97 protein-coding genes, 1 tRNA gene, 1 rRNA gene and 1 riboswitch (1 of these 100 only partly in view) are annotated in these 105,845 nt (G+C 66.3%); of the genes, 52 read left to right on the top strand and 47 right to left on the bottom strand.

Annotated elements, in window-relative coordinates:
* A 16S ribosomal RNA gene (locus tag AAFP30_RS25485) occupies positions 1-79 on the bottom strand; the annotation flags it as partial.
* Positions 80-769: 690 nt separating this feature from the next.
* On the opposite strand from AAFP30_RS25485, the gene AAFP30_RS25480 reads away from it, so the two are divergent.
* From AAFP30_RS25480 to AAFP30_RS25450, 7 genes are all read left to right on the top strand, one after another.
* Positions 770-1,660 (top strand): AAA family ATPase, encoded by an 891-nt coding sequence (locus AAFP30_RS25480; RefSeq protein ID WP_419232835.1) that lies wholly within the window; start codon positions 770-772, stop codon positions 1,658-1,660.
* The gene (locus tag AAFP30_RS25475) at positions 1,657-2,751 is read left to right on the top strand and encodes a vWA domain-containing protein (RefSeq protein ID WP_419232834.1); all 1,095 of its coding nucleotides are present in this window, start codon (positions 1,657-1,659) and stop codon (positions 2,749-2,751) included. The genes AAFP30_RS25480 and AAFP30_RS25475 overlap by 4 nt, the downstream gene beginning before the upstream one ends.
* Positions 2,752-2,886: 135 nt before the next feature.
* Positions 2,887-3,429 carry a (2Fe-2S)-binding protein gene (locus tag AAFP30_RS25470; protein WP_419232833.1) on the top strand — a complete coding sequence of 181 codons (543 nt, stop codon included), beginning with the start codon at positions 2,887-2,889 and terminating at the stop codon, positions 3,427-3,429.
* Complete coding sequence (locus tag AAFP30_RS25465) at positions 3,426-5,825, top strand: xanthine dehydrogenase family protein molybdopterin-binding subunit (RefSeq protein WP_419232832.1); 2,400 nt, start codon at positions 3,426-3,428, stop codon at positions 5,823-5,825. Before AAFP30_RS25470 ends, AAFP30_RS25465 begins: the two co-directional genes overlap by 4 nt.
* Entirely contained in the window at positions 5,822-6,679 is an 858-nt protein-coding gene (locus tag AAFP30_RS25460) for an FAD binding domain-containing protein (protein WP_419232831.1), read from the top strand. The genes AAFP30_RS25465 and AAFP30_RS25460 overlap by 4 nt, the downstream gene beginning before the upstream one ends.
* A 2-nt stretch (positions 6,680-6,681) precedes the next feature.
* The gene (locus tag AAFP30_RS25455) at positions 6,682-7,386 is read left to right on the top strand and encodes an SRPBCC family protein (protein ID WP_419232830.1); all 705 of its coding nucleotides are present in this window, start codon (positions 6,682-6,684) and stop codon (positions 7,384-7,386) included.
* Positions 7,387-7,432: 46 nt separating this feature from the next.
* Entirely contained in the window at positions 7,433-8,401 is a 969-nt protein-coding gene (locus AAFP30_RS25450; protein ID WP_419232829.1) for a LysR family transcriptional regulator, read from the top strand.
* On the opposite strand, the gene AAFP30_RS25445 is transcribed toward AAFP30_RS25450, so the two are convergent.
* The 9 genes from AAFP30_RS25445 to AAFP30_RS25405 all read right to left on the bottom strand — a co-directional run bounded on the left by AAFP30_RS25445 (position 8,385) and on the right by AAFP30_RS25405 (position 17,599).
* Positions 8,385-9,656: a vWA domain-containing protein gene (locus AAFP30_RS25445; RefSeq protein ID WP_419232828.1), complete on the bottom strand. Its 1,272-nt coding sequence runs from the start codon at positions 9,654-9,656 to the stop codon at positions 8,385-8,387. The two genes, AAFP30_RS25450 and AAFP30_RS25445, sit on opposite strands and share 17 nt — an antisense overlap.
* A complete protein-coding gene (locus AAFP30_RS25440; RefSeq protein ID WP_419232827.1) occupies positions 9,653-10,543 on the bottom strand; it encodes an AAA family ATPase in 891 nt (296 codons plus the stop codon). Before AAFP30_RS25440 ends, AAFP30_RS25445 begins: the two co-directional genes overlap by 4 nt.
* Positions 10,540-11,481, bottom strand: a complete 942-nt coding sequence (locus AAFP30_RS25435; protein WP_419232826.1) for an XdhC family protein — start codon at positions 11,479-11,481, stop codon at positions 10,540-10,542. The genes AAFP30_RS25440 and AAFP30_RS25435 overlap by 4 nt, the downstream gene beginning before the upstream one ends.
* A 36-nt stretch (positions 11,482-11,517) precedes the next feature.
* Positions 11,518-13,914 carry an aerobic carbon-monoxide dehydrogenase large subunit gene (locus AAFP30_RS25430; RefSeq protein ID WP_419232825.1) on the bottom strand — a complete coding sequence of 799 codons (2,397 nt, stop codon included), beginning with the start codon at positions 13,912-13,914 and terminating at the stop codon, positions 11,518-11,520.
* Entirely contained in the window at positions 13,911-14,432 is a 522-nt protein-coding gene (locus tag AAFP30_RS25425) for a (2Fe-2S)-binding protein (protein WP_419232824.1), read from the bottom strand. The genes AAFP30_RS25430 and AAFP30_RS25425 overlap by 4 nt, the downstream gene beginning before the upstream one ends.
* 33 nt (positions 14,433-14,465) lie before the next feature.
* Positions 14,466-15,353 carry an FAD binding domain-containing protein gene (locus tag AAFP30_RS25420; protein ID WP_419232823.1) on the bottom strand — a complete coding sequence of 296 codons (888 nt, stop codon included), beginning with the start codon at positions 15,351-15,353 and terminating at the stop codon, positions 14,466-14,468.
* A gap of 42 nt (positions 15,354-15,395) precedes the next feature.
* On the bottom strand, positions 15,396-16,544 hold the full coding sequence (locus AAFP30_RS25415) for an XdhC family protein (RefSeq protein ID WP_419232822.1): 1,149 nt from the start codon (positions 16,542-16,544) through the stop codon (positions 15,396-15,398).
* A 124-nt stretch (positions 16,545-16,668) separates the two neighbouring features.
* Entirely contained in the window at positions 16,669-17,121 is a 453-nt protein-coding gene (locus tag AAFP30_RS25410) for a VOC family protein (protein WP_419232843.1), read from the bottom strand.
* Between the two features lie 10 nt (positions 17,122-17,131).
* A complete protein-coding gene (locus AAFP30_RS25405) occupies positions 17,132-17,599 on the bottom strand; it encodes a helix-turn-helix transcriptional regulator (protein WP_419232821.1) in 468 nt (155 codons plus the stop codon).
* Between the two features lie 176 nt (positions 17,600-17,775).
* Here AAFP30_RS25405 and AAFP30_RS25400 point away from each other — a divergent pair, with 176 nt between their 5' ends.
* Both AAFP30_RS25400 and AAFP30_RS25395 read left to right on the top strand, forming a co-directional pair.
* On the top strand, positions 17,776-18,546 hold the full coding sequence (locus AAFP30_RS25400; protein ID WP_419232820.1) for an alpha/beta fold hydrolase: 771 nt from the start codon (positions 17,776-17,778) through the stop codon (positions 18,544-18,546).
* Positions 18,547-18,599: 53 nt separating this feature from the next.
* Positions 18,600-19,778 carry a serpin family protein gene (locus AAFP30_RS25395; protein ID WP_419232819.1) on the top strand — a complete coding sequence of 393 codons (1,179 nt, stop codon included), beginning with the start codon at positions 18,600-18,602 and terminating at the stop codon, positions 19,776-19,778.
* 64 nt (positions 19,779-19,842) lie between these two features.
* Here the strand turns inward: AAFP30_RS25395 and AAFP30_RS25390 are convergent, their stop codons facing one another.
* Entirely contained in the window at positions 19,843-21,294 is a 1,452-nt protein-coding gene (locus tag AAFP30_RS25390) for a glycosyltransferase family 39 protein (RefSeq protein WP_419232818.1), read from the bottom strand.
* Positions 21,295-21,580: 286 nt separating this feature from the next.
* On the opposite strand from AAFP30_RS25390, the gene AAFP30_RS25385 reads away from it, so the two are divergent.
* Positions 21,581-22,027, top strand: a complete 447-nt coding sequence (locus tag AAFP30_RS25385) for a hypothetical protein (protein WP_419232817.1) — start codon at positions 21,581-21,583, stop codon at positions 22,025-22,027.
* 298 nt (positions 22,028-22,325) lie between these two features.
* Here AAFP30_RS25385 and dnaB read toward each other — a convergent pair whose 3' ends face one another.
* Positions 22,326-24,572, bottom strand: a complete 2,247-nt coding sequence (gene dnaB, locus AAFP30_RS25380; protein ID WP_419232816.1) for a replicative DNA helicase — start codon at positions 24,570-24,572, stop codon at positions 22,326-22,328.
* Positions 24,573-25,140: 568 nt separating this feature from the next.
* On the opposite strand from dnaB, the gene AAFP30_RS25375 reads away from it, so the two are divergent.
* A complete protein-coding gene (locus tag AAFP30_RS25375; protein WP_419232815.1) occupies positions 25,141-25,776 on the top strand; it encodes a hypothetical protein in 636 nt (211 codons plus the stop codon).
* A 28-nt stretch (positions 25,777-25,804) separates the two neighbouring features.
* Here the strand turns inward: AAFP30_RS25375 and AAFP30_RS25370 are convergent, their stop codons facing one another.
* The 6 genes from AAFP30_RS25370 to rpsF form a co-directional block, all read right to left on the bottom strand.
* Complete coding sequence (locus AAFP30_RS25370) at positions 25,805-26,368, bottom strand: universal stress protein (RefSeq protein WP_419232814.1); 564 nt, start codon at positions 26,366-26,368, stop codon at positions 25,805-25,807.
* Between the two features lie 64 nt (positions 26,369-26,432).
* A complete protein-coding gene (locus AAFP30_RS25365; protein ID WP_419232813.1) occupies positions 26,433-26,678 on the bottom strand; it encodes a hypothetical protein in 246 nt (81 codons plus the stop codon).
* A 306-nt stretch (positions 26,679-26,984) separates the two neighbouring features.
* Positions 26,985-27,437, bottom strand: a complete 453-nt coding sequence (gene rplI / locus AAFP30_RS25360) for a 50S ribosomal protein L9 (protein ID WP_419232812.1) — start codon at positions 27,435-27,437, stop codon at positions 26,985-26,987.
* A gap of 14 nt (positions 27,438-27,451) precedes the next feature.
* The gene (rpsR, locus tag AAFP30_RS25355; protein WP_419232811.1) at positions 27,452-27,709 is read right to left on the bottom strand and encodes a 30S ribosomal protein S18; all 258 of its coding nucleotides are present in this window, start codon (positions 27,707-27,709) and stop codon (positions 27,452-27,454) included.
* A gap of 70 nt (positions 27,710-27,779) precedes the next feature.
* Positions 27,780-28,298 carry a single-stranded DNA-binding protein gene (locus AAFP30_RS25350; protein WP_419232810.1) on the bottom strand — a complete coding sequence of 173 codons (519 nt, stop codon included), beginning with the start codon at positions 28,296-28,298 and terminating at the stop codon, positions 27,780-27,782.
* 117 nt (positions 28,299-28,415) lie between these two features.
* Positions 28,416-28,697 carry a 30S ribosomal protein S6 gene (rpsF, locus tag AAFP30_RS25345; RefSeq protein WP_419232809.1) on the bottom strand — a complete coding sequence of 94 codons (282 nt, stop codon included), beginning with the start codon at positions 28,695-28,697 and terminating at the stop codon, positions 28,416-28,418.
* Positions 28,698-29,168: 471 nt separating this feature from the next.
* On the opposite strand from rpsF, the gene AAFP30_RS25340 reads away from it, so the two are divergent.
* Positions 29,169-30,599, top strand: coding sequence for a hypothetical protein (locus AAFP30_RS25340; RefSeq protein ID WP_419232808.1), 1,431 nt, complete (start codon positions 29,169-29,171; stop codon positions 30,597-30,599).
* A gap of 6 nt (positions 30,600-30,605) precedes the next feature.
* On the opposite strand, the gene AAFP30_RS25335 is transcribed toward AAFP30_RS25340, so the two are convergent.
* Entirely contained in the window at positions 30,606-31,013 is a 408-nt protein-coding gene (locus AAFP30_RS25335) for a hypothetical protein (protein ID WP_419232807.1), read from the bottom strand.
* Positions 31,014-31,111: 98 nt separating this feature from the next.
* Here AAFP30_RS25335 and AAFP30_RS25330 point away from each other — a divergent pair, with 98 nt between their 5' ends.
* Entirely contained in the window at positions 31,112-31,693 is a 582-nt protein-coding gene (locus AAFP30_RS25330; protein ID WP_419232806.1) for a GNAT family N-acetyltransferase, read from the top strand.
* 4 nt (positions 31,694-31,697) lie between these two features.
* Here the strand turns inward: AAFP30_RS25330 and AAFP30_RS25325 are convergent, their stop codons facing one another.
* The 4 genes from AAFP30_RS25325 to AAFP30_RS25310 form a co-directional block, all read right to left on the bottom strand.
* A complete protein-coding gene (locus AAFP30_RS25325; RefSeq protein WP_419232805.1) occupies positions 31,698-32,696 on the bottom strand; it encodes an acryloyl-CoA reductase in 999 nt (332 codons plus the stop codon).
* A 251-nt stretch (positions 32,697-32,947) separates the two neighbouring features.
* Entirely contained in the window at positions 32,948-34,525 is a 1,578-nt protein-coding gene (locus tag AAFP30_RS25320; protein ID WP_419232804.1) for a glycosyltransferase family 87 protein, read from the bottom strand.
* A 7-nt stretch (positions 34,526-34,532) separates the two neighbouring features.
* Positions 34,533-36,791, bottom strand: coding sequence for a transglycosylase domain-containing protein (locus AAFP30_RS25315; RefSeq protein WP_419232803.1), 2,259 nt, complete (start codon positions 36,789-36,791; stop codon positions 34,533-34,535).
* Positions 36,792-36,910: 119 nt separating this feature from the next.
* Entirely contained in the window at positions 36,911-37,300 is a 390-nt protein-coding gene (locus AAFP30_RS25310; RefSeq protein ID WP_419232802.1) for a DUF5318 family protein, read from the bottom strand.
* 245 nt (positions 37,301-37,545) lie between these two features.
* Between AAFP30_RS25310 and AAFP30_RS25305 the strand changes: the two genes are divergently transcribed.
* On the top strand, positions 37,546-38,223 hold the full coding sequence (locus tag AAFP30_RS25305; protein WP_419232801.1) for a PadR family transcriptional regulator: 678 nt from the start codon (positions 37,546-37,548) through the stop codon (positions 38,221-38,223).
* On the top strand, positions 38,216-39,307 hold the full coding sequence (locus AAFP30_RS25300; RefSeq protein WP_419232800.1) for an inositol-3-phosphate synthase: 1,092 nt from the start codon (positions 38,216-38,218) through the stop codon (positions 39,305-39,307). Before AAFP30_RS25305 ends, AAFP30_RS25300 begins: the two co-directional genes overlap by 8 nt.
* Positions 39,308-39,406: 99 nt before the next feature.
* Here the strand turns inward: AAFP30_RS25300 and AAFP30_RS25295 are convergent, their stop codons facing one another.
* Positions 39,407-40,480: a GmrSD restriction endonuclease domain-containing protein gene (locus tag AAFP30_RS25295; RefSeq protein WP_419232799.1), complete on the bottom strand. Its 1,074-nt coding sequence runs from the start codon at positions 40,478-40,480 to the stop codon at positions 39,407-39,409.
* 221 nt (positions 40,481-40,701) lie between these two features.
* Between AAFP30_RS25295 and AAFP30_RS25290 the strand changes: the two genes are divergently transcribed.
* The gene (locus AAFP30_RS25290; RefSeq protein WP_419232798.1) at positions 40,702-41,277 is read left to right on the top strand and encodes a TerD family protein; all 576 of its coding nucleotides are present in this window, start codon (positions 40,702-40,704) and stop codon (positions 41,275-41,277) included.
* Between the two features lie 72 nt (positions 41,278-41,349).
* Here AAFP30_RS25290 and AAFP30_RS25285 read toward each other — a convergent pair whose 3' ends face one another.
* From AAFP30_RS25285 to AAFP30_RS25275, 3 genes are read right to left on the bottom strand one after another with little or no spacing between them, the layout of a single operon-like run.
* Entirely contained in the window at positions 41,350-42,102 is a 753-nt protein-coding gene (locus AAFP30_RS25285) for a TerD family protein (RefSeq protein WP_419232797.1), read from the bottom strand.
* A 47-nt stretch (positions 42,103-42,149) separates the two neighbouring features.
* Positions 42,150-44,213 (bottom strand): Ig-like domain repeat protein, encoded by a 2,064-nt coding sequence (locus tag AAFP30_RS25280; RefSeq protein ID WP_419232796.1) that lies wholly within the window; start codon positions 44,211-44,213, stop codon positions 42,150-42,152.
* Between the two features lie 8 nt (positions 44,214-44,221).
* Positions 44,222-45,871 (bottom strand): Hsp70 family protein, encoded by a 1,650-nt coding sequence (locus tag AAFP30_RS25275; RefSeq protein WP_419232795.1) that lies wholly within the window; start codon positions 45,869-45,871, stop codon positions 44,222-44,224.
* Positions 45,872-45,924: 53 nt separating this feature from the next.
* On the opposite strand from AAFP30_RS25275, the gene grpE reads away from it, so the two are divergent.
* The 3 genes from grpE to AAFP30_RS25260 all read left to right on the top strand — a co-directional run bounded on the left by grpE (position 45,925) and on the right by AAFP30_RS25260 (position 48,433).
* The gene (gene grpE, locus AAFP30_RS25270) at positions 45,925-46,437 is read left to right on the top strand and encodes a nucleotide exchange factor GrpE (protein ID WP_419232794.1); all 513 of its coding nucleotides are present in this window, start codon (positions 45,925-45,927) and stop codon (positions 46,435-46,437) included.
* 165 nt (positions 46,438-46,602) lie between these two features.
* Complete coding sequence (locus AAFP30_RS25265) at positions 46,603-47,178, top strand: TerD family protein (RefSeq protein ID WP_419232793.1); 576 nt, start codon at positions 46,603-46,605, stop codon at positions 47,176-47,178.
* 115 nt (positions 47,179-47,293) lie between these two features.
* Complete coding sequence (locus tag AAFP30_RS25260) at positions 47,294-48,433, top strand: DUF475 domain-containing protein (RefSeq protein ID WP_419232792.1); 1,140 nt, start codon at positions 47,294-47,296, stop codon at positions 48,431-48,433.
* Between the two features lie 105 nt (positions 48,434-48,538).
* Here AAFP30_RS25260 and AAFP30_RS25255 read toward each other — a convergent pair whose 3' ends face one another.
* Genes AAFP30_RS25255 through AAFP30_RS25245 form a run of 3 tightly spaced genes read right to left on the bottom strand, consistent with a single transcriptional unit; the run spans position 48,539 to position 50,633 of the window.
* A complete protein-coding gene (locus AAFP30_RS25255) occupies positions 48,539-49,300 on the bottom strand; it encodes an AIM24 family protein (RefSeq protein WP_419232791.1) in 762 nt (253 codons plus the stop codon).
* Positions 49,297-50,001 (bottom strand): AIM24 family protein, encoded by a 705-nt coding sequence (locus tag AAFP30_RS25250; RefSeq protein ID WP_419232790.1) that lies wholly within the window; start codon positions 49,999-50,001, stop codon positions 49,297-49,299. Before AAFP30_RS25250 ends, AAFP30_RS25255 begins: the two co-directional genes overlap by 4 nt.
* Positions 50,002-50,012: 11 nt before the next feature.
* Positions 50,013-50,633, bottom strand: a complete 621-nt coding sequence (locus AAFP30_RS25245; RefSeq protein ID WP_419232789.1) for an AIM24 family protein — start codon at positions 50,631-50,633, stop codon at positions 50,013-50,015.
* A 190-nt stretch (positions 50,634-50,823) separates the two neighbouring features.
* Here AAFP30_RS25245 and AAFP30_RS25240 point away from each other — a divergent pair, with 190 nt between their 5' ends.
* From AAFP30_RS25240 to AAFP30_RS25205, 8 genes are all read left to right on the top strand, one after another.
* Positions 50,824-51,936: a hypothetical protein gene (locus AAFP30_RS25240; protein ID WP_419232842.1), complete on the top strand. Its 1,113-nt coding sequence runs from the start codon at positions 50,824-50,826 to the stop codon at positions 51,934-51,936.
* Positions 51,933-53,138 (top strand): HpcH/HpaI aldolase/citrate lyase family protein, encoded by a 1,206-nt coding sequence (locus AAFP30_RS25235; protein ID WP_419232788.1) that lies wholly within the window; start codon positions 51,933-51,935, stop codon positions 53,136-53,138. Before AAFP30_RS25240 ends, AAFP30_RS25235 begins: the two co-directional genes overlap by 4 nt.
* Complete coding sequence (locus tag AAFP30_RS25230) at positions 53,135-54,442, top strand: phosphoribosyltransferase family protein (protein WP_419232787.1); 1,308 nt, start codon at positions 53,135-53,137, stop codon at positions 54,440-54,442. Before AAFP30_RS25235 ends, AAFP30_RS25230 begins: the two co-directional genes overlap by 4 nt.
* The gene (locus tag AAFP30_RS25225; RefSeq protein ID WP_419232786.1) at positions 54,439-55,569 is read left to right on the top strand and encodes a cysteine protease StiP family protein; all 1,131 of its coding nucleotides are present in this window, start codon (positions 54,439-54,441) and stop codon (positions 55,567-55,569) included. Before AAFP30_RS25230 ends, AAFP30_RS25225 begins: the two co-directional genes overlap by 4 nt.
* A gap of 68 nt (positions 55,570-55,637) precedes the next feature.
* The gene (locus AAFP30_RS25220; RefSeq protein ID WP_419232841.1) at positions 55,638-56,444 is read left to right on the top strand and encodes an HAD family hydrolase; all 807 of its coding nucleotides are present in this window, start codon (positions 55,638-55,640) and stop codon (positions 56,442-56,444) included.
* Positions 56,441-57,751, top strand: a complete 1,311-nt coding sequence (locus AAFP30_RS25215) for a TerD family protein (protein ID WP_419232785.1) — start codon at positions 56,441-56,443, stop codon at positions 57,749-57,751. Before AAFP30_RS25220 ends, AAFP30_RS25215 begins: the two co-directional genes overlap by 4 nt.
* Positions 57,752-57,822: 71 nt before the next feature.
* Positions 57,823-58,758: an NADP-dependent oxidoreductase gene (locus AAFP30_RS25210; RefSeq protein ID WP_419232784.1), complete on the top strand. Its 936-nt coding sequence runs from the start codon at positions 57,823-57,825 to the stop codon at positions 58,756-58,758.
* A 25-nt stretch (positions 58,759-58,783) separates the two neighbouring features.
* Complete coding sequence (locus AAFP30_RS25205; protein WP_419232783.1) at positions 58,784-59,737, top strand: calcium/sodium antiporter; 954 nt, start codon at positions 58,784-58,786, stop codon at positions 59,735-59,737.
* Between the two features lie 75 nt (positions 59,738-59,812).
* Here AAFP30_RS25205 and AAFP30_RS25200 read toward each other — a convergent pair whose 3' ends face one another.
* Together AAFP30_RS25200 and AAFP30_RS25195 are read right to left on the bottom strand one after the other, a co-directional pair.
* On the bottom strand, positions 59,813-60,886 hold the full coding sequence (locus tag AAFP30_RS25200; RefSeq protein ID WP_419232782.1) for a DNA polymerase domain-containing protein: 1,074 nt from the start codon (positions 60,884-60,886) through the stop codon (positions 59,813-59,815).
* A gap of 2 nt (positions 60,887-60,888) precedes the next feature.
* Positions 60,889-61,941: an ATP-dependent DNA ligase gene (locus tag AAFP30_RS25195; protein WP_419232840.1), complete on the bottom strand. Its 1,053-nt coding sequence runs from the start codon at positions 61,939-61,941 to the stop codon at positions 60,889-60,891.
* A 35-nt stretch (positions 61,942-61,976) separates the two neighbouring features.
* Between AAFP30_RS25195 and gluQRS the strand changes: the two genes are divergently transcribed.
* On the top strand, positions 61,977-62,900 hold the full coding sequence (gene gluQRS, locus AAFP30_RS25190) for a tRNA glutamyl-Q(34) synthetase GluQRS (RefSeq protein ID WP_419232781.1): 924 nt from the start codon (positions 61,977-61,979) through the stop codon (positions 62,898-62,900).
* Between the two features lie 217 nt (positions 62,901-63,117).
* Here the strand turns inward: gluQRS and AAFP30_RS25185 are convergent, their stop codons facing one another.
* From AAFP30_RS25185 to AAFP30_RS25170, 4 genes are all read right to left on the bottom strand, one after another.
* Complete coding sequence (locus tag AAFP30_RS25185; protein ID WP_419232780.1) at positions 63,118-64,122, bottom strand: hemolysin family protein; 1,005 nt, start codon at positions 64,120-64,122, stop codon at positions 63,118-63,120.
* Positions 64,119-65,498, bottom strand: coding sequence for a hemolysin family protein (locus AAFP30_RS25180; RefSeq protein ID WP_419232779.1), 1,380 nt, complete (start codon positions 65,496-65,498; stop codon positions 64,119-64,121). Before AAFP30_RS25180 ends, AAFP30_RS25185 begins: the two co-directional genes overlap by 4 nt.
* Positions 65,499-65,678: 180 nt before the next feature.
* Positions 65,679-66,539, bottom strand: a complete 861-nt coding sequence (locus AAFP30_RS25175) for an LLM class F420-dependent oxidoreductase (protein WP_419232778.1) — start codon at positions 66,537-66,539, stop codon at positions 65,679-65,681.
* 1 nt (position 66,540) lies between these two features.
* Complete coding sequence (locus AAFP30_RS25170) at positions 66,541-68,253, bottom strand: FUSC family protein (RefSeq protein WP_419232777.1); 1,713 nt, start codon at positions 68,251-68,253, stop codon at positions 66,541-66,543.
* A 123-nt stretch (positions 68,254-68,376) separates the two neighbouring features.
* Between AAFP30_RS25170 and AAFP30_RS25165 the strand changes: the two genes are divergently transcribed.
* Complete coding sequence (locus AAFP30_RS25165; RefSeq protein WP_419232776.1) at positions 68,377-69,789, top strand: DUF1254 domain-containing protein; 1,413 nt, start codon at positions 68,377-68,379, stop codon at positions 69,787-69,789.
* Between the two features lie 3 nt (positions 69,790-69,792).
* On the top strand, positions 69,793-70,554 hold the full coding sequence (locus AAFP30_RS25160; protein WP_419232775.1) for an SDR family NAD(P)-dependent oxidoreductase: 762 nt from the start codon (positions 69,793-69,795) through the stop codon (positions 70,552-70,554).
* A 1-nt stretch (position 70,555) separates the two neighbouring features.
* Here the strand turns inward: AAFP30_RS25160 and AAFP30_RS25155 are convergent, their stop codons facing one another.
* Entirely contained in the window at positions 70,556-73,225 is a 2,670-nt protein-coding gene (locus tag AAFP30_RS25155) for a LuxR C-terminal-related transcriptional regulator (RefSeq protein WP_419232774.1), read from the bottom strand.
* 79 nt (positions 73,226-73,304) lie between these two features.
* Between AAFP30_RS25155 and AAFP30_RS25150 the strand changes: the two genes are divergently transcribed.
* Together AAFP30_RS25150 and AAFP30_RS25145 are read left to right on the top strand one after the other, a co-directional pair.
* Complete coding sequence (locus AAFP30_RS25150) at positions 73,305-73,934, top strand: hypothetical protein (RefSeq protein WP_419232773.1); 630 nt, start codon at positions 73,305-73,307, stop codon at positions 73,932-73,934.
* 29 nt (positions 73,935-73,963) lie between these two features.
* Positions 73,964-75,238: an alpha/beta hydrolase family protein gene (locus tag AAFP30_RS25145; protein WP_419232772.1), complete on the top strand. Its 1,275-nt coding sequence runs from the start codon at positions 73,964-73,966 to the stop codon at positions 75,236-75,238.
* A 110-nt stretch (positions 75,239-75,348) separates the two neighbouring features.
* Here AAFP30_RS25145 and tgt read toward each other — a convergent pair whose 3' ends face one another.
* Positions 75,349-76,614: a tRNA guanosine(34) transglycosylase Tgt gene (gene tgt / locus AAFP30_RS25140; protein ID WP_419232771.1), complete on the bottom strand. Its 1,266-nt coding sequence runs from the start codon at positions 76,612-76,614 to the stop codon at positions 75,349-75,351.
* Between the two features lie 66 nt (positions 76,615-76,680).
* On the opposite strand from tgt, the gene AAFP30_RS25135 reads away from it, so the two are divergent.
* Together AAFP30_RS25135 and AAFP30_RS25130 are read left to right on the top strand one after the other, a co-directional pair.
* Positions 76,681-77,121, top strand: coding sequence for a hypothetical protein (locus AAFP30_RS25135; RefSeq protein ID WP_419232770.1), 441 nt, complete (start codon positions 76,681-76,683; stop codon positions 77,119-77,121).
* 62 nt (positions 77,122-77,183) lie between these two features.
* On the top strand, positions 77,184-77,945 hold the full coding sequence (locus AAFP30_RS25130) for a MerR family transcriptional regulator (protein ID WP_419232769.1): 762 nt from the start codon (positions 77,184-77,186) through the stop codon (positions 77,943-77,945).
* Here the strand turns inward: AAFP30_RS25130 and AAFP30_RS25125 are convergent.
* Positions 77,942-79,261 (bottom strand): UDP-N-acetylmuramoyl-tripeptide--D-alanyl-D-alanine ligase, encoded by a 1,320-nt coding sequence (locus AAFP30_RS25125; protein ID WP_419232768.1) that lies wholly within the window; start codon positions 79,259-79,261, stop codon positions 77,942-77,944. The two genes, AAFP30_RS25130 and AAFP30_RS25125, sit on opposite strands and share 4 nt — an antisense overlap.
* A 65-nt stretch (positions 79,262-79,326) precedes the next feature.
* On the opposite strand from AAFP30_RS25125, the gene AAFP30_RS25120 reads away from it, so the two are divergent.
* From AAFP30_RS25120 to nuoN, 15 genes are all read left to right on the top strand, one after another.
* Complete coding sequence (locus AAFP30_RS25120) at positions 79,327-80,403, top strand: D-alanine--D-alanine ligase family protein (protein WP_419232767.1); 1,077 nt, start codon at positions 79,327-79,329, stop codon at positions 80,401-80,403.
* A 55-nt stretch (positions 80,404-80,458) separates the two neighbouring features.
* Positions 80,459-80,869, top strand: coding sequence for a hypothetical protein (locus tag AAFP30_RS25115; RefSeq protein ID WP_419232766.1), 411 nt, complete (start codon positions 80,459-80,461; stop codon positions 80,867-80,869).
* 128 nt (positions 80,870-80,997) lie between these two features.
* Positions 80,998-81,408 carry an NADH-quinone oxidoreductase subunit A gene (locus AAFP30_RS25110; RefSeq protein ID WP_419232765.1) on the top strand — a complete coding sequence of 137 codons (411 nt, stop codon included), beginning with the start codon at positions 80,998-81,000 and terminating at the stop codon, positions 81,406-81,408.
* Positions 81,409-81,446: 38 nt separating this feature from the next.
* Positions 81,447-82,001 (top strand): NuoB/complex I 20 kDa subunit family protein, encoded by a 555-nt coding sequence (locus AAFP30_RS25105; protein WP_419232764.1) that lies wholly within the window; start codon positions 81,447-81,449, stop codon positions 81,999-82,001.
* Positions 81,998-82,696, top strand: coding sequence for an NADH-quinone oxidoreductase subunit C (locus AAFP30_RS25100; RefSeq protein ID WP_419232763.1), 699 nt, complete (start codon positions 81,998-82,000; stop codon positions 82,694-82,696). The genes AAFP30_RS25105 and AAFP30_RS25100 overlap by 4 nt, the downstream gene beginning before the upstream one ends.
* Positions 82,696-84,024, top strand: coding sequence for an NADH dehydrogenase (quinone) subunit D (nuoD, locus tag AAFP30_RS25095; protein WP_419232762.1), 1,329 nt, complete (start codon positions 82,696-82,698; stop codon positions 84,022-84,024). The genes AAFP30_RS25100 and nuoD overlap by 1 nt, the downstream gene beginning before the upstream one ends.
* Positions 84,021-86,072 carry an NADH-quinone oxidoreductase subunit NuoF gene (gene nuoF / locus AAFP30_RS25090; protein WP_419232761.1) on the top strand — a complete coding sequence of 684 codons (2,052 nt, stop codon included), beginning with the start codon at positions 84,021-84,023 and terminating at the stop codon, positions 86,070-86,072. The genes nuoD and nuoF overlap by 4 nt, the downstream gene beginning before the upstream one ends.
* On the top strand, positions 86,069-88,474 hold the full coding sequence (locus tag AAFP30_RS25085) for an NADH-quinone oxidoreductase subunit G (RefSeq protein WP_419232760.1): 2,406 nt from the start codon (positions 86,069-86,071) through the stop codon (positions 88,472-88,474). The genes nuoF and AAFP30_RS25085 overlap by 4 nt, the downstream gene beginning before the upstream one ends.
* A complete protein-coding gene (gene nuoH, locus AAFP30_RS25080) occupies positions 88,471-89,775 on the top strand; it encodes an NADH-quinone oxidoreductase subunit NuoH (RefSeq protein ID WP_419232759.1) in 1,305 nt (434 codons plus the stop codon). The genes AAFP30_RS25085 and nuoH overlap by 4 nt, the downstream gene beginning before the upstream one ends.
* The gene (gene nuoI, locus AAFP30_RS25075; protein WP_419232758.1) at positions 89,768-90,316 is read left to right on the top strand and encodes an NADH-quinone oxidoreductase subunit NuoI; all 549 of its coding nucleotides are present in this window, start codon (positions 89,768-89,770) and stop codon (positions 90,314-90,316) included. Before nuoH ends, nuoI begins: the two co-directional genes overlap by 8 nt.
* Positions 90,313-91,116, top strand: a complete 804-nt coding sequence (locus AAFP30_RS25070; protein ID WP_419232757.1) for an NADH-quinone oxidoreductase subunit J — start codon at positions 90,313-90,315, stop codon at positions 91,114-91,116. The genes nuoI and AAFP30_RS25070 overlap by 4 nt, the downstream gene beginning before the upstream one ends.
* Positions 91,113-91,412 (top strand): NADH-quinone oxidoreductase subunit NuoK, encoded by a 300-nt coding sequence (gene nuoK / locus AAFP30_RS25065; RefSeq protein WP_419232756.1) that lies wholly within the window; start codon positions 91,113-91,115, stop codon positions 91,410-91,412. Before AAFP30_RS25070 ends, nuoK begins: the two co-directional genes overlap by 4 nt.
* Positions 91,413-91,459: 47 nt before the next feature.
* Positions 91,460-93,358, top strand: a complete 1,899-nt coding sequence (nuoL, locus tag AAFP30_RS25060) for an NADH-quinone oxidoreductase subunit L (RefSeq protein WP_419232755.1) — start codon at positions 91,460-91,462, stop codon at positions 93,356-93,358.
* A complete protein-coding gene (locus AAFP30_RS25055) occupies positions 93,355-94,962 on the top strand; it encodes an NADH-quinone oxidoreductase subunit M (protein ID WP_419232754.1) in 1,608 nt (535 codons plus the stop codon). The genes nuoL and AAFP30_RS25055 overlap by 4 nt, the downstream gene beginning before the upstream one ends.
* Positions 94,959-96,638 (top strand): NADH-quinone oxidoreductase subunit NuoN, encoded by a 1,680-nt coding sequence (gene nuoN, locus AAFP30_RS25050; RefSeq protein WP_419232753.1) that lies wholly within the window; start codon positions 94,959-94,961, stop codon positions 96,636-96,638. Before AAFP30_RS25055 ends, nuoN begins: the two co-directional genes overlap by 4 nt.
* A gap of 1 nt (position 96,639) precedes the next feature.
* Here nuoN and AAFP30_RS25045 read toward each other — a convergent pair whose 3' ends face one another.
* From AAFP30_RS25045 to AAFP30_RS25035, 3 genes are read right to left on the bottom strand one after another with little or no spacing between them, the layout of a single operon-like run.
* Complete coding sequence (locus AAFP30_RS25045) at positions 96,640-97,083, bottom strand: hypothetical protein (RefSeq protein WP_419232752.1); 444 nt, start codon at positions 97,081-97,083, stop codon at positions 96,640-96,642.
* A complete protein-coding gene (locus tag AAFP30_RS25040; protein WP_419232751.1) occupies positions 97,083-99,029 on the bottom strand; it encodes a primary-amine oxidase in 1,947 nt (648 codons plus the stop codon). The genes AAFP30_RS25045 and AAFP30_RS25040 overlap by 1 nt, the downstream gene beginning before the upstream one ends.
* Before the next feature lie 43 nt (positions 99,030-99,072).
* Positions 99,073-100,518 (bottom strand): APC family permease, encoded by a 1,446-nt coding sequence (locus AAFP30_RS25035; protein WP_419232750.1) that lies wholly within the window; start codon positions 100,516-100,518, stop codon positions 99,073-99,075.
* A gap of 504 nt (positions 100,519-101,022) precedes the next feature.
* Between AAFP30_RS25035 and AAFP30_RS25030 the strand changes: the two genes are divergently transcribed.
* From AAFP30_RS25030 to AAFP30_RS25020, 3 genes are read left to right on the top strand one after another with little or no spacing between them, the layout of a single operon-like run.
* Entirely contained in the window at positions 101,023-102,471 is a 1,449-nt protein-coding gene (locus AAFP30_RS25030; protein WP_419232749.1) for an APC family permease, read from the top strand.
* Positions 102,468-103,220, top strand: coding sequence for an IclR family transcriptional regulator (locus AAFP30_RS25025; protein ID WP_419232748.1), 753 nt, complete (start codon positions 102,468-102,470; stop codon positions 103,218-103,220). The genes AAFP30_RS25030 and AAFP30_RS25025 overlap by 4 nt, the downstream gene beginning before the upstream one ends.
* Before the next feature lie 19 nt (positions 103,221-103,239).
* The gene (locus AAFP30_RS25020) at positions 103,240-104,022 is read left to right on the top strand and encodes a hypothetical protein (RefSeq protein ID WP_419232747.1); all 783 of its coding nucleotides are present in this window, start codon (positions 103,240-103,242) and stop codon (positions 104,020-104,022) included.
* Here AAFP30_RS25020 and AAFP30_RS25015 read toward each other — a convergent pair.
* The 5 genes from AAFP30_RS25015 to AAFP30_RS24995 form a co-directional block, all read right to left on the bottom strand.
* Positions 104,019-104,333, bottom strand: coding sequence for a DMT family transporter (locus tag AAFP30_RS25015; RefSeq protein WP_419232746.1), 315 nt, complete (start codon positions 104,331-104,333; stop codon positions 104,019-104,021). The genes AAFP30_RS25020 and AAFP30_RS25015 overlap by 4 nt on opposite strands.
* A gap of 12 nt (positions 104,334-104,345) precedes the next feature.
* A riboswitch (guanidine-III (ykkC-III) riboswitch) is annotated at positions 104,346-104,414 on the bottom strand.
* Positions 104,415-104,581: 167 nt separating this feature from the next.
* Positions 104,582-104,669 (bottom strand) — tRNA-Ser (locus AAFP30_RS25010).
* 65 nt (positions 104,670-104,734) lie between these two features.
* A complete protein-coding gene (locus AAFP30_RS25005; RefSeq protein ID WP_419232745.1) occupies positions 104,735-104,944 on the bottom strand; it encodes a CsbD family protein in 210 nt (69 codons plus the stop codon).
* A gap of 114 nt (positions 104,945-105,058) precedes the next feature.
* Positions 105,059-105,508, bottom strand: a complete 450-nt coding sequence (locus AAFP30_RS25000; protein WP_419232744.1) for a hypothetical protein — start codon at positions 105,506-105,508, stop codon at positions 105,059-105,061.
* 109 nt (positions 105,509-105,617) lie between these two features.
* A protein-coding gene (locus AAFP30_RS24995; RefSeq protein ID WP_419232839.1) for a nucleoside deaminase crosses the window boundary here: on the bottom strand, positions 105,618-105,845 show its 3' portion. 204 nt of this gene lie beyond the right edge of the window; only the last 228 of its 432 coding nucleotides appear in the window; its start codon lies beyond the right edge, outside the window; its stop codon occupies positions 105,618-105,620.

Genomic DNA, 105,845 nt, shown 5'->3' with positions numbered 1-105,845 from the left:
GCGGGCCTTTCCGTTCGACTTGCATGTGTTAAGCACGCCGCCAGCGTTCGTCCTGAGCCAGGATCAAACTCTCCATGAAAAAACACTGAAACACAAAAGGTTTCAACACAATCTCAGCCAGAGAGACAAAGACCTGACCAAACAAAAACTAGCAACACCCACCCCACAGGGCAGATGCCACAAAAACAAAAATCATCCATATCCACAAAACATGGACACACGATGCCAAAATAATGGCATCAGACAATATGTCACACACTATCGAGTTCTCAACGAACACACACCCACCAGCACCACCCCACAAAGAGGCGTTCACCAGCAGACTTTACGTTCTGATTGGAATAGTTGGCCGTCCCCGGCGCAACTCTTCCAGCCTACCAGAGTCAATCCCCAGTCCGCAAACTCACGTTTCCGAACCACCAGAACAAACTCCAGCCACCCACCAACAGCAACCCGGCGCACACAGCAACCCGGCCGAACAATCAAGGGGCGGTCAACATCAACCCGGTTTCCCTTCCCCATCCCCCGCCGGTAAACCAAGCGGACTGTCCGGGGCGGCGCCGTGGCGCGCTGACTCGAAGAAAACTACGCACACCGCTGACAGAACGCAAATCGCCTGGTCAAGACGCCGACGCCGAGGACATGGGGTACGAACGCATCGCAGGCATGCCGTGCAGGCAGATCTGTATTGCGCCCATCAGCGGTAGCACCATCACCCGAGTCTGCGTAAGTTCTGCCGCAGGCCAACTCGCCCCAATAGGCTCGCGTCATGACGTCAGTACCAGCCCTCCCCGGTTCGCCGGCGGAACTGGCGACCGCGCTGGACTCCACCGGCTATCTCGCCGACGACGGGCTGGCCATGGCCGCGTTCCTTGCCCTACGGATGGGCCGGCCGCTGTTCTGCGAGGGTGAGCCCGGCACCGGCAAGACGTCTCTCGCGGTCGGGCTGGCGCAGGCACTGGGTCTGCCGTTGATCCGCTTGCAATGCCACGAAGGCATCGACGCCTCGCAGGCGCTCTACGACTGGGATTTCCCACGCCAACTGCTGCACCTGCGGACTCTCGAGGCGGCGAGCGTCGGTCCGCTCGATGCGGATGCGGCCGAAACGTCGCTCTACACCGATCGATTCCTGCTCAAACGGCCGCTGTTGCAGGCGCTCACCGAGGCACCCTGTGTGCTGCTCATCGACGAGATCGACCGCGCCGACGACGAGTTCGAGGCATTCCTACTGCAGTTGCTGGACGAGAATGCGGTCACCATCCCCGAGCTCGGGCACGTGCAGGCGGCGACCCCGCCGCTGGCGATCCTCACCTCCAACCGCACCCGCGAGGTTCACGACGCACTCAAACGCCGCTGCCTCTACCACTGGCTCGAACACCCCTCACTGGCCCGCGAGATCGCCATCCTGACGCGCCGTGTGCCCGGCATCGGCGACGCCCTGGCCGCGCAGGTTGCCGGGGCGGTCCAGGAACTGCGCACGCTGGAACTGCTCAAACCACCGGGTGTCGCCGAAACGCTGGACTGGGCTCGAGCGTTGGCCGAACTCGACCGCGACGTGCTCGACGCCGAGGTCGCCGCCGCCACCCTGGGGGCAGTGCTGAAGTATCGCGAGGACGTCGACCGTGTCCTGCGCACCGGGCTGGACCGACTGTTGGCATGAGCGACGAGTTGGTGGGCATCGCAGGTTTCGCGCGAAGCCTGACCCTCGCCGGGCTGCCGGTCGCGACCGATTCGGTGGAACAGTTCGTCTCCGCAGTACGCGAGATCGACATCGCCGACGCTCAGCAGGTGTACTGGGCGGGACGCGCCACCCTGTGCCGCGATCCCGATGACCATCCCCGTTTCGATCTGGCCTTCGACGCCTGGTTCGGCGACCGGATGCCGCGGGCGGCCCGCCACCCCAACAAATCCCGACAGTCCCGGATGGCGGCGCTGCGCACCACCGGCGAACAGCAGACCAGTGAGTCCGGTCCACACCTCGCGGTGGCCGCCGACGACACCGAGGTGCTGCGGCACCGGGACATCGCGACACTGTCGGCGGCCGAACGCGCACACCTCGCCGAGCTCATCGCCACGCTGAAGCCGGTGCCGCCGCGTCGTCCGGCACTGCGGCGCGCCCCGGCTCGGCGTGGGGAGATCGACCGGCGACAAACCGTGCGCGACATGCTCGCCGCGGGCGGCGAACCGGTGCGGCCGCGTCGGCACCGACGAGCAACCCGACCACGACGGGTGGTGCTGCTGCTCGACGTTTCCGGGTCGATGAGCCCGTACGCGGATGCGTTGCTGCGGTTCGCACATGTCGTGACCCGGGCTGCTCCGTCGGACACGGAGGTGTTCTCGCTCGGCACCCGGTTGACCCGGCTGTCGCGGGCATTGCGCGCCGCCGACCCCGACCAGGCGCTGTCGGCGGCGGGTCGAACGGTGCCGGACTGGGCCGGCGGCACCCGGCTCGGCGAGACCCTGCAGGCGTTTCTGGACCGGTGGGGTCGTCGTGGGGCGGCGCGCGGAGCGGTGGTGGTGATCTTCTCCGACGGGTGGGAGCGGGGCGATCCGACGTTGTTGGCAGCGCAGATGGCGCAGTTGCGCCGTCTCGCCCGAGCGGTGTTCTGGGTCAACCCGCACGCGGGCGCGGAGGGCTACCAGCCGATCCAGGGCGGCATCGCGGCGGCACTGCCCCACGTCGACCACCTGTTCGCCGGGCACTCCTTGGCCACCTTGGAGGCATTGCTCGCGGCCGTCCGCGACGCCTGACGCAGTCCACGAAACCGTCGTCGTCGCCACGTGATCCACGATTCCGGACATCTGGAGAGCACCGACGAGGCACAGTGGTCGGTAGGGCTTCGCCAAGCCCTCAGCCCACCTTTGGCGAACGCACTGGAGGCCAACATGCGTGTAGCAATCACCGTCGACGGGACGACCTACGAGGACGAGGTGGAGCCACGCACCTTACTCGTACACCACCTACGAAATCAGCTGGGCAAGGTCGGCACCGTGATCGGTTGCGACACAAGCAATTGCGGCGCCTGTACAGTGCTGCTGAACGGCCACAGCGTCAAGTCATGCTCGGTGCTCGCCGTGCAGGCCGACGGCGCCGACGTGACCACCGTCGAAGGTCTCAAGGCCCCTGACGGTGCACTGCATCCCGTCCAGGAGGCCTTCCGCGACAATCACGGACTCCAGTGCGGCTACTGCACTCCCGGCATGATCATGTCGACGATCGACCTCCTCGCCGAGAATCCCAGCCCCGATGAGCACGACGTCCGCGAGGGCCTCGAAGGCAACCTGTGCCGCTGCACCGGCTACCAGAACATCGTCGCCGCGGCGCTCGACGCGGCGCAACGGTTGAAGGCCGACGCATCGCCCCGGGTGGAACGCACCGGGTCGACCACGACCACCGCCGCGATGCAGGAGACGGGAGGCGCACGATGACCACCACCGTCGAGCCGGGCGCCGCCGAACACGAAGTCGGCAAGGCGCGGGTCCGCAAAGAGGATGAGCACCTGATCACCGGGCGCACCCGGTGGACCGACAACATCGTGCTGCCCGGCATGCTGCACATCGCGATCCTGCGCAGCCCCGTCGCACACGCGCGGATCACGAACATCGACGTCGAGGCGGCCAAGTCGATGCCCGGTGTCGTCGCCGTGTACACCGGCGCCGACTTCGCCGACGAGCAAGGCAATCTGCCGAACGCGATGCAGATCACCCCCGACATGCTGGTCCCGCCGGCCCCGTCCATCGCGGTGGACGCGGTCAAGTTCGCGGGTGAGGCGGTGGCGATCGTCGTGGCCCGCGACTCCTACGCCGCCCACGATGCGTTGGAGAACATCGACATCGACTACGACGACCTGCCGGTGGTGCTCGACCTCGCGGCCGCCGCGAGCGACGGCGCCGACCTGGTGTATCCCGACCTGGGTACCAATGTGCAAGCGGTGTGGGTGTTCGACTCCGCCGAAGCAGGCACCGGCGAGAACGTCGAGGACGCGATCCGCGACGCCGAGGTCGTCGTCGAACGCACCCTGCGCCAGCAGCGCCTGATCCCGGCGTTCATGGAGCCGCGGTCGGTGGTCGTCGACCCCACCGCATCGCAGATCACCATGTGGTCGGCCACCCAGGTCCCGCACATCTTGCGGCTCATGCTGGCGATGACGCTCGGCGTCCCGGAGCACAAGATCCGGGTCATCGCTCCCGATGTCGGCGGCGGCTTCGGCGGCAAGCTGCAGGTCTGTCCCGAAGAGGTGCTCGCGCTGCTGATCGCCCAGCGACTCGGCAAGCCGGTCAAGTACACCGAGTCACGCAGCGAATCGATGCAGGCTGCCCACCACGGCCGCGACCAGATCCAGAAGCTCACCCTGTCCGCACGCCGCGACGGCACGGTCACCGGCATGAAGGTCGAGTTGCTCGCCGATATGGGCGCCTGCCTGCGGGTGTTCACCGCTGCGGTGCCGGTCCTCGGCGCCTTCATGTTCAACAGCATCTACAAGTTCCCCGCCTATCACTTCTCCTGTACGAACGTGCTCACCAACAAGGTGCCCACCGACGCGTATCGGGGTGCCGGGCGTCCCGAGGCGACCTTCGCGATCGAGCGGATGATGGACGAACTCGCGACCGAGCTCGGGATGGATCCGCTCGAACTGCGGGAGAAGAACTGGATCAAACACGAGGAGTTCCCGTTCACGACGGTCGCCGGCATGACCTACGACTCGGGTAACTACGAGGCGGCGACGGCCAAGGCGACGGAGTTGTTCGACTACGACGGACTGCGCCGGGAACAGGCGGAGCGTCGGGAGCGCGGCGACACCGTGCAACTCGGGATCGGGGTGTCCACGTTCACCGAGATGTGCGGCCTCGCGCCGTCGCGCATCCTGGGTGAACTGGGCGGCGGTTCCGGCGGCTGGGAGCATGCGGCGATCCGGATGTTGCCGACCGGCAAGGTCGAGGTGGTGACCGGCAGTTCGGCACATGGCCAGGGCCACGAGACCGCCTGGAGTCAGATCGTCGCCGACCGGCTCGGCGTGCCCTTCGAGGATGTCGAGGTGCTCCACGGTGACACCCAGACGTCACCGCGCGGCCTGGACACCTACGGTTCTCGTTCGCTGGCGGTCGGCGGGATGGCCGTCGTCAAGGCTGCCGAAAAGGTTGTCGACAAGGCACGTCCGATCGCCGCCCACCTGATGGAGGCATCGGAGGACGACCTCGAGTTCACCGAGGGCAAGTTCACCGTCAAGGGCACCGAGAAGGCCATCGGCATCACCGACGTCGCACTGGCCGTGTTCGCCGCGCACAACATGCCTGACGGCGTGGAGCCGAACCTCGATTCCGAGGCGACCTACGACCCGGAGAACTTCTCGTTCCCGCACGGCACGCACCTGTGCGCCGCCGAGGTGGACACCGAGACCGGGTTCGTGAAGATCCGCAAGTACGTGTGTGTCGACGACATCGGCAAGGTCGTGAACCCGTTGATCGTGGAGGGTCAAGTGCACGGCGGCCTCGCGCAGGGCATCGCGCAGGCGCTCTACGAGGACGCCATCTACGACGAATCCGGGACGCTGTTGTCCGGGTCGTTCGCCGAATACCTGGTGCCGGGGTCACCCGATCTACCGCACTTCATCACCGACCGCACGGAGACGCCGGCCACCGGAAATGCGCTCGGCGTCAAGGGAGTTGGCGAGGCCGGGACCATCGCGTCCACCCCGGCGGTGGTCAATTCGGTCCTCGACGCGGTGCGCCACTTCGGCGTCGTCGACATCGAGATGCCCTGCAGTCCCATGCGGGTCTGGAAAGCCATCCAGACCGCCCAGACCACACAGGGAGGTGCGCAATGATTCCGTCCAAGTTCGACTATCTCGCCCCGACCACTGTCGACGAGGCCGTCGCCGCGCTGGCCGAGGCCGGCGAGGACGCCAAGGTGATCGCCGGTGGGCAGAGCCTGATGCCGGTGTTGCGGCTACGGCTGAACTCCCCGAGCGCGCTCGTCGACCTCGGGAAGGTCGCGGAATTACGTGGGGTGCGGGAGGAGGGCGACTCGATCGTTGTCGGGGCGATGACCACGCACCACAACGTGATGACCGATCGCCTTGTCTCCCGGCATGCTGCGCTGCTCGGCGACGCCGAGCAGACCGTCGCGGACCCGCAGATCCGCCACCGCGGCACGTTCGGCGGGTCGCTCGCCCATGCCGACCCGGCCGGCGATCTGAGTTCCGTCGTCGTCGCGCTGGACGCCACGATGACCGTCGTGGGACCGGGCGGACAACGCGAGGTGGCCGCCGAGGACTTCTTCACCGACATCTTCAGCACCGCACTCGAACCCGACGAGATCCTGGCCTCGGTACGCATTCCGAAGCACACCGGATGGGCGGCGCACTACGAGAAGTTCCATCGTGTCTCGCAGAGCTGGTCGATCATCGCCGTCGCGGCGACCCTCGACGTCGACGACGGGGGCACGATCCGCGACGCCGCCGTCGGGCTGACCAACATGGGTGCGGTACCGATACGCGCGCGCACAGTGGAACAGGCGCTCATCGGACAGCCCGCAGACACCGATGTCATTCGTGCGGCAGCCGACCACGCCGCCGACGGCACCAGCCCGATGAGTGATCCGAACGCCGACTCCGAGTACCGAACCCATCTGGCGAAGGTCCTCACCCGGCGCGCGGTCGTGGCGGCGGTAGGCGCCTGACGATGGAACTGAAACACAGCTTTTCGGTGAACGCACCGATCGCGACCGTCTGGCAGGCCCTCATCGATCCGGAGCGCGTTGTGGGCTGCATGCCCGGAGCGACCCTCACCGAGGTCGACGGCGACAAGTTCACCGGGCAGATCAAGGTGAAGATCGGCCCGGTTGCCCTGGTGTACAAGGGCGTCGGCACCTTCATCGAGAAGGACGAGGGCGCGCACCGCGCGGTGATCGAGGGCAATGCCAAGGAGTCTCGGGGACAGGGCACGGCGAAGGCCACCGTGACCATGACGCTGACCGAGGAGGGGGACACCACCACCGGCACCGTCGTGACCGATCTGGCGATCACCGGCAAGCCCGCCCAGTTCGGTCGCGGCATGCTGTCCGATGTGGGCGGCAAGATCATCGATCAGTTCGCAGCGTGCCTGTCGAAGAAGCTGGGCGAACCATCGCCGGCACCAGAGCCCGAACCGGAGCCCGCCGCTGCTGCCCAGTCGCCCACAGCAGTGCAGACGGCACCGGACGCCGCGACGTCGCCACCGCCCGAAGCGTCGAAACCTCGTGCGGTCGCGCAGCCGGCAGAGGAGGCGGAGCCGCTCGACCTGATGGCCTACGCCGGCGGTTCGGTCGCCAAACGCGCCGCGCCGATCGTCGGGGCGCTGGTGCTCAGCCTGCTGGTGTTCGTGTTGGTGCGCCGATTACGTCGCTGACCGAGAGCGTTGTGGCGCCGCTTCCCTCCGTACTCCCCGTGTGCCGATGACCCCTGCGCAACTACGCGCGTTCGTCGCGATCGTCCGGACCGGCACGGTCAAGCAAGCCGCGGCCGAGCTCGAACTGACCGAGCAGGCGGTGTCGATGCATGTGGCGGCGCTGCGCAAGAGTCTCGGCGACCAGCTGTTCACGCGGACCCACTCGGGTCTCGCCTTCACCCCGGGCGGACTGCGACTGGCCGCACGTGCGGTGGAAATCCTTGGGCTGCAGGATCAGACCGTCAGTGAGGTGGGGGCCGCGGCCGGGGGACGACGAACGATCCGGCTTGCGTCGTCGAGCCTGTTCGCCGAACATGCCGCCAGCGGACTGATCGACCTGTTCACCAAACGGGCGAACGATCTGGAGGTCGAACTGAGCGTGCAATCCCCGGACCAATTCGCTTCCCTGCTCGCCTCCCGAGCGGTGGATGTAGCGATCGGGCCGGTTCCGCGCGACGGGCAGTTGGCCGACAGCGGACACCTCCACAATGCCAAGGAATTCCTCTCCTTCGACCTGGAGGTCTTGGCGGCACCCACGCATCCGTTCGCCCAGCGACGGGCCAGCCCGGAGGAATTGGCCCGGGCGACATGGAATCTCGGCCCGTCCGCGGCCGGCGCACACGATGCGATCCCGGCGATGATCACGCAACTCGGTGTGCCCGACGACCGGCAACGCATCTTCCAAAGTGACGCCGCGGCCTGGGAGGAGACCCGACGCGGCACCGGACTCACCCTCGCCCCGACGTTCGCGGTGCGTTCGGAACTGCAGGCCGGTCATCTCACTCGCGTGTCCGGCCCGAACAACCACCGCCGCAACACCTGGTGCGCGATGACCCTGGCCCACGATCCCACGCGCACGGCCAGTGAACTCATGCGGTTCATCGGCACACCGAAAGCGGTGCAGGCGATGCTCCGGGGCTCCGGTGTCCCGGTGAAGAACTTCCGTCCAGCGGTCTACGTCACGCTGTGGAATTGATTGCCGACGGACGAGCAGCGCTGCGCCGGGCATCGACGATGGCGGTGATCAAGTCCGCCATGTCGTCGACGGTGGCCGCGGGGAGCAGCCGATCGCAATACGGGAGTGCCGCGGCCATCCCACCGACCAACGGCAGGTAGCCGGGCGCCCCGGCGCGCGGATTGAGCCAGATCACGGTGAACGCCCGACGCGCGATACGTGCCATCACGCGATCCATCTCGTCTGGGTCATCGGAATCCCAACCGTCAGAGGCGATCACGCAGATCGATCCGCGCACGACCGATGCGTGGTGTGAACGCAACAACGCGTCCAGGCTCGCCGCGATGCGGGTGCCGCCGAATCGATCCACCACCTTCTCGCTCGCCACCTCGACAGCGTCGTCGACCGACGACCGCGCCAGGATGGGTGTCATCCGAGTGAGTCGGGTCGCGAAAGCGAACGTCTCACCGTAGCCGCGTCGCGAGAGCGCCCGCATCACATGCAGGTAGACGCTGGTGTACGCCTGCATCGATTGGGAGACATCGCACATCATCACGATGCGTCGTCGACGCCGGGTCGGGCCGCGGTAGGCCACGTCGGCGATCTCCCATCCGGTATGGCGGCTCCGCACCAGGGTGTGCCGCAGGTCGATCCGCCGCCCGCCGCCGACCACCCGTTCTCGTCGGCTACGCCGCCGCGGCCACACCTCGATGGACACGTCGAGCCAGTCCTCGACACGCTTGAGCTGTTCAGAGTCCAACTGGTCGAACGGAATCCGTGCGATCGATTCGATCGCACTCGGGCGCGGAATCCACACCGGTACGCCGTCGGCGTCGTCGGCGGAGTCCTCGGTAACCGTCATCCGCGGCAGTGTGGCCCAGGGCAGTGCTTCGGTATCGCCGTCGGCATGCGGTGCGGGAACCGCCATCGACTGCTCTCCCGGTGCCACCGACGATGATCCGCGCAGGGCAACCGGATCCAGCGAGAACACGGCATCACCGAACACCGCAGCGAAGACCGCGTCGAATAAGTCGAGATCAGAGTGCCTGCGCACCAGAGTGATTCGGGCGATCCAGTAGAGTTCGCGGCGATCGGCGAGCGCGCCACGCGGGGCCGCGGCGAGTGCCCGGCCGAAGACGACGGCGTCGGCCTGTCCGACCGGGATGCCCGCGGAGCGGAGGCGATCGGCGAGTCCGGCGGCAAACGCGGCGCGGTCGACGTGGGCCAGGATCGGCCCGCCGGTCACGTGCTCACCGGTCACGTGCTCACCGGTCACGGTAGGGCTCCCCGGTCGAGTGCGTCGACCAGGGCGTCGTGATCGTCGGGTGTCTTGACCAAGGTGCCGAGCGCCGGGCGCACCGTGTCCGGCATCAGTTCGGCGACCCCGAGGGTGATCAGCGCCGACACCCAGTCGATCGCCTCGGCCATCCCCGGCGGCTTGTCGAGGTCGAGTTCGCGGACTCGGCCGACGAAGACCGAGGCATCGGCGATGAGGCTGCCGGGCGCGCCCGGCACGGTGCGGCGGAGCACCGCCGCGACCTGGGCGGCACCGGGATAGGCGATCCAGTGGTAGAGGCATCGGCGTCGTAGTGCGTCGTGCAGTTCCCGACTTCTGTTGGAGGTCAGGACGACGATCGGACGGCGTTGCGCGCGAATGGTGCCGAGTTCCGGGATCGACACCGCCCCCTCGCCCAGGAACTCGAACAGCAATGCCTCGAATTCGTCATCGGCACGGTCGATTTCGTCGATGAGCAGGACGGGTGGCAGTGCACCGGAATACCGGATCGCTGCGAGCAGCGGTCGTTCGGACAAGTATTCCGGAGCGTAGAGGTCGGCGTCGGAGATCGACTGTTCACGGGCCTCGGACAGTCGGATTGCCAGGAGTTGGCGTTGGTAGTTCCATTCGTAGAGGGCATCGTGCGCGGACAGGCCTTCGTAGCATTGCAGGCGGATCAGGTCGGTGCCGAGGGCCGCGGCCAGCGACGTGGCCGCTGACGTCTTGCCCACGCCCGGTTCACCTTCCAGCAACAGCGGCATCTGCAACGAGGTCGCCAGGAAGATCGCGGTCGCCAAACCCTCGTCGGCCAGGTAGTCGACCGTGTCGAGTCGTTCGGTGACCTGCGTGGGTGACTTGAACAGCGGGTTGTCGATCCTCCTCGTCATCGAGTGGCCTGGAGACCGGCGCGGTCGAGGTAGGTGTCGCGGCAGCCGAGGCAGCAGAACCAGTGCGAACCGGATTCGTCGGTGGTCGTGGGGGTTTCGTCGGTCACCACCACCGTCATGCCGCAGATCGGATCGATCTCGCGCCGTCCGGCGGGCGCCGAATCGGACACCGTCGATACGGACGTCCGGATACCGTCACGTCGAATCGCCGACACCACCTGCGCGAGGATCGAGAGTGCGACTTCGGCGGCGGTGACGGCACCGATGTCGATGCCCGCCGGCGTGTGGATCGAATCGCGTTGTGAGGCCGTCAGTTCCATGGTGGCCAGCACCGCGGCGCCGCGTCGGCGGCTCGCCACCAAACCGATGTACGGGACAGCACGGTCGAGGGCTGCGCGGATCAACCCGGCTTCATCACCGCCGTGTGTGGCGATCACCGAGGCGACCGCGCCGTCGGGTTCAGCGCCGAGTAGTCCTGCCTCTTCTGCGGATTGCTGTTGTGTGACAGCAAATCCCAGTAGTTTCGCCTGTGCGACGACGGCCACCGCGATGGGGGTGTCCCCGGCGACGTGGACGATCGGTGCGGGCAGGACCGGCTCGATGAACAGTTCCAGCGCCCCGCCCGACATACACGGGTTGACCACCACCCGAGCACACGCCGTCTCCGGGAACGTGTCGGCCTCGGCGGGCAGGATGCGGAGCAGGAGGTCCTCGCCGTCGGCGATCGCGTCGACCGCGGCCACCCGCACCGATTCCGCTGCGCATTGCCCGCCGACGAAGCCATGCATCCGTCCGTCTGCAGTCACCAGGGCCAGGTCCCCGGCATGCGCGGAAGTGGGTGGCTGCGCGCGCACCACGGTCACCCGGGCGAACGCCGTCCGGTGTGCCGTGAGTTGTGCGGCGAGTTCGGTCAGCGCCGCATGGTCCTCGGATGACATGACCTGCTCCTGTTCGTCTCCTTGTGGTCGTAGACCTCAGATCGGCGGACGTGCCCGACCCTGCATCGCCTCCCATACCCGCGACGGGGTCAACGGCATGTCGGCGTGCCGAACACCGAAGGGCTCCAATGCATTGATGACCGCGTTCACCACGGCGGGTGGCGAACCCACCGTCGCCGATTCGCCGACTCCCTTGGCGCCGATCGGATGATGTGGGGACGGCGTGACGGTGAATCCCGTTTCCCAGTGCGGGACTTCGAGGGCCGTTGGGATCAGGTAGTCCATGAAGGATCCGTTGAGGCAGTTGCCGGATTCATCGAACGAGACGATCTCCATCAGCGCCATGCCGACGCCGTCGGTGAGTCCGCCGTGCACCTGACCTTCGATGATCATCGGGTTGATGCGCGTGCCGCAGTCGTCGACCGCCACGAATCGTCGGACCTTGACCACCGCCGTCTGCGGGTCGATGTCGACGACGCAGATGTAGGCACCGAACGGATAGGTGAGGTTGGCGGGGTTGTAGACCACCGACGCATCCAGACCGCCCTCGACGCCCGGCGGCAGATCACCCGCGCCGTGTGCGGCCATCGCGATCTCCGCGATCGTCACCGACTTGCCGGGGTCGCCCTTGACCGCGAAAGACCCTTTCTCCCAGTCCAGATCCGCGACCGACACCTCCAGCATGCCGGAGGCGATGAGCTTCGCCTTGTCCCGGATACGGCGGGCCGCGACGGCTGCGGCCGCGCCCGACACCGGCGTGGAGCGACTGCCGTAGGTACCCAGCCCGAACGGGGTGTTGTCGGTGTCGCCGTGGACGACGTCGATGTCGTCGGGCGGGATGCCGAGCTCTTCGGCGACGATCTGCGCGTAGGTGGTCTCGTGGCCCTGGCCCTGCGACTGCACCGACAGCCGCACCACGGCCTTGCCGGTCGGATGCACCCGGACGTCGCATCCGTCGGCCATGCCGAGGCCGAGGATGTCCATGTCCTTGCGTGGTCCCGCGCCGACCGCCTCGGTGAAGAAGGCCACGCCGATCCCCATCAGCTCACCGCGGGAACGCTTTTCGGCTTGTTCGGCCAGCAGCGCGTCGTAGTCGGCGATGCGCATCGACTCAAGCATCGCCGCGTCGTAGTTGCCGGAGTCGTACACCCAGCCGGTCTTGCTGGTGTAGGGGAACTGGTCGGGTTGGATGAAGTTCTTGCGCCGCAACGCGATCTGATCCATTTTCAGTTCGTAGGCGAGGCAGTTCACCAGCCGTTCCACGAGGTAGACCGCTTCGGTGATCCGGAACGAGCACGCGTAGGCGACCCCGCCGGGTGCCTTGTTGGTGTAGACCGCGGTCATCGAACAGTACGCGGCCTCGAGTTGGTAGCTGCCAGTGAAGACCCCGAAGAATCCGGCCGGGTACTTGACCGGCGCGGCAACACCATTGAACGCGCCATGATCGGCGAGGACATTCGTGCGGATGGCAAGGATGCGGCCGTCGTTGGTGGCGGCGATCTCGCCGCGCATCACGTAGTCGCGGGCGAACCCGGTGCTGGTCAGGTTCTCGGTGCGGTCCTCCATCCATTTGACCGGTTTGCCGGTGACGATCGATCCGACGATCGCGCACACGTAGCCGGGGTAGATCGGCACCTTGTTGCCGAAACCGCCACCGATGTCCGGGGAGATGACGCGGATCTTGTGCTCGGGGATGCCGGCCACGATCGCGTACAGGGTGCGGTGGGCGTGCGGCGCCTGACTGGTCGACCACAGTGTCAGTTTGCCATCCACCCGATCGAAATCGGCTACCGCACCGCAGGTTTCCATCGGTGCCGGATGCACCCTGGGGTAGACGATGTCTTCACTGACCACGACGTCGGCGGTGGCGAACACCGCATCGGTAGCCGCCTTGTCACCGGTTTCCCAGTCGAAGATGTGGTTGTCGGTCTTGCCGTCGAGGTCGTCGCGGATCACCGGCGCCGACTCCGCAAGAGCGGTACGGACGTCCCAGACTGGGTCGAGGATGTCGTAGTCGACGTCGATGAGTTCGAGGGCATCGCGTGCCGCGTAACGGTCTTCGGCTACGACCGCGGCGACCTCCTGCCCCTGGAAGCGGACCTTGTCGGTCGCGAGGACCGCCTGCACGTCGTTGGATAGGGTCGGCATCCAGTCCAGCCCAAGGCCTTTGAGGGTCTCACCGGTGATCACCGCCTTGACCTTCGGCAACGCTTCGGCCGCGGAGGTGTCGATGCCGACGATCCGGGCATGGGCAACCGGCGACCGGAGGATCGCCATGTGCAGCATGCCGGGGAGTTGCACGTCGTCGACGTACCGCCCGAGACCCCGGATGAAACGCGGATCCTCCTTGCGCAGCATCCGTCCGTAGCCGACGGGTTTCTGGTTGTTGTCGACGAGATCCGCTGCCGGGTCGGGGGGTGTGGTGATGGTCATCGTGTTGCTCCTGCTGCGGTGTCCTCGGCAGCGGCCGCCGAGGACTCGGACTCCGCGTCGTGGGCATGTTGGGCAGCCCATTGCACCGAGCGGACGATCGTGGTGTACCCGGTACAGCGGCAGATCTGTCCACTGATCGCCTCGCGGATCTCATCCTCGGTCGGATCGGGATTCTCGTCGAGGAGGGCACGGGTGGTCATGAGCATCCCCGGGGTGCAGAAACCGCATTGCAGCCCATGACATTCCATGAATCCCTGCTGGATGGGGTCGAGGGTGGTGCCCTGCTCGAGTCCTTCGACGGTGAGCACCTCGTGCCCGCCCGCCATGGCCGCGAGGACGGTGCACGACTTCACCGGTTGGCCGTCGAGTTGCACCACGCAGGTGCCGCAGTTGCTGGTGTCGCAGCCCCAGTGGGTTCCGGTGAGCGCGAGATGGTCTCGCAGGAAGTGGACGAGCAACAGGCGTGGCTCGATGTCGCGGGTCACCGTGTCTCCGTTGACGGTCATCGTCACTTGCATCGAATTCTCCTCTGCATCAGGGCTGTTGATGACTCACGCCGGTGTGGTCGCGTCGATACCCAATCGTTGGGCGCTGCGGCGGAGGGTGCGTCGGGTCAGTTCGTCGGCGAGGTGCCGCTTGTAGTCGGCGGTGCCGCGGCCGTCGGTGACCGGATCGCAGGACTCGGCGGCGATCTCCCCTGCACGCACCCACGCGGTCTCGGTTGGTTCCTGCCCGCGGAGGGCTTCCGAGATCGCCGGAATACCCGTGGTGTTGGCGCCGACAGCGGCCAATCCGACTCGGGCATCGTCGATCACGCCGTCGGACAGCCACAGCGCCGCGCCTGCGGCGACCACCGCCCAGTCGCCCGCGCGCCGTTCCACCTTCTCGTATGCGCTGCTGCCGCCGGGCCGGACCGGGATGCGCACCTCGATCAACATCTCGTTCTGTGCCACCGCCGTCTCGTACGGACCGCGATGGAACTCGGCCATGGTGATCACCCGCTCACCGTCGGCGCCACGGATGACGCAACTCGCGTTCAACGTGGTGCACACGCTCGACAGATCCTCCGACGGATCGGCCTGACACAGCGACCCGCCGAGCGTTCCCCGGTTGCGCACAACAGGATCGGCGATCACCTTCTCCGCATCACGGAAGATGGGGAACGCCGAGAACAGCGGTTCGTTGGCGAGCAGTTCGGCGTGCCGGGTGAGTGCGCCGATGCGGACGTCGTCGTCGGTGAAACGGATGTAGCCGAGTTCGTCGTGGAGATCGTTGATGTCGATGAGGTATTCGGGAGTCGCGAGCCGCAGCTTCATCATGGGGAGGAGGCTGTGTCCGCCCGCGATCAGGCGGGCCTCGTCGCCGAGCTGGCCGAGCAGCCGGATCGCGTCGTCGACGCTTGTCGCACGTTCGTATTCGAACGGTGCCGGTACCTGCATGATGTCTCCTCTACTGCTCTGCCGTTCTATTGGGCTGCCGCTCTATTGGGACCGGACGGGTTGTGGGATCACGTCGCGGTGGATGCGGTCGGCGAGCCGCCCGAGGTTGGCGCCGCTGCCGCCGCGTCGGGACGCGATGATCTCGGCGACGATCGAGACGGCCGTCTCGGCGGGCGTGCGAGCGCCCAGGTCGAGGCCGATGGGCGAGTGCAGGCGCGCGAACTGTGCGTCGGTCGCCCCCTCCTCGCGGAGGCGACGCAGCCGGTCGTCGTGGGTTCGTCGCGAGCCCATCGCGCCGATGTAGACGCCGTCCGGGGTGTCGAAGGCGGCTTGCAATGCCGGCACGTCGAACTTCGGGTCGTGGGTGAGCACGCAGATCGCGGTACGCGAATCGATACGGCCCGCAGCCATCTCGGCGCGCAGATAGCGGTGCGGCCAGTCTACGACCACCTCGTGCGCGCCGGGGAATCGAGCGCGGGTGGCGAACACGCTGCGCGCGTCGCAGACGGTCACGTGGTAGCCGAGGGCCGCGCCGGCAGCCGCGAGCGCGGCCGCGAAATCGACGGCACCGAAGACGATCATGCGCGGTGACGGCGCAAAGGAGTTCACGAATACGGTGATGTCGTCGCCCATGCGCTGGCCGTCGGATCCGTATCGCAGGGTCGAGGTCTCGCCGAGGTCGAGCAGTCCGCGCGCATCCTCGGTGACCGCGCGGTCCAGGTTTCCGATACCCAGGCTGCCGGTGGCGGTGTCGGGGGTGACGGTGAGGTGTGCACCGATGCGGGCGCCGTCACGAGTACTCGAGATCAGCGTGGCCACCGCGATCGGCCGGCGGGCCGCGACGGCCTCGGCGAGGTCGTCCAACTCGGGCCATGTCTCCCGGGACACCGCTTCGCAGAAGACATCGAGGGTGCCGCCGCAGGTGAGTCCGACGGCGAACGCGTCGTCGTCGGCGATGCCGTAGCGCTCGGTCTGTGCGGCGCCGGAATCGATGACCTCACCGGCGAGTTCGTACACCGCTCCCTCGACGCACCCACCCGACACCGACCCGAGGACGCTGCCGTCCGGGGTGCGGATCGTCGCGGCGCCGGGTTGTCGCGGCGCCGAGCCGAACGTCGACACCACGGTCGTCAGCCCAACCGTCTCGCCGTTGCGCCAGTGCTCGAAAAGCGTCGGCAGAACATCTCGCATCTGCACATCCTCGACTCCGCGGACACCCATGTGGCTCGCGTCACACAGTTGTTACATCGTCCAGTTTGCGCCGGTATCGGCGGGCGTCAAGCCGAACCTCAGTGTTTGCTGAGGTCAGGGCACCCTAAGCGAACTGTTCCGGGCCGCCGGCGACGATGTCGGCGGGGTCGAAGGAACGCGGCTCCACCAGGACCATCCAGTTGCCGGAGTTGTCTCGCATCAGCGCCTCGACGCCGTAGGGTCGGTCGCTCGGCTCCTGCAGGAACTCGACGCCTTTTGCTTTGAGGTCTTCGTAGGTCGCTCGACAATCGTCGACGTGCAGGCCGACTCCCGGCATGCCGCCTTCGGCTTGTGCGCGCTGCATCGCGGCGATCAGGTCGTCCGAGAGCGGCTTGGAGGGCGTCGTGAGATGCAGATGCAGTTCGGGCTGATTGGGATGAAACACGGTAAGCCAGCGGAAGTCCGCGGCGAGCCGAATGTCGTCACCCACGGTGAAACCCAGGACGTCGGTGTAGAAGGCCAGCGACTCGTCCTGATCGCGAACCCAGACGGACACAAGAGAAACATTGGTGATCATGCCCACCACGCTAGGGGCCGTCGGCCGGTACCGGCTTCTCCTCGATTGCTCGGTGCGCGACCACTGATTCGTTGCGCTCCACGAGTCCGCGCATGAACACCCAGCACCCGGGAATGCGTGGCCCGGTTCCGCTCCAGCGCCGCTGGAATTCGCTCGGGGTCTCGCCGACGATCTCCCGGAAGCGCGAACTGAAGGACCCGAGACTGCTGAACCCCACGCCCATGCACACTTCGGTGACCGTGAGATTCGTGGTTCGGAGCAAATCCTGGGCGCGCTCAATCCGTCGCTGTGACAGGTATGCCGCGGGCGTCACCCCATAGGTCTCCCGGAACAGGCGGTGAAAGTGGAACTTACTGAGTCGCGCTACGGCCGCGAGGTCCTCGAGTTCCAGCGGTTCGGAGAAATGACGATCGGCATGGTCCCGGGCGCGGCGCAGCCACACGGTCGAGTCGTAGCGCGGATCGTCGGTCAAGGGCACAGCTTCATGGTTGCGTACTTCGTGTGACAGTACACGCGAACGGCATTCTGCGAGACCTCCCTCATCGTGGGAGCAGAATGGCCGACATGGACGGCGGAGAACTGCTCGCACACTGCCTGTATTCGGCGGCTGCCGGACCGGTCTGATCGATTCCTGGGTTTGAATGGAGACCTGTTGTGCGAATAGATGATTCATCGCTGGTCCTCCTTCATGGCGTCACCCACTCCGGCCGAATCTGGCAGGACGTCGTGCCGTGGTTGTCGGCGCACCACGATGTCCACACGCCGACCCTGCTCGGGCATCGCGGTGGGCCGCAGGTTGAGCACCGTCCAGTGCGAGTGGGTGATGTCGTCGACGAGGCGGAACGCTATCTGGACGACCACGATCTGCGGCAACCGCACCTCGCCGGAAACTCCTTGGGCGCGTGGGTGGCCATCGAGTTGGCACGGCGTGGCCGCGCGGCCACCGTCTGCGCTTTCTCCCCGGCGGGCTACTGGTGGGATCGAGATTCTCACGAGGTAATCGTCAGGCAGTTCCGGAGGGCACGCTCACTCGCGTCTGTTTGCCGTCCGATGATGCCGTTGGTGCTCAGGTCGGCCGTCGTCCGCCGCATCGGTTTACGTTCGACCGCATGCCACGGTGACCGGCTGAGCGCCGAGATGGCGCTGGAGCTCATCGACGGAGCCCTCGACTGCCCGTTCCTGGACGACTACTCGCTCGACGAGCAGGCCGAGCCACTGGATCCGTTGCCATGCCCGGTGACACTAGCGTGGGCTCAGCACGATCGAATCGTGCCGGCACAGTCGTACGGTCGGACCGCGCGCGACCGACTGCCGGGCGCCACGTGGGTGCTCCTGCCCGACGTGGGACATGTTCCGATGATCGACGACCCGGATCTGGTGGCTCGGACCATCCTGGACGTGACTGATGGCTCAGTGATGCCCTGAGTCTGTCCTGTCGGCCCTCGTGATTGTCGCTGGGCTATGCCAAGATTCGGTTTGTGTCTCACGCGGAATCATCCCAGCAGTCGGCGGCGAACCGCGTCGAACCGATCAGCCCCGTCGCCCGGGCAGCCAATGCGCTGACCGCGAGATGGTGCTCAAGCCTTGGCGGAGAAGACAGCGCGTTGTCCGCCGCCGGTGTGTGGCCCCTGCTAGCGCTTCTCGCCTCGGCAGCTGACGAACCCGCCGGCACCGAGCTGGCCGCGGCACTCGGCCGACCCGTCGACTCCGCCCAACGCGACGCGCTCGAACTCGTCGACATCCTTCGCATGAGTACGTCGGCGACGGCCGCTTTGGGCATCTGGGCGAGTGAAGGCATTCCACTGTATGAGGCGTGGACGAGCGGACTGCCCGCCGGCATGGTAGGTCGACTGACGGATCAGGCGGCACTGGATCGGTGGGCCGCCGACGAGACGGGTGGACTGATCGACCACTTCCCTCTTGATATTTCCGAGGACACGGCATTGTTGCTCGCCTCGGCACTGGCCGCGCGCGTGCGCTGGCGTGACCCGTTCGAGGGCTATCCGCGTCACGGTGGGTTCGGGGACTCCCCACCCGACAAACAGTGGCTTCGGCGTACGACATCCGACTTGTCGGCCGTTGCGGTTCTCGACGACCGGGTGACTCGCGTCGTGGTCGAGGGGGAGGGCGACGTCGATGTGCATGTGATGCTGGGCGATCGGTCGCCGGCCGAGGTGTTGGCGGTGGGACTGCGCGAGCTGTCCGGCGAGGCGCGGGTCCAGGCGGCCACCGAACTCGATGGTGGCGCAACCGGACTCGACGTCCGTCGCGAGAAATCCACTGTCCCCGAGGACATAGTGCAGTTGGATATACCCTCGTTCGAGATTCGAGCCAGTCACGACCTGCTCGCGCATCGCGCCCTGTTCGGGCTGAACTCGGTAACCGAGGCCGACACACACCTTCCGCTGTTGAGTCCGATCCCCTTGTTCGTCTCAGGCGGTGCGCAGGATGTCCTGGCCCGATTCTTCGCCGAAGGCTTCGAAGCGGCGGCCGTCACGGCGTTCGCGGTCGCTGCCGGGGCCGCGCCCCATCGGCCGGAGTTCGACGTGACGGTCGTCGACGTCACGTTCGATCGTCCGTTCGGTTTCCTTGCGGTTCATCGGCCGAGTCGACTTGCGGTGGTTGCGGGGTGGGTGAGTTGTCCGTTCATCCTGTGAAACTTGAGTCGATCCTCGCGTGACCGGTGCGATGACATCCTCACCGCAATCCACGACCTTCGCGTCAGTCCAGGTGACGCAGCGCCGGCCATAAGTGCTCCGGGTCGTGCGGATGTTGGCAGAGGGCGACGGGCATGCCCTGCTCCTCGTTGTCGACGCCGAGCCCGTTGTCGAGGGTCGCAAGAACCGTGCATGTACTGAAAAGATCTGTGGCCGTGTGAAGTTGACCGCCGACGACGAGGACCGCGTCGGTGTCGTCGGGAAGACGGCGCTGGTCGTAGAGCGCGACATGGCCGGAATACGGTGCCGGCAGACCGAGTGCGGGACCGTAGCGGGCCAACGCCCCGGTCTCCCCGTAGTTCGAGGCGAGGATCGGCGGTCGCGGCGCAGGCAGATCGTCGTAGACCCGGGCGATCTGCTCCACGTACCGATCCCAGCCGATCTGGTCGGCCACCATCGGACCGGCATCCACCACCGGGGTGCGGCCGACGACACGCAGCGGGATGATCGGCAACGCCAACACGATCGACACCGCGGCATTGATGGCGACAACGGAGATCACCAGTCGTTGCCGGAATCGATTGCCGGACAACCACCTCGCGGCGGGCACGCAACCGGCGGCATACATCACCGACAACAGGTGCACCGGATAGTGCGGCTGCGTACCGCCGACGAAGGTGAACACCAAGAGCACCGCAAAACCCACTACGAGCCAGCCGTCGACATGGCGCTGCTCGGCCCGCAACAGCCAGACCACCCCGGTCCCCCACACCGCCACCAGCGGCGGACCGAGCAACACGATCAGCATCAGTACGAAGCCGCTGCGCACGCTTTCGCCGTTCTCCGCGCCGAGCGCCGAGCCCATCGCGAGCTGTGGCCATCCGTGATCGGCCTGGTAGAGCAGGTTCGGTAGGCCCACGATCACCGCGACGACGCCGCCGAGGTAGGGCCAGGGTGTCCGGAAGTCGCGGCGCGGACCCAGCAGGAGCAGTCCGACGACCAGCCCGCCGACCACGATCACGATCAACCATCGGTTGTAGGTGGTCAGGCCGGTGATCAGACCGGCCGCGACCCACCATCGGTGGTCACCCTGCACCGCCACCAGCAGGGTGTACACCACCAGCGAGATCAGTAGCAGGTCGATCGTCGAGGTGAACAGCACGTGGCCGAGCATCAGCGGCATCATCGCAGTGGCGTAGCCCCAGGCCGCGAGGCTCTGCGCGGTACGGCTACCGCCGAGCTTCCAGGTGATCATCGCAAGCACGACGACGGACAGCGCCGACGCCAAGGTAGCGGGAATGCGCAGCGCCCATTCCGCGTCGGCCAGGTGAAGTGTCAGCCGTGCGATGGCCGGCGTCAGCGGAGGTTGGTCGACGTAGCCCCAGGCCGGCCGGAGCATTCGGTAGTAGAGCTCGTCGCGGTGGTAGTCATAACCCGTCGAGAACACCGTCAGCAGAACGGCCTGGGCGGCGGCTGCCGTCCACACCGGGCCTCGGGCGAACTTCTCGGCGGTCATCTCCGAGTCGTCACCCGGCTCGGGTCGCGTAGGGCGTCGACGGCGGGGCTCATGTTGGTGACGCTACTGCTCGTGACCAGGGTCCGTCACGTGGCCCGGCGGCGAACACCCTCTCGGGACCGGGGCGTCGATACCTACTCCTGTCCGAACGCGCGTGGATCATTCCGGTCGCTACTGGTACTCCAGCGTCCACATGCAAGGCCCGTTATATGGGCTGGGCTGGCATTTTCTGGGATCTGGGCTATGGTCGGATAGACCACATACCGGTCAAGGAGTTGAGACAGTCGTGAAATCTGTTGTGATGGAGTGCCGTATCCTCGTGTGCGCTTCACCGCGGCGAATCAATCAATTCGTGCGACACGCGAAATGCATTGCAGCACAGTTTTCTTCTGGTCGGATACGCCATTCGTTCTCGATGGTCCCGGTCACCTCACCGATGCTGCGCAGTCGGTGGGGCTACGACAACGGACCTGACACCATTCCCGGTCCCGACACTTGCGATGTGAGCCTTGCCTTTTCGGGGCCACCCGGACAGCTGACGGCAGCACAGCTGGATACCGTCGCCCGTGATGTCCTCGCCGATCTCGAACCACACCCCGGCAAGTTCACCGCAGAGATCATCCCGTGGATACTGACCCTGACCACGGAGACCGATGAATTCTCGCGCCGGGCGCTCACCAAGCGTCACCCGGGAATCGCAGAAGACACACGGCGTCTGACAGAGCAACGCTGAGATCGTCGTGATGTTGCCGACGTCAGCGACACCCGTCGCGCAACAAGACAGTCCACTTGCCGTGCCGCATCCCCATCCGGCACGGCAAGTGGCTGATCTCACAAGCTCACGATCACCCGAGGCAACAATGTTCACAAAAAATGCTGCTGCGTAACAACTTACCAATTACAACCAGTCACCGTGTCTGAAACTCGTCCTGCGGGAAGTGGTCTCGATACGCTCGCTCGCCTAGCGGCTCGCGGGCTACTCGACCAGCGGGGGGATCGCCCGCCGTCGCCGCCGTAGTAGATAGATTTCGCTAACCCCTTGCCATATCCACGAATCTCGATAGGTGAAGTTGGTGTGCCACAGTGATTGTCGCGGTTGGACCGTTGCGGTGCTTGCCGACAATGATGTCGGCTTCGCCCGCGCGGGGGTCGTCGCGCTCGAAAGCGTCTGGGCGGTGCAACAATATGACCATGTCGGCATCTTGCTCTAGCGATCCCGACTCGCGAAGGTCAGACACCTGCGGCCGCTTGTCGGTTCGTTGTTCCGGCCCACGGTTGAGCTGGCTGATCGCGATCACCGGAACCTCGAGTTCCTTTGCGAGCAGCTTCAATTGGCGGGAGAACTCGGAGACTTCCTGCTGTCGGGATTCGACCTTCTTACCCGAGGTCATCAGCTGGAGATAGTCCACCGCAACGAGACTCAGATCGTGGCGCTGCTTGAGACGGCGCGCCTTGGCGCGGATCTCCATCATCGTCAGGTTGGGTGAATCGTCGATGAACAGTGGGGCTTCGGAGATTTCGCCCATGCGGCGGGCGAGGCGGGTCCAGTCGTCGTCGGTCATGGAGCCGGCGCGCATGTCGCCGAGTTTGACCTTGGCTTCGGCCGAGAGCAGTCGCATGACGATCTCGGTCTTGCTCATCTCGAGCGAGAACATGGCGCCGGTCTTGCCGTTGTGGATCGAGCACGAGCGCAGGAAGTCCATGGCGAGGGTGGAGTTGTGGGTCGGCACCATCGCTTCGCCTGCAAGGTACATGTGGTCGTCGTTGTCGACCTGCACGCACCGCACGGGCACGGTCTCCACCGGTCGGATCGCGACGACCCGCCGCACGCCAGCTTTGCGTCGAAGTTCCTTGTGCCGCACCGCTTTGTGGTAGACGGTGAAGACGTCGTCGTCGGCGTCGACCCGCAGCCAGCCGGTGACCGACCGCTTGTAGTTGTAGCCGAGTCCGGCCACCAGGTCGGCGACGACGGCGGTCATGTGCCGCGTTGCCGCAGGCACGGTGATCCAGCCGTCGTCGTCGACGGTGGCGCGCGCGTCGAGCAACCCCGCAAGTAGTGCTCGACGCTGCGCTATCGACCCCCGAAGATATTCGAATGGGATGCGTCCACCCAGGTCGGCCATCAAGGTCATGACGTCGACGGGGCCCTCGGCGTCGATGCGCATGGCGATCTCGGGGTCGTTGAAGGCCATGCCGGCCAGTGCGGCGACGGTGTAGGGCCCGTAGGCGAACCGCTTGCGTGGCAGATCGAGCGGGCGCGTGTTACGTACGACCGCGCATCCCACGTGCGAGCGCAGGGTATCGGTGGTGACGGTCTGGGTTTTGCCGTCGATATCGGCGACCCACTGGTGCTGTTCGTCGGCGGTCAGGGTGGTGCCGTCGTTGAATTCGACCTCGTAGCACGGCCGTTCGGTCATCACCTCGGTCGCGGCGACCACCCGGGTCGGTGTGCCCTTGGCGTCGAGCAGCAGATCTCCGACGGCGACGTTGCCCATCGTCGTCCAGCCGGTCGGCGTGGGCAGCGGGGTGTCGAGGGCCAGCGCCTTGCCGACGCCGGGTCGGGCGGCGACGATGATCATCTGTCCGGGATGAAGACCGTTGGTCAGCTTGTCGAGGTCGGCGAAGCCGGTGGGGACGCCCAGCGACAGACCGCCGCGGGAGGCGATCGAGTCGATCTCGTCCATCGTCGGCTGCAGCAGGTCTTCGAGCGGCACGTAGTCTTCGGCGGTGCGTCGCTCGGTGACCTCGTATACCTCGGCCTGTGCGCGGTCGACGACCTCGGCGACATCCTGACCGTCCGAACCGGCGTAGCCGAACTGGACGATGCGGGTGCCGGCCTCCACCAGGCGCCGCAGGATCGCCTTCTCCGCGACGATCTCCGCGTAGTAGCCCGCATTCGCCGCTGTGGGCACCGTGGAGATCAGGGTGTGCAGATACGGTGCCCCACCCACCCGTCGAAGCTCTCCGGCGCGCTCGAGCTCGGCGGCGACGGTCACCGCGTCCGCGGGCTCCCCTTTGCCGTAGAGCTCGAGGACGGCCTCGTACACCGCCTGATGCGCGGGCCGATAGAAGTCCGTCGACCGCAGCTTGTCCACGACGTCGGCGACGGCGTCTTTGGACAGCAGCATGCCGCCGAGCACGGACTGCTCGGCCACCAGGTCTTGCGGCGGTTGACGACCGAAATCCTCGCTCGGGATGTCGTCGCCCCGCCCTGCTCGTGATCCGCGTTCGTCCGGCTCCAGGGCCGGGTCGTGCCCGCGGTCATCGACAACTGCCACGTTTGTCAAACCTCTCGCAGTACTTGCTCCACTCACCCCTCGAGTGGGTCCGACTCGGTGGCGCCGGCAGTTCAGCCACCGACGTCGGTCGTGTCCCTAGATGTACTCAGCGGGTCCGACAATCTCGGCGCACCGGTCATGAAGAGACACTGTCGGAGGACATTAGGCCTCGACGCAAGTCGCCTCAAACTGACTTGTGGACAGGGCTGTCAACAAACTGTGGAGCGGCTGTGGACGCGGTTGGGAGCGTTGTGCAGGCCTTGTGTACAAAGTGGGGAATTGTTCTGTGGGATTGTATCTTTTCGCAGATCAGACGAGTTTGGACTTTCCACAGGCGACCAATGAATTTGCCTCGGCGTGTCCTGCTGGAACGCGCCTTTCGGCGTGTTATGAATCCCGCGTCAACCAAGGGCAACCCACGAGTAGGTAAACCTTGGAGAAGGATTGGGTAACGGCCGGTCACAGCCGTGGGGCCGGCCGGATCTGGGTCGGTCGTCCCAGGAATGGCGCGGTTCGGGTCACAGTGTCGGACCGTTGTGATCCAATGATCGGCGTGGGGAGGACCATCATGCAGTCTGCACGTGCTCGGTATGGATTTGGTCGGTGGAGTCTGGTGGTGGCGGCCGTGCTGGCCGTCGTCGCCTCAGGGACATTGATGTCTCCGACCGCCGCTCGGGCAGCTCCGCCGCCGCCGTTGCCCGCGGAGTTCAATCTCGCGCTCTACACCCCAGTCAATCCGGCGCAGTTCCGGCCACTGAACTATGCCGACAACGGCCGCGGCTTTCTGCGTGTCGGTCGCTGGCGGTGCGCGATTGGCCCGCAATACCGCTATGTGGGCTGTGAGGGTCGTCCGGCGACCGCCCCGCCCGCGGTGCGCGGGGTCGCGATCTCCGGCGACCAGCAGGGCCCGTGGTGGGTGCCCGACTGGTCCAACTATCGGGTGACCGCGCCGTCCGGGTTCGCGCCGCCAAGTCTGGCGGTCGGCACGCGGGTGACGATCTACGGCACGACGTGTACCGCACCGCGACCGAAGACCATCGCCTGCCGCACCGGGGGTCGCGCGTTCATCCTGGCGCCGGGCTGGCACAAGTTCTACTACCCCGCCGGCGACACCGCACACTCCGCCAATCCGGCATCGCGATACCTGCCACCGGCCCTGCGTCAGTTCAGTCAGCTACCCATCCAACCGGCTGCGCCCAAGTAGCGATACCCGTTGGGCACCGGGGCTTTATCTAGCCAGGCGCCGGGGCGGTCGAAGTACGCCAGGGCCAGCCGCTGCGACCGAGCCGCGATCCCGGACTGAGTGAAAAGGCGGCGTCGGCAGCGGGATTCACGGCAACCACAGTGAATCCGGCTGTCGCACTGAGCCTTCGCACCAGCCGGGTGGGGCCGGTGTCGCAACCCATGACGATGGCGTGCGCCTGCATCTGGCGGGCGGCGCCGACGAGCACCGGGTACGGATGACCGAAACGCATCATGCTCAGGACATGGACCGCACCGGCGTTGTAGGCGATCTCGCGAGCCTCCCGTTGCGCGTCGTCGAACATCGTTTGTTCATCAAGCAGATACGCGTCGTCGCGCAGGGCATCGCGCAGGGTGAGTTCGGCGTGGGTGCGGTGGGTCGAACGGCGGCCGACCGCGCTCACCAACAACAGCGAAGCGACGCTGCGTGCGGATCGGGCCGCGTATTCGACGGCCCGCCGTGAGGCGTCGGTGCCGCTGACGCCCACCACGACCGCCGGCCGGGGACCCCGCACCGAGGGTGCGGCGTCTAGGGGCAGTGTCGTGGCGGGCATGGGGATCGTCGGGAACGGGGTGCGCTGTATGCGCTGTCCGAGGTACATGATCGCCTGCCCACGTTCAGCGGGTGGACTTGATCTGGCTGGCGAAGTCGACGATCCACGGACCGGACAGCTCACGGTGGGCGACCGGCTGCGGCTCGGGCGGGGCCGGGACCTCCGGCCGGGCTCGGAACAGTTTGCGTCGTGCCCGTTCTCGGGCGTGCAGGGAACGTCGGGTCTCGTGTGCTCGGAAGTCTAGCGAGGGCTGCCCGAACACACCCAGGATGATGGCGGTGATCGTGGCGGTGACGACGATGATGATCATGGCGAATGTCTCCTGGCGTGAACATGATTGGGTTGTTCACGAGTTCGCTCCGACATTCGCCTCCCCGCTGCGCCATCTGTCGGTGTCACAGCAATGTGAGGGTGAACTCGTAGCACTGAAACTACGAGTGCGGCGGCCGCGGGGGATGCGTAGCGCACTACCCCACTTCGCGGTACCCGCTCGTGGGGGCATGCCGCACCACTACGCAGACGGTGTGCGAGGCAAAAGACATCGGGTCACACAACAATGGCACGGGCCGGGCGGAACAGTGTCCGCCCGGCCCGTGCCAGGTTGGTGCGCTCGACGTCAGTTGGTGACGACGGCCAGATCGACGGTTGCCTGCACGTCGGGGTGCAGGTTCACGACGACCGGGTAGGTGCCGGTGGCCTTGATGTGGCCCTTCGGCAGCTCCACGTTGCGCTTGTCGACGGTGGGTCCACCGGCCGACTTGATGGCGCCGGCGACGTCGCCCGCGGTCACCGAGCCGAACAGCTTGCCCGAGTCGTGGGTCTTGACCGTCAGCGAGACCGCGGCGAGGCCCTCGAGGGCCTGCTTGAGCTCGTTGGCGTGCTCGACGTTGCGGACCTCGCGTGCGGCCTGCACACGACGGATGTCCTCGACCTGCTTCTCGGCACCACGGGTGGCCTTGATGGCCAGGCCGCGGGGCAGCAGGTAGTTGCGGCCGTAGCCATCCTTGACCTCGACGGAATCGCCGGCTTCGCCGAGATTCTCCACGGCGGCGGTGAGGATGAGTTTCATGTCAGATCCTCCGCTCAGCGTCCGGTCGAGGTGAAGGGCAGCAAGGCCACCTCACGCGAGTTCTTCACGGCCACGGCGACGTCGCGCTGGTGCTGCACGCAGTTACCGGTCACGCGCCGCGAACGGATCTTGCCGCGGTCGGACAGGAAACGACGCAGCAGCGCGGTGTCCTTGTAGTCGATGTCGTTCTTCTTGTCCTTGCAGAAGGAGCACGCCTTGGTCTTGGTGACCTTTTCGACGCGCACCTTCCGGGTGCTCTTTGCTTTCGCCATTGGTACTCCAGTTGTTCACACGCGGGGAACGGCCGCTCACGCGGAGCGACGTGTACCTCGCAAATCTTTCTCAGAAGGGTGGTTCGTCGTTCCCGCCACCGAACGATCCGCTGCTGGCAGGCGCGCTGCCCCACGGGTCGTCGTTGGCCTGCTGCTGGTTTCCGCCGCTGCGGCTGTTCGAGCCGCCACCGCCGGAGAAGCCGCCGCCACCGCCACTGCCCCCGCGCGAGGCCCGGTTGACCTTCGCGGTTGCGTAGCGCAGGGAGGGACCGATCTCGTCGACCTCGAGTTCCACCACTGTGCGTCGTTCGCCCTCTTTGGTCTCGTAAGACCGCTGCTTGAGGCGACCGGACACGATGACCCGGGTTCCCTTGGTCAGGCTTTCGGTCACGTTCTCCGCCGCGTCGCGCCAGATGTTGCAGCGGAGGAACAGCGCTTCGCCGTCCTTCCACTCGTTGGTCTGACGATCGAAAGTGCGCGGTGTGGAGGCCACCGTGAAGTTGGCCACCGCAGCTCCCGACGGCGTGAACCGGAGTTCCGGATCTGCAGTCAGATTGCCGATGACGGTGATGACCGTGTCGCCTGCCATGTGTCTCCCCTTGGGTCGTGGTTGGGCACTCGCCGAATCGACGCGTACCGGGATTCTGGGTTCAACCCTAAAGCCCGGCACCGACGTCTCGCGACGATCAAGGAACCCTGTGGATAATTACTTCCGCAGGACCTTGGTGCGCAGCACCGACTCGTTCAGCTTCAGCTGACGATCGAGCTCGCTGACCGTCTTGGGCTCGGCGTTGATGTCGATGACGGCATAAATGCCTTCGCTGTGCTTGGCAATCTCGTAAGCGAGACGGCGCTTGCCCCAGATGTCGACGTTGTCCACCTTTCCGCCTTCGCTGCGAACAACGTTGAGGAAGGTATCCAGTGAGGGTGCGACGGTGCGCTCGTCCAGATTCGGATCGAGAATGACCATCAATTCGTAGTGACGCATAAGACCACATCACCTCCTATGGGCTAGGTCGGCCACGGACTGTCCGCGGCAGGAGGGTCGCCTGCGTCGGCAACCGCTCCACCATACACGTCGCACCCCTGACCAGCGAAATCGCCGACGAGCGTTGACAGCGCCCCAGATTTCGTCGACAGCGCCCTGGTTTTCGATGACAGCGCCCTGCCCCCACCGACACCCACCGCCGACCTCAGCCCGATCGACGCGACCGCCCTCGGATCGAGGTCGCATGCGACTTCATCTCGGAACTGCGACGTCAGCTGAGTACGCAACACCAAGTTGAGGCCGCATGCGACCTCGACGTGGGCGGGCCGGGGACTCGCAGCCGCCGTCAACGTTCCCGTAGGCGCTGTCAACGCGATGGCGGGCGCTGTCGACGTGATCGCGGGCGCTGTCGACGAGACGCGGGTCACGCGGATTCGGGAGTTGGGCTCCCGACCACCTACCCTGAAGCGCATGTCCGACGCTCGACCTGCATCTCCGACGCGGGCATCACGTTTCTCGACTGCGCTGGCCGGTCGCGGCAACATGGCCCTGATCCTGCTGGTCTCCCTGCTCACCACGACGGTGGCGATGGTCTGGAGTTACAGCGCGAAGATCGCGTGTGGTGGGGCGCCATTCCTCGCCGAGGGGCGCAGTGCGCACTGGCCGGTGGGGGACCCGAACGCGGTGATCCCCTGCTACTCGGACCTGATGTATCTGTGGCTCGGCCGCGACATCAACAACCACGTCTTCCCGTACATCCACGGCGGCATCACGCCAGACGGCAAGTTGTTCGGCGGCGTCGTCGAATACCCGGTGCTGTCGGGCATGTTCATGTGGCTCGGAGCGATCGGCGCGCACACCGACACCGAGTTCTTCCAGCATTCGGTGTGGCTGCTCGCCCCGTTCGGGTTCGCCATCACCATCATGCTGGCGCTGATGACCCGCTGGTACGTGCTGTGGTGGGCGGCGACCCCGCCGCTGGTGCTCTACGCATTCCACAACTGGGAACTGCCGGTGGTGGCGACCGCGGTCGGCGCGGTCGCGGTCATGGCGTGGGGGTCGACGATCAGCCCGCGCACCGGAGACCGTCGACTCTCCGTGCGGACCGCGGCGATACTGGCCGCGATCCTGCTGGGCATCGGGTTCTGCCTCAAGCTCTACCCGGGTTTCTTCGTGCTGCCGCTGGCGGCCTACGTGCTGACCTACGACACCGATCGAGGACGTCGCGCGCTCGACTGGGTCGGCGCGATCTGGGTGGCCGCGGCCGCCGCACTCACCGTCATCGCTGTCCAGTTGCCCTTCATGCTGCTCGGGTTCGAGGGGTGGAAGGCGGCACTGTCGTTCCAGGGCAAACGCAAGTCCGACGTCGACACCAACTCCATCTGGTACTGGGGACTGCGGCATCTGACCGGCGGACAGAACGACACCTACAACTCGCTGGTCGGTGTGCTCTCGCCGATGCTCATCATGTGCGCGTTCGCGATCTCGATCTATCTCGGGTGGCGCACCTATCAGCGTGTGGGCACCTTCCCGTGGATCGGGGTGTCGGCGTCGATGTTGGCCGGCTTCATGGTCTTTCACAAGGTGCATTCACCGCAGTACACGCTGTGGATACTGCCGTTCTTCGTGTTGCTGAAGGTGCCGTGGCCGGTGATCGTCGGGTACCTCGCGGCCGACGTCGCCTTGGACATCACCATCTTCCGGCTCTTCGGCATCCTCACCACGAACTCACCGATGCAGTGGTGGGTGATCACCGGTGTCAACATCGGCGTGTGGGTGCATGCGGTGTTGCTGTTCTACGGCATCCTCGGCTTCGTCCGGGCGCCGCTGCGCGAACCGCTGGCGACGTACCTGCGACGACCCCGCTCCCCCGAGACCGACCGCGAGCTCGCCCTCTCCTGACTCCGATCAGGGCTCCTCGGTGTGATCGGGATGCCCGTGGGTGCGACGGCGTTCCTTCATCCGCGCCTCGTGCAGATGACGCACCCCGCCCATCAGATCGTCACGCGCTGTGGCCTCGGCGTCGCGGAACGCGGTCCAGTACGTGTCGTCGAACTCCTCGACCACCTGAAACGTCCACCGTCCGTTGAGGACGTTGCGTCCGAGGAGCTCGGTATCGAGCCGATCCGCCAGTTCCGTATGACCGTCGGCCCGGAGCGCGTCGACGGCCTCACCCAGCACCCCATCGGCGTGCCCGATGAGCTGATGGAAGCTGTACAGATGGCCGCGGGCCCGCTCGACGTATTCGAGCGCCTCCGACAGCTTGCCGACCGCGTCGGCGGTCGCGTCGGACACGTGCTCGGCTCGATCTGGCATGTCTCCATCAGTACTCGATGCGACGGGCGGCCGGACATGGATCGGGCCGATCGCCGCGCCCGCGCTATCGTCGCCTCAACACAACGACAGGAGTCGCCATGACGGAGTGGTTGGGCACCGGCCCACTCGTGCTGGGCCAGGTCACGCTCAGATCATTGAGCCTCGACGACGTCGACGCGCTCGCCGGGGTGATCGGCGACCCGGAGCGATTTCGGTGGTCGCCCGGCATTCCGATCGACGCAGCGTCCAGTCGTGCGTATATCACTGCGGCGCTTACCGATCCGACCAGCCGCCAGGCCTTCGGCGTGGTCGACAACGACACGGGCCGGCTCGTCGGGTCGACGAGTTACTACGAGATCGACCCCGCCAATCTCGCTGTGGCGATCGGCTACACCTTCTACGCCGAGTCCGCGCAGGGCACCACGATCAATCCCACATCGAAATACTTGTTGCTGCAGCACGCTTTTGAGGACTGCGGCGCGGTGCGAGTGGTGTGGCACACCCACGAGAGCAATGCGCAGTCGCGTGCGGCGATCGAGAAACTCGGCGCGACATTCGAGGGGTTGCTGCGCAAGCACCGCCGGTTCGGCGACGGCTGGCGCACCACCGCGCAGTACGCCATGACCGACGACGACTGGCCCGCCGCGAGAGCCGTTCTGCTCGAACGGCTCTCGCGCTAGTCGATCAAAATCCGTCGGCGACGACGACTCGGGTGCGCCCGGTGACCGCGCCGCCGAGGATCTTCTTCATGTCCTTGGGTAGTTCGCTGACCGAGACGTCGGTGGTGACCTCGGCCAGATGCGGTGGCCGCAAATCGGATTCGAGTCGAGACCAGAGGGCACGACGACGATCGATGGGCAGCATCACCGAGTCGATGCCGGCCAGCGTGGCACCCCGCAGGATGAACGGGTGCACTGTGGTCGGCAGGTCGGCGCTGCCGGCCAACCCGGACGCGGCAACCACGCCACCGTAGTTCAGGGTGCTCAGGGCGTAGGCGAGGGTGGTGCCGCCCACGCAGTCGACGACCGCGGCCCACCGCGACTTGCCGAGCGCACGCACCTTCTCCCCTTCCTCCGGGAGTCGACCGATCACCTCGGTGGCGCCCAGGGTTCGGAGGAGGTCGGCGGCGTCGGCCTTGCCGGTGGAGGCGATGACCTCGAAACCGGCTGCGGCCAGCAGATCGACGCTGACGCTGCCCACTCCACCGGTCGCACCGGTGACCAGCACCGGGCCGTCGCTGGGGGTGATGCCGTGATTGGTGAGGGCTTCGAGGCTCATCGCGGCAGTGAAGCCGGCGGTGCCGATCGCGGCGGCGTCCGCGGTGGACAGGTTGTTGAGTTTGACGACCATCTCCGCGGCGAACCGGGCGATCTCGGCATACCCGCCGTGGCGGCCGGTGCCGATGTCGTAGCCGTGCGCGACGACGGTATCGCCGACCGCGAACTCCGACGACGAACTGGCGCGGACGGCGCCGGCGACGTCAATGCCGGGAATCAACGGATACGACCGTGCCACACCGGCTTTCGGGGTGATTGCGAGCGCGTCCTTGAAGTTCAGGCCGGAGTACTCGACGGTGATCTCGACGTCGCCGTCGGGCAGGAAGCCCTCGTCGACGGTCTCGGCCACGAGATCGATGTTGCCGTCACTGTCCTGGTGCGCCACGAGGGCGTGGAGTTCGGTCATGGGATTGACCCTACTCACGTGGGTGGTGCACTCTGCCGGCTGAGGAGCGACGAGCGAGCCTGCGAGCCCGACGCGTCACGAAGCGCCTGGTGAGGAGGCCCTTCGTGGCTCGGCTAGCGCCTCGCACCTCAGGGAGCGGGGGTCGCTCAGGGAGCGGGGGGTGGGGATCGCCTCAGGGAGCAGGGCTGGCGTCGGGCGCGGGCGGTGCCGGTTTCGACCAGCGTCGGGCTCGCTTATCTCGCTCGTCGCGCTCAACCAGCGGTAAGCGCGGACCGGCGGAGAGCGAGGCGGTCGGGAGCTCCGTCGAGGACGCCGCCGGCGGGGTCGTCGAGGAGTTCGTCCGGCGGGGAGCCGGGAGCCCGGCGGATCGGGTCGTCCTCGGGGTGCCAGATCTCCCACAGCACAACGGCGCACAGCGCGAGCACCATGACCAGGCGCAGCACGATGGCGGCGGTGAACCATTGTTCGGGGAGCCACCGGCGGTCGGCGTCGAGGTAGAGGCCCATGCGCGGAATCCACACCAGGGCGTCGACGACCATCCACGCGAACAGCAGTCGCGTGTGCGGGATGGCGAGCACCGCCAGGGGGACCAGCCACAGCGAGTACTGCGGACTCCACACCTTGTTCACCATCAGGAAGCCGGCGACCATCAGAAAGGCCAACTGCGCCAAGCGCGGTCGTTGTGGTGCGATCAGCGCGACCGCCGCCACGCCGATGACGACGAGGATCAACAACCCCAGCGACAGCGCGTTGAGCAGGTCGGTGTGCCAGGTGAAGCCGGCGGCGTCGGAGATGACGCGGTAGAGGGTGTCACGTTCGGCGGGCCGATCGTTGTTGTACCGGAAGAACTCCCACCATCCGTTGCGGTACAGCAGGAAGATGGGCAGATTCACCAGTAGCCACACCACCAGGGCGCTGACCGCGGCCTCGACGAACTCGCGAACCTTGCCGGCCCGCAGACACAACACCAGCAACACCACCAGCAGAAGCGCCGGGTAGAGCTTGGCGGCCGTACCCAGGCCGATGAAAACACCCGCGAGCCACGGGTTTCGACGCGCCCAGCAGAGAATCGCCAACGCCACCATCGCCATCGCGATGGCGTCGAAGTTGGTGAAGATGTGGACGACGACGAGCGGCGACAGTGCCGCCATCCACGCCGCCCAGACACGGGTGCGGGCAGTGAGTGCGGTCGCCCAGATCGTCACCAGCCAGAACAACGCGAGGCCCAAGGCGACCAGGTTGAAGAACAGTACGACGTCGAGCGCCGCCGGCACACCCCACTTCTCGTGGGCCGAATCCCATTGCTGCGCAAGCCAGGCCACGCCGTACATGTAGAGACCGGTGATCACCGGATACTCCATGTACCGCTTGACCTGTTGCCCGTCGGGTCCCTTCTCGTACCAGTAGGTGCGGTACGGGAAGGCGCCCTCGTCGAGCTTCTCCGCGCTGTACAGGCCGATGACGTCGGAGTAGCAGAGGTTGGTGTATTGCCGCTGGTTGTCCCAGTTCAGACGCAGCGTACTACTCGCGCCGGAACCCGATTCCGCCTGCTGCAGGCAGCCGGACTTGCCGAACCAGCCCATTGCCAAGGCGCACAAGGCAAGGAGAAACAGCACCCGGATCGGTGTCCAGGCCCGGCTGCGGCCGATCGCGGCGTGCCGACCCACCGGCCCACCGACCACCGAGGACGCGGCCGCGACGATCTCGTCGCTGCGACTCGGCAGCACGCGCTGCGTGTCGACACGCTGGTCCTGCGCGAGGACACCCGCGGATTCCCAATCCCTATCGGCGATCGGGACGTTGCGTCCCGTCGAGATGTCCTCGGACAAGGCCGGTTCAGCCGGCGGGAACCGGGATGGTCACGCCGGGCGCGATCGTGATGCCGCCCCCGCCGGTGTCACCGCCGCCCGTGTCGCCACCGGTGTCACCGCCGTCGTAGCCGCCGGCGCCGTTGTCGTAGCCGCCGGTACCGTCGCCACCGTTGGTGCCGCCGTTGCCGGCACCGCCACCATTGCGGGTGCGGGGGCTCTGCGGGTAATTGTCGTAGCCGTTACCCGACCGGGTGCCCGGCGATGAGTTGTCGTAGGTGGTGGCCGGTGCCTCATACGGCACACCTGCCTGTCCGCCAACCGATTCCGGCTCGGGGAACTGCTCGACGGACTTGCCGTCAAGGGCGTCGTCCATCGCGCTCTTCCAGATCTGTGCGGGCAGCCCGCTGCCGTAGATCATCGAGCCGCTGTAGTTGGTGAGCGCGGTGCCCTTGTCGGTGCCGACCCAGACGGCGGTGGACAGCTGCGGCGTGTAGCCGACCATCCACGCGTCCTTGTTCTGGCCGGTCTTGCCGAGCTGTGCGGTACCGGTCTTGGCCGCCGACGGCCGCGAACCCAGCGACGGATCCGACAGCGAATTGCCGTTGGAGTAGCCGGCGATCGGCTCGAGCGCGGCGGTCACGTTGTCGGCGACCTTGGCGTCGAAGACGCGCGTGCCCTTGTTCTGCTCGTGCTGGTAGAGCACCTGACCGTCGGAGGTCTCGACCTTCTCGATCAGGTACGGCTCGCGGTAGACACCCGACGCCGCCAAGGTGGCGTAGGCCGAGGCCATGTCGAGGACGCGCGACGGGTACTGCCCGAGGACGACACCGCCGTCGATGCTGCCGTTCTTGTTCACCAGAGTCTGCTGGACGTCGCCGAAGCTCTGCGCGACACCGGCGCGGTGGGCGGCGTCGGCGACGGCCTTGGCCTGCCCGTTGAGGTCCATCATCAGCCGGTAGTAGACGGTGTTGAGCGACATCTTCATCGCGGTCGCGAGGTTGCACGACCCGCAGCTCTCGCCGTCGGAGTTCTCGATGGTGACGTTGCCGGGCGCGTCGTAGGGCGCCGAGCTGTAGACCTTGGAGAGCGGGATGTCCTGCTCGAGGGCCGCGACCAGCGCGAACACCTTGAACGACGATCCGGTCTGCAGTCCCGCCTGCGCGTAGTCCCAGCCGTTGGCGTCGTTGCCACCGAAGTAGCCCTTGACCCCGCCGGTCTGCGGGTCGATCGACACGACGCCGGTGCGCAGATCGTCGGGCTCACCGTCGAGCTTGTTCTTCGCCGCGTCGACGACCGCCTTCTGGGTCTGCGGGTCGATGGTGGTGGTGATCTTGAGGCCCTCGGTCTGCACCTGCTGCTCGGAGATGTTCAGCTTGCCGAGCTCGGCGAGGACCTGACGCTTGATCAGGCCGTTGGGTCCGGGGGTATCCGTCGAGGCCGGCTTGTAGGCGGGCACGTTCGGGTACTTCATCGAGGCACGCTCGGTGGGCGTCAACGCGCCGGTGCTGACCATGCCGTCGAGCACATAGTTCCAGCGGGCCTGGGACGCTTCGAGATTGATCTCGGGGTCGTAGTAGGACGGGGAACGGATCGCGGACGCGAGAACGGCGGCCTCGGCGGTGTCGATCTTGCCGATGTCCTTGTGGAAGTAGGCCTGTGCCGCCGCGGCGACACCGTAGGCACCACGACCGAAGTAGATGGTGTTGAGGTAGGCGGCCATGATGTCGTCCTTGGACCACTCGTTCGACATCTTGGTGGCGATCGCGAGTTCCTTGAACTTGCGCTCGTAGCTGTGCTCGTCGCCGACTAGGGCGTTCTTGACGTACTGCTGGGTGATGGTCGAACCGCCGCCGGCCTCGCCGCCGTTGCCGGTGACCTGACCGATGGCTGCCCGCGAGAGACCGCGGACAGAGAAGCCGGAGTTGCTACGGAACTCGCGGTCCTCGGCGGCGATCACCGCGTCCTGCACCGACTTGGGGATATCGGTGATCTTGACGTCGGTACGGTTGCCCTCCGGCGGGATGACCTTGGCGATGGTCTTGCCGTTGGCGTTGAGGATCGTCGCGACCTGGTTCTGCTTGATGTCGCCTGGTCCGGGGACCGAGGCGCTCACGTAGGTGAACATGAAGGCGACGATCCCGATCAGTGCGACGATCGGAATGATGGCGCCGATGATGCCCAGCCCCCAGGCGGTCCGCTTCTGCCGGGTACGTGCCTTGTCGGCAGGCCCGTTGGTTGCTCGTCGTCCGTTCGAGCCGGACGATGTTCCGCGCGTGCTGCTCATCGCCCCGCCCTCTCATCTCTGGTCACAGTCATGTCTCCGTCGTCTTCGTGCACACCACTGTGACCCACAGACACCCGGCCAGGCAAAAACCAACAGGATATACGTGGGTCACGAAGCAGCTATTTGGCCACCCGTCGGGTACGCGACGACCGAGGCGGCAAACCTGCAACGTACGACTGCACGAGATGGTTCCAGCTACAGGTGCGGCACACCTCGACGACGTGCACCGAGAACTCTTCGGCACTGGTGGCCAGCCGGGCGATCTCCTCGTTGGTACGGGCCGAACCCGACACCTGACCGAGCTTGTCCCCGAACACCCACGACACCAACGTGACCTGCTCTTTTCGGCAGATTGGGCACAGGGTGGAGGACTGACGTCCGTGGAATTTGGCCGCTCGCAGCAGATACGGACTCGCGTCGCAGACGTCGGCTACCGCGGTCCGTCCGGAATGAACTTCGGACAGCCGCGACCGACGCTGCAGGGCGTAGTCGACGATCTGGCGTTGCACGTCTCTCAGCGTACGTGGTCGGTCCAGCGGCTGTCGGTGTGACGAACATCCCGATTATTTGTGTCGGGGGTCCTTCGAGGCTCGTCGCTATCGCTCCTCGCACCTCAGGAAGCGGGAGGGTGTCGCACCCCTACCCCACCCTTTCGTGGACGAAGTTATATCGGTGCGATACATTGGTGAATGCATCAGCACGAGATGTTGCTGCGTCAGGTCAACACGAGGGTCCGGGGAGGAGGCAAGCACCGATGCTCGAACTCGCGATTCTCGGATTGCTGCTCGAATCCCCCATGCATGGCTATGAGCTGCGGAAACGGCTCACCGGCCTACTCGGGGCGTTTCGCGCGTTCTCCTACGGCTCGCTCTACCCGACCCTGCGGCGGATGCAGGCCGACGGCATCATCGACGAGGCGACCGCACCCGCGGCCACCGGAGTCAAGGTGCGCCGGGCGCGGCGGGTCTACCAATTGACGGACACCGGACGTGAGCGGTTCAGCGAACTGGTCGCCGACACCGGACCGCAGAACTACACCGACGACGGCTTCGGTGTGCACCTGGCGTTCTTCAGCCGGACACCGGCAGTCGCGAGGATGCGCATCCTGGAGGGTCGTCGTCGCCAGGTCGAGGAACGGCGCGAGGGATTGCGCGAGTTGCTCGGCCGATCGAACCGGGCCGTCGACCGTTACACCCGGCAGCTCCACGAACTCAGCCTCGAATCGAGCGAACGCGAGGTGCGGTGGCTGAACGAACTGATCGCGGCAGAGGCGTCGGGCGACACCGATGACGACCCCGCCGACAAAGACTTCCGCGTCGCGGGCTCAGCGATGAGCCGTGGCGGGGGGCAAGAAGAAACCGACGAAGAGAAAACCCCGGTGGCGCAGCGGACTGCGGTGCCCCGAGTAGAAGGAGAACCCGACCATGGGTGAGCACAATAAGGTGCGCGTGGCCATTGTGGGCGTAGGAAACTGCGCTTCATCCTTGGTCCAAGGCGTGCAGTACTACAAGGACGCCGACGAGACCACCACGGTCCCCGGCCTCATGCACGTCAAGTTCGGCCAGTACCACGTGCGCGACGTGGAGTTCGTCGCCGCATTCGACGTCGACGCCAAGAAGGTCGGCTTCGACCTGTCCGACGCGATCTTCGCGAGCGAGAACAACACCATCAAGATCGCCGACGTCCCGCCGACCGGCATCACCGTCCAGCGCGGCCACACCCTCGACGGCCTCGGCAAGTACTACCGCGAGACCATCACCGAGGCCGACGGCGACGGGGTCGACGTCGTGCAGATCCTCAAGGACAACAAGGTCGACGTCCTCGTCTCCTACCTGCCGGTGGGCTCGGACCAGGCCGACAAGTTCTACGCGCAGTGCGCCATCGACGCGAAGGTCGCCTTCGTCAACGCGCTGCCGGTGTTCATCGCCTCCGACCCGGAGTGGGCGCAGAAGTTCGTCGACGCCGGTGTCCCGATCGTCGGCGACGACATCAAGAGCCAGGTCGGCGCCACCATCACCCACCGCGTGATGGCGAAGCTGTTCGAGGATCGCGGCGTCACCCTCGACCGCACCTACCAGCTCAATGTCGGCGGCAACATGGACTTCAAGAACATGCTCGAGCGCGAGCGCCTGGAGTCCAAGAAGGTGTCCAAGACCCAGGCCGTCACCTCGAACCTCACCGGTTCGCTGGCCGGCAAGGTCGCCGACAAGAACGTCCACATCGGACCGTCGGATCACGTCGAGTGGCTCGACGACCGCAAGTGGGCCTACGTCCGCCTCGAAGGCCGTGCCTTCGGTGACGTGCCGCTGAACCTGGAGTACAAGCTCGAGGTCTGGGACTCCCCCAACTCGGCCGGCATCATCATCGACGCCGTGCGCGCCGCCAAGATCGCCAAGGACCGCGGCCTCGGTGGCCCGATCCTCCCGGCGTCGGCCTACCTGATGAAGAGCCCGCCGGTGCAGGTCGCCGACGACCTCGCACGCCAGCAGCTCGAGGCGTTCATCATCGAGGCCTGATCCTCCATCGATTCGCCGAACGCGGGTCGTTCATGCCGAAGCGGGTGACCGCTGGGGTGTGAACGGCCCGCGTTCGCGTCTCATCGCGGGGCCATCTCCCTACTCGCAGGCAACGCCATCGCCGTCCCGGTCCAACTTCGACCGATAGCCGGGCTGGCCTCGATACAGCGGGGCGGCCCCGGCCGCTCGAGCCGCGGTGCAGTTTGCGTAATAGGCGCTTTCCCCACCGTCGTCGTGCGTGGGTGCGGGTACGGGCGCCACGTAGGCCGGCCGTCGGGTCGTCGGCGAGGGCAGCACATCCCGGGTGGTCGGCGGCGACTCCACCGCAGTGGTTGTCGTCGGCGGTGTGGCACCGCAACCGGTCAGGACCCGGGTCATCGCGTCCTTCTCCGCCTGGGTCACCCACAGGCGGTAGAGCGCCTTCACATCGATCTGCCGCGATACGTAGGTGCAGCGGTAGGCCTTGTTCGGCGGCAACCAGGTTGCCGCGTCGCCCGCGCCCTTCTGCGCGTTGGTCGGGCCGTCGACCGCCTGCAGATTGCGCGGATCGTTGGCGAGGTCGGTGCGCTCTTCGGCGCTGAGTTGCTGGGCGCCCTTCTGCCACGCGTCCGACAGCGCCACGAGGTGATCGATCTGCACCGCCTCGCTGGTGGTCATCCCTCGCGTGAAGTCGATCGTCTTCCCCGTGTACTCGTCGTGCAGCGTCCCCGACAGGACAGTGCAGTCTCGGGTGCCCGGCTTATAGGTGATCGCGGTCAGGTCGCGACGCAAGATGTCATTGCGGGTGTCGCAGCCATTGTGACCGCCGGCGACAGTGACATCGTCGGACCAGGCCTGCCCGAATTGTGCTCGCGCGTATCCCGTTTTCGGCGCCCGACCCTTGACCGGCAGGGTGCCCAGCTTTGCGAGTGCTGCATCCGACGACGCCGCGTTCCGTGTCGTTGCAGCTGCGGGCGATGTGGTCGCCGTCGATGTGCTTGTCGACGGTGTCGATTCGACCGTGGTCGATGGGGCTGTCGCTGCCGACGCAGCGGTCGAGTCGACGTCATCATTCTCTTCCGACGGGTGGGTCACGCCGATCGCCCAGAAGCCAACGAGAACGGCTGTCACAGCACCGACGATCCACCACACCTTGCGGGACTTCTTCCTTTGCGGGATAACCGGATTCGTCATCACACCGTCCCGACCGTCAGCACTGCACCCACAGCCCACATCTCCTCTGACAACACTCTCCACCGCACACTTCGATCGAGTCGGATCATGTCATCGACGTGGTCGGGCGCCAAGTCTGCAGCTCACCGATATCGGAGCGTTCACGATCTCTGCCTGACATACAGTGGGTTCCGTCAGATAGTTCCGAGCAAACCGGGTACGGAAACAGAGAGGTTCTCGTAATGGGCGTTAGCCTGACCAAGGGTGGAAATGTCTCGCTGACCAAGGAGGCACCAGGCCTGACCGCGGTGTCGGTCGGTCTGGGGTGGGATATTCGCACGACGACCGGCACCGACTTCGACCTCGACGCCAGTGCGATCGCGCTGGGCGCCGACAAGCGCGTCCTGTCCGACGCGCACTTCGTCTTCTTCAACAACCTGCGCTCGCCGGACGGCTCGATCGAGCACACCGGCGACAACCTCACCGGCGAGGGCGAAGGCGACGACGAGGCGATCAACGTAGACCTCGCCGCCGTCCCGCCGAACATCGACACCATTGTCTTCCCGGTCTCGATCTACGACGCCGACGCACGCAGCCAGTCCTTCGGACAGGTGCGCAACGCGTTCATCCGGGTCGTCAACCGCGCCAACGGAGCCGAGATCGCCCGCTACGACCTGTCCGAGGACGCCTCCACCGAGACCGCCATGGTGTTCGGGGAACTGTATCGGCACGGCGCCGAGTGGAAGTTCCGGGCCGTCGGACAGGGCTACGCCTCCGGACTCGCAGGCATCGCTCGCGATTTCGGCGTGAACGTCTGATCGACTCCGCACCACCGATACGACGATGGGTTGCACTCCACGGAGTGCAACCCATCGTTGTGTCCGGACCGGCTACTTGCGGCCGGCCTTCCAGTTCAGGCCCCAGCGGTAGTACTCATCGACCTTGGACTGCGAACCCCGGATGTAGTTGACCTCGCGGTTGACCACGAGTTCGCCGCCCCGGTTCTCCAGCAGGGCGATGGCACAGGAGATGGCGCCCTGATCGGACTCGTCGAGTCGGACCTCGATCTGCGGACCGTTGGCCGGGAACAGGGTGACGACGCCGTTCGCGGCCGCCCAGTTCGGTACACCCTCGTAGATGTAGGCGAAGATCAGCACGCGACGGATTCGGTGGGTCTGCGAGAGGTCGATGTACATGTTCTCGCCGCCGGCCGCCGCACCGGAGCGGTCGTCGCCGTCGAGGTAGATGATCGGTTGACCCTCGTAGGGCGCCTGGAACGAATTGCCCAGTGCCTGCACGATTCCCTTGCTGCCGTCGCTGAACTCCCAGAGACAGGCCAGATCGAGGTCGACTGCTGCCGACTTCTTGAAGAAGCCGCCCTTGGAACCGGCGGCCCAGTTGAGATTGACCCGCATCTGTCCGGTGGTGGAACCCTGCTTGGTCAGCGACACACTCGGTGCAGCCTTCGTCAGCGTCACCTTGGTCATCGACACGGGCGGCTGCTGTTGGTAGGGCTGGGCGGGCGGTTGCTGTGGGTAGGGCTGCTGCTGATAGGGCTGGGCCGGTGGTTGCTGGTAAGGCTGGGCCGGCGGTGCTGGAGGCGTCGGTTGCGCTTTTGGACGCTTGGTGTAGTCGATTCCCATGGTTGAACTTCCTTCACATATCGAGTGCTGACGGGGTTACGGATGCCTCAGGTCTTGGCCGAGTCGACCACCACCCTTGCCTGTGGCCCGAAAGATATTGCGGTATGCAGTATTCCGCGATCATCACGACGACAACTCGCGACCGCGACGTGGCATGCACCGGCAGGCAGCACAAAACCGCCGTCGATCTCATACCGGGAGTTGGTGATCTTCACTGCCCGGGCCTGCGGATCGGCGGGATCGGCTGGTGGTCTGTCGCTCCGCATGACCACCATCGCCTCGGTGACGCCGGTCGGCCAGTCGAAGCGCAGTCGCCCGTCGACGACGCCGCGCACAGCGATGTCGGGAATCCCTGTCGCGCTGGTTGATTCAGGAGTTTGCCGCCCCGGGGGCGGTGTCCCATCCGAGCGGGCCAACGCCGACTGGACTCCGCCCAGAATGGCGACGACACCATAGACCACCGGCGCCGCGGTCGCCCCGCCATCCTCGAGTTCGGTTGCCGCGGTGCGGCCCACGGTCTGTCCCGATCCCGCCTGCGGTGATTGCGCGGCAGGCAACCGCAGCACCCGGTAGGTCACACCCGGGGTGGCCGATGCCTGCCAGGTGATCTGGCGGGTCCCATCACCGAGCACCACGACCCGCACATCGGCGGCCGGTTCCACGCGGAGCCGGGCCGAGATACTCGTCAGCTCTGGGTGATCCACGCAGTCATGAGCGGCGGCAGCGAGGGCGGCCTCCCCCACCTCACCCGAATTGAACTGGGCAACAACGGCATCCGCGACCCTCACGGCATTCCGGGAGACCGCGAGTGCGGCAGTCAGGCGCGGCCCGGCCGGGTCGATCGTGTCGATGTCGGACGCATCGCGTGCCAGATCCTCCAACGCGGCGAGCGCGGCAACGTGGCGAGCCTGGGCCGCATCCTCGAGTGCACGCCGCCAACGTCGTTCTCCGTCGGCCAGCACTGACTCGATTTCGCCTGCCAGCGAACGGATCTGGCGGAGAGCGTCGTCGTCGTCGCCGGCCAGATCGGTGGCCTGACCGCACACCGTGCGCGCCGCGACGGGCCTGCCCTCGCGCAGCAGGGCGCGCGCCGTACGCAGCGGTGCCTGCCACTCTCGTGTGCGGCGCCTTGGCTCGGATGTGCCCGCATCCGCAGCGATCTCATCGACCAGGGCGCGCGCACCGACCGGTCCGAGGCCGCGGGTCATCGCGGCCTCCACCAGGAAGTCGCGATCGTCGGGCAATAGTTCGTCTTCGACGAGGAGCGCGGCTCGCAGCCGTGGCTCCAGATACGACCGGAGCTCGGTGGTCACCGCCCCGACGTAGGCACGTGACAGTGCCACATCGCCGAGCAGGATCTCATTGGCATGCACCAGCAGCTCGTCGAGCACCGCTCGCAGCCGGCCCGCGGGCAGTTCGCGCGCCCGCTCGCTCAATTGTCCTGTGCGTGTGCTGATCTCGGTCAGGTTGGTGGCGTCGTCGAGTGTCAGGCGCAGCAACGACAGCAGGGTCGGCGTGGTCTCGCCATCCTGCAGCCGGTCGAATTCACCGAGCAGGCCGGTGATCTGGGCGAGCCGAGCCGAACTGAGTTCCGGTGTCGGAGTGGGATCGGGGACGGCATCGCCGTCGTCGCGCAGAATGCGATATCGCCGGAGACGAGCGGCGACCTCGGCGGATGTCAGTCCACCCATCGCTCCGATGTCGTCGAGCCCCGCCCGTTTGGCGGCCGGGATACCCCCGTAGCGCTTCATCAGGCGTTCGACCGCACCGTCGAGCAGTTCGTACCTTGCGGCATCGCGTTGGTCCCGCGTGGACGCTACCGTCCGCGCGAGAGCCGCCCGTCGGTTCGCGAAACGCAGTGATTCACTTCGCTGTTCGTGCTCGGCGACGAGCTGACCCACCAACACGCGGTACTTGGGATGGTCGCGGTGCTTCTGCCAGAACGCCCACACCTCGTCGAGTCGGCGGGAAACGTCTGCGTCGCTGAGAGTCTCGGCGTCGGCGAGCGGTATGTCGTAGAGCTCGAAGGAATCGGACTCGGCCGCACCTCCGCGACGATCGACCACGGCGAGAACCCGCTTGCGGTAGTCGTTGGCGTCGAAGGGGTCCACGGGTCAGGTCACCGGTCCCGGCGCCGCGATCGCTGCACCTGCTCGAGTTCGCGGCTGACCTCTGATTGTGACAGTGTCGCACCGGTTTTGGCACTCAGGGTGAGGGGGATGTCGGCATTGAGGTGGTGGGCGGTCACGTGCAGCACCCCGTCGAATCCCATCTCAAAGGTCACCCGCACCTCGCTGCCGGCGTCGTAGCCCGGCGGTATGTCGGTGATGGCGCCCTCGATCAGGACCTTGGCATCCTCGGGTCGCGGGGTGGCCTCGTGCCCGGTCTGCTCCAGGACGGTCAGATTGATCCGCTCCTGATCGGCACGCATGGTCCCGAAGGAACGGCGCACCCGGATCGGCAGCGTCTGGTTTCGATGCACCAACCACGTGGCCTCGACCGAATCCGACCGCCCCACCGCCAGCACCCCGAATCCGCGCGACACCACGGTGTCCACGGAGATCTCCAGCATCCGGCGCACACCGGCGACGGGTAGCCCGAAGGCGTCGGCGACGCGCCGACAGGATTCCTGCACATCGGCGGGATCCGTGGACCGGCCGCGGGTGCGCAGATCGTCGGCCACCAGACGTTCGATCTCGAGCTTCTCGCCGTAGATGGCGGCGCCCCGCGCGACCGCCAGGTCGGGGTCGGCGAGCTCGGGGGTGATCTGCAGGGCGTCGCCGATCGCACGGATCACCATCGGCATCCTCGACGATCCGCCGACCAGCAGCACACGATCGACTCGCTCGACCCCGCGGGCGCGGGCGGCCGCCAGACAGGAGCGGGTGAGATCGATGGTGCGTTGCAGAAGCCCTCCGGTGAGATCCTCCAGCTGGGTGCGGGTCAGCGTGATGATCGAGCGCGCTCCGTCGTGGGAGACCACGACCGATGTCGATTCCGCTTCGGTCAGTTCATGTTTCGCGCGTTCGGCGGCGATCAACAATCCCTGCGATCCGACTGAGTCGTCGAGTGGATCCTCGGCGTCGGGGTTCTCCGAACAGAACACCCGGGACAGGTGCAGGGCGATCCGCTCGTCCCAATCGGCCCCGCCGAGTTGATGGTCACCGTCGACCGCCAGCACCGAGATGCGACGATCGGCGAGTTCGATGACGGTGGCGTCGAACGTGCCGCCACCGAGATCGAAGACCAGCACGGTCTCATCCGGTGTGGAGTCGCCCAGGCCGTCGGTGAGGCGGCTGAACCCGTACGACAGAGCGGCCGCGATCGGTTCCGACAACACACCGGCGACGTCGATGCCCGTGTAGGTGCCCGCCTGGATCGTGGCCCGACGTTCCTCGTCGCCGAAGTAGGCGGGCACGGTGATCACCGCTCGTTGGACCTGCTCACCGGCGAAGGCCGCGTCGGAGACCAGCGACTTCAGGATGAGCGCAGAGATGGCCGGCGCCGACCAGGTCTGACCATGTGCGACGAACCGCCATTCCGGATCGCCGATGCGTCGCTTGACCAGCGCACACACGTTGTCGGGATCGAGGCGGGCCTGGCGCCGGGCACCTTCGCCCACCACATGGTCGGTCGCCGATGTCAGGAGCACCACCGAGGGTGTGGTCGGTGCACCGCTGAGCCCGGTGATGACCTCGGGCCGGCCGGTCGGGCCGATCATGGCGATGCCGGAATTGGTCGTGCCCAAATCGATTCCGTAGACACCCACGACCCGGATGCTATCAGCGGCTGACCACCTCCGACCGTGGGTAGGCTCGTCGAATGACCGAATCGGTGGCTGACCCAACCGGAACCGAGCAAGCAGCTGCCGACGAAACATCCGACGCCGCGGACCTGCAGGAACACCTCGATCGTCTCGCCGAGCAAGTGCAAGACCTCACCCGCGTGGTGGCGCGCCAGGCCAAGGCACTCGACATCCTCGTCGCGTCGGACAGCGCCCGATCGGGACAGCGCACCGACACCGCACTCCTGGTCGATCTGTTCGCGTTGTTCACCGACGCCGACACCTGCGCGCGGTCGGCGGCCTCCGACCGGGAGACCACCGCCTTCACCGCGCTGCGGGACGGTTTGGAGCGGCTCATCGCCGGCCGCGACGGCGCGGTGATCGTCCCCCGGGCCGGCGACGAGTTCGACGTCTCGGTGATGGAAGCAGGCGACACGCGACCCGCAGTCGGAAACCAGGAAATCGCTGGCACGGTGGTCGAGGTGATCCGGCCCGGACTCGTCGTCGCGGGACGATCGGTGCGGCCCGCGTTGGTGACTGTCTTCACCTAGGCCGTCTGCTGTACGCAGGCGGTTGGCGCAAGCGTCATCGCCTCTCCGTGCGTCGGCTCTTTGAGCGACGACGCACGGAGAGACAGTGCGTCCTCGCCTACAGTGGGTGTCGCAGACAACCCGTACAAATCGGACGGGCAATGGGGAAACTAGAGAGGTCTCGGAATGGGCGTAAGCCTGAGCAAGGGTGGAAATGTCTCGCTGACCAAGGAGGCACCGGGTCTGACCGCAGTATCGGTCGGTCTGGGCTGGGATCTCCGGACGACGACCGGCACCGACTTCGACCTCGATGCCAGCGCGATCGCGCTCGGCACCGACAAGAAGGTCGTGTCTGACGCACACTTCATCTTCTTCAACAACCTGCGCTCGCCGGACGGCTCGATCGAGCACGCCGGCGACAATCTGACCGGTGAGGGCGAGGGAGACGACGAGGTCATCAAGGTCGACCTCGCCGGGGTCCCGCCGAACATCGACTCGATCATCTTCCCGGTTTCCATCTACGACGCCGACGCCCGCAGCCAGTCCTTCGGGCAGGTCCGCAACGCGTTCATCCGGGTCGTCAATCAGGCCGGCGGCGCCGAGATCGCCCGCTACGACCTGAGCGAGGACGCGGCCACCGAGACAGCAATGGTCTTCGGCGAGCTGTACCGCAACGGTGCCGAGTGGAAGTTCCGCGCGGTGGGCCAGGGCTACGCCTCGGGCCTGACCGGTATCGCCCGCGATTTCGGCGTCAACGTCTGATTCACGCCTCGGCAACGCAGCCGCATGCGGCATCCGTCCCGCGGGTGCCGCATGCGGCTCGGTGTGTCCCTGTCTCTACGACAGTCGGCCACCTTCATGAAAGGTTTCCTCTGCCTTGGTAATTCGTATCTTTGGCATCTCCATCGTGGTGACGATCCTGTCGGTCATCGTCGCGTTCTTGTACGGCGGGTGGCAGGCCGTCTTCCTCACCGTCATCCTCGGCATCCTCGAGGTCTCGCTGTCCTTCGACAACGCGGTCATCAACGCGACCGTCCTCCGTCGGATGAGTGACTTCTGGCAGAAGATCTTCCTCACCATCGGCATCCTCATCGCCGTCTTCGGCATGCGACTGGTGTTCCCGCTGGTGATCGTGTGGCTGGCATCGGGTCTCGGCCCTGCCGAAGCATTGCACCTCGCGCTCAACCCGCCACCCGATGGCGCAGCGTACTTCGCCAACGGTGATCCGAGCTACGAGACCATCATCACCGACGCCCATCCGCAGATCGCGGCATTCGGCGGCATGTTCCTCCTCATGCTGTTCCTCGGCTTCGTCCTCGAGGAAAAAGAGATCACCTGGCTCAGCTGGATCGAACGCCCACTCGAGCGCATCGGCAAGCTCGAGATGCTCGAAGTCGTCATCGCGACCGGTCTGCTGGTCCTCACTGCGACCTTCATCGCACCCGAAGACGAGCGGTCGACGGTGATGATCGCCGGTGCCCTGGGCATGATCACCTACATCGTGGTCAACGGCCTCGGTGAACTGTTCAACGTCGACACCGAGATCGACGACGACGGCGCCGAGGACCCCACGGATGAAGGTCGCGCACGCTCCGGCGGCCCGACCGAACTGGCCAAGGCGACCGGCAAGGCCGGCTTCTTCTTGTTCCTCTACCTCGAGGTGCTCGACGCGTCGTTCTCGTTCGATGGTGTGATCGGCGCGTTCGCCATCACCGCCGACCCGATCATCATCGCGCTGGGCCTGGGCTTCATCGGCGCCATGTTCGTCCGCTCGCTGACCGTCTATCTGGTTCGCAAGGGCACCCTCTCGGAGTACGTCTACCTCGAGCACGGTGCGCACTGGGCGATCGGCGCTCTCGCGTTCATCCTGCTGTACTCGATCGGCACGCACGTCAACGAGATCGTCACCGGCCTGGTCGGTGTGGTCCTCATCGGGGCCGCGTTCATCTCGAGCATCGTCCGGCGCAAGCGTCTGGCCGGCTCCGAAACCGACACGGTGCCCACAGCTTCGGCATGACCTGGACCACCGCACGCAAATAAGCACGCGCACAAGCGGTCTGCTACCGATCCGTCGGTAGCAGACCGCTTCTGTCTGTGGTGGTGGTCCCCGGCCCGGGGTGCGCTACTGGTGCTGGCCGAGTTGGGCAGAGATCTGCTGATTGATCTGCTGGAGCCCGGGCACCGAGATTCCCGGCAGCTGGCCCTGGATGCTGCGGATGATCGACGAGTCGTTACGGACCTTCTCGCTCGACTGGATGAGAACCGTTCCGGCGCCGACGAAATCGAACTGGCGCTCCTCACCCGAGTTGATCCCGAAGCGTCGTCCGGCTGCCGCCATGAAGCTCGTCACATAGGCCTCGTCGAAGTGGTGACTCGGGGACGGGCAGTCCGCCCACCCGACGAGCGCTTCGGGATCCACCCGCACCGGCGGTTCGACGAACATGACCGGCCCACTCGAGGACGCCAAGAACTTCCCGGTGCCGATCAGCGTGAGGAAGCCGGGCACGATCGACTGGTTGAGCGTCAGGTTCGGCTGGAACGCAAGCAGATTCGACGCCCGGATGGTGAGGTTTCCGTCGTCGAGGTCGTAGGCGTTGATGTCATAGCCACGGTCACCGAGGATGAGTTTTCCGTGCCCCTCGGCGACCACGAAATCACCGAGAAACAGTGGCGCAGAGAACTGTTGGGCAACCATCTGCAGCGTCTGTCCGTGCAGACCGTGTTGCAGGGAGGTGAAGTTGATCTGCCCGTAGTAGGCGATCATCGCTCCCTTGGACAGGAACCACGGGGCGGTGAGGTCGATCGAGAAGCTGTAATTGTTGCCGGGGACGTTGTCGTCGGCCGGCAGCGTGGCGGGATTCCAGACGGTGTTGAGCTCGCTCACAACTTCTCCTCCGATGCCTGCACGAACACCACGCCGTGGCCGGTGCACTCCAATTGCATTGACTCGCCACCGGTTCGGCCGGCATTGCGCCAACTCATCGTCGACTTCAGAGTCGTGTTGATCTGGCCCGTCGCACCGACGTATGCCTGTGGGTCGACGACGACCGGCTTGTCCGGCGTCACCGGCAGGTCGAAGATCCCGCCGTGCCCCAGCATCACCGCCGTGCCGGCACCGGACAGCTGGGTGGTGTACATCCCCTGACCGGTGATCGCGCCGGCGGCCGCCGACCGCAGCGAGCCGAACAGGCCGCCACCGCCACCACCTCCGCCGCCGCCCTGGGAGGCCACCGACACCACCGAGACCTGAAGTTGGGACGTGTAGGCCAGCAGTCGCGACGCTTCGATCCGCAGCAGCCCACCCGATGCGCCGACGTCGACGATCTTGACCTCGATGCCGCGGAAGCCGTAGTGCACCTTGCCATTACCCTGCGCGATCATCGTCGACTCGTGTTCGCCGGACATGAGCCGGCCCGCCATCCCCCCGATGCCGCCGGCACCGAAGCCGCCGGGCGCGCCGGCGACCTGATGCGGCTGGAACAGCACGTGACCGGTGTAGTAGAGCATCGCACCCTTGCGCGCGATCACCGGGCCGGTCTGGCCGATGTCGACGGCGACGACCTTGCTGTTGACCTGTGTGAACATGCTCCGGTCCCCTATCGTTCGGCCGGCTGAATCGAGACCACTCCGGATCCCTCCCAGCGCAATGAGAATGCCTCACCGGCGTCGTGCCCGATGGCCGTGCGCCACGAGACATCGGTGACGAACGACTGGTTGAGATTGCCGCGCGCACAGACGAATGCGTCGGGGTCGACCACGAGCGGATACTGCGGCGAGACCTCAAGATGGATCAGCGGTCCGCCGCGCGAGAGCAACGCGATCTGGCCGTGTCCGCTCACCGTGGTGGTGAACAGTCCCTGCCCACCGGTCGCACCTCGCAAGCCCGCGAAGGTCACGTTGGTGTTCAGGTTGCCGTTGAGGACCATCAATTGCTCGGATTCGACCTGCAGGGTTTCGCCCGCGAGTTCGATGATCGTCGTCTCCGCGGCATCGTGAGCGAAGTACACGACGCCATGCCCGGCGCATTCCATCAACGACAGCGACTCACCGGTCGCGCGTTGCTTGATACCGGCGACGAGGCCCGCGCCGCCGCCGAAGCCGGCCGACTTGAAGTTGATCTGCCCCTCGTAGGCGACCATCGAACCGCTCATCGCCCGCACCGCGGTGTTGTTGAGTCTCGCCTCGATGACCCGCTTGGAGCGCTGGACCAGCTGCACCCGACCTCCCGTGAAGTATCTGGGGTCGACGACCGACCCCAGGGCACGAAGTACCGCACGCATTGGTCGGCACCCCCCTGTCTCGATGGAAGTTACTCGATAGCATCGGCACGTGCCCAGAAACTTTGCCCGCCGGTGGTTCGGAGGTGGTGACCGTGACGCGGGTGAGGGCAATGCCAACCTCGATCAGATGACCACGGCGTTCCTGACCTCGGATCAGATCGTCGGCGACATCGACAGCGCGGTCACCGCCGCCGCCGAACTCGACCCACGGTCGTCGCTGCGCGCCGAGTGGACGGCGATTCGAGAGCACCACGCGTCGGTCACCGCCGAATATCTGCGGCTGGCCTCACCCGGGAGCGATCACCGTCCGCACCCTGCCGAGGTACAGGCGGGCACGAACGGATTGTTGCAGGTCAACGACGAGATGATGCGTTTCGGCGCCGCGCACGAGTCGGAGTTGTCCCGGGCGCGCGGCGCGCTGCACGAGGCGTCGACCCTCAACCACGATGCCCAGGTCGCGATCACCCGTGCCGTCACCGAGCTCGAGCAGGCCGACCCGAGCCTGACCCGACTCACGACGGTGATCGGCGCCGTCGACGAACTCTCCGCTGCCGACGCGGCGTTCCAGCGGGCCTCGGGTCTGATGGGTCGACGCCAGGCGGCGCGCGCGGTGATCGCCGCCGCGGCACGCGTGAGCGGTGTGCTCTCCGAGGCGGTCGGGTACGCGGGTCGCGCGCAGGTCGTCATTCGTTCGGTAGAAACCCTGCGCAACGCGATCTCGACCCGACGCGAGCAGGTGCAGCCCACGCTGTCGGCGCTGCGCCGTGACTTCAGTGTCGAGTGTTCGACCGACCTCGATGGCAACCAGGCCATCATCGACGACGCGCTGCGTCGGGCCGACGACGCTCTGGCCACCGCCCGCAGTCGTCTCGCCGCCCCCCCCGCCCACGCGGCGGCTGCCGGGGAGCGGGCGCGGGAGCAGCTGGCCCGCGCCGACGACGCCGTCGATGCCGTTCTCGACCGGCTCCGGCTTCTCCGCGGAGTGCGTGACGACCCGGCCGCAGTTGAACGGCGGGTACGATTTCGGTTACGCGATGCCCAACAGTTCGCACTCAACCACTCCCTTGTTGACGAATGGGGTTCAGTGCTCGATGCTCAGGCCGACCGGATCGCTCGAGCGACGTCGGCCCTGGACCGGATTCACCCGGACTACTGGGCCTATGTCACCAATCTCGAGGCCGTCGATCAACGAATCGGGGAGATCGTCGATCGCATGAGAGGACAGATCGCAACACCATGACCATCACTGCGCCCGCTGACGACGCCACCGGCCTCGGCCGACATGGCGTGCGGCAGTTCCACCACCTCGATGCCGCCGTCGCCAACAACCTGTTCTGCATCAAGCCGGAATACATCCCACTCGACGCACCCCGCGATCGGCTTGCGCTAGCCCTCGGCGCCACCCTGTATATACCCGGCACCCGTCCCGATCTGGCCGACACCATCGCGCGCCGCCACGCCGAAGGCGTGACCTCCATGGTCATCGATCTCGAGGACGCCGTCGCCGACGAGGACGAGCGGACCGCCATCGACAGCGCCGTTGCGGCGTTGCGGTCGCTTGCGCACAGCGCGGCGGCGTCCATGCTGCTGTTTGTCCGGACCCGTCGCGCCGAGCAGATCATCTCCATCACAACGCAATTGGGTTCCGAGCACGCCCTGAACGGCTTCGTCCTGCCCAAGTTCGGTACCGCAGCCGGGCACGACGATCTCGCCGCCATCGCCGAGGCGTCCTCGGCGACGTCGACGCATCTGTTCGCGATGCCCGTCCTCGAATCCCGCGAACTCGTCCACCGAGAGACCCGCGACGAGCACCTCGCACACGTCGCGTCCACCCTGGCCGACTTCCGCGAGCACATCCTGGCGGTCCGCTTGGGCGCCACCGACATCTGTGGCCTGTTCGGGATCCGACGCGACCGCGACCTCACCATCTACGACGTCCGGGTGGCTGCCGACGTGATCGCCGACGTCGTGAATTACCTGGGCCGCTGCGAGGATTCCGGACATGTCGTCACCGGGCCGGTGTGGGAGTACTTCGCCGACCACGAGCGTCTGTTCCGGCCCACCCTGCGGCAGACGCCATTCCGCGAACACGATGCGGTGATGTTCCGTCAGCAACTGGTCAGTCGGGACATGGACGGATTGCTTCGCGAGATCGCACTCGACCGGGCCAACGGCATCCACGGCAAGACCGTCATCCATCCCGCCCACGTCGCGCCCGTCCACGCATTGTCGGCGGTGACCCACGAGGAGTATCACGACGCGTGCGACATCCTGGCCGGCGAGACCGGCGGAGTGCGTGCCTCGTCGTATGGGAACAAGATGAATGAGCTGAAACCGCACCGCAATTGGGCGCGACGCGTGATGGATCGCGCCGCCGTCTTCGGCGTGACCAGGCAGGGCATCGACTTCGTCGATCTGCTGACGGCGCTGGCGGACCGATGACCGAGACCTCGACCGTTCCGGCGGCCGGCGCCGTTCCCACACAGTCCTGGGTGACGACCACCTTCGGCGCCGAGGTACAGGACCGGCCCGACTCGTCGACGGGGCATTCGGTGACCGATCTCGTCGTTCTCGGGTTGCGCCGCAACCGGCGTCGTGCCCACCTGTTGGTGTCCACGGTGCTCGGTAAACACATCCCGGTGTCTCCGCGGGTGGTGCGCCGCGCTGCCGATGATCTGGGTGATGCGGTGCTCGACACGCTCGGTCCGGACGCCGCGGGCTGCGCCGTCGTCGTCGGATTCGCCGAGACGGCAACGGGTTTGGGCCACTGCGTGGCCGAACGGATCGGCGCGCAGACGTACTTGCATTCGACGCGCCGTCGACGCCCGGGCGCCGAGGTCCACGGAACCTTCGAAGAAGGTCATTCGCACGCCACCACCCATCTGCTCCAGCCGAGTTCGCCGGATCTCCTCGCCGGAAGCGGGCCACTCGTCTTGGTCGACGACGAGATCTCCACCGGCAAGACCGCGGTGGAAGCCGTTGCGGCCCTGCACCGCATCCATCCGCGTTCGCACTATGTGATCGCCGCACTGGTCGACATGCGCGACGAGACACACCTGGCCGCGACGGCGGATGCCGCGGCCTCGCTCGGGGTGCGGATCGACCACGTCTCCCTCGCCCATGGTCGGGTCACCTTGCCGCACAGCTTGATCGACGACGTGTGCGCCTTGGCGGCACCTGACCTGAATCCGGTTGCCGGCGTGCGCGGACAGTCACGGGTCGAGCAGGTCGCGTGGCCCGACGACGTGCCCGACGGAGGTCGGCACGGATACCTGTACAGCGAGGCCGCACAATTCCATCACGCCGTCGACGACGTGGCGCGCGTGGCGCGGTCGGTCGTCGACACCGACCGACCGCTCGTCGTCGTGGGCCATGAGGAGTTCATGTATCTGCCACTGTGTGTCGCCGAACGCCTCGAGCGGGACGGCCTCGACGTGCGTTACCAGACGACCACCCGTTCGCCGGCGCATGTGCGCGACGTGGACGGCTATCCTCTGCGGCGTGGATTCGAGTTCACCGCACCGGAATCCGATCCGGATGCGCGACGGTATCTGTACAACGTCGGTGCACCCGACGGGCCACCGGCACAGGTGCTGTTCGTCGCGGACTCGCCCGCCGACACCGCCGAATTGCGTGCCCCGGGCGGACTGCTCGACGTACTCGGCGCCGCCGGCCACGACGTCACGGTGCTCGTGGTCCCCGAGACTGCCCAGTCCGTCATCGCCACGTCTCGGGGCAACCGGTGACGGCCGCGACCACCGGATCCGCGCGCGCCCTACGCGGTCCGGACTTCGGCTCCTACCGATCCGACGAAGTCACCTGGCTGCTGAAGGACCTGTCCCACGTCGCGCTCGAGGGCGACCTCGCCGAACGCGAACGTCGCGTGCAATCCGGTGCAGCCCACTATGCAGAGTCACTGCCGATCGAGTTCCAGCCCGGCGACGAGTATCAGCAGCTGTTCCACACCACCCTGCGATCCGCCGCGCGCCGCCTGGCCGAGGCGGTCGGTGTGGTGGCCGAACTGATTCTCGCCGAACGCCATTCCCGACCCACGTTGGTGTCGCTGGCCCGCGCCGGCACGCCGGTCGGCATTCTCATCCGACGGTGGATCGAGTTCGCGCACGACACTTCGGTTCCGCACTACGCGGTGTCCATCGTCCGCGACCGCGGGATCGACGTCAACGCGTTGCGGCACATCGTGTCCGCGCATGCTCCCAAGTCGGTGGTGTTCGTCGACGGCTGGACCGGCAAGGGCGCGATCCAGCGTGAGCTGTCCGAGGCACTCCGCGAGTTCACGGCAGCCGGCGGCCCCCAGCTGCACGACGGGCTCGCGGTGCTGGCCGACACCGGTCACTGCACCGAGACCTTCGGCACCCGCGACGATTTCCTGATCGCCTCCGCATGCCTGAATTCGACTGTGTCCGGACTTGTTTCGCGCACCGTGTTGAACCGTGAGTACATCGGACCCGACGACTTCCACGGAGCCAAGTTCTACCGTGAACTCGCCCCGTTTGATGTCTCGGGCCTGCTGCTGGACACGGTGAGCGCCGAGTTCGCGGCGGTGGCACAGCAGGTGCCACGCAGAGTACGGGAGATCGTCCAGGGCGATCGCACACCCACCTGGACGGGATGGCGTGCCGTCGAACAGATTCAGCAGACCTATGGCCTGACGTCGATCAACTTCGTCAAGCCCGGCATCGGTGAGACGACCCGAGTCCTGTTGCGCCGCATCCCCTGGCGTGTTCTCGTCAGCGCGGCCGAACTTCCTGAGCATGCGCACATCCGTCTGCTCGCGGCCGAGCGGGGTGTACCGGTCGAGGTCGTCGACGGCCTCGGCTACTCCTGCGTGGGACTGATCAAGGAGAACGTGTGAACCTCGCCCCCACAGCAGTTCTCGTCGCCTCCGATCTGGATCGGACACTGATCTACTCGCGCACCGCCATGGGCGACGAGCAGTTCGCGTCGGCCGCACCCCAGTGTGTGGAGATCTATCAGGACGCCCCCATTTCGTACATGACCGAACGCAGCATGTCACTCTTGAGCGACCTGTCGGCGTCGGTGCCCGTGGTACCCACGACCACGCGGACCGCGACGCAATTCGGGCGAGTGTCGTTGCCGGGCAGCCCCTTCCCCTATGCGGTCGTCAGCAACGGCGGTCGGATTCTGGTCGACGGTGTCGATGACATGAGGTGGCGGGCCGGCATCGAGCGGGTATTGCGGGAGTGCCGGGCCGACCTGGACACCGTGGTCGCCAACTTGCGCAGCCGCATCGACGACAGCTGGGTGAAGTCGCTTCGGATCGCCGATGACCTGTTCTGCTACCTGGTCGTCGATCTCGCGGCCCAGCCCGGGGGCTTCCTCGAGGAGTGGTCCCAGTGGTGCCAAGACCGCGATTGGACTGTCTCGCAACAAGGCCGCAAGATCTACGCGATGCCACGATGCGTCACGAAGTCCGCTGCCGTCGCCGAAGTCCGTCGGCGACTGATCGAGTCCGGCCGGATCTGCGCGGATGCCTCTCTCGTCGCCGCCGGCGACGGCTGGCTCGACGCGGACCTGTTGGAATCGGCGGACCGTGCGATTCGTCCGCGGCACGGCGAACTCCATCATCTCGAGTGGAACCGTGATCACGTCCGGGTGACCGCACAGTCGGGAGCCCTTGCCGGCGAAGAGATCCTGGAGTGGTTTCTCGGTCAGGTCCACAACTCCCACGGCAACTGCAACGACACAGCACTGGAGGCCACCCGATGACCACCTTGAGCAAAGGACAGAACGCACCGCTGCCCGCCCACGACGTGACCATCACCGTCGATGTGGGTGCGGCCGCAGATCTTTCGGCGCTCTTGGTGACCGATCGCGGATTGGTGCGCAGCGACGCCGATTTCGTGTTCTACAACCAGCCGGCCGGGCCGGGCGTGACCCTCGACACCGCCGGTGGACGTCCCCGACTGAGCGTGAACACCGCTGCGGTACCTGCAGATATCCATGCCGTGCGCGCCGTCGTCACACTCGACAACCCGTCGTCGAGTTTCGGGATGATCGGCCCGCCGGTCGCGCATGTCGGTGACATGCTGGGCACGGCGTTGTTCGACTTTCCCGTCGACGGCCTGACGTCCGAATCCGTGGTCGTGACGATCGAGCTGTATCGACGGGGTGCCGATTGGAAGGTCCGTGCCGTCGGTCAGGGCTACGCCGGCGGCTTCGCCGACCTGGTGCGCGATCACGGGGTCAGCGTCGACGATGCACCGTCGGCCCCACCGACTCCGGCCCCAGCGCCGCAGTACCAGCCGCCGCAGGCACCGCAGTACCAACCACCGCCGCAGTACCAGCCGCCGCAGGCACCGCAGTACCAACCACCCCAGGCACCGCAGTACCAGGCGCCGCAGCAGTACCAGGCGCCGCAGGCCAGTCCGGCACCACAGTTCGGGATGCCCCCCGCACCGGCCCCGAACCAGCAGCCCCCCGAGGTCAACCTGACCAAGGGTCGCCCCGTCAACCTGACCAAGGGCCAAAAGGTGACCCTGCGCAAGGACGGCGGCGTGGCGCTCACCTCGATTCGGATGGGTCTCGGCTGGGACCCGGCCCAGAAGTCGTTCGGCAAGCGTCGCAGCAAGTCGATCGACCTCGACGCATCGGTTCTGATGTTCGCGGCTGGCAACTGCGTCGACACCGTCTATTTCGGCAGCCTGAAGTCAAAGGACAAATCCATCCGGCATTCGGGCGACAATCTCACCGGTCACGGCGATGGCGACGACGAAGTGATCAACGTGTCGCTGCCCACGGTGGCGCCGTCGGTCGACAACCTGGTCTTCATCGTCACCTCGTACCGCGGTCAGACGTTCGAAGAGGTCGCGAACGCCTACTGCCGACTGATCGACGACACCACCGGGGCGGAACTCGCCCGCTACACCCTCGCGGGCGGCATGCCGTTCACCGGCGTCGTGATGGCGGTGATCCATCGCGAAGGCGGCCAATGGAATCTACGCGCGATCGGGGACGGCTTCCAGGGCCGCACCGCGAAAGACGCGCGGCCACTGGTCACGCGCTATCTGTCGTGACCGGCGGAGACCCGCAGCCCGCCCCGTCGTGGCGCAGCTGATTCGGATCCACACGGCGTAGCCTGGGGCGCATGCGAGTCCAACGATGGGTGGCCACTGGCCCGGGCGGACTCGACGACTTCGCGTTTGTCGACGACACGCTCCGCCCGCCCGACCCCGGCGAAGTGACCATCGAGGTCCGGGCCGCGGGCGTGAATCCGGCCGATCTCAAGCACGCACGACGCGCGTCTACCAGCGACTTTCCGCTGCCGATCGGTTATGAGGTCGCAGGGCGTATCGCGGCGATCGGCCCGGACACCGAGATCGCGTCCGGTGGTGGGCAGGTCGGTGATGAGGTGCTCGCCTTTCGGGTGCGCGGTGGTTATGCGACGGCACTGACCGTGCCGGCCGACAAGGTGTTCGCCAAACCCGAAAGTCTGCTGTACCCGGAAGCCGCGAATCTACTACTGGCCGGGACCACCGCCGCGGACATGTTGCGGGCCGCCGAGGTCGAGCGGGACGAGACGATCCTTCTCCATGCCGCATCGGGGTCCGTCGGCGTCGTCGTGTTGCAGCTCGCACGGCTGCGCGGGATCACCGTGATCGGCACCGCGTCGGCGGCGAACTTGGACAAGGTGCACAGATTCGGCGGCATCCCTGTCGAATACGGGCCTGGGCTGATCGATCGGGTGCGGAGGGCCGCACCTCAGGGGGTGAGGGCCGCGCTGGATGCCGCGGGCACCGGCGAGGCCATCGACGTGTCGTTGGCACTGGTGCCCGACCGGTCGCGCATCGTGACCATCGCGGCACCGAATCGAGCGGCCACCGACGGCTTCCGGGCGCTGGGCGGCATGCAGCCGGAGAGCCTGGCCTTCCGGGACGCCTCCCGGCGCTCGATGATTCGGCTCGCCGGCCTCGGTGATCTGATGATTCCGATCGCCGCGAGTTACCAGCTCTCCGACGCACGGACCGCGCTCAAGTTGGTGGCCACCGGGCACCCGGGCGGAAAGGTCGCGTTGCTGCCCTGACCGCGGAAACGCCGGATAGTCTCCGATGGTGGAGTACGTACTGCTCGTTGCCGGCCTGGCCGTGCTCGTCCTGGGAGCCGAGTGGGTGGTGCGGGGCGGTTCGGCGATCGCCGCTCGGCTCGGGGTGTCGCCGTTGCTGGTTGGATTGACCGTAGTCTCGCTGGGCACCAGCCTGCCCGAGTTGGCGATCGGTATCGACTCCGCACTCAACGACGCCGGGCCGTTGGCGGTGGGCAACGTCGCCGGCACCAACATCGTCAATATCCTGTTGATCCTGGGACTTTCGGCCGCAATGGTGCCACTTGCCCTGCGTCCGCAGACAATTCGCATCGACCTACCGGTGATGGTGGGTAGCGCTCTGCTGCTGTGGGTGCTGGCCGCGAACGGCACGTTATCTCGACTCGATGGGCTGATCCTGTTGGTGGTGGCGATCGTCTACACCGCCACGGTCATCCGTCTCGAGATCAGCGGTACCCCTGATCCGGTCATGGAATCCGAAGCGGTCGAGGAGGTTCCGCAGATCGGTTCGATGTGGGTGCGGTCATTGCAGCTGGTCGCGGGTCTCGCCGTCATCATCGTCGGAGCTGACTGGCTGGTCGACGGCGCGGTGACGGTCGCGGGTGATCTCGGGGTGAGTGAGGCGGTCATCGGCCTGACGGTGGTGGCCATCGGTACCTCTGCGCCGGAGTTGGTCACGACGATCGTCTCGACCATCCGCGGCAACCGGGATCTCGCGATCGGCAATCTGATCGGTTCGAGTACCTACAACATCGCGTTCATTCTCGGTGCCACGGCGCTGGTTCGCCCGCTCGAGGTCACCTCGGAACTGGTCCGGATCGATTTGCCGTTGATGGCCGCGGCGACTCTGCTGTGTGTTCCGGTGTTCGTCACCGGCCGGAAGGTGACGCGGGTGGAAGGCGGACTGTTCGTCGCCCTGTATGTCGCGTACCTGGTGTGGGTGGTGGTGGCGCGGACGTGATGTCGTTGGGCCACCAGCGGTGGTGCGGTAGCTGGTTTCGACGGACGCCGCCTCGGCTACCGCCTCGGAGGCTGCTCAACCAGCGGTGGGAGGTACCCGATTACCCTGCTCATCCCAATGCTCCGCAACCTTTTTGGACGGCTGCACCCGCGGCGGCTCACCCGGCATCTTGGGGTAGCTCGGCGGGTACGGCATGTCGCCCAACCCGTTCTCGTCGTCGCGGGCCACCATCTCCAGGAGTGGTTCGAGGCTGCGTCGGCGGGCGGTGATGTCGGCCATCGGATCTCCGCGTCGGGCAACGAGTTCGGGCACGGTGGCGATGGTGCAGTCGTCGGGGTTGACGTCGGCGAGTTCGTCCCAGGTGACGGGTGTGGAGACGCGGGCGTTGGGGCTGCGTCGCACCGAGTAGGGTGAGGCCATCGTGCGGTCGCGGGCATTCTGGTTGAAGTCGATGAAAATCCGTTCTCCCCGTTCCTCTTTCCACCATGAGGTGGTCACGGAGTCGTGGTCGCGGCGTTCCATCTCACGGGCGATCGCGATGACCGCTCGCCGGGTGGCGATGAAATCCCACTTGGGTTCGATGGGCACGTACACGTGAACGCCCCGTCCGCCTGAGGTTTTCGGGAATCCGATGTAACCCAACTCCTCAAGCAACGGCCGCAGTACTTCGAGGGCGACGCGACGCACGTCGTCGAAGTCGGTGCCGGGTTGCGGATCGAGGTCGATACGGAGTTGATCGGGATGATCGTTGTCGGGATCGATGGTGGGCCAGGAGTGGAAGGTGACGGTGCCGAGGTTGGCGCCCCACGCGATATCGGCCGGCACCGTCGGCTTGAGGGCGTCTCCGGTGCGTCCGGAGGGGAATACGATTCGGGTGGATTGGACGTGCTCGGGGCGTTTCTTGGCGAGGTGCTTCTGGTAGATCTCGTCGCCGTCGACGCCGTCGGGGAATCGCTGCAGAAACGTCGGCCGGTCGCGCAGGGCGTTCATGATGGGGCCGGCGAGCGCCATGTCGCGGTAGTAGCCGACGAGATCTCTCTTGCGGCCACCATTTTCGCCGAGTTCGGGGAAGTAGATCTTGTCCGGGTTGGACAGTCGGACGGCGATGCCGTCGACGTCGAGTTCGATTGCCGGAGAACGGGATGCCATGGTCAGCCTTCCAGGACGTCGTGCAGATCGTAAGTGAGGGGAACCTCGAGTTGGTCGTATCCGCAACTTTCCGGGTCGCGGTCGGGTCGCCACCGCAAGAACTTCACCGTGTGGCGAAAACGGTGATTCTCCATCTGGTCGTAGGCCACCTCGACGACGAGTTCCGGCCGAATCGGTATCCATTCCCCCGATTTCTCCGATCGCCATCTGGTCGGCTGCGCACCGGACGGTTTATCCGGGTCGAGCCGCATCGGCTCGAACATCTCCTGCAGCTCAATGCGTTTGGCATCCGAGAAGGCACCCGTCCCGCCGACCATGTGCAGCTCACCGTCGTCGGTGTGGAGCCCGAGCAGCATGGAGCCGAGCCCGGTGCCGCTCTTGTGTACGCGGTAGCCGAACACAACGCAGTCGGCGGTGCGCTTGTGCTTGACCTTCATCATCTCGCGCTTGTTCTCGACGTATACGCCGTCGAGGCGTTTGGCGACGACGCCGTCGAGGCCGGCGCCTTCGAAGGCGGAGAACCAGTCTTCGGCGACGGCGCTGTCGGTGGTCACGCGACTGACGTGAAACGACCGGTCCTTCGGTCTGCTGCCATTGATCGCACGGAGCAAGGCCTCCCGGCGGACCGCGAACGGTTCGTCCTTCACCGACGTGGTCTCCAGTGCGAGCGCGTCGAAGCCGATGAAGATGGCCGGGGTCTTCTCCGACAGCATGGTCACGCGGGATTCGGCGGGGTGGATGCGTTGGGCGAGGGAGTCCCAATCGAGTCGGTGGGTGTCCCCGATGAGGGCGGGTACTCCGATCTCCCCATCGAGAACCACCTTGTCCGGCAGTTCGGTTTTGGCGGCCGCGACGAGTTCGGGGAAGTAGCGTGCGAGGTCCTTACCACCGCGCGAGCCGATCGCGACCTCGTCGCCGTCCCGAAAGATCAACGCCCGAAAGCCATCCCATTTCGGCTCGTACGACCACACCGGATCACCGTCGGGTTGGTCGGGCACGGACGGCACAGCCTTGGCGAGCATGGGTGCGATGGGCGGCATCACCGGGAGGTCCACAACCTCCATCGTGGTCACTTGTACCCTGATGCGCAATGGACGCCAACGATTTACCGCACGGGGCCGGCCGGTACGCGCCGTCGCCGTCCGGTGATCTCCACGTCGGCAATCTGCGGACCGCAGTGCTGGCCTGGCTGTTTGCCCGCACCACCGGTCGCCGGTTCATGATCCGGATGGAGAATCTGGATCGCACGGCAGAGGGTTCCGATCGTCGACAGTTGCGTGATCTCGCGGCGCTCGGCCTCGACTGGGACGGCGAGGTCGTCTATCAGACCGATCGCCTCGCGGTCTATCAGCGTGTCATCGATACGTTGCGCGACGAGGGCCGCACCTTTGAGTGCTACTGCACGCGGCGCGAGATCTTGGAGGCGCCGTCGGCCCCGCACGCTCCGCAGGGCGCGTATCCGGGGACGTGCCGCGACCTGACCGATACGCAGCGCGCCGAGCGGCGGGCGGCCGGACGCCCACCGGCCATCCGCATCCGCGCCGACGTCACCGAGTTCACCGTCACCGATCTGCTGCACGGCGAGTACACCGGCATGGTCGACGACTTCGTGGTCCAGCGCAACGACGGCACCCCCGCCTACAACCTCGCAGTCGTCGTCGACGACGCGGCGCAAGGTGTCGATCAGGTGGTGCGTGGCGACGACCTGCTCTCGTCGTCGCCGCGCCAGGCGTACGTGGCCACCCTTATCGGGTACCCGGCGCCCGTGTATGCGCATGTGCCGATGGTGTTGAACAGCAAGCATGTTCGGCTCAGCAAGCGCGACGGTGCGGTGACCCTGGCCGATCTGGCGGCCGAGGGGGTCGGCGTCGACCGGGTGCGGACGCGGATCGCGCACTCGCTCGGGTTCGCCGGCGCGGATGAACACGTCGAGTTGACCACGCTGGTAGAGCGTTTCGACCCGGGCGCCCTACCGCGCGAACCGTGGATTCTGACTCCCGACGAGTGGGCCTGACCGTCGACAGCGCCCTGGATCCCGTCGACAGCGCCCGATTCCGCATCGACAGCGCCCAGCAAGGCACGGGTCAACGAGATCGCGGGCGCGGCCAACGGGATCGCGGGCGCGGTCAACGAGATCGCGGGCGCCGTCAACGAGATCGCGGGCGCCGTCAACGAGATCGCGGGCGCCGTCAACGAGATCGCGGGCGCGGTCAACGGGATCGCGGGCGCTGTCAACGGGTGGGGGTGGCCAGCAGGCGCTCCAGGACGTCGTTGAGGGTGACCACACCGACGACCCGTCCGTCCTCGACGACGATGGCGACGTGTTGTCGCGACTCCCGCATCGACGCCAACGCCTCGTAGACCGGGACGGTCGGGGCGAGGGAGAGCACCGGTCGCATCAGGGCGGCGGCGGTTGTCTCCTCGGGTGCGGTGAGGCTGTCCCGGACGTGCACCACTCCGTAGACGGTTCCGTTGTCGCGCACGAGGAGTCGGAGGTGACGGCTGCGTCGAGCGGCGTCCTGGATCTCCGTCGGATGCGCGGCGCGGGAGATACTGCTGGGCTCGTCACGCACGACGACGTCGTCGACGGTCAGCGACTGCAGGTCCAGCGCACCGGTCAGGTGCGTGTGGTAGCGCTCGTCGAGTGCACCGACGGTGGCCGAGTGCTCCACCAGGTGTCGCAGCGCGGCCGAATCCTGTCCGGCACCAACCTGATCCACGGGCTCTACACCGACGCGGCGCAGACACCAGTTGGCCAGCCGGTTGAGCTGCACGATCAGCGGGCGGGCCACCCACATGAAGGCCCGCATCGGCAGCGCCAGCAGCGTCGCCGACCGCTCCGGATGCGCGATCGCCCACGACTTGGGCGCCATCTCCCCCACCACCAGGTGCAGGAAGGTGACGATCATCAGTGCCAGCACGAAACCGGCGACGTCGGCCAGCCACAGTGGCGCACCCCAATCCGCGAATGCCGGGGTGAGCCAGTGGTGCACAGCGGGTTTGGTGATGGCACCGAGCGCCAGGGTGCACACGGTGATGCCGAGCTGCGACCCGGCCAGCAGCACCGACAGCTCCGAGGCGCTGCGCAGCGCAGCACGGGCCGAGCGGCTGGTGCTGGCGTCGTCCTCGAGCCGATGCCGTCGTGCCGCGATCAGCGCGAACTCGACGGCGACGAAGAATGCGCTCGCGGCGATCAACGCCACGGTCACCGCGGCCACAATCCACGGGTTACTCATCGCTGCACTCCTTCCTCGACCGAACCGGGCTCCACCGTCAACAGCACCGACGACGGAACGTGCTTGTCCACCTCCAGAACTCGGGCGTGCAGGGACTGCGGAACCGGATCGTCGCCGTGGGCGAGGAGCGCGGCGTCGGGCTCCAGGACGACGACGGTCTCGTCGCCCACCTGGGGCAGTCCGACAAAGGCGGTGATGACCAGTCCGGCGAGCGTTTCGTGGTCGCCCTCGGGCAGGTCGATGTCGATGGCGCGAGACACCTCGTCGAGGTGCACGTCGCCACGGATCACCCAGCCCTGCGGGGTCTGGCGGATCGCCGACGGTGCGTCCGGATCGTGTTCGTCGTCGATCTCCCCGACCAGTTCCTCCGCGATGTCCTCCACGGTCACCACGCCGGCGAACCCGCCGTACTCGTCGATGACGACCGCCATTTCGTCGCCGGCTGCGTCGACGCGGGTGAGTACCTCGGGTAACGGCAGCGATTCGGGCACGATCACCGGGCGACGGCAGAGCGCGGCCGCGGTGGCCGACCGGTCGGCGGCGGCATCGGCGGACCACTCGAGCAGGTCGTGCAGGTGAATCACCCCCACGACGTCATCCGAATCGGCAACGGGATAGCGGGTGTGACCCGTGCTCATCGTCGTCAGCACGTCGGACGCCGGCATGTCGGCAGGCACCACGTCGACCCGGCGACGCGGGATCATGGCGTGTTCGGCTGTGCGCGTGGGGAAATCGAGGACACGATCGAGCAGTACCGATAGCTCGGCAGGCAACTCGCCTGCGTCGCGCGACTCGGCCACGATGTGCTCGAGGTCGCGGGGGGTGGCCGAATGTTCGACGTCGTGCACAGGTTCGATACGCAACGCGCGGAGCAGCAGGTTCGACGACTTGTCGAACAACGCGATGAGCCAACCGAATACCGCGAGGTAGATCGTGGTGGATCGGGCAAGTCGGCGCGCGACCGGTTCCGGACGGGCGATGGCCAGGTTCTTGGGGAACAGCTCGCCGAGCACCATCTGGACGACGGTGGAGAACAGGATCGCGATCACCGTGCCGATGGCCACACCGGCGGCGACGGGGATACCGACGTCGCCGAGCAGTTCACCGACGCCGCTACCGATGAGCGGTTCGGCGACATAGCCGACGAGCAGGCCGGTCACGGTGATGCCGAGTTGGGCGCCGGACAGCATGAAGGAGGTGCGTCGGGTGACCGAGAGAGCACGCTCCGCGGCGGCGTCACCGGCGGCGGCGCGAGCCTTCAGCCGGGAGCGGTCGACCGCCATGTAACCGAACTCCTGGGCCACGAAGTAGCCGGTCAGGGCGGTAATTGCGAAGACGACCAGGATTCCGACGACGATGCCGAGCAGGGTCAGCATGTCGGGGCCTGGCCGGAAAAGTCAGGGGTGAAGCGGGCCGGGGAAGATCGTCGTCGGCGTTTTCGGCGCTTGGCGCGTCGCATGGTCTCTTTCTGGTCGGGGTCGCCCGTGATCTACGCGGCGACTGCACCAGTGTACGTAAAGAAAGAGTAAACAGCATCCTGGCCTGGTCCGACGCCGTCACGGTATCCAGCGGTCACCCAGTTCCTCAATCCACCGCGGTACATCGGCCACGGCATCGGGCGGTGACTCGACGAGCACGAGTTCGGTCACCCCGAGGTCCGCGAGATCGCTCCGATCGGCAACCGACGGAGCGCGTAGGGCAACCGCGAGAGACAGACCGGCGAACGCGCGACCCTTCTCGTCACAGTGCGATCGAAGCACCGCGACACGATCGGCAACCGCTTCGACGTCGTCGAGATTGAAGCCGTACCACCCGTCCGCCCACGCCGCGATCCGAGCAAGCGCGCGATCGCTGTTGCCTCCGAGCACCACCGGCAGCGCGGATTGGGTCGGTTTCGGATTGACCCGGACGTCGCGGAACGCGACGAACTCGGACTCGTAGGTGGCCAATTCGGAGCCCCACACCGAGCGCATCGCCTCGACGTAGGCGGCGGCGCGCTCACCACGACGTTCGAACGGGATGCCCAGCGCATCGAATTCGTCGCGCGCCCAACCGATTCCCATCCCGAAGGTGAACCTGCCGTGGCTGAGGCGGTCGAGCGAGGCCACCTGTTTGGCCATGATCAGCGGATTATGTTCGGGCAGTAGCACAATTCCGGTGGCCAGCCGGATCGTCGAGGTGTGGGCGGCGGCAAACGCGAGGCACGCCATCGGGTCGAGCCAGTCGGCGTCGGCAGGCACGGCGATCCGGCCGTCGGAGGTGTAGGGGTAGCGCGATGTCGGTTGGTCGACCATCACCACGTGTTCCCCACTCCACAGCGTGGCGAAACCCCGACGCTCGGCGTGCCGCGCCGTTGCGGCGATGATCTCCGGATCGGCGCCGGGACCGATACCCAGGGCGTGAAGGCCGATCTCCATGTCATTCCCTTCTCGTGTCGATCATTCTCGACCGTAAGTCCCGGAGACGCTCCCGTGTCCGGACGATGTCGCGATCAGAGCCGGCCGCGGTGTCGACGGCGATCGAGATCTGGGTGATCGCGTCGACGATCTCTTCCAATTCGATTGCGCAAGGCAGCATCTCCCGAGCGCGGTCGGACGTGGGCGGTGGCTCGGCGAACGCCGCCAGACAGGACAACCGAGCCGCGTGGGCGAACCGGTACGCATCGTCGCGGCATCTCGCGAATGAGTCGTGTCTCGGTGCCGGCTGTAGCGCCTCTTCGAGGTAGGCCTCGGCGGCATCTAGACCGTCATCCACCCGTGCCTGCTGCGGCAACCGCCGCGCGCCCGGCCACAGCAGATAGCCGAAAACCACTGCGATCACCGCACCGATGAATGTGTCGAGCAGACGCACCTCGGGTCCGACGACGTCCGGGCCGCCCACCGATGACGACAGCAACGCCGACAGCGTGACACCGATGACGCTGAGTCCGTACAACTTCGGTGCGGTCAATGCCGCGAATGCCAGACCGATCGACGCCGCCACCGCCACCCCGATCCCGCTGGGCCAGACCGCGACCACGGCCGCGGCCACCACCGCGCCGACGATCGTCCCGGCCAGCCGGTTCACTGTCCGCACGACGATCGAGGCGTACTCCGGCCGGACGATGACCGCAACCGTCAGCGGCAGCCAAAATGCATGCTGGGGAGCATGAATCGTGAGCGTGACCGCGGTGGCGACACCCATGCACAGGGCGATACGGATGGCGTTGAGACACGCGGTGCGGGTTCGTAGCGACGCCGCGATCGCGCCGATACCGCGGTGGTCCCGCACCGCGGGTCTCGCATCGTCGCCATCCAATGCCGTTGCCATCGCACGCAATCCGGGAGTGGTCGGCGGCCACGCCGTGGGCACCCGGAGCGGACGCCGCTGACCGACCTGCGCACCGGCGTCATGCAGCGCGTCGACGACCTCGCGTCCCACCGGTCGATTCTCGGTATAGAGCGCCGCGGCGGCGTACGCGATGTTTTGGGTCTGCGGTGTCCAGCCGGCCGTGCGGGCCGTCGACGACGCCGCCACCAGACGCCTACGCGCGTCGGATGCGTCGGGAGTTCCGATCGCCGCACACAACTCAGCCGCTGCAGCGTATACACCGACCGCCGCACGTCGTTGCGCCACGCCGCGTCGGAACGGCCAATCCACGACGTGGCAGAACCCGACCACAAAGGCACCCACGAGATACCACACCACCTGTGCCGACGGCGCCAGACCCGAACCAACGAATTGCCCATAGGCCACCCCGATGCTGAGCATCATCCCGAAGGCGGGGCCGTGTGGTCCCGCTGCGCCCAGCAGGCCCGACACCACTCCCGCTCCGACGGCCACGGCGACCATCAGTAGTGCCGTGTGGTCGACGACCCCGCCGATCACGATGCCGATCGCAGCACCCACCGAAGCCGCAGCGAGTGCCGCCACTCGGCCGCGATAGTCGTCGCCGATCACAAATGCGACCGAACACGCCGCACCCAGGTACGCGACCCCCAACCTGTCCCAGTCGCCGATCACCGCGCCGGCCACCAAGAGTGCACCGCCGGCGGCAAGTGCTCGGACCGCTGCGGTCACCGCGACGGGCGCGGGCGACATGCGGAGCGCACGGGGGACCGTCGCTGCGGTGTTCGTCCACGCTTTGGTCACCCTCCGATGATGCCCTGGCGAGGGCGGCTATGACTGGTCAAAATGGCCAGTCGCGTCGCCCATCCATCTCGTTACGTTCGTCGGGTGATCCTCGCGTCCATCCGACAGTTCAGGGAGACCAGCATGCCTCATCCATCGAAAGCGGCCACCCGCCGGGTTTCTGCGAAGACCGGAGTGGTCGCAGCATTCTCGGCCCTGGCCACGACTCTGTCACTCGGCGTGGGCGCGATCTTCGCGCCGGTCAGCGCCCAGGCGGCACCGGCATCGTCGGCGGTGCAGGCCGCGGCGAATGGCTACGTGTACGGCGTGGCACCGGTCGCGGTGGTCCGAACCCGATCGAATCTGCTGTGCAACCGGGCACCCAACACACTCATCAATCTGCCGATTCCTGCCAACGCGTCGATCCGAGAGATCGTCGCACCCAATTCGGACACGCTGTACAGCAACGCCTTTCTCGACCTCCGCAAGGGACCGGTGACACTGAGCTTTCCGGCGAGCAACGGACGCTACGTCGTCCTGCAGTTCCTCGACGCCTACACCAACGTGATCGGCAACATCGGCAGCCGAACCACCGGCTTCGGCCCGACGTCGGTCACCGTCGTTCCCCCCGGATACCGCGGACCGATTCCCGCCGGATCGCACCGACTGCAATCGACGACGTGGGATGTGTGGATGCTCGGTCGTATCCTCGTCACCGGCAACCAATGGCCGCTGGCACAGGTCTTGCAGGCCCAGACCCGGCTGACCGTCGGACCCCGGGTCGGCTACCCGGCGGTGGTGCCGCCCGGCCTGAAGACCCCCACCTGCACCGGCCGCTCACCACAGAAGCTCAACGCCAACGGCACCGTGTTTTTCGACGAACTCGCCGACGTACTGGCCGCGGATCCCCCGCCGGCGGCCGATCGCGCGGCGGTGGCGTCGCTGGCGAGTGTTGGCGTGACGCCCGGTTCGCACCCCAGCACCGGTCCGCGCGCCGCTGCTCTCGCAGCGGGCATGCCGGTAGGTGATCGTCTTGTCGACAGCGCCGTGTCCGACAACCTCATTCACCACAGTGCGTGGACCACACTGGCCACGGCCGGTCATTTCGGCACCGACTACGCCACCCGTGCCGCCGTCGCGCGGTGGGCACTGGCCGCCAATGAGCAGAGTGAGTCCCGCTATTTCCTGTCCGCCGTCGACAACTCGGGGTCTCGGTACAACGGGTCAAAGTCGTACCGGTTGCATCTCCCGGCTCGCAACCCGCTGGCGCCTGTCAACTCCGGTCGCGGTGGCTGGTGGTCGGTCACCATGTACGACGCCTCGGACTTTCTGGTGCCCAACCCGATCGGTCGCTACTCGCTCGGCAGCAACCCGGCCGCACTCACCCGTAACCCCGACGGATCGGTCGACCTCGTGATGTCGTCGACACCGCCGCGCGACCCGCGGATGTTCTCGAATTGGCTGCCCGCACCCGCCGGGCCGTTCCGACTGATCTTCCGGCAGTACGTGCCCAGTAACCTGCAGTGGTTCCCGCCGTCGCCGGTTCGGGTGAGCTGACCGATGACCGATCCATTCTCATTGCACGGCAGGGTCGCTCTGGTCACCGGTGGCCATCGCGGACTCGGACTGGCGATCGCACGCTCCCTGGGCCGCGCAGGCGCAGACCTGGTTCTCAACTCCCGCAACGCCGACGGCCTCGCCGCCGCAGCAGAGCTGATCACCGACGAAGCGGGGGTGGCGGTGCACACCGTCGCACTCGACCTGGCGGACCGGGCGAACTGCGCGGCCCTGGTGGAGCGAGCCGAACAGGCCGCCGGGCCCGTCGATATCGTGGTCGCCAATGCCGGGGTGTCGTTTCCGGAGGAGGTGTCCTCGGTGTCCGACGAGCACTGGGATCAGACTCTCGCGGTGAACCTTTCCGCCGCCATGTCACTCACCCGCGCGGCGGCGCCGGCGATGGTCGTGCGCGGGTGGGGGCGATTCATCTATCTGTCGTCGACCTTCGGTGAGGTGTCGGTCGGTGGGCGCGCCGCATACTCGGCGTCGAAGGCGGGGCTGCGCGGCCTGGCCCGAAGTGCCGCGATCGACCTCGGTCACAGTGGCGTGACCGTCAATTGTCTGGCACCCGGACCATTCACGACCGAGATGACCGAGGTGACGACGCCGCCCGAGGTACGCCACGAGTATTCCGCGATGACCGCACTCGGACGGTGGGGCGCACCCGACGAACTCGGCGGCCCCGCCGTACTGCTCGCATCGGACGCCGGTAGCTACATCACCGGCACTACGCTGTTCGTCGACGGCGGTTACACCGCACGCTGATTCACGCCGCGCGCACGAGTTGCACCAGCTCGTGCCGCGAGGTCGTGTTGGTCTTCGCGTATGCCTTGGACAGATGAAAGGCCACGGTGCTGCGCGTGACGTAGAGCTCCTTCGCGATCTGCGCGTAACTCAGACCTTCCAGCAACAGCGCCACGACTTCTCGTTCCCGATCGGACAGGGCGTCCAGCGGGTCGTCGGGGGTGGCCGCCGACAGCTCGTCGCTGTCGGGCAACATCAGCGGCCCGTAGGCATCGGCGCCGAGTGCCGCCAATGCGTCCGCTGCTCGACGACGCACCGCGGTGTGATCTCGATGGTGTTCGGCGGCAGCAGTATTCGCTGCATCCGCCCACAGTATCGCGCCGATCGACGATATCCCGGCCAGCCCGCGTTCAGCGCATGCGGTGAGCCGGTCGGCGACGGTCTCACCGCGGCATCGTGCCGCCAGGGTGCGCAGCCAGACGATGCCGTCGATGCGCCAGTCGCTACCGTCGAGAGCCTCGAGACGGTCGGCCCAGTGATCGACGGCGTCGGCGTCACCCGACCAGGCGGAGCCGATTCCCATGGCCAGCAACCACAGATACGGCACCACGGTCGGCGGGTGCGTGCGCGGATCCCCGAAGTCGCCGATCCGCTGATGCAGCCATGCCCGGCGCTGCTGCTCGGTGCCGTTGTACGCCAGTGCAATCACCGCGGTGACGTCACCGGCGTGCACGGCCGACCGTAGCGGAGCCGCCATCCTGACTCGTCTGCTCAGTTCGAGTGCGTCCGACGTGCCGTCGCGAGCCGTTAGCGCGCTCAGGGGCGCCATGGCGGCCACCGCGGGATGTAGTCCGATTGCTGGGTCCTTCAGTGCCACATTGATGCTCGACGCACCGAGTCGCCATTGGCCGGCCATCCAGTTGGCGTGCCCATAGAGCGAGTGAAATACTCCGTCGGTGAAGTCCAGCACCCCGTCGTTGACCGCGTCGACCACGACGGACAGGTCCGGCACCGCTTTCGCCGGGCTACCGGTCAGGGAGTAGATGGCGCCGCGCCACGCGAGTCGGATCAGTCCGTCCGGCGATGCCGCGAGCTCCGCACGGTCGATCTCGAAGGTGGACTCGAACCCCCAGATGTCCTCGTTTCCCACGGTTTTCGCCTGGAGCGCCTGGCCGTAGGCGAACGTGAACTGGGCGCGCAGAGCGGGATCGATGGCACCGATGGTCAGTGCCTCGTCGAGGTAGGGTAGCGCGTCGATCGGCTCTCGTCCGGCGGCGACGATGGTCCACCCCCGGAGCACGAGTGCCCGACCGCGATGCCGCGCGTCCCAGCCGCCGAGGGTATCGAACGCAACCGGATCGAGTTCAGCAGCCGCACGCGCCCATTGTTTTTCGGCGACCGACCGCATCGCGTGGACGACCCGCAGCGCGGTATCCGAGTCGCTGTCGAGCCCGGCGAGGGTGACCTCCTCGAGATCATGTGCCGCAATCGATTCGAAGCACGCATCGAGTTCACGCCGCTCCCGGTCGTCCGCCGAACCCGAGATCGCCGCGGCCATCCGATGGAATCGCGCTGCGTCCCGGAATCGCTCGTGCATATGAAGGTCATCGGCATGACGATCGAGATCGAATGCCAGTCCGTCGTCGACGCCGGTGGTCGCGGCAAACCGGTGGCGGAGAGGGTGATCGGTGCCGGCCAACCGAGCCGCAGCTGCGGCATGCAGTCCCCGACGCACGTCCGGTGGCATGGTCGCGTATGCGGCTGCCCGAACCACCGCGTGCGAGATCCGAACTCGGGTCGCGGTGTTGCCGACGCGCACCGCGACCAGCCCGTCGTCACGCAGAAAGCGCAGTGCTGCATCAGGTTCCGCGATATCGCCGATGGCTGCCACCGTGGGCAGGTCGTGCCAGTCGTCCCCGAGTACGGCGAGGACCCGCATCATCGTCGCCGCATCGGGGTCGAACCCGGCGATGCGCGACTCGATAACCGCAGCGAGTTCGGCCGGTGCGGGCAACTCGCCGCGTTCGGCGAGGACCGCCAATTCGGTTGCCGGATACTCGCGGAGCAGGGCGCGCAAGTGCAACGGGCTGCCGCCGGTATGGGCAAGCAGGCGTTCGGCGAGACCATCCGGCGCGTCCGATGCCACCTCCGCGACGAGTGCGTCGGCGGCAGTCTGATCGAGACCGGTCAACGACACGGAAGCCAGCATGTCCTCCGGCGCTTCATCCATCAGTCGACGCCATGCCGGGTGTCGGGTCCCCAGCGGCCGACAAGCGGCGACGATGATGATCCGATCGCCGGCCGCACGTTGCGCGAGGGCGGCGAGTGCGCCGACAGATTCCGTATCGATCCATTGCAGATCATCGACGACCAGCGCCACCGGTCCGGTCAGAGCGAGGCGGTCGACCACATCGGCCAACCGGCGGTAGGCCTGCATCCGGTGCGCCGGTCGTGACACGCCGTCGGGCAGCGCGTCCCACTCGTCGAGCAGTTGCAGCGAGACGTCTTGCGTACTTTCCTCACCGAACGCGCGCAGGACGTGGAATCCGTCGAGCCGCGCCCGGACGACGCCGAGCAACGTGCTCTTCCCGTAGCCTGCCGATCCCTCGATGGTGAGGACCGTCGGCCGGCCATCCCGCGCCGCGGTGATCGCCTCATCGATCGCCGAGATCACCCCAGCGTTCCAGTGCATTGCGACCTCGCTCCACCTGTTAAGGGAACTGGTCGTTTCGACCAGTCGACTCGGTTCCATTGCCGCGCAGACTCAGTGTATGAGCGACCGACCGGTCGCGGAGACCACTGGAGTCACAATCATGAATCCCGTCAAGATCATCCTCGGTTTTGTCCCGTTTCTGCTGTTCGGTGTGCTCGCCCACTGGCTGGCCATCGGGTGGTCCGCCGTTATCGCCCTGGTGGCGGCGCTCATCCTGGTCGCCATCACCGCGCGCGGCGGCCTCAAGATCCTGCCGGTCGCCCAGTCGGTGATCATGGGGGTCATCGCACTGGTCGCCTTCATCGGTGGGTCCGGGGCCGACAACTTCCTCACGCTCAACGCCCGCGGCGGCGCCTCGCTTCTGCTCGGCGCCTTCATCGTCGCGACGGCGTCGGTCGCACCGTTCACCGCCGACTTCGCCAAACAGGAGGTCCCCCGCCAGTACTGGAACACCCCCACCTTCCGATCGGTCAACCGCAAGCTCAGCACCGTCTGGGGAGTCACCGTGCTGGTGGTCGGTGTGTGTCACATCGCCGCAGCGCACCTGGACTCGGCCGGCGCCCGACCGATTCTCGTGCTCGCCCTCGAATGGGTGATCCCGATCCTCGCTCTCGTGCGCGCCGTCAAGGTCACCCGCGAGGTCGCCGCAGAACGTCCCACCACCCCGGCGACCGACGCCGCCGCCTGAAACCCCACCCAACCGAAAGGAAATCCACCATGTCCACACCCACCACCAGCAAGGCGCTGACCACCGACCAACTCGACCGTCGCGGCACGCCGTCGCACGAGGTCTACACCGCCGGGTTCTACCCGAGCATCGACCGCGACTTCCAGGTGCGCACGATCCTTGGGAAGTCGACCAGGTGCGGGTCCGACGTCGGTGAGGTGCTCTCGCTGATCGCCGGCGTCGCACCCGACGATGGCGAGGCCTGGTTCGACGCATGGGTCGCGCTCGGCCGCCGCGTCGCAGCCATCGGCGACGAGAGTGCGTCACGCGGCCATCGGGTCAGTGCCGCCCGCGCCTACTTGCGTGCCTCCGACTATCTCGGTGTCGCCTTCAACTCGATCGACGGGCGCAGCAACACCGACGCCCTGGTGCCGACCTTCCGTGAACACCGGGTGGCCTGGGAAGGGTTCGTCGCCAACACCTCCTGGGCCGTCGAACGTGTCGACATCCCCTACGAGGGCGGGAGCATGCCCGGCTGGTTCTTCCGCCCCGACGCATCGGGCACCCGGCGTCCGACAGTCGTGGTGAACAACGGCAGCGACGGATCGCTCAGCGGCGTCTGGTGCGAGGCCGGCGAAGGCGCCCTCGAACGTGGTTACAACGCACTGCTTTTCGACGGCCCCGGACAGCAGTCGATGCTGTTCGAGCGGGACATCCCGTTCCGGCCGGACTGGGAGAAGGTGCTCACCCCCGTAGTCGATTTCCTGGTGCAGCGCACCGACGTCGACGCCGACAAATTGGGCCTCTACGGAGTGAGTCAGGCGGGTTACTGGGTCAGCCGCGCCATCTGCTTCGAGCATCGCTTCGCTGCCGCGATCGCCGACGGTGGTGTGGTCGATGTGGGCCAGACGTGGTCGGAGAAGATTCCAGCCGAACTCATGGACATCTACAACAGCGGGGACAAGCAGAAGTTCGACGAGCTCTTGACCGCCGGAATGGCTGCGCCCGACGCCAAAGGACCTCGCGAGACGTGGGCTTTCCGCGCCCGACCCTATGGCGTGCAAGGGTATTCGGCCGTACTCGACGCGGTGATGAAGTACGACCTGACGCCGTACGCGGGGCAGGTCACCACACCCCTGTTCGTGATCGACCCGGACGGCGAGCAGTTCTTCACCCATCAGCCTGCGGAACTCGCTGCGCTGGTGCCGGGTTCGACGCACGTCCGGTTCACCGAGGAGGAGGGCGCGAGCTATCACTGCCAGCCGTTGGCGCGGGAACTCACCGAGCAGCGGATGTTCGATTGGTTGGATGAGCAGATGGGGTGAGATTGACGGAATATCAAGGGGCCCTTCGTGGCTCGGCTAGCGCCTCGCACCTCAGGGAGCGGGGCGCTGGCTCGCACCTCAGGGAGCGGGGCGCTGGCTCGCACCTCAGCTCAAGACCGCGGCACTTGACTACCCGCGTAGTACCGCCGCAAGAACTCGTCGCGGTATTCGGTGTAGGTGCCGTCCTCGATCGCTTGGCGGGCTCGGTCAACGAGCATCACGGTGAACGAAACATTGTGCAGCGTCGCGAGAGTCGAGGCCAGCCCTTCCTTGGCCTTGAACAGGTGATGGAGGTAGGCGCGGGAATACTGCGAGGTGTAGTTCTCGATCTCGGGGTCGAGTGGTCGGAAGTCCTTGCGGTACTTGGCGTTGGTGATGTTGTAGCGGCCGTCGAGGGAGTAGATCGCCCCGTTGCGGGCGACGCGGGTGGGCGAGACGCAGTCGAAGGTGTCAACGCCGTTCTCGATGGCGGTGAAGATGTCGTCGGGTTCGCTGATGCCGAGGAGGTGTTTCGGGGAGTCCTCGGGCAGGACGTCGTTGACCCAGCCGACGATGGTGCCGAGGTTGTCCTTCTCGAGTGCCCCACCGATTCCGTAGCCGCCGAAACCTTTTCCGCCGTTGTCCTGATCGATGCGGCTGAGCTCGACGAGATCGCGGGCAGCCTTGCGACGCAGATCCTCGTACTGCGCGCCCTGGATGACGCCCCACAGGGACTGCTGCGGGCGGTGGTCGCGTGCGATCGAGAGCCGATTGTGTTCGGCGAGACAGCGTATCGCCCACAGTCGGGTGCGCTCGAGCGAACTCTCCTGATAGGCACGGGTATTCATCAGCGTGGTGAGTTCGTCGAAGGCGAAGATGATGTCGGCGCCGAGGTGGTGCTGGATCTGCATCGACACCTCGGGGGTGAACCGATGCGACGACCCGTCCAGGTGCGACTTGAAGGTGACGCCGTCGTCGTCGACGTTCGAGAGTCGTTCCTTCCCCGGCGCGATGAGGTCGTCGTCGGGGGTGCCGGTGGCCTCCATCGCGATGACCTTCTTGAATCCGGTGCCGAGCGACATGACCTGGAAGCCGCCGCTGTCGGTGTAGGTGGGGCCGGGCCAATTCATGAATGCGCCGAGTCCACCGGCCTCGTCGATGATCTCGGGTCCGGGCTGCAGATAGAGGTGGTAGGCGTTGGCGAGCACTGCCTGGGCGCCAAGCGCGGCCACCGACTCGGGAAGCACCGTCTTGACGGTCGCCTTGGTGCCGACCGGTACGAACGCCGGGGTGTGGATCTGCCCGTGCGGGGTGTCGATCACGCCCGTGCGACCGATGGTGCCGGGCAGCGACGTCCCGACGGTGAACGAGTGGTCCGGGGTCAAGATGGTGCTCACCGCTGCATCTTCCCAGGTCCGCGCCATTGGCCCAAACCGGTGCAGTCGATTCGCTACGGTGAAGCCATGTCGCGCAACATCGCTCGTCTTGCTGTGATCTCCGCCTCCGCTGCTCTCGGCCTGACCCTGGCCGCGTGTGGGTCCGAGCAGGAGGCGGCGGCGCCGTCGACCCCGACCGTGGTGTCAGAGAACTCGTCGGCGCCGGTCGTCGCCGGTCCGCGGCCCGCATCGTCGGCAGCGTCCACCACGGAAGCGAGTGAGACCGGGACCAGGGACTGCGGTACGACCGCCGGCCCCGACGGCGCGCTGCACATCCAGATCACCGCCGGCTCGGTCGACTGCGCCGACGCCCAGGCGCTGGCCACCAAGTACGGTCCGATGATCGCCACCGGCCAGATCCAGACCGTCGACGACTGGAAATGCGGGCCGGCGCAGATCCCCGGAGTGCTCGCGGCGTGCACCCGGTCGGTCGACGGGGCCGACCAGGTGGTCTCGTTCGCGCCCTGAGGCTTGACCCTGACGTGACGTCAGGCCGCAGAGTGTCCGGTGTGAGTGAAGGAGTGCACCAGATGACACGGGAACGCACCGTCGGCGAAGTCGCCGGATTGGTCGGCATCAGTGTCCGCACGCTGCACCACTACGACCGGATCGGTCTGGTGGTGCCGTCGGGTCGGACGTCCGCCGGTTACCGGGTCTACGACGACGGGGACGTCGAGCGCCTGCATCAGGTGCTCACCTACCGGGAACTGGGCTTTCCGCTCGAGCAGATCGCGACCCTGCTCGACGATCCGACCGTCGACGCGATGGCGCACCTGACAGATCAGCGCGCCTTGCTGACCGATCGGATCGACCGCTTGCACCGGATGGTCGCAGCTGTGGAGGACATGATGAACGCGAAGCGCAAGGGCGTGCAGTTGACCGCCGAGGAGCAGGCCGAGATCTTCGGCCAGAACTGGCTCGGCGACGAGTACGCAGCCGAGGCGGAGGAACGCTGGGGTGAGACCGATGCATGGCAGCAGAGCCAGGAGCGCACCGGCCGGTTCAGCAAGGACGACTGGCGCCGGGTGAAGGCCGACACCGACGCTCTCGAGGCGAAACTCGCCGACGCGCTGACGGCCGGTGTGGCCCCGGGTTCACCCGAGGCCAACGCGCTCGCCGAGGAGCATCGGGCGTCGATCAACCGGTTCTACGACTGCAGCCACGAGATGCAGGTCAACCTCGCGCAGATGTACGTCGCCGATCCCCGGTTCACGAAGCACTACGACGACCGCGCTGCGGGACTGGCCCAGTACGTGCACGACGTGATCGTCGCGAACGCCGAGCACCTCTAGTTGCTCAGGACGTCGGCGACACGCTCGAGGGCGGCCACGCGGCTGCCCTTGACGAGGACCGCGTCGCCGAGTTCGAGGTCCCCGAGCTCGACGACCGCGGCCTCGACGTCGGGTACGTGCCGGGCGGTGTCGCCGTAGCTCGGTTCGGCCACCGCGATCACCGCGATGCCGAGCTGATCGGCTTGCGCGGCGATGGCCGAGTGCTGGGCCGCGGACTCTTCACCGAGTTCGGCCATCGTGCCGAGGACCGCGAAGCGTCGGCGGCCCTCGAGCGCGGCCAGCGACTGCAGTGCCGCCGACATCGATGTCGGGTTCGCGTTGTAGGCGTCATTGAGAATGAGCACGCCGGACGATGTGGTCACCAGGTCCATCCGCAGCCCGGACAGTGCCGCGCCGAACAGCCCGTCGGCCATCTTCTCGATCGGGACACCGAGCCACCCGCCGGCGGCGACCGCGGCCAACGCGTTGGGCACCTGATGTTCGCCGCGCGCGCCGAGCCGGATGTCGGTCTCCCCCCACGGGGTGTGCAGGTGGAATGAGGCGCGCAGCTGATCGTCGAGCGCGATCCGGGAGGCGTACACATCGGCCTCCGGGGTCAGTCCGAACGTGAGGACCGCGGCGTCGGTGCGGTCGGCCATCGCAGCGACGTGTTTGTGGTCGGAGTTCAGCACGGCCAGGCCGTCGACCGGAAGTGCTTCGACCAATTCACCCTTCGCACGGGCGATCGCCTCGATGTTGCCGAAGAGTTCCAGGTGGACGCCCTCGACGCGGGTGATGATGCCGACGGTGGGCCGGGCGATCGAGCACAGCAGGTCGATGTGACCGATGCCGCGGGCGCCCATCTCGACGACGACCGCTTCGGTGGCGTCGTCGGCGCCGAGCAACGTGAGCGGCAGTCCGAGTTCGTTGTTGAACGACTTCTCGCTGGCGGTGGTGCGGTAGGTCGTCGCGAGCAGGCCGGCCAGCAGGTCCTTGGTGGAGGTCTTGCCCACCGAGCCGGTGACGCCCACGACCCGGTTGGGCAGCCGGTCGCGGGCAGCGCCGCCGAGGTCGGCGAGTGCGGCCGCGGTGTCGGACACGACGATCGCCGGGAGGTCGACACCCGGCAGGGTGCCCTCGGACGTCAGGTAGGCCACCGCTCCGGCGTCGGCGGCGGCCCGCACGAACTCGTGGCCGTCGCGGGCGGCGACGATCGGCACGAACAACTGGCCGTCGCGCACGGTCCGGGAATCGATACCGACGCTCTCGATGGTCACATCGGCGCCGATCAACTGCCCGCCGACGCCCAGCGCCACCTCACTCGCACTGAATTGCACACCGCAACGCTACAAGCACGCGGCATGTTCGGCTGTGCATACCCGCTGGACGTATCGTGGCAGCCATGGCTTCACCCTTGCTGCGTCTGGTCGTCCTCTTCGGCGGCGTGTCCGCCGAGCACGATGTGTCGTGCGTGACGGCTGCACACGTCCTCGCCGCGGCGAACCGCCAGACCTACGAGCTCGTGCCGATCGGCATCGCCAAGGACGGTACGTGGCTACGCAACGACAAGGCCATCGCGGCGATCGCCGAGGGCAGCGATCTCCCGGACAAACTCGAACCGGCCGGCACCGTCGTCGACCCGCTGACCGCCATCCGCGGTGACGGTTCGGACGCGATCACGGTCGTGCTGCCGCTGCTCCACGGACCGCACGGTGAGGACGGCACCATCCAGGGGATGCTCGAGCTGTTCAAGGTGCCGTATGTGGGCGCGGGTGTGCTGTCGTCGGCGGTCTGCATGGACAAGGCGATGGCCAAGGTGGTCGCCGAGCACTTCGGCATCCCGCAGTGTCGGTGGATCGAGTTCCGCGACGGTATCGACGACTCCCGCACCATCGTGATGCGCGCCGTCGAGGAGTTGGGGTTGCCGGTGTTCGTGAAACCGGCGAACCTCGGGTCGTCGGTCGGTATCACCAAGGCACACGACGTTGCCGAACTGGACAAGGCGATCGACCTGGCGCTGCGCTACGACGACGTGGTGATCATCGAGGAGAACGTCACCGCACGCGAGATCGAGGTCGCGGTGCTCGGGAACACCGCGCCCGAGGCATCGGTGCCCGGGGAGATCCGGCCGGGCAGCGAGTTCTACGACTACGAGGACAAGTACGTCACCGGCGCGGCACAGCTGGTGATCCCCGCGGACCTGCCCGCCGGCGCGGCCGACGAGGTCCGGGAACTGGCGGCCAAGGCGTTCACCGCCCTGCGCTGCGTGGGTATGGCCCGCGTCGACTTCTTCTACGAGGAGGACGGGCGGGGCTGGCTGTTGAACGAGATCAACACGATTCCCGGCTTCACCCCCGCATCGATGTATCCCAAACTCTGGGAGGCGACCGGGGTGGCGTATCCGGATCTGATCGATCAGCTCGTCACGCTGGCGCTCGAGGCGCATCGGCGGCGGGTGGGGTTCTCCACCGAGCACTGAGCGTTGCACCCGTGTCGAACGCGTCCCGCTCGGGCCGCGCGGTAGTGTTCACCCCGTGACAGACCCACAGGTGCAGCCGACTTCGGCGTTGCGTGTGCTGGTCTATTCGGATCATTCGGACACTCGGGCACAGGTGATCGGCGCGCTCGGCCGCCGACCCGACCCCGACCTCCCCGAACTCAGTTTCATCGAAGTCGCGACCGCGCCGATGGTGTTCGCGCAGCTCGACGCCGGCGTGATCGACGTCGTCATCCTCGACGGCGAGGCCTCCCCGGCCGGCGGCATGGGGGTGGCCAAACAGATGCGCGACGAGATCGATCCGTGCCCGCCGATCCTGTTGCTGCTCGGCCGCGCCGACGACCGGTGGCTGGCCGACTGGTCGCGGGCCGATGCGACGGCGACGTTGCCGGTGGATCCGATCGCACTCTCGACGACGCTGGTCGATCTGCTGCGTCGCAGTCACTGAGCGCACCGCTTACCTGCCCGTAACGACACGTCCCGCAAAACGTTGGCGGCGGTGCCGCGAACGCTTGTAGGCTTGTGTCACAGCTCACATCCGGGCCGCAGTTACCACCGTGGGGAGGCCGCCGCTTTATGAACGCCTACGTCCCGATCATGGTGCTCGGGGCAATTGCCGTGGCGTTCGCGGTGTTTTCGGTCGGCATCGCGATGCTCGTGGGTCCGAAACGGTACAACCGCGCCAAATTGGAACCCTACGAGTGCGGTATCGAACCGCTCACCGAGACGCATGCGGTGACCGCGCCGGGCGCCGGCCTGTCCGCGACGACTCGCGTCGAGCGGGCGGTCCAGCGCATCCCGGTGAAGTACTACCTGACCGCGATGCTCTTCATCATCTTCGACATCGAGATCGTCTTCCTCTATCCGTGGGCCGTCGCCTTCGACGCCCTCGGCTGGTTCGGCCTGTGCGCGATGGCGCTGTTCGTGATCAACGTGTCGGTGGCTTACGCCTACGAGTGGCGACGCGGGGGTTTGAGCTGGGAATGACCGACTGAACTAGTAAGAAACGCAAGGAGGTTCGCGCTATGGGAATCGAGGAGAAACTCCCCAGCGGATTCTTGCTGAGTACTGTCGAGGACTTGGCCGGATTCATGCGCAAGGGTTCGCTGTGGCCCGCGACCTTCGGACTCGCCTGCTGTGCGATCGAGATGATGGCCACCACCTCCGGGCGTTACGACCTGGCTCGGTTCGGGATGGAGGCCTTCCGCGCGTCACCGCGGCAGGCCGACCTGATGATCGTCGCCGGCCGGGTGAGCCAGAAGATGGCGCCGGTGCTGCGGCAGATCTACGACCAGATGGTCGAGCCGAAATGGGTACTGGCGATGGGGGTTTGCGCGTCGTCGGGCGGCATGTTCAACAACTACGCGATCGTGCAGGGCGTCGACCACGTGGTGCCGGTCGACATCTACCTGCCCGGCTGCCCGCCGCGACCGGAGATGCTCCTCAACGCGATCCTCAAACTGCACGAACAGATCGGGCAGATGCCGCTCGGCGTCAACCGGGAACAGGCCATCTGGGCGGCGGAACAGGCGGCGCTGCAAGCCAAGCCGACGATCGAGATGAAGGGGTTACTGCGATGACCTCTCCCCGGAACCCCAGCGACGCCGAACAGATCGGGGTGCGCCGCGGACTGTTCGGGGTCCACGGCAGCGGCGACACCTCCGGCTACGGCGGGCTGGTGCAGGCCGTCACCCTGCCGGGCAGTTCGGTACGGCCGTACGGAAGCTATTTCGACGAGATCGCCGACGAACTCGCCGACGGCCTGAGTGCGCTGCCCGCGCCGCACACCGTCTCCTTCGACGACGCCATCGAGAAGGTGGTGATCTTCCGCGACGAGATGACCCTGCACGTCCGCCGCGAACACCTGCGCACGGTCGCCCTGACGGTGCGTAACCAGCCATCGCTACGATTCGAATTGTGCCTGGGCGTCAACGGGGTTCACTATCCTGACGACCAGGACCGGGAGCTGCATGCGGTCTATCCGCTGGCGTCGATCACGCACAATCGGCGGCTGCGCCTCGAGGTGGCCTGCCCCGACTCCAATCCGCACATCCCGAGTCTCTGCGACATCTACCCCACCAACGACTGGCACGAACGCGAAACCTACGACTTCTTCGGCATCATCTTCGACGGCCACCGCTCGCTGACCCGTATCGAGATGCCGGACGACTGGCAGGGCCATCCGCAACGTAAGGATTATCCGCTCGGCGGGGTTCCCGTGGAGTACAAGGGAACCCGCGTGGCTCCCCCCGATCAGCGAAGGTCGTACAGCTGATGACCACGCAAGCCGACAACAGCGAGGCCGCCCGCACCTACACGGTGTCCGGGCAGGACTGGGACGAGATCGTCACCTCCGTCCGCGAGCGTGCAGCAGCCCAGCCCGGCGACGAACGCATCGTCGTCAACATGGGTCCGCAGCATCCGTCGACTCACGGTGTGCTGCGGCTGATCCTGGAGATCGAGGGCGAGACCGTCACCGAGGCGCGATGCGGAATCGGTTACCTGCACACCGGGATCGAGAAGAATCTCGAATACCGGAACTGGACGCAGGGCGTCACCTTCGTCACCCGGATGGACTATCTCTCCCCGTTCTTCAACGAGACCGCCTACTGCCTGGGCGTGGAGAAGTTGCTCGGCATCACCGACGACATCCCGGAGCGCGCCAGCGTGATCCGGGTGATGCTGATGGAGCTCAACCGCATCTCGTCGCACCTGGTGGCGCTCGCGACCGGCGGCATGGAACTCGGTGCGGTGACCGCAATGTTCCTGGGTTTCCGGGAACGCGAAATGATTCTCGATCTGTTCGAGTACATCACCGGGTTGCGGATGAATCACGCCTACATCCGGCCCGGCGGAGTGTCCCAGGATCTCCCCGCCGACGGACCGGACAAGGTGGCCGAGCTCCTCGACCTGCTCCCCGGCCGGCTCGAACAGCTCGGGGACCTGTTGAACGACAACTACATCTGGAAGGCCCGCACCCAGGGTGTCGGCTACCTGGACCTCACCGGGTGCATGGCACTCGGCATCACCGGGCCGGTCCTTCGGTCCACGGGGCTCCCGCACGATCTGCGAAAATCGCAGCCCTACTGCGGATATGAGAACTACGAGTTCGACGTCATCACCGACGATGCGTGTGATTCGTACGGCCGCTACCTGATCCGGGTCAAGGAGATGAGGCAGTCGGTGCGCATCGTGCGGCAGTGTCTCGACCGGCTGCAGCCGGGGCCGGTGATGGTGGAGGACCGCAAGATCGCGTGGCCGGCCGATCTGGCCCTCGGCCCCGACGGACTCGGCAACTCCCCCGAGCACATCGCGAAGATCATGGGCACCTCCATGGAGGCGCTGATCCATCACTTCAAGCTGGTGACCGAAGGGATGCGGGTGCCGGCGGGCCAGTGCTATGTGGCCGTCGAATCGCCGCGCGGCGAGTTGGGCGTGCACATGGTCAGCGACGGCGGCACCCGTCCGTATCGGGTGCACTACCGCGATCCGTCGTTCACGAATCTGCAAGCGGTGGCGGCGATGTGCGAGGGCGGCATGGTCGCCGATGTGATCACTGCCGTCGCGAGTATCGACCCGGTGATGGGAGGGGTTGACCGATGACCGATCCGGTGTTCGTGGACTTGACCGCACCGCCTGCCGAGGGCGTGCCGATCATCCCGCCTGCGCCGCACCCGTCGATCAGTTTCGACGGGCCGGCAGAGTATCCGGCCGATGTCACCGAGCGACTCGCCGCGGAGGCGACGGCGATCATCGCCCGCTATCCGCAGGACCGCTCGGCGTTGCTGCCGCTGCTGCACCTGGTGCAATCGCACGACGCATTCATCACCCGGGCCGGGGTCAGATTCTGTGCAGCACAACTGAATCTGACTTCGGCCGAAGTTGCTGCCGTCGCCACCTTCTACTCGATGTACCGACGGTCGGCCACCGGCGAGTATCTCGTCGGGGTGTGCACCAACACGCTGTGCGCGGCGATGGGTGGCGACGAGATACTCGTGGCTCTCGAAGAACACCTGGGGCTCTCGCCCGGCGAGTCGTCGGCCGACGGCCGCATCACCCTCGAACACGTCGAATGCAACGCCGCCTGCGACCATGCTCCCGTCGTGATGGTCAATTGGGAGTTCTTCGACGAGCAAACCCCCTCGAGCGCAATCGAGTTGGTGGAGGATCTGCGGGCGGGCGTGGTGGCGACACCGGCCCGCGGCACCGGAAACGTGTGCTCGTTTCAGCAGACAGCTCGGTTGTTGGCGGGGGTGGAGGAGGCTGCCGCTCCCTCCCCGATCCCTGAGGAGGTCCGGAGCGCTAGCGGAGGACCGTCACGAAGGGCCACATCCAGTGATGAAGACGGCGTTCCGGTCCTCAGCAGGTACTGGGACGAGCCGGAGTCGTGGACGTTGCGGAACTACGAGTCGCACGACGGCTACACCGGGCTGCGGAAGGCGTTGCAGCAGCAGCCGGATGCGCTCATCGAGACAGTGAAGGCGTCGGGGTTGCGGGGACGCGGCGGGGCCGGTTTCCCGGTGGGCATGAAGTGGTCATTCATTCCGCAGTCCGATGATCCCGACGCGAAGCCTCACTACCTGGTGGTCAACGCCGACGAGTCGGAGCCGGGTACGTGCAAGGACATGCCGCTCATGCTCGCGTCGCCGCACACGCTGGTGGAGGGTGCGATCATCGCCTCCTATGCGATCCGTGCGCGGCATGCGTTCATCTATGTGCGCGGCGAGGTCGCGTCGGTCATCCGGCGACTGCGTACCGCGGTCGAAGAAGCCTACAGCGCAGGCTATCTCGGCGAGAACATCCTCGGGTCCGGCTTCGACCTGGATCTCGTGATCCACGCCGGGGCCGGCGCCTACATCTGCGGTGAGGAAACCGCGCTCCTCGACTCACTGGAGGGCCGACGGGGGCAGCCGCGTCTGCGCCCGCCGTTCCCCGCGGTCGCGGGCCTGTACGCGAGTCCGACCGTGGTCAACAACGTCGAATCCATCGCCAGCGTGCCGTCGATCATCCGCAACGGCGTCGATTGGTTCCGCTCCATGGGTACCGAGAAATCGCCGGGCTTCACCCTGTACTCCCTGTCCGGGCATGTCACCCGACCCGGTCAGTACGAAGCTCCCCTGGGAATCACATTGCGCGAGTTGCTGGATCGCGCGGGCGGCGTACGGGCGGGCCACGAGTTGAAGTTCTGGACACCGGGCGGGTCGTCGACGCCGATGTTCACCGCCGAACACCTCGATGTGCCGCTGGACTACGAGGGCGTCGGCGAGGCCGGTTCCATGTTGGGTACCAAGGCGTTACAGATCTTCGACGAGACGACGTGCGTGGTGCGGGCAGTGCTGCGGTGGACCGAGTTCTATGCCCACGAATCCTGCGGCAAGTGCACGCCGTGCCGGGAGGGTACCTACTGGCTGGTGCAACTGCTGCGGCGATTGGAGGCCGGTGACGGCTCCGAAACCGACCTGGACACCTTGGCCGATGTCACGAACACCATTGTCGGCAAATCATTCTGCGCACTCGGCGACGGCGCGGGCAGCCCGATCGTCTCCTCCCTCAAGTACTTCCGCGACGAGTACCTCGCCCACTTCGGCGGTGGCTGCCCCTTCGACCCGCACGCAACGACCGCGTATGCCGACCTCGGGGAGATCCGATGACCGCCGTCCATGACGGCGCCACCGCCGCCGAACAGAAACCCGAGCTGGTCAGCGTGACCATCGACGGCACCGAGATCTCCGTCGCACCAGGGACTCTCATCATCCGCGCGGCCGAGCAGATCGGCGTGCAGATCCCCCGTTTCTGCGATCACCCACTGCTCGATCCGGTAGGCGCCTGTCGGCAGTGCCTGGTGGAGGTGGAGGGGCAACGCAAGCCACTCGCCTCGTGCACCGCGGTGGTGACCGACGGCATGGTGGTTCATACGCAACGCAGTTCGGAGATCGCCGAGAAGGCACAGCGCGGCGTGATGGAACTCCTGCTGATCAATCATCCGCTCGACTGCCCCGTCTGCGACAAGGGCGGCGAATGTCCCTTGCAGAATCAGGCGATGTCGTCGGGTCGCGGCGAATCCCGGTTCACCGGAACCAAACGCACTTTCACCAAGCCGGTACCGCTGTCGTCGGAGGTGCTGCTCGACCGGGAACGCTGCGTGCTCTGCGCCCGCTGCACCCGATTCTCCGATCAGGTGGCCGGTGACCCGTTGATCAGCCTGCAGGATCGTGGTGCCCTACAGCAGGTTTCGATCTACGCTGACGAACCATTCGAATCGTATTTCTCCGGCAACACCATACAGATCTGTCCGGTTGGTGCGCTGACCGGCACCGCGTACCGATTCCGGGCACGGCCGTTCGACCTGGTGTCCACGCCGAGTGTGTGTGAGCATTGCGCCAGCGGGTGCGCCCAGCGCACCGACCATCGCCGCGGAAAGGTATTGCGTCGCCTGGCCGGCGACGATCCCGAGGTCAACCAGGAATGGAACTGCGACAAGGGCCGATGGGCGTTCGCCTACGCCACCGCAGATGATCGCATCACCACTCCGATGGTCCGGGATACGAAGGGTGAACTGCACGAAGTCTCGTGGGCACACGCGCTGCGCGATGCGGCCGCGGGACTTGCACTACACCGCGGACGCACCGGTGTGCTGCCGGGTGGACGGCTCACCGCCGAGGATGCCTACGCCTACGCACAATTCGCCCGAACCGTGCTGGACACCAACGACATCGACTTCCGGTCCCGGGCGCACAGTGCCGAGGAGACCGAGTTCCTGGCCGCCCACATCGCGTCCCGGGCCGACGACGTCACCTACCGGGAACTGGCCGCCGCCCCGGCGGTGCTGCTGGTGGCCTTCGAACCCGAAGAAGAATCCCCCATCGTCTTCGTCCGGCTGCGGCGCGCCGTACGCCAGAGCGGACAGCAGGTGACCGCGATCGCCCCCTGGCGCAGCCGCGGCGTGACCAAGCTGAACGGCGCTCTGTTGCAGACGGTTCCGGGAGATGAGCCGTCCGTACTGAACTCGATCACCGCGTCGGATGCCGTCGCGGCCCCCGGTTCGGTCATCCTCGTCGGCGAACGGCTGGCCTCGGTGCCCGGCGGACTGAGTGCGGCTGCTGCGCTGGCCGAACGCACCGGCGCCCGGCTGGCGTGGATTCCCCGGCGTGCCGGTGAGCGCGGAGCGCTCGAGGTGGGTGCAGCGCCCAACCTGTTGCCGGGCGGTCGCCCGGTCGCCGACGCCGGTGCGCGGGCAGAAATGGCGCAGGCCTGGCAGGTTCTCGACCTACCGAGCTCCCCCGGCCGCGACACCGCAGGCATCATCGACGCGGTCCGAGGTCGCCAACTCGGGGCGCTGCTGGTCGGCGGCGTCGAGATCGCCGATCTGCCCGATCCCACCGCGGCGATGTCTGCCTTGGCGGCAGCCGAATTCGTGGTGAGCCTCGAGATGCGACGCAGTCAGGTCACCGACCGCGCCGACGTGATACTGCCGGTCGCGACGGTCGCGGAGAAGTCCGGCATGTTCGTCGACTGGGAGGGACGGGCCCGCCCGTTCGGTACCGCTCTCACCCAGACCGGGACCCTGTCGGATCACCGTGTACTCACCGCGCTGGCGGCGCAACTGGGTGTCACCCTGCGGTGTGATGACCCGACGACGATCCGCACCGATCTCGATCGGATCGGCGTGTGGCGCGGGGCGCGGTCGACAATGTCGACACACCAGCACGTTTCGCCCGGGACACCGGTCAGCGCCGGGCATGCGGTGCTCTCCTCCTGGCGGATGCTGCTCGACGACGGTCGGCTCCAGGACAACGAGCCGCACCTGGCCGGGACCGCTCGGACCCCGGTCGTGCGACTCTCGGCCGCCACGGCCGCCGGGATCGGCGCCGTGGACGGCACCCCGGTCACCGTAGGCACCGACCGCGGCCGCATCACCCTGCCCTTGACCATCACCGATATGGCCGACGACGTGGTGTGGGTGCCGATGAACTCGCCCGGCGCATCGGTACCCATCGCGCTGGGCGCCGCGCCCGGCGACGTCGTCACCATCACCGCGGAGGCCACCCGATGACCACCTCCGCGGTCGCGACCGATTTCCCCACCCTCGCCGACTTCGGCCACGACCCATGGTGGCTGATCGCCATCAAGGCCGTCGCGGTGTTCGGATTCCTGGTGGCCAATCCGCTGGTCGCAATTCTGGCCGAACGAAAGATCATGGCCCGCATGCAGTCCCGGATCGGACCCAATCGGGTGGGGCCCCACGGCATGCTGCAGAGCCTGGCCGACGGTGTGAAACTCGCGCTCAAGGAGGGCATCGTCCCGGTCGGCGTCGACAAGCTCATCTACCTGATGGCACCCATCATCGCGGTGGTGCCGGCGGTGATGGCGTTCGCGGTGATCCCGTTCGGGCCGATGGTGTCGGTGTTCGGACACCAGACCCCGTTGCAGCTCACCGACCTTCCCGTCGGCGTGCTCTACGTCCTGGCGATCACCTCGATCGGTGTGTACGGCATCGTGTTGGCCGGCTGGTCGTCCGGTTCCACCTACCCGCTGCTGGGTGGTCTGCGGTCCACCGCTCAGGTGATCTCGTATGAGATCGCGATGGGTCTGTGCTTCGCCGCGGTCTTCCTGGATGCAAGTACCATGTCCACGTCCGGCATCGTCGCTGCGCAAGAACATCATTGGTATGTGCTGCTGCTGTTGCCGTCGTTCGTGATCTACGCGATCTCGATGGTCGGCGAAACCAACCGCGCACCCTTTGATCTGCCCGAGGCCGAGGGCGAACTGGTCGGCGGGTTCCACACCGAGTACTCGTCGTTGAAGTTCGCGATGTTCATGCTCGCCGAGTACATCAACATGGTGACCGTGTCCGCACTGGCGACCACGCTCTTCCTCGGCGGCTGGCAGGCCCCCTGGCCGATATCCATCTGGGACGGTGCCAATTCCGGCTGGTGGCCGATCCTGTGGTTCACCCTCAAGATCTGGGTGTTCATGTTCATCTTCATCTGGTTGCGCACCAGCCTCCCGCGCCTGCGCTACGACCAGTTCATGAACTTGGGCTGGAAGGTCCTCATCCCGATCTCGCTGACGTGGGTGATGGTCGTCGCGGTGATCCGGGTTGCGGTCGGCGACCACGACCTCACCCGCTCGCTGGTTTCAGCCGCCGCAGGCATCGTCGTCACCGCGCTGATCCTGTACGCGGTGTGGCGACTGATGCGCGCCCCCAACGTGCCCGCGGCCGACGCGAAACCAGCGGCCGCCGAGTTCGATCCGATGGCCGGCGGCTTCCCGGTACCACCACTGCCCGGGCAGGTACTGCCGACCACCACGCGACCGCCCACCGACACGGCCAAGGAGACCTCCGATGCCTGACTTCCTCAAACCGATGAGCGGGATGAAGGTCACCTTCTCCGGCATGTTCGCGCCGACCATCACCGAGTCGTATCCGGAGCAGAAGGCGCCAACCGCACCCCGCTATCACGGTCGGCACCAACTCAATCGGCATCCCGATGGACTCGAGAAGTGCATCGGCTGCGAACTGTGCGCGTGGGCGTGCCCGGCGGACGCCATCTACGTGGAGGGTGCCGACAACACCGAGGACGCGCGCTACTCTCCCGGTGAGCGATACGGCCGCGTCTATCAGATCAACTACCTCCGGTGCATCGGCTGCGGGTTGTGCATCGAGGCGTGCCCCACCCGCGCGTTGACGATGACCAACGACTACGAACTCGCCGACGACAACCGTGCCGACCTCATCTACGAGAAGGACCGACTCCTGGCGCCATTGCCGTCGGACGTGACACCACCGCCGCATGCGATGGCTCCCGGCTCCACCGAGGAGAACTACTACCGCGGCGAGGTGACCAAGGACGGGCAGCTGGTGAATCGCGCACCGGTAGAGGACAAGCCATGACGACGATCGATCTCGCGGCCGAACTCACCCGCACCTCAACAGGCGAAGCGATCCAGTTCTATGTGCTCGGCGCAGTCGCGGTGCTCGGCGCCCTCGGCGTGGTGTTCGCCACCAAGGCCGTGTATTCGGCGATCTTCCTGGCGACGACGATGATCATCCTCGCGATCTTCTATGTCGCGCAGGGTGCGTTGTTCCTGGGTGTCGTGCAGGTGGTGGTCTACACCGGCGCGGTGATGATGCTGTTCTTGTTCGTCCTCATGCTGATCGGTGTCGACTCCTCGGATTCGTTGACCGAAACCCTTCGCGGGCAACGCTTTGCCGCGGTGGCTCTCGGTATCGGTTTCGGTGTGCTGCTGATCGCCGCGATCGGCAGTGCCTCCCTGGCGGTGTTCGCCGGCGCACCGTCGGTCGATCCGGTGGTCGGGGGCGGCAACGGCAACATCGAGGCCATCGCCGAACTCATCTTCGTGCGCTATCTGTGGGCGTTCGAACTCACCGGAGCTCTACTCATCGCCGCGACGCTCGGTGCCATGGTGCTGGCACACCGAGAACGCTTCGGACCCCGACGATCTCAGCGCGAGCTGTCCGAGGAGCGGTTCCTGACCGGCGTCGACATGACACCCCGCCCGAGTCCCGGCGTGTTCGCCCGGCACAACGCCGTCGACGTACCCGCGCTACTCCCCGACGGCACACCGTCGGAGCTGTCGGTCAACGACACTCTACGGCCGCAGACCACCGCCGCACCGGAACCGGAGTCCGACGGCACCAGCATCCGCCGCCGGTTGGGGAGCGGGCGATGAACCCGGAGAACTACCTGTACCTGGCCGCGCTGCTGTTCACCATCGGTGCGGCGGGAGTGCTGCTGCGCCGCAACGCGATCGTCGTGTTCATGTGCGTCGAGCTGATGCTCAACGCCGCCAACCTCGCATTCGTCACGTTCGCCCGCATGCACGGCTCGTTCGACGGTCAGGTGATCGCCTTCTTCACCATGGTGGTTGCCGCCGCCGAGGTCGTCATCGGCCTGGCCATCATCATGACCATCTTCCGGGCCCGCCGCTCGGCGTCGGTCGACAATGCCGACCTGCTGAAACGCTGACCCGTTCTGCCCCATGACAGTCCGACGCACGAGATAAGGAGGGCCGGATGAGCACCGAGACGTCCGCGGATCTTCTCTGGTTGCTGCCGTTTCTTCCGCTACTCGGCGCGGCAATCCTGTTGCTGGGTGGACGGCGCACCGATGCGTGGGGGCATCTGCTCGCGTGCGGGATGGCGCTCGCCTCCTTCGTGCTCGGCCTCGTGATGTTCTTCGGCATGCTCGGACGTGGCGCGGAAGAACGTGCGGTGCACCAAATCCTGTTCTCCTGGGTGCCCGTCGGACAATTGCAGATCGACTTCGGCCTGCTCCTGGACCAACTCTCGATGGTGTTCGTGCTGTTGATCACCGGGGTCGGCTCCCTGATCCACATCTATTCCATCGGCTACATGGCGCACGATCCGGACCGTCGGCGGTTCTTCGCCTACCTCAACCTGTTCGTCGCGGCGATGCTCCTGCTGGTGCTCGCCGACAACTATCTCGGCCTGTACATGGGTTGGGAGGGAGTGGGTCTCGCGTCATACCTGCTGATCGGATTCTGGCAGTACAAGCCGTCGGCCGCCACCGCCGCAAAGAAGGCGTTCGTGGTCAACCGGGTCGGCGACATCGGTCTGGCGATCGCGTTGATGATCATGTTCGCCACCTTCGGTGCCGTCTCCTTCCAGGCGGTGTTCGGGTCGGCGAGCCAGGCCGGCGAAAATATACTCACCGCACTCGGATTCATGCTGTTGCTGGCGGCGTGCGGCAAGTCGGCCCAGGTGCCGCTGCAGTCCTGGCTCGGCGACGCCATGGAGGGTCCGACGCCGGTGTCGGCACTGATCCACGCGGCCACCATGGTCACCGCCGGCGTCTACCTGATCACCCGATCCGGCCCCATCTTCGACCTGGCGCCCGCCGCGCGTGTCGGTGTCACCGTCGTCGGTGCGGTCACCCTGCTGTTCGGCGCGATCATCGGTTGCGCCAAGGACGACATCAAGAAGGCGCTCGCCGCGTCGACGATGAGTCAGATCGGCTACATGGTGCTCGCCACCGGACTCGGGCCCGCCGGTTACGCCTTCGCGATCATGCACCTGTTGACCCACGGCTTCTTCAAGGCGGGTCTGTTCCTGGGCGCGGGGTCGGTGATGCACGGGATGAACGACGAGACCGACATGCGTCGCTACGGCGGTCTACGTGCGGCCATGCCGATCACCTTCGTCACCTTCGGCCTCGGCTATATCGCGATCATCGGGGTGCCACCGTTTTCCGGGTTCTTCTCCAAGGACCCGATCATCGAGGCCGCCTTCGCCTCCGGTGGTGTCGGGGCGTGGTTCCTCGGCGGAGCGGCGCTGCTGGGCGCCGGAATCACCGCGTTCTACATGACGCGGGTCATGCTGCTGACCTTCTTCGGTGACCGACGCTGGCAACCCGACACCCATCCCCACGAGTCGCCCGGGGTGATGACCGGGCCGATGATCATCCTGGCGATCGGGTCGGTGGCCGCCGGTGCACTGCTGGTGTGGGGCGACAGCCTGGTGCATTGGCTGGAACCGGTTGTCGGACACTCCCATCACGAACTCGCGGTGCCGGCCTGGGTGGTGACCGTGACGATTCTCGCGGTGGTGGCGATCGGCATCCTGATCGCCTGGCGCCAGTACGCGACCCGTCCGGTACCCGAGGTCGCCCCCGACGACGTATCTGCGCTGACCGTCGCCGCCCGCCGTGATCTGTACGGCGACGCGTTCAACGAGAACGTGCTGATGCGTCCCGGCCAGGAGGTGACACGCGGTTTGGTCGCGGTGGAGAACGACGGGGTCGACGGCTTGACCACCGGGATCGGCGCGGCGATCGCGGCGCTGTCGCAACGAATACGGCACTGGCAGAGCGGGTATGTGCGGTCGTATGCGCTGTCCATGTTCGCCGGCGCCACCCTGATTGTCGCGATGGTGATGGTGGTGAGGGTGCTGTGAGTGTTCCGTGGCTGACCGTCCTGTGGCTGCTGCCGACCGTCGGCGCGATCGCCGTTCTGGCGGTGCCGAATACCCGGCCAGACGTGGCGAAGTGGTTGGGTCTCGCGGTGGCGGTGGCGACCTTCGCGGTGTCGGTGGGGTTGGCCGTCGGCTTCGATGCGACCGGCACCCGGTATCAGTTCGTCGAGGACCACAGTTGGATTCCGGCACTGGGCACCCGCTACACCCTCGGCCTCGACGGTATCGGTCTGGTGCTGGTGCTGTTGACGACGGTGCTGCTGCCGCTGTTGATCCTGGCCGGCTGGCACGACGCGGATCATGCGGGCTCGCTGGATCATTCGGGTGGCCGACGGCAGAAGGGGCCGCACACCTACCTCGCGTTGACGTTGGCGGTCGAGGCAATGGTGTTGATGAGTTTCGTTGCCCTCGACATCCTGCTGTTCTACATCTTCTTCGAGGCCATGCTGATCCCGATGTACTTCCTCATCGGTGGTTTCGGGTCCGGCGCGGGACGGTCCGCGGCGGCGGTGAAGTTCCTGCTGTACAACTTGTTCGGCGGTCTGATCATGCTGGCCGCAGTGGTCGGGCTGTACGTGGTGACCGCGCAGTCGGATCTCGGTGGCGGAACATTCGACTTGCGCACGGTGGTGCAGGCCGCGTCGTCGGGTCAACTGGACGCGGATTCCGGTTTGCTGAAGATGCTGTTCCTCGGGTTCATGTTCGCTTTCGCGGTGAAAGCTCCGCTGTGGCCGTTCCATTCGTGGCTGCCCGACGCGGCGGTGTCGGCGACCCCGGCGAGCGCGGTGCTGATGATGGCGGTGGTCGACAAGGTCGGCACGTTCGCGATGCTGCGCTACTGCCTGCAGATATTCCCCGACGCCGCACGCTATTTCGCGCCACTGATCGCGGCACTCGCGGTGATCGGCATCGTCTACGGCGCGGTCCTCGCCATCGGGCAGACCGACGTCATGCGGTTGATCTCGTACACGTCGATCTCGCACTTCGGGTTCATCATTCTCGGGATCTTCGCCCTGACCCAGCAGGGCCAGACCGGATCGACGTTGTACATGGTCAATCACGGATTGTCCACGGCTGCTTTGTTCCTCATCGCCGGGTTCCTGGTGTCGCGGCGCGGTTCGGCGTTGATCGCCGACTACGGCGGTGTGCAGAAGGTGGCCCCGGTGCTCGCCGGCACCTTCCTGATCGCCGGGCTGGCCACCCTCTCGCTGCCCGGGCTGGCGCCGTTCATCAGTGAGTTCCTGGTCCTGATCGGCACATTCACGCGGTATCCGGTGGCCGCGATCCTCGCCACCAGTGCGCTGGTCCTGTCCGCGATCTACATCCTGTGGACCTACCAGCGGATGATGGGCGGGCCGGTTCGTCCGGTGGAGGGGCCGGGTGCGGCGAGCCGCGGGATGCCCGATCTGCGCGGTCGTGAATTGGTGGTCGTCGCACCGCTGTTGGCGTTGCTGCTGGTGTTCGGCATCTATCCGAAGCCGTTGCTCGCGATGATCGATCCCGCGGTGGAGCACACCATGAGCACGATGCATCAACCGAATCCGCAGCCGACGGTGCCGGTGTCAACGCAGGGAGGTCCGAAGTGACCGTGGACTATCTCGCGGCGATCGCGCCGCCGAGCATCGCCTACGGCCTGTTGTCGCCGATGCTGATCGTGTTCGGTGTCGCGGTCGTGGCCGTTCTCGTCGAGGCTTTCGCCCCGCGCGGGGCGCGCTATCCGATCCAACTGACCCTCGCGCTCGGCGGGCTCGCCGCGGCGTTCGTGGCGCTGATCGTCGTCGCCGTGTCCGAGACCCGCGATGGCGGACTCGGACAGGTGGTGATGTCGGGTGCTGTGGTCATGGACCGGCCGACGTTGTTCCTGCAGGGACTGTTGCTGCTCATCGCCATTCTCTCGGTGGCGTTCATGGCGGAACGACGACTCGAACGGGTGGTGGCGCCGGCGCAAGCCACGTTGAAGCGGTACAGCGATGGGCCCGGCGCCGCCGCGCAGGCAACGATGGGGTCGGTCGAGGCGGATATGTTCACTCCGTCGGGCGCGGCGGTGCCCAACACCGACGCCGAGTTCGAGGCGACCCGCGCGGGCGGTCTGACCACCGAGGTGTTCCCGCTGACCCTGCTGGCCGTCGGCGGCATGATGCTGTTCCCCGCCTGCGGTGACCTACTGACGATGTTCATTGCGCTGGAGGTCTTCTCGCTACCGCTGTACCTGCTGTGCGGGCTGGCGCGGCGTCGGCGGCTGATCTCGCAGGAGGCGTCGCTCAAGTACTTCCTGCTCGGCGCGTTCTCGTCGGCGTTCTTCTTGTTCGGGGCAGCATTCGCCTACGGCGCGACCGGTTCGCTACAGCTGTCGGCCATCGGGCAGGCCATCGCAGCGCCGAATGCCGACACGATCCTGCCGCTCATCGCGCTCGGCCTGCTGTCGGTGGGTTTGCTGTTCAAAGTCGGTGCGGTGCCGTTTCATTCGTGGGTACCGGATGTCTATCAGGGTGCGCCGACCCCGGTGACCGCGTTCATGGCTGCGGCCACCAAGATCGCGGCGTTCGGCGCGTTGCTGCGGGTCTTCTACGTCGGATTCGGTGCGCTGAAGTCGGATTGGGAGCCCGTGTTGTGGGCGGTGGCGATCGCGACCATGTTGATCGGCGCGATCATGGCGGTCACCCAGACCGACGTCAAGCGCATGCTCGCCTACTCGTCGATCACCCACGCCGGGTTCATCCTGTTGGGACTCATCGCCTTCGACGACGCGGGCTTAGCCGCCACCATGTTCTATCTGGCGGCGTATGCGTTCTCGACGTTTGGCGCGTTCGCCACCGTCGCCGTCGTGCGCGAGCCCGATCGGCAGTCGGGCCCCCACCTATCTGGCCGTGAGGCCACCGACCTGAAACAGTGGGCCGGCCTGGGCAAGCGGTATCCGCTTGTCGGCGCGATGTTCTCGATGTTCCTGCTGGCCTTCGCCGGTATCCCGCTGACGAGTGGGTTCATCGCCAAGTTCGATGTCTTCGCCGCCGTGGCGGGCAACGGTGGCGGAGTTCTGGTGATCGTCGGTGTGCTCAGCAGCGCCATCGCCGCGTACTTCTACATCCGGATCATCGTCGCGATGTTCTTCGCCGACGTCCCCGTCGACGCCCCGCATCTGGTGAAACCCAGTGTGCTGACGACATCGTCGATCGCCATCTGCACCGTCGTCACCATTGCGCTGGGCATCTTCCCGCAGCCGCTCCTGGATCTCGCGGAGAATGCCGCACAGTTCCTGAGCTGAATCAGTAGTTCTCCAGCGCGTCCACCGAACGCCAACTGGGCCCGTTGACGTGTGGTCCGTCGTTGCGCGTTCGGCCGAAGATCACCGCGACCGCCACCAACGCTTCCACCACGGCGATCCCGATGGCCGCCGTCATGAGGGCCGACGGCGATCCCGCGTCACTCGCCTGCGCGGTCTGCGGGACGTGGCACCCGCCGACCGATAGGTGGGTGGCGATCATGGCGAGACTCATCATCGCGACGGCGCACCACGCCCGCAGATCCGGGCCGCGCCACAGGTGCCACGCGCACAGTCCGCACATCAGTGCCATGCCCACGGTTACCGCCGTCATCGGCATCCATGCGCCGGACAGCGCCACCGCCACATGCAGGGCACCCGAGGTGAGTGCGAGGGCGGCGCACGCCCGCCGTCCGACGACGGCGAGCGTGCGCGTGGCGATCATCATCAGTCTTCGCAGCAGTGCGCGCTCGGGCCGGCGGGGACGCCGAGCGAAGGGTTGCGGTCGAAGAATCCGACCGGCTTGAGCTTGAATCCCGCATAGTCCACTGGCATCACGGGCCAGTCCTCGGGGCGCGGGAAGTGGGTCAACCCGAAGGTGTGCCACAGCACCAGATCCTCACCCTCGATGTTGCGGTCGGCCGCCACGTAGGCCGGCAGACCGGCGCCGCCGGGATTCTGGTTGACGTAGTCCCCCGCCGGATACCGTTGTGCCGGATCGTATTGGGTGACCCAGAGGTGTTTGGTGGCGAAGGCGGCCCGCGACGCGATGGAGCTGGCGGGATCGGCGAGCAGCGCCGGTTGTCCCTCCGGGTGCAGGGCGTAGCCGACGTCCTGGCCGAGCCGATTCTGCTTGTCCGGGTTGGTGATATGCCAGACCCGGGCCTTGAGATTGTCGGCGCTGCGTGCGGCCTCGGACTCGGTTCGCAGTGGCGTCTTCTGCGCCCGGAAACCGTTGCCCCACGGGTTGTCCGGGCCCATCGGCACCGGCACGGCGTCGACCTCGGTGACGGTGTTGCGGTCACCGTCGACGGCCATGTCGAGGCGTGCAGAGAAGAGGTGCTGGTGGAACGGTGCGCCGAGACCGGGTGCCATCTCGGTGGAGAATCCGTCCGGACCGCGGTGCGCGGAGGTGAACACGATGCCGGTCGCCTTGGCCTCCAGTTCGATGGTGCCGTCGAGGTAGAGGTACCAGTAGAAGCCGTAATCGTAGTTGCCGATGGTCAGGAAGAAGGAGATGACGAGGCGGCGGGAGCGTCGGGTCTCGGCCATGTCGTTGAACATGTCGGTGTGCTTCCACAGCACGCCGTAGTCCTCTTCGTGTAAACAGATGGCATTCTTCAGTACTCGCGGATTCCCTTGCTCATCGGCGATCGTCACATCGAAGTAGGTGATGTCGCCGAGACAGTCGCAGCCGAGTTCCAGCGAGTTGGTGTAGCGCCCGAAGAGGTACTCGCCTTGGTCGAAGTAGTTCTGCCAGTATCGAACCGGTGATGGATCGGCGTACGGGACGACCATCTCGGCGATCGAGGCGCGATAGATGACCGGGCGGACGTCCTCACCGTCGCGGATCGACAACTGGTGCAGGGTGAGGCCTTCGCGGATGTCGAAGCCGAATCGGAAAGTCCAGTCTGCCCAGCTGATCTGGTTGCCGTCGACGGTGAAGCTGGGGCCTTCCGGCTGAGTGATCTCGATGGGCTTGAGGTCGGTTCGGGTGGGCGTGCCATGGGGTTCCGCATTCCATTCACCGCGTTCGGTGGGGACCGGGAGTTCGATCTCGTCGACGACCTTCACGACGCGACGACCGATGAGGTCGACATAGGCGACGATGCCGTCGATGGGGTGCGCCCAGGGGAGGTCGGCCTTGTCGGATTGGTAGAAGGCGAGCACCCGGACGATGCGCTGCCCGACCTCGTCCTCGTGCCCGAAGACGCCCGCGGACAACGGCACCGCACGCACGTTGGCGGGCTCGAGACCACGTTTGCGCATCGCCGCCACCCACTGCGCCGAATCCAGCAGGTAGGACTCGATGTCCTCGAACTCCTGATCCAGGATCGGCACTTGCCCCTCACTGGCAGCGTCAATTCCCGTGCGGTGCAACACTTCACGATCGGTGACCGACACGAGGAGACTACTTCCCTCGCCGGTGGCCCGATCCAGCAACAGCACTCGCGCGCGGCGATGAATCGGATCTCCCGCGGTGAAGCCGGACACGGTTGCCTTGTCGGGTTCGTCGAGGGTGACGAAGACGAAACGGGTGTCGGCCGACAGCAATCCGGCCGAGTCGACGATCTCGCGGACCGCGATGATCTCGTCGGCGGAGAGCGGAGTCAGTGGATGATCGGGTGCGGAACTACCGGCGTCTGCGGGGCGAGTGATGGCTGCGGTACTCATCGTGTTCTCCTTTGGTTGAATTCTTGTTAACGGATAAGGGGTTTCAGACATCGGACGTGGACGTGTGGCGCGCGGCATGTGGCCGGAGCACCGCGACCATGGCACCGGCGAGGAACGCGGCGACCAGCAGCACGGCGATGATGATCGCGAGGGTGTCGGAGCCCCCGACGAGGAGCGGTAGGTTCATCGCGGTGAGCACGAGAAGTGAGGCGAGACCGAGTAATCCGAGCCCGGGAGCGATCGCGGTGTGCCAGATCCGGACGTCCTTGCGCGTCCGGCGGAAGTAGACGATGACCGCCGCCGAGGTGAGTGTCATCAGCGCGACGACACCGACGGAGGATATGCCGGCGAACCATGCGAAGACCTGCGTGACCGGGTCGAGGCCACCGAGCGCAGAAGCGACGACGAGCACTGCGGCGCTGACAGTCTGGACGACGGATGCGATGTGCGGCGACGAGTGTCGGGCGTGGGACCGCCCACAGGATGCCGGCAATGCGCCACTGCTGCCCAGTGAGTGGATGTAGCGCGCCAGCACGTTGTGGAACGAGAGCAGTGCCGCAAAAAGGCTGGTGATCAACAGGATCTGCACCAGATCCCCGGCTGCGGCACCGACATAGCGCACGGCAGTGTCGGTGATCATTCCCTCCGGGTCCTCGGTCGCCTTGACGACTGCTCCGGCGTCGCCCCACGCACTGACCATCAGCCAACTGCTCAGCGCATAGAACACGCCGATCAGGATGAGCGCGCTGTAGGTTGCGCGGGGAATGGTGCGGGCGGGGTCGCGGGCCTCGTCTCGGAAGACCGCGGTGGCCTCGAAGCCGATGTAGCCGGCCAGTGCGAAGATCAGTGCGATTCCGGGTGCGCCGTGAAAGAAGTTGGCCGGCTGCAGTGCCGCTGTCGACAGCCCGTCCTCTCCGCCGTGTGCCAGCACGGACAGGTTGATGACCATCACGATGCCGACCTCGCACACCAGCAGCACACCGAGGACACGGCCCGACAGTTCGATGTGGCGGTATCCCAGTGTCGCGACCAGGACCAGCATCACCGCTGCGTACACGTACCAGGGAACTGCCGGACCGCCGTGTGCGGTGACCAGGTCGTTGATCGCCGCCCCGATGTATCCGTATACGGCGCCCTGCACCGCGGTGTAGGAGAGCAGGGCAAGGAACGCGGCGCCGAGACCCGCGTGCCGCCCGAGACCGTGCGCCACATACGTGTAGAAGGCGCCGCCGCCCGGGATGTGCCTGGTCATTGCGGTGAATCCGACCGCGAAGAGCAGCAGCACCACCGTGCAGATCACGTACGACGCCGGGTAGGCCGCTCCGTTACCGGCGGCGATGCCGAGCGGCACGGTGCCGGCGATCACCGTCAGCGGTGCGGCGGCCGCGACCACCATGAACACGATGGCCGTCGGACCGAGCCGACCAGTCAATGTGTGTCGGGCGTCGGCGCTTTCGGCGATTCCGCCCGCTGAGGTCTTCGTGGTCATTTCTTCCTCATCCCTCTCGACGGAGTTCGTGTTCAGACGTGTCCCCGCCGCTGGTTCCATTTCGGGTTGCGGTTCTCTCGATGGACTGGGCAGTACCGGTGGTCATTGCGCGCAGCAGTCTTCTTCGCACGACGCCAGACGGTTGTTGCTCGTCGCTAAACTGCTATGGCACTGATGATTTCGAGCCTCATTGCTGAGGTACTGCCGGTTCCAGACACTGACCCTACGCCCGACTATGACCCATGTCACCACGTATTTCGAATGAGTATCACCACTTCGTGAATTCTCATTTGAGAACCACAAATCGCCTATTCGTGAATGTCGAAGAATACGTCGTCAGACCAGCTCACCGGTGGATTCTCGGGTCAAATGAGAATGGATCGACAGTGTGTTTCTCATTTGACGAAACCGAGAATTGACGATGAAATGCTGAGACCGCGCGCACACCTGGGCTACGTTGCGTCAGGGCACGCAGACAGTCAGGCAGATGACGAGGTGAGCAAGATGGGCGCCATCCGGAGCCGTTCCCCGGTCGCCGGACTCCGCCGTGCACAGCTGTCCTTCGCCGAAGTACTGGGTCAGTCGGTGGCAGCGGTGGCGCCGTCGGCCGTCATGGTCACCCTGCCGGCGCTGGTCATGCCGGCCGCGGGTGTGGCGACCGTCCCCGTGTTCGTGATCACCACGGTGCTGTTTCTCGCGGTCGGTTACTGCGTCAGTCAGTACGCCACGAGGATGATCGCGGTCAGTGGGCTCTACAGCTACACCGCCAAGGGACTCGGCCCGGTGGCCGGGATCGGCGCGGGATGGTCGGTGGTGATCGGCTATGCCGCGGCCGCGATGGCCAGCACCGTGGGCGCGGCGGCCTATTTGACCAGTCTCCTGCACCGCGTCGGACTACCCGGCGGGCCGCCGACCATTGCCGCGCTGGCCGTTGTCGTCGGTTGCGTCGCGCTGGCACTGATGGTGCGCGGGATTCAACTCTCGGCACGGATCTCGCTGACCATCGAGGTCTTCGCGGTGACCGCCGCCGCGGTGGTGCTGACAGTGGTGGCGCTGCGGCCCGACGTACCCACCACCACCGTCTCCGACGCGTCCGCCCACGGCCCGCCCGGCGCACTCGGGTTCGCATTGCTGCTCGCCACAACGTCGTTCGTCGGCTTCGAGAGCGCCACCACCGTCGCCCGCGAGGCGCGCCGCCCGTTCACCTCCGTCTCACGCGCGGTGCGTTGGACCCCACTCGCCCTCGGCGTGCTGTACGTGTTCGCGGCCGTCGCCCAGTCCGGGACATCGGGCGTGACGTCGCCCTCGACATCGCCGATCGTGCTGAGCCTTCCGTCGTCGGATGGCACCATGACGACCGTGTTGTCGATTCTGCTGGAACTCGGTATCACCGCATCGTGGTTCGCGTGCGTGATCGGTTCGGGAACCGCGTTGTCGCGCACCTTGTTCGCGATGGGTCGTGAAGGCGTACTGCCCTCCCGGATGGGGTATACACACCCACGTTTCCGGACGCCGGTCAGTGCGCTGCTTGTGGCGATGCCCGTCGTGACACTGATTCCGGTCGTCTACCTGTTCGTCGTCGACTCCGCGCGGCTGACGCTGATCGGCCTGCTCGCAGTGTCGGCGCATGGCTACATCTGCGCCTACGTTCTCGTGTGCGCGTCGACACCTCGGTTCCTGCGCCGCATCGGCGAACCCGGGCGGCTGCCGACGGTGATCGGAATCAGCACGGCCACAGCACTTATCGTGATCGTCGTGTGGGCAGCCCTGACCATCGATGCACCGGTCTGGATCGCCACCGCGACGTTCGGTGCCCTGATCGCGTGCGGGTATCTCCTCTATGTCATTCGTGCGCAACGACATCCGGGCCTGGCAGATCGGGTCGGGGTCTTCGACGAGACGACCGCGGATCAAGTGGTCAATGACTATGATCCCTGGCAGGTGCGCCGATGAGTCCGGAGGGATCAAGCCTGTCGGGGCGGCAGCCCAAGGCCGTGCAGTCGGCGTTGCGGGTGCTCGAGGAGGTTGCCCGTGGTGGCGTCGGCATCACCGCCAAGGATCTCGCCGATCACCTGGGCATCCCGTCGGCCACGGTTTACCGGTTGCTCAATCTGTTGGTGGCAGAAGGATTTGTCGTCCGTTTGCCGGATCTGTCCGGCTTCGCGCTCGGTCCGCGTACCGGCGCGTTGGTGGACGCGACCCTCGTCCCGCGCGTATGTACGGCTGCCCGTGATGTGTTGGCGGAGTTGCGCTTGTCCACGCGGTTCGGGGCGCACCTGTACTACTTCACCAACACCGGTGTGCGCGCGGCCGATATCGACGACGAGTTCCCACCGACCGCCGACGAACGCACTCTGAATCTCTATCTGCACGCGAGTGCCGTCGGCAAGCTGCTGCTCGCCGAGAAGGAGGACGTCGACGACGTGGTGTCGGCGCCGTACACCGCCATCACGACGCGCACCCCTACCACCAGATCCGCACTGCTGGATCAACTGTCGGCGGTCCGAAGGGGCGGGTACGCCTTGCAGGTCGGCGAGATGGACCCGGATCGCGCATGCCTGGCGGTCGGGGTGCGTTCCCCGTCGGGCACGCTCGTCGCCGCCCTCGCCCTGTCCGCCCGCGCCGAACAGCACGAACCGCTCGGCCGGCAGGCGGTGACGCTGAACGAGTACGCGCTGCGATTGAGCCCGCTGCTGGCCTGACAACCGATACTGTCTACTCATGACCACCCGTGTCACCTGGGCAGCAGCATCTGCCTGTGCCGCACTGTCGCTGGCGATCGCCGGCTGCAGCGACGAAAGCGGCTCCGCGCAACCTGTCTCGACCCCCGCCGCGACGACGCTGACCTCCACCGTCATCGCGTCCGCGAGTCCGACCTCCGCTGCCTCAGCACCCACGACTACTGCTGCAGCGCAAGGTATTCAACCGCTCGTGGTGCCGGTATCCGGCAGCCAGGGATCGACCACCTACGACGTCCACCTCCCGCAGGTCTCCGGCGGGCCCGAGGCAGTGCGGCAGCGCTTCAACTCCGGTATGCGCGCCACGCTCGATGACCTCCTGAAACCTGCGTCGGACACCACCATCACCGACGGCACGCTCGCTCACGACGAACGCAGCCGTGTCACCACCATCACTCCCAACGTCGTCGCCGGTGTCGCGATCTACAACTGGTACGGCAAGGGTGCCGCGCATCCGAACAATTCGGTGGCCACGATCACCATCAACGCGAACACCGCTGCGCCGGTACTGTTCTCCGATGTGTTCACCAATCCGACTGCGGCAGCACAAGAATTGGCGGCGGCGGTCGATCGTATCGACCCGCAGGCCGCGCCGACAGCCCCGGTGGTCGAGAGCTTCGCGAACTGGGTGCCGCTACCCGAGGGCTTCCACACCTACGTCCCCGTCGCGCACGCACTCGGCGACTACCTGCCCGTCACAGTGCCGTGGAGCGAGATCGCCGGCCAACTGAAGCCGGGTGTCCAGCACATGCTCGCCGGCAGCTAACTGACGAGCTTCAGCCCGATGACCCCGGCAACGATCATCACGATGAACAACGCCTTGAGCAAGGTCGCGGATTCGGCGCCGGTGGCCATCGCGTAGACGACGGTGAGCGTCGCGCCGATCCCGACCCAGACGGCGTAAGCGGTGCCGGTCGGCAGCGTCCGCATCGCGTACGCCAGTCCGGCCATCGACGCCACGAGCGCGACAGCGAAGACCACCGACGGACCGAGTCGGGAGAAACCTTCGGATTTACCGAGCGCGGTTGCCCATACGGCTTCCAGCACTCCGGAGATGACGAGAACGATCCAGGCCATGACGAGCACTCCTGCGCACCGTCTTGTCGAGTGGCCGGGTACGGTGCTCCTGGTCCGGGGCGCGCGCCGTTGCGCACCTGCTTTCACGATACCAACGCCGACAGCAACCACTTTTGCCCCGACAGCAACCACTTTTCTGCCGACAGCAACCGGACCGATACGCGGTCGGGTTGCTGTCGGCACAAATGTGGTTGCTGTCGGCGCAAAGAAACGGCCCCTCATCTGCGTCGATGAGGGGCCGTTCGCTGCGGTGGCGAGGGGATTTGAACCCCTGGTACGGGGTTACCGTACACAGCATTTCGAGTGCTGCACCTTCGGCCGCTCGGACACGCCACCGCGGAAGACTGTACCGCAGTCGGCGTTGAGGCTTAAATCGCCTGGTCAGAGGGGCCGAAACGAAGTCAGTTGCCGGTCAGCTTGTTCTTGATGTCGTCGACCTTGCCCTTAACGGCGTCGGCGGCTTCGGTGACCTTCTGCTTGCCCTGTGCGGTGGCCTGGTCGCCCTTGCCCTCGTCCTTGAGATCTTGGTTGTCGGTGAGGTCGCCGGCAGCTTCTTTACCGCGCCCCTTCAGTTCTTCTGCCTTGTTCTTGGCGTCGTCGGAGATTCCCATGAACTGATTGCCTCCTGTGCATACCCGGGAGCCGTGTTGCCGCCGGGTTCGAGAGCACCCTCTACGGTGCCACGGAACCGCAAACTCGACCAGAATCGCTGGTCATCCGGGTTTTCAGTGTCCGGTGAGCTTGTCTTTGAGCTTGCCGAAGGTCGATTTGGCGGAGTCGACCGCGCTGTGCACGGCGTCGCTGTCGGCGATCTCGGTGATCTTCTCCTTGGCGGAGTCGACGGCGCCCTGGATCTTCTCGTTGTCGGCCAACTCGGAGAACTTCTCCTTCGCCGACTCGACCACTTCCTGGACCTTGTCGCTGTTGGCAACTTCACTGACCTTGTCCTTGGCCGAGTCCATCGCGCCCTGGACTTTGTCACTGTTGGCGACTTCACTCACCTTGTCCTTGGCCGAATCCATCGCGCCCTGGACTTTGTCACTGCTGGCGACGTCGGCGACCTTGTCCTTGGCCGAATCCACCGCACCCTGAACCTTGTCACTGTTGGCGACGTCGGCAATCTTGTCCTTCGCGGCGTCGGCCGCTTGTGCTGCCTTGTCGGTTGGCTCAGACATCGCGCCTCCTTGTTCCCGGACGCTTCGGACGCGCCCTTGTCCAGGTTCCCAATCTGCCACAGCGCAGTCGACACCGTGCGGTGAACAGGGGGCGCCGATCAGGGCGCCGTCAACGACGGGGCTCGAAGAAGGCCAGCATCAGGGCCTTGCAGTCGGGCTCCAGGATGCCGCCGCGAACCTCGGGCCGGTGGGTCAGTCGGGGGTCGCGGACCACGTCCCACAGCGAGCCCACCGCACCGGTCTTGGGCTCCCACGCGCCGAAGATCAGCGTGCCGACCCGGGACAGCGTGATCGCCCCGGCGCACATGGTGCACGGCTCGACGGTGACCACCAGCGT

Source organism: Gordonia sp. CPCC 205515 (assembly GCF_048537925.1).
Lineage (GTDB): Bacteria > Actinomycetota > Actinomycetes > Mycobacteriales > Mycobacteriaceae > Gordonia.
The sequence above is the reverse complement of the archived record's forward strand: the minus strand, read 5'-3'. Positions and strand labels throughout refer to the sequence as shown.

Coding starts and splice junctions, on each gene's coding strand:
- grpE (WP_419232794.1), top strand. CDS start 45,925: ATGACCGAATCGGTGGCTGACCCAACCGGAACCGAGCAAGCAGCTGCC.
- AAFP30_RS25110 (WP_419232765.1), top strand. CDS start 80,998: ATGAACGCCTACGTCCCGATCATGGTGCTCGGGGCAATTGCCGTGGCG.
- AAFP30_RS25035 (WP_419232750.1), bottom strand. CDS start 100,518: ATGACCACGAAGACCTCAGCGGGCGGAATCGCCGAAAGCGCCGACGCC.
- AAFP30_RS25180 (WP_419232779.1), bottom strand. CDS start 65,498: ATGCTGACCCTGCTCGGCATCGTCGTCGGAATCCTGGTCGTCTTCGCA.
- AAFP30_RS25015 (WP_419232746.1), bottom strand. CDS start 104,333: ATGGCCTGGATCGTTCTCGTCATCTCCGGAGTGCTGGAAGCCGTATGG.
- AAFP30_RS25315 (WP_419232803.1), bottom strand. CDS start 36,791: ATGAGCAGCACGCGCGGAACATCGTCCGGCTCGAACGGACGACGAGCA.
- AAFP30_RS25475 (WP_419232834.1), top strand. CDS start 1,657: ATGAGCGACGAGTTGGTGGGCATCGCAGGTTTCGCGCGAAGCCTGACC.
- AAFP30_RS25370 (WP_419232814.1), bottom strand. CDS start 26,368: ATGCCCGCCACGACACTGCCCCTAGACGCCGCACCCTCGGTGCGGGGT.
- AAFP30_RS25290 (WP_419232798.1), top strand. CDS start 40,702: ATGGGCGTTAGCCTGACCAAGGGTGGAAATGTCTCGCTGACCAAGGAG.
- AAFP30_RS25165 (WP_419232776.1), top strand. CDS start 68,377: ATGCCTCATCCATCGAAAGCGGCCACCCGCCGGGTTTCTGCGAAGACC.
- AAFP30_RS25025 (WP_419232748.1), top strand. CDS start 102,468: ATGAGTCCGGAGGGATCAAGCCTGTCGGGGCGGCAGCCCAAGGCCGTG.
- AAFP30_RS25120 (WP_419232767.1), top strand. CDS start 79,327: ATGGCTTCACCCTTGCTGCGTCTGGTCGTCCTCTTCGGCGGCGTGTCC.
- AAFP30_RS25410 (WP_419232843.1), bottom strand. CDS start 17,121: ATGATCACCAATGTTTCTCTTGTGTCCGTCTGGGTTCGCGATCAGGAC.
- AAFP30_RS25340 (WP_419232808.1), top strand. CDS start 29,169: ATGTCCGACGCTCGACCTGCATCTCCGACGCGGGCATCACGTTTCTCG.
- AAFP30_RS25265 (WP_419232793.1), top strand. CDS start 46,603: ATGGGCGTAAGCCTGAGCAAGGGTGGAAATGTCTCGCTGACCAAGGAG.
- AAFP30_RS25420 (WP_419232823.1), bottom strand. CDS start 15,353: ATGCAGGTACCGGCACCGTTCGAATACGAACGTGCGACAAGCGTCGAC.
- AAFP30_RS25135 (WP_419232770.1), top strand. CDS start 76,681: ATGTCGCGCAACATCGCTCGTCTTGCTGTGATCTCCGCCTCCGCTGCT.
- AAFP30_RS25020 (WP_419232747.1), top strand. CDS start 103,240: ATGACCACCCGTGTCACCTGGGCAGCAGCATCTGCCTGTGCCGCACTG.
- rpsR (WP_419232811.1), bottom strand. CDS start 27,709: ATGGCGAAAGCAAAGAGCACCCGGAAGGTGCGCGTCGAAAAGGTCACC.
- AAFP30_RS25155 (WP_419232774.1), bottom strand. CDS start 73,225: ATGCACTGGAACGCTGGGGTGATCTCGGCGATCGATGAGGCGATCACC.
- AAFP30_RS25175 (WP_419232778.1), bottom strand. CDS start 66,539: ATGGAGATCGGCCTTCACGCCCTGGGTATCGGTCCCGGCGCCGATCCG.
- nuoL (WP_419232755.1), top strand. CDS start 91,460: ATGAGCACCGAGACGTCCGCGGATCTTCTCTGGTTGCTGCCGTTTCTT.
- nuoI (WP_419232758.1), top strand. CDS start 89,768: ATGCCTGACTTCCTCAAACCGATGAGCGGGATGAAGGTCACCTTCTCC.
- AAFP30_RS25300 (WP_419232800.1), top strand. CDS start 38,216: ATGGGTGAGCACAATAAGGTGCGCGTGGCCATTGTGGGCGTAGGAAAC.
- AAFP30_RS25285 (WP_419232797.1), bottom strand. CDS start 42,102: ATGGGAATCGACTACACCAAGCGTCCAAAAGCGCAACCGACGCCTCCA.
- AAFP30_RS25100 (WP_419232763.1), top strand. CDS start 81,998: ATGACCTCTCCCCGGAACCCCAGCGACGCCGAACAGATCGGGGTGCGC.
- AAFP30_RS25425 (WP_419232824.1), bottom strand. CDS start 14,432: ATGCAAGTGACGATGACCGTCAACGGAGACACGGTGACCCGCGACATC.
- AAFP30_RS25220 (WP_419232841.1), top strand. CDS start 55,638: ATGGGCGACGAGCAGTTCGCGTCGGCCGCACCCCAGTGTGTGGAGATC.
- nuoF (WP_419232761.1), top strand. CDS start 84,021: ATGACCGATCCGGTGTTCGTGGACTTGACCGCACCGCCTGCCGAGGGC.
- AAFP30_RS25465 (WP_419232832.1), top strand. CDS start 3,426: ATGACCACCACCGTCGAGCCGGGCGCCGCCGAACACGAAGTCGGCAAG.
- AAFP30_RS25235 (WP_419232788.1), top strand. CDS start 51,933: ATGACCATCACTGCGCCCGCTGACGACGCCACCGGCCTCGGCCGACAT.
- rplI (WP_419232812.1), bottom strand. CDS start 27,437: ATGAAACTCATCCTCACCGCCGCCGTGGAGAATCTCGGCGAAGCCGGC.
- AAFP30_RS25210 (WP_419232784.1), top strand. CDS start 57,823: ATGCGAGTCCAACGATGGGTGGCCACTGGCCCGGGCGGACTCGACGAC.
- nuoD (WP_419232762.1), top strand. CDS start 82,696: ATGACCACGCAAGCCGACAACAGCGAGGCCGCCCGCACCTACACGGTG.
- AAFP30_RS25215 (WP_419232785.1), top strand. CDS start 56,441: ATGACCACCTTGAGCAAAGGACAGAACGCACCGCTGCCCGCCCACGAC.
- AAFP30_RS25390 (WP_419232818.1), bottom strand. CDS start 21,294: ATGACCGCCGAGAAGTTCGCCCGAGGCCCGGTGTGGACGGCAGCCGCC.
- AAFP30_RS25460 (WP_419232831.1), top strand. CDS start 5,822: ATGATTCCGTCCAAGTTCGACTATCTCGCCCCGACCACTGTCGACGAG.
- AAFP30_RS25480 (WP_419232835.1), top strand. CDS start 770: ATGACGTCAGTACCAGCCCTCCCCGGTTCGCCGGCGGAACTGGCGACC.
- AAFP30_RS25415 (WP_419232822.1), bottom strand. CDS start 16,544: ATGCGAGATGTTCTGCCGACGCTTTTCGAGCACTGGCGCAACGGCGAG.
- AAFP30_RS25130 (WP_419232769.1), top strand. CDS start 77,184: ATGACACGGGAACGCACCGTCGGCGAAGTCGCCGGATTGGTCGGCATC.
- AAFP30_RS25450 (WP_419232829.1), top strand. CDS start 7,433: ATGACCCCTGCGCAACTACGCGCGTTCGTCGCGATCGTCCGGACCGGC.
- AAFP30_RS25435 (WP_419232826.1), bottom strand. CDS start 11,481: ATGTCATCCGAGGACCATGCGGCGCTGACCGAACTCGCCGCACAACTC.
- nuoK (WP_419232756.1), top strand. CDS start 91,113: ATGAACCCGGAGAACTACCTGTACCTGGCCGCGCTGCTGTTCACCATC.
- AAFP30_RS25470 (WP_419232833.1), top strand. CDS start 2,887: ATGCGTGTAGCAATCACCGTCGACGGGACGACCTACGAGGACGAGGTG.
- AAFP30_RS25040 (WP_419232751.1), bottom strand. CDS start 99,029: ATGAGTACCGCAGCCATCACTCGCCCCGCAGACGCCGGTAGTTCCGCA.
- AAFP30_RS25240 (WP_419232842.1), top strand. CDS start 50,824: ATGACCACGGCGTTCCTGACCTCGGATCAGATCGTCGGCGACATCGAC.
- AAFP30_RS25200 (WP_419232782.1), bottom strand. CDS start 60,886: ATGGCATCCCGTTCTCCGGCAATCGAACTCGACGTCGACGGCATCGCC.
- AAFP30_RS25005 (WP_419232745.1), bottom strand. CDS start 104,944: ATGGGAATCTCCGACGACGCCAAGAACAAGGCAGAAGAACTGAAGGGG.
- AAFP30_RS25145 (WP_419232772.1), top strand. CDS start 73,964: ATGTCCACACCCACCACCAGCAAGGCGCTGACCACCGACCAACTCGAC.
- AAFP30_RS25335 (WP_419232807.1), bottom strand. CDS start 31,013: ATGCCAGATCGAGCCGAGCACGTGTCCGACGCGACCGCCGACGCGGTC.
- AAFP30_RS25365 (WP_419232813.1), bottom strand. CDS start 26,678: ATGATCATCATCGTCGTCACCGCCACGATCACCGCCATCATCCTGGGT.
- AAFP30_RS25250 (WP_419232790.1), bottom strand. CDS start 50,001: ATGTTCACACAGGTCAACAGCAAGGTCGTCGCCGTCGACATCGGCCAG.
- AAFP30_RS25105 (WP_419232764.1), top strand. CDS start 81,447: ATGGGAATCGAGGAGAAACTCCCCAGCGGATTCTTGCTGAGTACTGTC.
- AAFP30_RS25330 (WP_419232806.1), top strand. CDS start 31,112: ATGACGGAGTGGTTGGGCACCGGCCCACTCGTGCTGGGCCAGGTCACG.
- AAFP30_RS25070 (WP_419232757.1), top strand. CDS start 90,313: ATGACGACGATCGATCTCGCGGCCGAACTCACCCGCACCTCAACAGGC.
- gluQRS (WP_419232781.1), top strand. CDS start 61,977: ATGGACGCCAACGATTTACCGCACGGGGCCGGCCGGTACGCGCCGTCG.
- AAFP30_RS25440 (WP_419232827.1), bottom strand. CDS start 10,543: ATGACGAGGAGGATCGACAACCCGCTGTTCAAGTCACCCACGCAGGTC.
- AAFP30_RS25000 (WP_419232744.1), bottom strand. CDS start 105,508: ATGTCTGAGCCAACCGACAAGGCAGCACAAGCGGCCGACGCCGCGAAG.
- AAFP30_RS25375 (WP_419232815.1), top strand. CDS start 25,141: ATGCAGTCTGCACGTGCTCGGTATGGATTTGGTCGGTGGAGTCTGGTG.
- AAFP30_RS25150 (WP_419232773.1), top strand. CDS start 73,305: ATGAGCGACCGACCGGTCGCGGAGACCACTGGAGTCACAATCATGAAT.
- AAFP30_RS25030 (WP_419232749.1), top strand. CDS start 101,023: ATGGGCGCCATCCGGAGCCGTTCCCCGGTCGCCGGACTCCGCCGTGCA.
- nuoH (WP_419232759.1), top strand. CDS start 88,471: ATGACCACCTCCGCGGTCGCGACCGATTTCCCCACCCTCGCCGACTTC.
- AAFP30_RS25430 (WP_419232825.1), bottom strand. CDS start 13,914: ATGACCATCACCACACCCCCCGACCCGGCAGCGGATCTCGTCGACAAC.
- AAFP30_RS25160 (WP_419232775.1), top strand. CDS start 69,793: ATGACCGATCCATTCTCATTGCACGGCAGGGTCGCTCTGGTCACCGGT.
- AAFP30_RS25350 (WP_419232810.1), bottom strand. CDS start 28,298: ATGGCAGGCGACACGGTCATCACCGTCATCGGCAATCTGACTGCAGAT.
- AAFP30_RS25185 (WP_419232780.1), bottom strand. CDS start 64,122: ATGAGTAACCCGTGGATTGTGGCCGCGGTGACCGTGGCGTTGATCGCC.
- rpsF (WP_419232809.1), bottom strand. CDS start 28,697: ATGCGTCACTACGAATTGATGGTCATTCTCGATCCGAATCTGGACGAG.
- AAFP30_RS25295 (WP_419232799.1), bottom strand. CDS start 40,480: ATGACGAATCCGGTTATCCCGCAAAGGAAGAAGTCCCGCAAGGTGTGG.
- AAFP30_RS25305 (WP_419232801.1), top strand. CDS start 37,546: ATGCTCGAACTCGCGATTCTCGGATTGCTGCTCGAATCCCCCATGCAT.
- AAFP30_RS25325 (WP_419232805.1), bottom strand. CDS start 32,696: ATGACCGAACTCCACGCCCTCGTGGCGCACCAGGACAGTGACGGCAAC.
- AAFP30_RS25045 (WP_419232752.1), bottom strand. CDS start 97,083: ATGATGATCGCCACGCGCACGCTCGCCGTCGTCGGACGGCGGGCGTGC.
- AAFP30_RS25455 (WP_419232830.1), top strand. CDS start 6,682: ATGGAACTGAAACACAGCTTTTCGGTGAACGCACCGATCGCGACCGTC.
- AAFP30_RS25230 (WP_419232787.1), top strand. CDS start 53,135: ATGACCGAGACCTCGACCGTTCCGGCGGCCGGCGCCGTTCCCACACAG.
- AAFP30_RS25085 (WP_419232760.1), top strand. CDS start 86,069: ATGACCGCCGTCCATGACGGCGCCACCGCCGCCGAACAGAAACCCGAG.
- AAFP30_RS25205 (WP_419232783.1), top strand. CDS start 58,784: ATGGTGGAGTACGTACTGCTCGTTGCCGGCCTGGCCGTGCTCGTCCTG.